This window comes from Pseudomonas sp. zbq_18 (assembly GCF_043102245.1).
Lineage (GTDB): Bacteria > Pseudomonadota > Gammaproteobacteria > Pseudomonadales > Pseudomonadaceae > Aquipseudomonas.
Genome location: NZ_JBICIT010000013.1, coordinates 1 through 111,192, shown reverse-complemented (window position 1 = coordinate 111,192; position 111,192 = coordinate 1). Strand labels below are relative to the sequence as shown.

Below are 111,192 nucleotides of genomic sequence, written 5' to 3'. Positions count from 1 at the left end.
GGTGCCACTGCCGGCGGCGGCAACGTTGGGGAACAGCTCGGCACGCTGGATGCGGTGCTGGGCGCGGAAGGCCTCGACGTTGAGCGCGGCGATGCGCAGGTCGCGGTTGTTGGCCAGGGCGGTCTCGACCAGGCGCTGCAGCGCCGGGTCGCGGAAGAACTCGCGCCAGCCCAGGGCATCGGCGGCGGTATGGGTTTCGCTGACACCGCTGGCGGTGTAGGCCTCGCCCGTCGGCCACAGGCCGTCTACCGGCGCCTGCGGGCGCTGGTAGTCGGGGATCAGGCTGCAGCCGCCGAGCAGGACGCTGGCGACGGCGAGGGACAACAGGGACTGCCTCACTGGACGGCCTCCTTCGACTCGGTGGCCTGGGCGCGCTTGTCCTTGAACAGCGCACTGACCAATACGTAGAACAGCGGCACCCAGAAGATCGCCAGTACCGCCGCGGTGAGCATGCCGCCGATCACCCCGGTACCGATGGCGTGCTTGCTGCCGGCACCGGCACCGCTGGAGATGGCCAGCGGCACGACGCCGAGGATGAACGCCAGCGAGGTCATGATGATCGGGCGCAGACGCATGCGGCAGGCCTCCACGGCCGCCTCGACGTAGCTCTTGCCCTGCTCGTGCAGCGCCTTGGCGAACTCGACGATGAGGATCGCGTTACGCGCCGACAGACCGATGGTGGTGATCAGGCCGACCTGGAAGAACACATCGTTGGACAGCCCGCGGGCCAGGGTGAACAGCAGCGCGCCGAACACGCCGAGCGGTACCACCAGCATCACCGAGAACGGAATCGACCAGCTCTCGTACAGCGCCGCCAGGCAGAGGAACACCACCAGCAGCGACAGGGCGTAGAGCGCCGGCGCCTGGGAGCCGGACAGGCGCTCCTCGTAGGACTGGCCGGTCCACGAATAGCCGACGCCGGCCGGCAGTTGCCGGGTGATCTCCTCGACTGCGGCCATGGCATCGCCCGAGCTGTAGCCCGGCGCCGGCTCGCCGAGGATCTCGATGGCGCTGACGCCGTTGTAGCGCGACAGCTTCGGTGCGCCATAGACCCACTTGCCGCTGGCGAAGGCGCTGAACGGCACCATCTGCCCGGCGTCGTTGCGCACGAACCACTTGTCCAGGTCTTCCGGGTTCATCCGCGCGCTGGACACGCCCTGCAGGTAGACCTTCTTCACCCGACCCTGGTCGATGAAGTCGTTGACGTAGCTGCCACCCCAGCCGATGGACAGGGTGGCGTTGACGTCGGCCAGCGACACGCCGAGGGCGCGCACCTTCTCGTCGTCGATCAGCAGCTGGTACTGCGGCTCGTCGCGCAGGCCGTTGGCGCGCACGCGGGTCAGCACCGGGTTCTGCCCGGCCAGTTCGAGGAACTTGTCGCGGGCCTGATTGAGCGTCTCGTGGCCGACACCGGCACGGTCCTGGAGGAACAGGTTGAAACCGGTGGCGTTACCCAACTCCATCACCGCCGGCGGGGCGAAGGCGAACACCATGGCGTCGCGGAAGCTGAAGAAATGCTGCTGGGCGCGCTGGGCCAGGTCGAACACGCTCTGCCCCGCCGCGCTACGCTCGTCCCACGGGCGCAGCATGATGAAGGCCATGCCCGAGCTCTGGCCGCGGCCGGCGAAGTTGAAGCCGGTGACGGTGAACACCGACTTGACCGTATCGCCCTCGTCTTCCAGCAGGTACTGGCGCATGTCGTCGACCACCGCCTGGGTGCGTTCGGCACTGGCGCCGGACGGTGTCTGCACCTGGGCGAACAGCACGCCCTGATCCTCGTCGGGGAGGAAGGCGGTGGGGATCTTGGTGAACATCCAGGCCATCACCGCGACCAGCACGGCGTACATCAGCAGGTACGGCGCCTTGCGCTTGAGCATGGCGCGCACGCCGCGCTCGTAGCCGTCGACGCTGCGCTCGAAGGTGCGATTGAACCAGCCGAAGAAGCCTCGCTTCTCGTGGTGCTCGCCCTTGGCGATCGGCTTGAGCAGGGTGGCGCACAGCGCCGGGGTGAAGATCAGGGCGAGGATCACCGAGATCACCATGGCCGAGACGATGGTGATGGAGAACTGCCGGTAGATCACGCCTACCGAGCCGCCGAAGAAGGCCATTGGCAGCAGCACCGCCGAGAGCACCACGCCGATACCGACCAGCGCGCCCTGGATCTGGCCCATGGACTTGCGCGTCGCCTCCAGCGGCGACAGGCCCTCCTCGCGCATCACCCGCTCGACGTTCTCCACCACCACGATGGCGTCGTCCACCAGCAGGCCGATGGCTAGGATCATGGCGAACATGGTCAGGGTATTGATGCTGTAGCCGAACACCGCCAGCACGCCGAAGGTGCCGAGCAGCACCACCGGCACCGCCAGGGTGGGGATGATGGTGGCGCGCAAGTTCTGCAGGAACAGGAACATCACCAGGAACACCAGGACGAAGGCCTCGACCAAGGTGTGTAGCACCCCTTCGATGGAGGCCGAGATCACCGGCGTGGTGTCGTAGGGATAGACCACCTTCATGCCCGGCGGGAAGAACGGCTCCAGCTCGCTCAGGGTCTGGCGGATGCCCTTGGCGGTGTCCAGGGCATTGGCGCCGGTGGCCAGCTTGACCGCCAGGCCGGAGGCCGGCAAGCCGTTGTACTGGGCGTTGATGCTGTAGTTCTCGCCGCCCAGCTCGACCTTGGCCACGTCGCCCAGGCGCACCTGGGAGCCGTCGCGGTTGACCTTGAGCAGGATGTTGCGGAACTCCTCGGGGGTCTGCAGGCGGGTCTTGCCGATGATGGTGGCATTGAGCTGCTGGCCCTCGCCGGCCGGCAGGCCGCCGAACTGACCGGAGGAAATCTGCACGTTCTGCGCCTGGATCGCGCTCTTCACGTCGACCGGGGTCAGCTGGAAGTTGTTCAGCTTGGCCGGATCGAGCCAGATACGCATGGCGTACTGCGCGCCGAACACCTGGAAGTCACCGACGCCCTTGGTCCGCGAGATCGGGTCCTGCATGTTGGACACGATGTAGTTGGCCAGGTCGTTGCGGTCCATCGAACCGTCTTCGGAGACCACGCCGATGACCATCAGGAAGTTCTTCACCGCCTTGGTCACGCGGATGCCCTGCTGCTGCACTTCCTGCGGCAGCAATGGCGTGGCCAGCTGCAGCTTGTTCTGCACCTGGACCTGGGCGATGTCGGGGTTGGTGCCCTGGTCGAAGGTCACGGTGATGCTCATGCTGCCGTCGGAGTTGCTCTCCGAGGACATGTAGCGCAGGCCGTCGATGCCGTTGAGCTGCTGCTCGATCACCTGCACCACGGTGTCCTGCACCGTCTGCGCCGAGGCACCCGGGTAGCTGACCTGGATGCCCACCGCGGGCGCGGCAATGCTCGGGTACTGGTTGATCGGCAGCTTGAGCACGGACAGGCCGCCGGCCAGCATGATCACCAGGGCGATCACCCAGGCGAAGATCGGCCGGTCGATAAAGAAGTTAACCATGGTCGTCGTTCCTTAGCGGCTGGCCTGATCCGGCTTGGCGGACGGCGCGTCGGCGACGTTCTGCGCCGGCCCGGCCTCGACCTCGTCACCGGGGCGGATGAACTGCAGGCCTTCGGTGATCAGCCGGTCGCCGGCCTTGAGGCCATCGGTCACCAGCCAGCGATTGCCGCTGGTGCGCTCGGCCGCCAGGGTGCGCAGCTCGACCTTGTTCTCGCCGTTGACCACCAGCGCAGTGGGCTGCCCCTGACCGTTACGGGTCACGCCCTGCTGCGGGGCGAGGATGGCCTGGTGGTCGACGCCGGCATTGAGCCGGGCGTGGACGAACATGCCCGGCAGCAGCAGCTGGTCCGGGTTGGGGAATACCGCGCGCAGGGTCACCGAGCCGGTGCCTTCGTCGACCGTCACCTCGGACACTTCCAGGGTGCCCTCGTGCTCGTACTCGCTGCCGTCTTCCAGCTTCAGAGTGACCCTGGCCGCGTTGTCGCCGGCCTTCTCCAGCTGCCCGCTGGCCAGCTCGCGGCGCAGGCGCAACAGCTCCTTGATCGGCTGGGTGACGTCGACGTAGATCGGATCGAGCTGCTGGATGGTCGCCAGGGCGGTGGCCTGCCCGTTGCTGACCAGCGCGCCCTCGGTCACCGCCGAGCGCCCCACGCGGCCGGAAATCGGCGCCAGCACCTTGGTGTAGCGCAGGTCGATGCGCGCCTTCTCCAGCGCCGCCTCGGCGGAAAGCCGGGCGGCCCGCGCCTCGTCATAGGCCTGCTTGCTCACGGCCTGGTCCGTGACCAGATCGGCATAACGCTCGGCCAGCGAGCCGGCCGACGCCAGGGTGGCCTGGGCACTCTTGTAGCTGGCCTGATAAACGGCGGCGTCGATCTGATACAGCTGCTGCCCGGCCTTCACTTCCGAGCCTTCCTTGAACAGACGTTTCTGCAGAATGCCATCGACCTGCGGACGTACCTCGGCGACGCGAAAGGCGGCGGTACGCCCCGGCAGCTCGGTGGTCAGGGTGAACGGCTGCGGCTGCAGCGTGAGGACGCCCACTCGGGGCTTGTGCTCGGCACTCGGTGCGGCACTCTCCTGGCACCCGGCGAGTAGCACCGACGTCACGGCGACAACGCCTACCATCGCAGCGAAGGCTGGCTTCTTCTGCATCTCAATCGACCTCATGTCAGAAATAACGGCCCGGTCAGAGCAGACCCGGCGCGGGGAAACGGCACATTGCTTAGCTGGCTAAGAAATATACTTACGTACTAGAATGTTTGTAAATGAGAAAAATTCACTCCCTGTGTAACTTTTCCCAACCTTTACAAATCGCTGTCCCGCCATGGTCCGACGCACCAAAGAAGAAGCCGAAGAGACTCGCCAGCGCATCCTCGATGCGGCCGAGCACCTGTTCCACGAAAGGGGCGTTTCGCGCACCTCGCTGGCGGACATCGCCAACGGCGCCGGGGTGACCCGCGGCGCCATCTACTGGCACTTCGAGAACAAGGTCGATCTGTTCCAGGCCATGCTCGAACGCCTGCACCTGCCACTGGAAGCGCTGGCCGAGGCCAGTGAGCGCGAAGACGAACCCAACCCGCTGGGGCATACCCGCGAGCTGCTGGTGCGCCTGTTGCGCAATGTGGAGCTGGACGAGCAGAGCCGGCGCATCCAGGAAATCCTGGCGCACAAATGCGAGTACACCGACGACCTCGGCGACCTACGGCAGAAGATGCAGGCGCTGCACGTGGAGTGCGACGAGCGCATCGAAAAATCCCTGGGCAACGCCGTCAGCAAGGGGCAGCTACCCGCCGACCTCGACTGCCGCCGCGCCACCCTGTGCCTGCACGGTTACATCCATGGCCTGCAGGCCAACTGGCTGCTGGCCCCGGGCGAAGACTCACTGGCGGCGCAGGCGGATCAACTGGTCGACGCCCTGCTCGACATGCTGCGCTGCAGCCACGCCCTACGCCGCCGTTGAACGGCGCAGCAACCAGAACGCCAGGCCGGCCGAAACGCCCTCGAACAGCATGGCGTAGAGGTTGAAGGTCTGCTGGGCGCCGCCGTCCAGCCACAGGCCGCCGAGACGGGCGAGCAGCAGCGCGCTGTAAAGCAGCACCAGCAGCATCAAGGCCGGGCGCAGCAGCTCGCCGCGCAGCAGCGCCAGGCCCAGCCACACCGCCAGCCCCAGCTGCAGACCGCCGTAGTAGGCCCGCACATCGGTGACCGCCGCCGGCGCCATCAGCAGCATGCCGCTGAGGTTGGCAGTCTCCTGCGGGTAGATGAAATAGGCCAGGCCGAAGCCGGCGAGCGACAGGATCTGAACAAGCAGGAACAGGCGAACGGGCAGCATCGGCAGTCTCCATGACAGGCGCCAGGCCAGCATAGGCCGAGCCGACGCAGACGGAAACAGTCGCAGCCTGGGACTGACGCCGCGCCGACGCTATCCTGCGCGATACGCCCCACCTCGAGGAAATCCCCATGCGCCTGCTTCCCCTAGCCGCCCTGCTCTTCGCCAGCGCCACCCAGGCTGCCGAGCCCGTCACCATGGACGTACACCGCGACGCCAACTGCGGCTGCTGCAAGGCCTGGATCAGCCACCTGGAAGAGAACGGCATCCAGGTCAACGACCACGTCGAAACCGACATGACGGCGGTCAAACAGCGCCTCGGCGTGCCGCCGCGCCTGGCCTCGTGCCACACCGGGGTGATCGACGGCAAGTTCGTCGAAGGCCATGTACCGGCCCGCGACGTGCTCGCCCTGCAAGGCCGACCCGACCTGCTCGGGGCCGCCGTACCGGGCATGCCCCATGGTTCGCCCGGCATGGAAACCGGCCGGATCGATGCCTACCAGGTCATCGGCCTGGGCAAGAACGGCCAGGAAAGCGTGCTGGCCGATTATCCGGCCAACTGATGACCGGACTGGCGCCCTTCGTTGTCGCGGACGACACTGTCAGCCTCGGACGAATGAAGGAGCCCAACCATGCGCTGGGAACGCGGCAGACGCAGCGACAATGTGGTGGATGCTCGCGGTAGCGGCAGAAGTGGCATGCGCCTGGGCGGCGGCAAGGGCCTGAGCCTGGGTGGCATTGCCGTGGTGGTGGTGATCGGCCTGCTGATGGGCCAGGACCCACTGACCATCCTCGGCAACGTGGTCAACCAGGGCATGCAGGGCGGCGTCACCAGCCAGGCGCCCGAACAGGGCCAGGCGCCGGCGGCCAACGACCCGCAGCGCGAATTCGTCCGCGCCATCCTCGGTGACACCGAAGACACCTGGCGCGCCATCTTCCAGGCCTCCGGCAAGCAGTACCAGGACCCCAAACTGGTGTTGTTCAGCGGCGGCGTACGCTCGGCCTGCGGCTTCGCCGATGCGGCGGTCGGGCCCTTCTACTGCCCCGGCGACCGCCAGGTGTACCTCGACCTGAGTTTCTTCCGCGAGATGGAAACCCGCTTCGCCGCCGCCGGCGACTTCGCCCAGGCCTACGTCATCGCCCACGAGGTCGGCCACCATGTGCAGACCCTGCTCGGCGTCTCGGCCAAGGTCAACGCAGCGCGCCAGAGCGGCCAGAAGCTGGAAGGCGACAACGGCCTGCTGGTGCGTCAGGAACTGCAGGCAGACTGCTTCGCCGGCGTCTGGGCCAACAACGCGCAGCAGCGCCTGAACTGGCTGGAGCCGGGCGACGTGGAAGAGGCCCTGAACGCCGCCAACGCCATCGGCGACGACCGCCTGCAGAAACAGAGCCGCGGCACCGTGATGCCGGACTCCTTCACCCACGGAACCTCGGCCCAGCGCGTACGCTGGTTCAAAGTCGGCTTCGAGAGCGGCCAGCCGGGGCGCTGCGATACCTTTGCCGCCGCCCGACTCTAGATGCGTCGTGGCATGCCTGAAGCTCCCTCGCCCCCGCCCCTCTCCCATGGGGAGAGGGGGTGAGCTACCGCGAAGCTACCTGCCCAACTTTCCCTCTCCCTCCGGGAGAGGGGCCAGGGGTGAGGGAGCTGTAACCTCCAGGTAAATCCGCGCCAGCACGGCGGGCAACTCCAGCAGCACTTCACGATTACTAAAGCGCAGCAGCCGGATACCACTGCCAAACAAGCAGTCGGCCCGGTATTGGTCGTGCTTTACGCCTTCCTCCGCAGAGTGCTGCCCGCCATCCTGTTCGATACCCGGATGCAGCTCCTCGCAATTGAAATCCAGAACATAAGGCGAGACCGGGTGCTGACGACGAAACTTTCGCCCGGCCAACTGCCGACCACGCAAATGGCGACAGAGCAGCGTCTCGGCATCGGTAGCTGCGCGCCTGAGCTGACGAGCAAAATCGAGCTGGCCGGGGTCGAGCGGTGATTTGTGCTGGGGCATGGCAGGCGTCCTTTCCTGATGGTCCGGCTAGCCTAGCAGTCCCTCACCCCGGCCCCTCTCCCAGAGGGAGAGGGGAAACCCCTCTAGGCCAGCAACTGCAGCAGCGCCGCACAGTCTGGCGCATGCACCTCGGTCAGCTCTGGCCAGGGATTGTCCGGCAGGTTGACCAGCACGCCGCGAGCGCCGGCGGCCTGGGCGCACTCCAGGTCGAAGCGGTAATCGCCGACCATCACCAACGCATCCGCCGTCACGCCCCAGCGCGCTGCCAGCTGCAGCAGGCCATCGGGGTGCGGCTTGGGGATCGCCTCGCCGCGACCGAGCACATCGTCCGTGGCGAAGCAGTCGCCCAGGCCGATGGCGGCCAGAGTCAGCAGCGCCAGTTCATGGGCGTTGCGGGTAAGGATGCCCAGGCGGCAACCACGCTGGTGCAGCGCCCGCACCAGCTCCACAGCACCGGGCGCCGCCACCGAGCCGATGGCCAGCTCGCGCTCGTGTTCCAGCAACCAGGCGTGCTTGGCCTGCGCCTCCGCCTCGGGCAAGGCGGCCAGGTGATGGAGGATGTCGTCGTCCTGAGGAATGCCCAAGGCACGCTTGATCGCCGGGAAGTCATGCACCGCCACGGTCAGGGTGCCGTCCATGTCGAACACCCAGTGGCGGCAGGCGGCCAGACTCACTTCCAGTCCTCGCGCTCGCGGATCAGCCCTTCCTGGGTCGCCGAGGCCACCAGCTGACCGGCACGGTTGAAGATGCTGGCGCGGGAGAAACCACGGGCGTTGCCGGCCCAGGGGCTGTCCATGGCGTACAGCAACCAGTCGTCCATGCGCAGGTCGGCGTGGAACCACAGGGCGTGGTCGAGGCTGGCGACCTGCATGAACTTCTGAAACACCGAGACACCGTGCGGCAGCATCGAGGTGGTCAGCAGGTTGAAGTCGCTGGCGTAGGCCAGCAGCAGCTTGTGCAGCTGCGGCTCGTCCGGCAGCGGGCCGGCGGCGCGGAACCAGATGTACTTGACCGGTTCGGCCGGCTCGGGGGCGAAGGGATTGATCATCGTCACCGGGCGAATCTCGATCGGTTTGGCGCTGAGCATGCGGTCGCGCATGCGCTCGGGGATCAGGTGCGCCACTTTGCTGGCGATATCGGTCTCGCTCGGCAGGCCTTCGGGGCCGGGCACATCCGGCATCGGCAACTGGTGATGGAAGCCTGCCTCGTCGGCCTGGAACGAGGCCGAGCAGAAGAAGATCGGCTTGCCCTTCTGCACCGCCGTGACCCGCCGCGTGCTGAAACTGCCACCGTCACGCACGCGGTCGACGTGATACACGATCGGCAGGGTGGCATCGCCCGGGCGCAGGAAATAGCCATGCAGCGAATGCACGTGGCGAGCCGGGTCGACCGTCTGGTTGGCCGCCGACACACACTGACCAAGCACCTGACCACCGAACAGCTGACGGAAACCGAGGTCTTGGCTGCGCCCGCGGAACAGGTTTTCCTCGATCTGCTCCATGCTCAGCAGGGACACCAGATCATCCAGCACTTGGCTCATATATCACTCCTCGGGCGGCACACGCAATTCGTTATAGGCCGGCGCGCTGGTGAGGCGTTCATCCCACACCGCGCGGCCGATGGTGAAATGGTAAAGGCTTTGCCAGCGACTGTCGGCCAGTTCCAGCAATTCATGCACCTGATCGTCGAAGAAGCAGCCAATGCCCGTGCCGGACAGCCCCGCAGCTTCGGCCTCTAGATACAACAGCTGGCCGATCTGCCCACATTCCCAGTACAGCCGCGGGTAGTGCCAGGCGCCAGCGGCCAGCGCCGCGTCGAAACGCGCCAGCATGGCCAGGGCCACACAGCCGTCACTGGCGATGTCCTGGCCGCAGGCGAGGAAACCGGCCAGGCCACGGGCATCGCCTTCCAGCAGGCGGTACAGCGGCAGCTCGTCATGCGCGCGCTGCCAGGTGAAGTCGCCGCGCAGCCCCTGCGGTCGGGGCTGACCATCGCAACGGGCCAGCCAGTACAGACCTGGCTCCAGCCCCTGGACGCGATGGACGAACAGCAGCAGGTCGACCCGGGGCTTCTCACCGGTGACAGCGAAAGGCACCGCCGAGTTGGCCGGCATCAGCCGCCGCAACCAGGCGAACAGCAAAGCGGCCTGGATGCCGCTGCGGCCATCGAAGGCCTGGGCGCTGCGCCGCCGATGCAGGATCGGCCGCAGCGGCAGGCCGGGATTGTCGCTGGTGCTGTGGCCACTCGGTGTCTGCCAGCTCAGGGTCGGCAAGGCCGGCGCCCGGCACAGCGCATGTACCCGCGCCAGCTCCGGCCACTCGCGGTACTGACGCGACAGGCGATTGGGCGCGCCACTCAGTTCCAGCGCCGCCAGGCTGCGCTGCAATGCCTCAGGCAAAGCGAACTCTTGCGTCTGAGCAGGCCCAACCCAGAGCAAACAGTCGCCATGCTCGGCCTCATGAAACCCATCACGGTCCAGCCCCAGCAGACCGTCCAGCCGCGTCTCGGCCACACCGCGCAGCAGGCGCACCTGCCAACCCTGGAGGGCGGCGGCGATGCTCAGGCAGGCCAGCGCGTGGCCGAGGTCGTGCTGGCAGTAGCGATAGGCACGCTCGCCGTACTTCCAGGCCTCGCGCCAGGGGATGCTGGCCAGACCGAGCAGAAAGCCGCCGGGCGGCAATGCCTGCGCCAGCTGATCAGCCAGCGGCGCCGGCAGCTCGGCGCGCACCTCCAGGCCATGGGCATCCGGCGCGTAATGCGCCAGCAGCCCCGACGCCTCGACGCTGCCCGGTGGCAACAGCAGGTAAGCCTCGGTCGGGTGCAGGTTGCCCGACGACGGATTGACCCGCAGCGCCCAGCGACTGCCACCGGCCCCCTTCCAGGCGGATAGCGCCAGGCTGTCGTACAGCAGTTGCGAGAGGCTGGCGCGGCTCAGCGGCGCCGGCGCGCCGATCGGCCCGGCGAAGGGTGCGTCGTAGCTCGGGGTCTCCTCCAGCGGCCTGTGCCAGAGTTCGATCAGACGGCATCCGGCGTAGCGGCGAAACGGCGCCGGCTGGGTCGCCCAGTCGAGCTGACCGGGCCCCGGCGCATAGCCGCTAGGCGCGTGCTTGCTCAGCGCATGGTAGGCACGCACCTGCTGCTCAGCGTCCATGCCAGGCCTCCCGGGCGATGCGGTAGAGCAGATGCGGACGCAGCGGATGGCCCTCGGGCAAACTCGGGTGTTCGAAGTCACCGGCCAGATCACGGCGCATGCCCAGGCGCTGCATCACACCCCAGGAACGGTGATTGGCCGGCACGGTGAAGGACACCACCTCAGCCAGCGCCAGCTCATCGAACGCAAAGCACAAGGCGCGCTGCGCCGCCTCCAACGCATAGCCCTGCCCCCAGAAGGGACGCGCCAGGCGCCAGCCAATTTCCACCGCCGGCACGAAGGGTGCGTCGAAACTCACCCGCGCCAGGCCGGTAAATCCGATTACCTGATCATCTAACTGACGCTGCAACGCCCAGAAGGTGAAACCATGCTCGGCCTGGTGCGCCTGCAGACGCGCCAACAGGTCGGCACTGCCGCTGCGATCCAGCACGCTGGGAAAATACGCCATCACCTCGGGATCGGCACACAGGGCTGCCAGGGCGTCAAGGTCATCGTCATGCCAGGGGCGCAGGATCAGGCGTTCGCTGCTCATGGTCACAGTCATATACTGGGCTCGAATTCGTGAGTCATTCATTATGCTGCCGCTGATCTACCACGACGACTACAGCCCGCCCTTCCCAACCAATCACCGCTTCCCCATGGCCAAGTTCCGCCTGTTGCGCGACCACCTGGTGGACAGCGGCCTGGTCCGTGACGAAGCGCTGCATCGCCCGCAGATCTGCCCAGCGGACATCCTCGCTCTGGCCCACTGCCCTGACTACATCGAACGCTTCGCCAGCGGCGAGCTGACCTATCACGAGCAACGTCGCCTTGGCCTGCCCTGGAGCGAAGCGCTGGCCCGGCGTACCGTGCGCGCGGTGGGCGGCTCGCTACTGACCGCCGAACTGGCCCTGCAGCACGGCATGGCCTGCCATCTGGCCGGCGGCACCCATCACGCCCACTACGACGAAGCCTCCGGCTTCTGCATCTTCAACGATCTGGCGGTGATCACCCGCTACCTGCTGGAGAGCGGCCGGGTCGGCCGCGTACTGATCTACGACTGCGACGTGCACCAGGGCGACGGCACCGCACGGCTGCTGGAGCAGGTGCCGGACGCCATCACCGTATCGCTGCACTGCGAGAAGAACTTCCCGGCGCGCAAGGCCAGGAGCGACTGGGACATCGGCCTGCCCATCGGCATGGGCGACGCCGACTACCTGAAGGTGGTGCACGACAGCCTGGGCTACCTGCTGGCCCTGTACCAGCCGGACATCGTGCTCTACGACGGCGGCGTCGATGTGCACAAGGACGACCGTCTCGGCTACCTGCAACTGACCGACGCCGGTATCGCCGCCCGCGACGAGGCGGTGTTCCGCCACTGCCTGGAACGCGATATCCCGGTGGCCGGGGTGATCGGCGGCGGTTACGACCAGGACCACGCCCTGCTCGCCCGCCGCCACGGCATCCTGCATCACAGCGCAGCGCGGGTATGGCAGGCGCATGGCCTGGGATAAAAACGTCGCGCAGACTGTCCCATCGGTCGACAGAAGAATCCCGGAAGATCCCCCCCTATGCGCACCAAGCTCTTTCTGCTGAGCACCCTGACGCTGGTCACGCCACCGAGCCTTGCCGCCATGCCTACGCAACAGGAGCTGCAACACCTGGTAGACGCCAACATCGCGCCATTGATGCAGGCATACGATATCGCTGGCATGGCCGTGGCGATCAGCCTCCACGGCCAGGCCCACTACTTCAACTATGGCCTGGCGCGCCTGGACGACCAGCAGCGCGTCAGCAGCGATACCCTGTTCGAGATTGGCTCGCTGAGCAAACCCCTGACAGCCACCCTCGCCGGCCTGGCCCAGGCCAGCGGCAACCTGAACCTTGCCGACAGCGCCGAGCAGCACTGGCCGGCCCTGCGTGGTAGCCCATTGGGACAGGCCAGCCTGCTGGACCTCGGAACCTACACGGCCGCCGGCCTGCCGCTGCAGTTTCCCGACCCGGTACGCGACCCGGCCAGCCTGCTGGCCTACTACCGTCAATGGCAGCCTGCTCATCGGCCCGGCAGCTACCGGCGCTACTCCAACCCCAGCATCGGCCTGCTGGGGTTGCTCACCGCCAGGAGCCTGGATCAGCCCTTCGCGAAGCTGATGGAACAACGGCTTTTCCCGGCCTTGGCCATGTCGAACAGCTACGTCCAGGTACCAGACGCCCGCATGGCCGACTATGCCTATGGCTATAACCAGTACAGTCATCCGCTGCGGGTCACTCCAGGCATGCTCGATGCCGAAGCCTACGGGGTGAAAACCAGCGCCAGGGATATGCTGCGTTTCGTTCAGGCCAACCTCGACCCGAGCCACCTGAGCCCGGTGCTGCAGCGCGCCATCGCTACCACGCAAACCGGCTACTACCGGGTCGGCGAAATGACCCAGGGGCTCGGTTGGGAACGCTATCCCTACCCGATCAGCCTGGAGCGCCTGCAAGCCGGCAACTCGCCAGCCATGGCCCTGGAGCCACAGCCAGCCAGCCGCCTGCTCCCCCCCGAGCAAGCGACCCGCGACAGCCTGTTCAACAAGACCGGCTCGACCGGCGGCTTTGGCGCCTATGCGGTATTTATCCCCAGCCAACAGCTGGGCCTGGTTCTGCTGGCCAACAAGAACTACCCAAACGCCGCCAGAATCCAGGCCGCCTACAGCTTGCTGAACGCGCTCACCGTGCCCCCGGGCACGAGGTGAGCTGAGCCGGCTAGTCCGCCAGAACCTTGTCCAGCGCCTGCTCCAGCGTGGCCACGGTGCGCTCGACATTGCCCAGCTTGTCCAGGCCGAACAGACCGACGCGGAAAGTCTGGAAATCGGCCGGCTCGTCGCACTGCAGCGGCACGCCAGCGGCGGTCTGCAGGCCCTGGGCGGTGAACTTGCTGCCGTTCTTGATCTGCGCGTCGTCGGTGTAGCAGACCACCACGCCCGGCGCCTCGAAGCCTTCGGCGGCGACGCTCTTGAAGCCCTTGGCCGCCAGCAGTGCGCGCACGCGGCGGCCCAGCTCGCGCTGCTGCTCGCAGACGGTGGCGAAGCCATTGGCCTCGGCCTCCTGCATCGCGTCGCGGAAACGCGCCAGCGCATCGCTGGGCATGGTCGCGTGGTAGGCGTGGCCGCCCTGTTCGTAGGCCTGCATGATCTGCAGCCACTTCTTCAGGTCGCAGGCGAAGCTGCTGCTCTGGGTCGCCTCGACGCGCGCCTGGGCGGCTTCGCTGAGCATCACCAGGGCGCAGCACGGCGAGGCGCTCCAGCCCTTCTGCGGCGCACTGATCAGCACGTCGACGCCGCACGCCTGCATGTCCACCCAGAGGGTGCCGGAGGCGATGCAGTCGAGCACGAACAGGCCACCCACCGCGTGCACGGCATCGGCCACGGCGCGCAGGTAATCGTCCGGCAGGAGCATGCCCGAGGCGGTTTCCACATGCGGGGCGAACACCACCTGCGGCTTCTCGGCGGCGATGGTCGCCAGCACCTCGTCCAGCGGCGCCGGAGCGAAGGCCGCTTGCGGCTCAACACTGACCGGGCGCGCCTTGAGCACGGTGGAGGCAGCGGGAATCTGGCCCATCTCGAAGATCTGCGTCCAGCGGTAGCTGAACCAGCCGTTACGGATCACCAGGGTCTTCTGCCCGGTCGCCAGCTGGCGCGCCACCGCTTCCATGCCGAAGGTGCCGCTGCCCGGCACCACGGCCACGGCGTGGGCGTTGTAGACCCGCTTCAGGGTTCTGGAAATGTCCCGCATCACGCCCTGGAAGGACTGCGACATATGGTTGAGGGAACGGTCGGTGTAGACCACCGAGTACTCGATCAGACCTTCGGGGTCGACGCTGGGATAGAGGCCGGACATAGCGCAATCTCGTCACTGGAGGAATGTGCGACGACCCTGCCCTAAGCCCGCGCAGATGACAAGGCTGGCGGGTAGAATGGCGCCTTCCGCCGCCCAGCCACACACGCCATGACCGACTCCAACGCCCGCCCCACTCCCCTCGTCGCCGTTATCGGCGGCGGCCCCGCCGGGCTGATGGCCGCCGAAGTGCTGGCGGCCGGCGGCGCGCGGGTCGAGCTGTTCGACGCCATGCCCTCGGTGGGACGCAAGTTTCTCCTGGCCGGGGTCGGCGGTATGAACATCACCCACTCCGAGGCCAAGGCGCCGTTTCTCGCCCGTTACCGCGAGCGCGAAGGCGAGATCGCCAAGCTCCTGCAGGACTTCGACGCCGAGGCCCTGCGCATATGGATTCACGGCCTGGGCATCGACACCTTTGTCGGCACCTCGGGACGGGTGTTCCCCACCGATATGAAGGCCGCGCCGCTGCTGCGCGCCTGGCTCAAACGCCTGCGCGAGGCGGGCGTAACGATCCACACGCGCAGCCGCTGGCTGGGCTGGCATGACTCCGGTGCGCTGCGTATTGCCACCTCCGATGGCGAGCGGTTGCTCAAGGCCGACGCCTGCGTGCTGGCCCTGGGCGGCGGCAGCTGGGCACGGCTCGGTTCGGATGGCGCCTGGGTGCCGTTGCTGGAGCAGCGCGGGGTCGAGGTATCCAAGCTGCGACCGGCCAACTGCGGCTTCGAAGTGGCCGGCTGGAGCGAGCACCTGCGCGGCAAGTTCGCCGGCGCGCCGCTGAAGAACGTCACCCTGGCGCTGGACGACAAGGCGCCACGGCGTGGCGAGTTCGTGCTGACCGAGCATGGCGTGGAGGGCAGCCTGGTCTATGCGCTGTCCGCCGCCATCCGCAAGCGCATCGAGCAGCACGGCCAGGCGCGGGTTTATCTGGATCTACAACCGGACAGGACGTTGGATAAAGTCGCGGCGCTGCTCAGCAAGCCGCGCGGCTCGGCGTCGATGGCCAAGCACCTGCACCGCCAACTCGGCCTCGACGGTGCCAAGGCCGCACTGCTGCGCGAGCTGACCCGTGCCGAGGACTTCGCCGACATGGCTCGCCTCGCCCACGCGATCAAGGCCCTGCCCATCGAACTGTTGCGCCCCCGTCCGCTGGACGAAGCCATCTCCAGCGCCGGCGGCGTGCCGTTCGAAGCGCTGGACAAGCAGCTGATGCTCCACGCCCTGCCCGGCACCTTCTGCGCCGGCGAAATGCTCGACTGGGAAGCCCCCACCGGCGGCTACCTGCTGACCGCCTGCTTCGCCAGCGGGCGCGCGGCCGGACTCGGCGCGCTGGCGTGGCTCAAAAGGTAGCCCGGATGCAATCCGGGAAGCAGGCGACTCCGGCCCCGGATTGCATCCGGGCTACGGGCTGACGTCCCCTCTCCCGCATGTGGGAGAGGAGTGCACTTCACCCCGCCGCCGGTAACGGCGCCTCCAACGGCATCACCGTCACCCGCACCTCCGGATCGTGTTCGCCGCCGCCGAGGATCACCCCGCGCAGGGGTGAAACGTCGGAGAAGTCGCGGCCCCAGCCGAGGGTGATGTGTTCCAGGTTCGGGCGCAGGTTGTTGGTCGGGTCGAAATCCACCCAGCCCTGTTGTGGGCAGTACAGCGAGATCCAGGCATGCGAGGCGTCGGCGCCGATCAGGCGGGGCTGGCCGGGCGGCGGCTGGGTCAGCAGATAGCCGCTGATATAGCGCGCCGACAGGCCCAGCGAGCGCAGGCAGGCGAGCATCAGGTGGGCGAAGTCCTGGCACACGCCGCGGCGCTCCTCCAGCACCTGGAGCAGCGGCGTCGCCACCTGGGTGGCGCTGGCATCGAAGGTGAACTCGCGAAAGATCTTCTGCATCAGCGCATCGGCCGCCTCCAGCAGCGGGCGGCCCGGGGTGAAGCAGTCGGCGGCGTAGGCGGCGAAGCGACTCTTCAGGTGCACGTAGGGCGACTGGTAGCGATAGCGCGCCGCCTCCAGCAGCTCGGCAGACAATGACTGGCCGGAATAACCAAGAGCGCTGACCACACGCTCCCAGGCCGGTGAATCGACCAGTTCGAAGTTGTCGCGGGCCAGCACCTCCACGCGCAGGCTGGCAATCACCCGCAGCTGCTGGTGCGGGCGCTCGAAGGCCAGTCGGGTCAGTGGATTGCCGAAGGCATCCTGGTCGTCATGGCGGTGGCAGGGCTGCGGTGTGACGGTGAGGTGACGGTCCAGACAGCGCTGCCAGGGACACTCGCGCGGCCACAGATGGGCCTGCTGCTGGGCCAGCGACACCGGCTCGGTGTAGCGGTAGTGGGTGTCGTGGAGCACCTGGTAGTGGGCGCTGCGGCTCATAGCGATTGGGTCCTGCGGCTGGCATCGACGTGGACGAAAAAGCGCAGGGCCAGGCGGTCGGAGACTTCGCCAGCAGCGGCGGAAATCTGTTCCAGCAGCTCGGCCAGCCCGCCCAGCACGGCGCGCACGCCAGCCGGGCCGAACAGGTTGCCTTCGAGGTTTTCCAGACGCAAGGCCACCAGTCGCTGCTCCAGCTCGCCCAGGCGATGGTCGGCCACCAGGTCATAGGCGTCGCCCAGGCGCGCCAGCGAGTGCTGCAGCTGGCGCAGCTGGAAGATCACCGCGTGCGGGTTCTGCGCATCGAGCAACAGCAGGTCGAGCACCGGGATCAGCTGGGCGCTGGCCAGGTAGCGGGTGCGGTAGGTGATGCTGCTGTTACCCAGCTCCAGCAGCCACTCCAGCGCCGACTGGTCCTGCACCGCGCGGCTGCGCAGGAAGCTGGCCAGGCTGTCGCAGAGAAACTGCAGGCGCTCGATGCAGCGACCGATCATGAGAAAGCGCCAGCCGTCGTCACGGGTCATGTCATCGAGGGCGAAACCGGACAGCGCCGCCATCGACATCTGCAGGCGGCTGAGATACTCCAGCAGCTCGCCCAGGTCGGCGTCCTGGCCGTCCAGCTCCTGCGCCTCGCGCTGCAGCTCCAGCAACTCCTGCCAGTTGGCCTGGGACAGCTTGCCGCGCACGCTGCCGGCGGCCCATTGCAGACTCTGCAGACAGCCGCGCAGGCTGGCCGGCCAGTTGGCGCCGAGGGTAGCGTCGAACAGGCGCTGCTCCAGGCTGCCGTGACCGGCGTCGGGCAGCAGGCCCAGGCCTTCGGCCAGGCTGAGGGCCGCCTGCAGCGCCTGCGGATCGTCATCGTCGTCGATATAGCGGCCCAGCATGATGCGCAGCAGGCGCGCACTGTCTTCGCAGCGCTCGGAATAACGGCCGAACCAGAACAGGTTTTCCACCACCCGCGACGGCAGGTAGGGGTCGCTACGTACCAGGTCGGCCACGCCGAGCGGACGCAGCCACTGCCAGGGCTCACCGCCGGGGTTGCGCTCGCCGAGCACCCAGGTGTCCTTGCTCGCCCCGCCGCGCTGCATCGACACCACCTCGGCGTCGGCATCGGCGGCCACCCGGGTCAGGCCGCCGGGCAGCACGCGGTAGCCGTCGGCACTGGCCACGGCGAACACGCGCATGCCGATGGCACGCGGCGCCAGGCCGGTCGTGGCGCCCTGCCACACCGGCGCCTGCGACAGCTGGGCACGGGCCTGGGCGACATAGGCATAAGGCCTTGCGCGGATGCGCTCGGCCAGCGCCGCTCGGCCGGCTGCATCGAGGTCGCGGCCAAACACCGGGACGAAGCTCTGCGACGGAAAAGCCGGGCGCACCAGCAGCTCGTCGAGCTTTTCCAGCGCCTCGTCGAGCACCGGCGGCTCGCCGCACCACCAGCTGGCGATGGACGGCAGCAGCAACTCTTCGCCCAGCAGCTTCTCGGCGATGCCGGGCAGGAAACCCGGCAACCCCGGGGACTCCAGCACGCCGCTGCCGAGGGCATTGGCGACCAGCACATTGCCCTGGCGCACCGCATCGAGCAGGCCGGGCACGCCGAGGGCCGAGTCGGTGCGCAGCTCCAGCGGATCACAGTAGTCATCGTCCAGGCGGCGCAGCACCGCGTGCACCCGGCGCAGGCCGGCCAGGGTCTTGAGGTAGAGCTTGGCGTCGCGCACGGTGAGGTCGCTGCCCTCGACCAGCGGATAGCCGAGCTGGCGCGCCAGGTACAGGTGCTCGAAGTAGCTTTCGTTGAAGCGCCCCGGGGTCAGCAACACCACCAGCGGCGTCTCGCCGTCTGCCGGTGCCTGGCGCGCCAGGGTGTCCTGCAGGGTGCGGAAGAAGCCGGCCAGGTACTGCACACGCAGGTCGCGGTACAGTTCGGGAAAGGCGCGCGAGAGGATCTGCCGGTTCTCCAGGGCGTAGCCGGCGCCGGAGGGCGCCTGGGTGCGGTCGGCAGTGACCCACCAGCGCCCGTCCGGCGCGCGGGCCAGGTCGACGGCGTACAGGTGCAGAAAGGTACCGCCCGGCGGCTGGATGCCCTGGCACGGCCAGAGGAAATTGTCGTGGCCGAACACCAGTTCGGCCGGCAGCAGGCCGTCGGCGAGCAGCTGCTGCGGGCCGTACAGGTCGGCGAGCACGGCATTCAGCAGGCCGGCACGCTGGGCCACGCCGGCGGCGATCTGCTGCCACTCCTCGGCGGGAATCAGGTTGGGCAACAGGTCCAGCTCCCAGGGGCGATCGGCGCCATCCGGGTCGGCATAGACGTTGTAGGTCACGCCGTTTTCCTGGATCTGCCGCTCCAGCAGAGCCTGACGCTGTTGCAGCAGCGCCGGGCTGCTGCGCTGCAGGTGTTCGAACAGGCGGCGCCAGTACGGACGGACCTGGCCCTGGGCATCGAGCAGTTCGTGGTAGGCCGCGCTTGGGCGCGGGTAGTCGGCAAGCAGGTTAGGCATGGCAGGCTCGATGGGGCGCAGCACTCCCCTCGCCCATTTATGGGAGAGGGGCCGAGGGAAAGGGCAGCAGTCCGCCCCTCTCCCCAACCCTCTCCCGCAAGCGGGAGAGGGAGCTAGACGCGGCGCAGGTCCAGGGTCATGGGCAGTTCATTATTGTGGATGGCTTCAGCCACTGTCAGTTCGCCCGGGCTATGCCCGTGACGGAAGAAGCGCGCAAGGCGCCGGCTCTCCGCAGCATAGGCATTGACCGGTAGCGCCTCAAAATTGCGCCCACCAGGATGGGCTACATGGTACTGGCAGCCGCCGAGGGAGCGTTGCATCCAGGTGTCGACCAGATCAAAAACCAGCGGTGCCTGCACGCCGATGGTCGGCTGCAGGCAACTGGCTGGCTGCCAGGCGCGGTAGCGCACGCCGCCGACGAACTCGCCCACGGTGCCGGTGGGCCGCAGCGGCACCGGCGCGCCGTTGCAGGTGAGCTGGTAGCGATCCGGCGCCAGGCCGCTGAGTTTGACCTGCACCCGTTCCAGCGACGAATCGACATAGCGCACCGTGCCGCCAATGGCGCCCTCCTCGCCCAGCACGTGCCAGGGCTCGAGAGCCTGGCGCAGCTCCAGGTCGATGCCACTGACCGCGTAATCGCCGATCTTGGGGAAGCGGAACTCCAGGTGCGGGGCGAACCATTCGGCGCGCAGCGGATAGCCGGCGCCGTTGAGTTCGAAGATCACGTCGGCGAAGTCCTGCTCGACGAAATGCGGCAGCAGGAAGCGGTCGTGCAGTTCGGTCCCCCAACGCGCTAGGCGCCGCGGGCGATACGGCTCGTTCCAGAAGCGCGCCACCAGCGCGCGCAGCAACAGCTGCTGGGCCAGGCTCATGCGCGCGTGCGGCGGCATCTCGAAGGCGCGCAGTTCGAGCAGGCCGAGGCGGCCGCTGGAAGAATCCGGCGAGTACAGCTTGTCGATGCAGAACTCGGCGCGGTGGGTATTGCCAGTCACATCCACCAGCAGGTGACGCAGCAGGCGGTCGACCAGCCAGGGCGGGCATTCGCGGCCCGGCTCGGGCATCTGCGCGAAGGCGATCTCCAGCTCGTAGAGGGCATCGTTGCGCGCCTCGTCCACGCGCGGGGCCTGCGAGGTCGGGCCGATAAACAGGCCGCTGAACAGGTAGGACAGCGACGGGTGGTTGTGCCAGTAGCTGATCAGGCTGCGCAGCAGATCGGGCCGACGCAGGAAGGGCGACTCGGCGGCGGTGGCGCCACCGAGGACGAAGTGATTGCCGCCGCCGGTGCCGGTGTGGCGGCCGTCGAGCATGAACTTCTCGCTGGACAGGCGGCACTGGCGTGCTGCTTCGTAGAGAAACTCGGTGCGCTCGACCAGCTCATCCCAGCTGCTGGCCGGGTGGATGTTCACCTCGATCACACCCGGGTCCGGGGTGACGCGGAAGTGGGTCAGGCGCGGGTCCTGCGGCGGCTCGTAGCCTTCCAGCAGCACCGGGCAGCGCAGTTCGCGGGCGGTGGCCTCGATGGCGGCGACCAGCTCCAGGTAGTCATCCAGCCGATTCAGGGGCGGCATGAACAGGTACAGGCGACCGTCACGCGGCTCGGCACACAGCGCGGTACGCACGATGCCGCTGGCCGACTCGAACAGCCCCGGCGCCTGCGGCCCCTCGCCCTCGGCCAGCGCCTTGCCGTGGCCATTGCCCGGGTGCAGCGGCGTGCGCAGCTGCTGCTGGATGCTCTGCCGGCTGGGCAGCGGCGGGAAGCTCTGGTGCGGGTCCTGCGGGGTGACGTAGGGGTAGTCCAGCTCGCCGACCCAGGGTTGCGAATCCAGCGGCAGACGATAGCCCAGCGGCGAGTCGCCGGGAATCAGCCGGCAGTGTTCGTCGCGCAGGAACCAGGGGCCGGTCAGCCAGCTGGAATCATCGGCGCTGCGCATCAGCGGCAGCACCTGCCCGACCACCTCGCCCAGGCCACGGCAGAACACCTTGCGCAGGCGCTCACGCTCCAGCGGGTCGGCCAGGCGCGGATCGCTCGGGCTGACGTTGGCCGGCAGGCGGCGCTCGCGCCACAGGTAGTAGAGCCAGTCCTCGTAGGCCGGAAACACGTGTTCGGCCTCCAGCCCCAGGCGTCCGGCCAGGTTGTGCAGAAAGCGGGCGGCGAGGCGAGCATCGGCGCCGTAGTAACGGGTTTCGTCGGCGTACAGGGCGGCGTCCTGCCAGATCGGCTCGCCATCCTTGCGCCAGAAGCAGTTCAGCGACCAGCGGGGCAGCTGCTCGCCCGGGTACCACTTGCCCTGGCCAAAGTGCACCAGCGCCTGCGGTGCGTAATGCTCGCGCAGGCGGTGGAACAGCTCGCTGGCCAGGCGCCGCTTGTTCGGCCCCATGGCATCGGTGTTCCACTCGGGGTCGTCCGGGTAGTCGAGGGCGACGAAGGTCGGTTCGCCACCCATGGTCAGGCGCACGTCGCCATAGGCCAGCTCGGCATCGACCTGGCGGCCGACGGCGAGGATGTCCTGCCACTGTTCGTCGCTGTAGGGCTTGGTGACCCGCGGTGCCTCCCAGATGCGCTCGACGCGCATCTCGTGCTCGAACTCGCATTCGCACTCGTCGAGCAGGCCGCTGATCGGCGCCGCCGAGGACGGCTCCGGGCTGCAGGCGAGAGGAATATGGCCTTCGCCGGCGAACAGACCACTGGTGGGATCGAGGCCGATCCAGCCGGCGCCGGGCAGGTAGACCTCGCACCAGGCATGCAGGTCGGTGAAATCCACGTCGGTGCCACTGGGGCCGTCCAGCGACTTCTGGTCGGCCGTGAGCTGGATCAGGTAGCCGGAAACGAACCGCGCCGCCAGCCCCAGGTGACGCAGCAGCTGCACCAGCAACCAGGCCGAGTCGCGGCAGGAGCCGGAGCCCAGTTCAAGGGTTTGCTCGGGGCTCTGCACGCCCGGTTCCAGGCGAATCAGGTAGCGCACGTCGCTGGCCACGCGCTGGTTGAGCGCCACCAGGAAGTCGACGCTGGGCGTCGGCGTACGCTCGACCTTGGCCAGGTAATCGGCGAACAGCGGGCCACCCTTCAGCGTCGCCAGGTAGGGCGCCAGCTCGCGCTGCTCATCCTGGCCATAGGCGAAGGGGATCTTCTCGGCATGCGGTTCGAGGAAGAAGTCGAAGGGGTTGAACACTGCCATCTCGGCAACCAGGTCGACGCAGACCTTGAGCTGCTCGGTCTTGTCCGGGAACACCAGGCGCGCCAGGTAGTTGCCCTGGGGGTCCTGCTGCCAGTTGACGAAGTGTTCGCCCGGCTCGACCTGCAGCGCATAGGAAAGGATGCGCGTGCGGCTGTGCGGCGCCGGGCGCAGGCGAACCACCTGCGGGCCGAGGTTGATCGGACGGTCGTAGCGATAGTGCGTGACGTGCTGCAGTGCGACATGAATCGACACGGCGTGCCTCCTGCGAGCCAGGGCGATACCTGGGCAGCGCAAGAGTTATGCCAGCGGCAATTTCACGATTTCACAGGCTGCGCGGGAAGGCTAAGCACCAAAATAAGGCAGCCGCACAGTGCGCCTGGAAACGGCGCACGGAAAAGGCGCCGGGCGTAGGTTGGGTTGAGCGTAGCGAAGCCCAACAAGCGAACGAGCTGGCGGAATAGTCGCCTTGGGGTTCGCTCGTTGGGCTTCGGCGCTTTGCGCCTCAACCCAACCTACGCCCTACGAACCATGAATCTGTTAACGCGGCGCCACCGGGCGCTTGCCGGGCTTCTTGCCGCCCTTGCCGGCACCGGCCTTTTCCGCCTTGCGCCGGGCCTCGGCGGCGGCCTTGGCCTGTTCGCGCTTGTCCCACGCCTTGCTGCCGTCGCTGCCGCGCGGTGGCAGGCCGGTGTGCTGGGTGAGGATCCTGCCCACCGTCTTGCCCTGGGCGCCGGCCTTCTTGCTGCCGGCCGGCGTCGAGTTCTTGCGCCGGGCGCTCTGGTACTCGTCGGTCTGCGGCTGGTAGGTCGGGATCAGGTGGTGCTTGCCGTTGCCGATCAGATCGCTGCGGCCCATGCGCTCCAGCGCCTCACGCAGCAGCGGCCAGCCCTTGGGGTCGTGGTAACGCAGGAAGGCCTTGTGCAGGCGGCGCTGCTGCTCGCTCTTGACGATGGTCACGCCGTCCGACTTGTAGGTGACCTTGCGCAGCGGGTTCTTGCCCGAGTGGTACATGGCGGTGGCGGTGGCCATCGGCGACGGGTAGAAGGCCTGCACCTGGTCGGCGCGGAAACCGTTGCGCTTGAGCCACAGGGCGAGGTTCATCATGTCCTCGTCGGTGGTGCCCGGATGCGCGGCGATGAAGTACGGAATCAGGTACTGCTCCTTGCCCGCTTCCTTCGAGAACTTCTCGAACATCTGCTTGAAGCGGTCGTAGCTGCCGATGCCCGGCTTCATCATCTTGTCCAGCGGGCCGCGCTCGGTGTGCTCCGGGGCGATCTTCAGGTAGCCGCCGACGTGGTGGGTGACCAGCTCCTTGACGTACTCCGGCGATTCCACGGCCAGGTCGTAGCGCAGGCCGGAGGCGATCAGAATCTTCTTCACACCCGGCAGCGCGCGGGCCTTGCGGTACAGCTCGATCAAGGACGAGTGGTCGGTATTGAGGTTCTCGCAGATGCCGGGGAACACGCAGGACGGCTTGCGGCAGTGCTTCTCGATTTCCGGGTCCTTGCAGGCGATGCGGTACATGTTGGCGGTCGGCCCGCCGAGGTCGGAGACCACGCCGGTGAAGCCCGGCACCTTGTCACGCATCTCCTCGATCTCGCGGATGATCGAGTCGTGGGAGCGGTTCTGGATGATCCGGCCCTCGTGCTCGGTGATCGAGCAGAAGGTGCAGCCGCCGAAGCAGCCGCGCATGATGTTCACCGAGAAACGGATCATCTCGTAGGCCGGGATCTTCTCCTTGCCATAGGCCGGGTGCGGCACCCGCGCGTAGGGCATGCCGAACACGTAGTCCATTTCCTCGGTGGTCATGGGAATCGGCGGCGGGGTGAACCAGACGTCGACATCGCCGTGCTTCTGCACCAGCGCGCGGGCGTTGCCCGGGTTGGTTTCCAAGTGCAGCACGCGGTTGGCGTGGGCATAGAGCACCGGGTCGTTGCGCACCTTCTCGAAGGACGGCAGGCGGATCACCGTCTTGTCACGGGTCATCTTCGGGCTGGGCAGCAACTCGATGACCTTGGCCTCGTTGGCATCCTCGACCGGCGCGCCCTTTTCCTGCTCGATGGCGCAGGCGGCGGTGTCCTGGGTGTTCACATAGGGGTTGATGATCTTGTCGACCCGGCCCGGACGGTCGATGCGGGTGGAGTCCACCTCGAACCAGCCTTCCGGCGTGTCGCGGCGTATAAAGGCCGTGCCGCGCACATCGGTGATGGCCTCGATCTTCTCGCCGAAGGCCAGGCGCTGGGCGATCTCGACCACCGCTCGCTCGGCATTGCCATATAGAAGGATGTCGGCGGTCGCGTCCATCAGGATCGAGCGGCGTACCTTGTCCTGCCAGTAGTCGTAGTGGGCGATGCGCCGCAGCGAGGCCTCGATGCCGCCGAGAATCACCGGCACATGGCTGTAGGCCTCCTTGCAGCGCTGGCTGTAGACCAGGCTGGCGCGGTCCGGGCGCTTGCCGGCGACGCCGCCGGGGGTATAAGCGTCGTCGCTGCGGATCTTCTTGTCCGCGGTGTAGCGGTTGATCATCGAGTCCATGTTGCCGGCGGCAACACCGAAGAACAGGTTCGGCTCGCCGAGCTTCATGAAGTCGTCTTTCGAGCGCCAGTCCGGCTGCGCGATGATGCCGACGCGAAAGCCCTGGGCCTCCAGCAGGCGACCGATGATGGCCATACCGAAGGACGGGTGATCCACATAAGCGTCACCGGTGACGATGATGATGTCGCAGGAATCCCAGCCAAGCTGATCCATCTCTTCCCGGCTCATCGGCAGGAAGGGTGCAGGCCCGAAACACTCGGCCCAATATTTGGGATAGTCGAACAGCGGCTTGGCGGCTTGCATATTTTTTGATCAACAGGGATTCACAGGGGGCGCGGAATATAGCACAAAAAACATACAGACCGCTGCGCCAGCCAGCGTCATGTGGCTGCCGCAGCGGTGATATCAGTTTGTGATCACAGGCCGAGTTATGCCTATACTCCAACCTGATTGCCAGTTCCCCGCCTATTGGCCATTAGGAGCCCGAATTTTGCGGTGCAATCTTCTGCAAGGACTGCTGTTGTTGCTCTGCCTGGCCCTCGCGAGCGGCCGGGCCATGGCCGCGCCTATAACGCTGCAAGGCGACAGCAGCGGCCTGGAACTGAACGGGCAGATCGAACTGCTCGAAGACGTTGGCGGCACACTCAGCATCACCGACATGGCCGATCCGGCCGTGCAGCAGCGCTTCGCACCAGCCAGCGGCCGCGCCAGCGTCGGGCAGAACCCCAACCCCTGGTGGATCAAACTGCAGTTGCAACGCAGCGCCGATGCGCCGGCGCAGTGGTGGCTGGAAAACGGTGCGGTAACCCAGCTCGACCTGCAGCTCTACAGCCCTGACGGCCAGGGGGGCTGGACGCTACGCCAGTCCGGCCAGCGCGTCAGCTTTGCCGACGGCCGCGACCATGAATACCGGCGCATCGTGCTGCAACTGCCGCCCCTAGGAGAAACGCCGCAGACCTTCTACCTGCGCAGCCATGACCCGGCCGGCAACTCTTTCCCGCTCAGGGCCTGGCAACTGGAAGACCTCGACCACCTGGCCATCCAGGAAAACCTCGGCCTGGGCCTGATCTACGGCATCATCGCCGCGCTGCTGCTGTACAACCTGTTTATCTTCTTCAGCCTGCGTGACAAGGCCTACTTCTGGTACGTGCTGACCACCGCCGGCGCCCTGCTGATGATCGTCAGCATGAGCGGCCACGGTTTCCAGTACCTGTGGCCCAATCACCCGGTGCCGTTCTGGCTGGACCGCATCACCCTCCCCTCGCTGTGGGGCTTCGGCGCCTGCCGCTTCACCCAGACCCTGCTGCAGACACGCCAGCATGTGCGCTGGGCCCACCATCTGCTGACCTTCGCCTGCGTCTGCTACGTGATCGCCATCACTCTGGAAGCCTTCGGGCAGCGTGGTCTGGCCGCCTGGCTGATCGCCCTGCTGTCGCTGACCAGCATTCCGGCAGCCCTCGGCTCGGCGCTGATTCGCTGGCGCCAGGGCTACTTCCCCGCCCTGCTCTACCTCTGCGGCTATGGCCTGATTCTCGGCAGCATCAGCCTGGCACTGATGCGCTCCACCGGCCTGGTGCAACCGGCCACCTGGAACGCCTATGTGTTCCCCCTGGCGGTGGCTGCGGAGTCGATTCTGTTCTCCTTCGCCCTGGCCTACCGCATCCAGATGCTCAAGCAGGAGAAAGCCACGGCCATCCTCCAGGCCGACCGCGAGAAGACCGCACGCATCGCGCAGATGCAGAGCAGTGCCGAAGAGCTGCAGGAAGCCGTACGCCTGCGCACCGCCGAACTGGCCGAGGCCAATCGGCAGTTGAGCGAACGCGAGCAACTGCTGCAGTTCGCCGCCTTCCATGATCCGCTCACTGAGCTGCCCAACCGCCGCTACCTGGTCGAGCGCGCCGAAACGGCCCTGGCCGACGCCCAGCGGCGCAACGAGTCGGTCGCCCTGATGCTGGTCGACCTCGACCACTTCAAACCCATCAACGACCGCTACGGCCACGATGCCGGCGACCTGTTGCTGCGCACCATCGGCCAGCGCCTGCGCGAGCACGTGCGGGTCAACGACATGGTGGCGCGCCTGGGCGGTGACGAGTTCGCCGTGCTGGTCTGCGGCGCGGAAGCCGAGCGCCACGCCCAGGAGATCGCCGAGCGCCTGCTCGCCGAATTGGCCAAGCCGGTGATGTATGGCGCCAACCGCCTGGCGGTGACCATTAGCATCGGCGGGGCGCTCTATCCGCAGCATGCGCAACAGTTCAGCGGCTTGTACAAGGCCGCCGACGAGGCCATGTACCGCGCCAAGCAGAAGGGTCGCTCGGGCTTCGTACTGCAGGGCTGCGATGGTGAGCTGAGCCCGCAAGCCAGCCTGATGCTCGACGTGCTCAAGGTGCCTAGCGGCTTGAGCTAGAGCGGCTAGCCTGAGAGGTAACGCCGCGGCACCCGCGCGGTGACCTTGGTCAGCAGCTCGTAGCCAATAGTGCCGGCAGCGCGCGCCACCTCGTCGACCGGTAGGTTGGCCCCCCACAGCTCTACCGCATCACCGACCACCGCCTCGGGCAGGTCACTGAGATCAACCGTGAGCATGTCCATCGACACCCGCCCGGCCAGCGGCATGCGCCGCCCGCCGATCCACAGCGGAGTGCCGTTTGGCGCATGGCGCGGATAGCCGTCGGCGTAGCCGCAGCTCACCGTGCCGATACGCGAGGGCCGCTCGGCGACCCAGCTGGCGCCATAGCCGACGCTCTCACCCGTGGCGACCTCGCGCACGGCAATAAGCTCAGCGGTCAGGCTCATCACCGGGCGCAGGCCCAGCTCGGCCGCGCTCAGATCGGCGAAAGGCGAAGCGCCGTAGAGCATGATGCCGGGACGCAGCCAGTCCATATGTGCCGCCGGAATCATCAGCAGCGCCGCCGAATTGGCCAGACTGCGCTGATCGAAGTCGAGATCGAGCAAGTCGAGGAAAGACTCCAGCTGCACCTCGGTCAGCGAGTGGCCGCGCTCGTCGGCGCAGGCGAAGTGGCTCAGCAGGTTCAGCTCGGCCACCCGGGCGCAGCCGCGCAGGCGCGGAAACAGCTGGCGCACAGCGTCTGCGGCAAGACCCAGGCGATGCATGCCGGAATCCAGCTTGAGCCAGACATTCAGCGCCCGCGGCAGCTCGGCGGCGAGCAGCGCCTCGGCCTGCTCGGCACCCTGGATGACCAGATCCAGGCCCAGATGCGCGGCCATCGGCAACTCGGCGGCGGCGAAGCAACCCTCCAGCAGCAGGATGCGCGCCTCGCCGTGCATCGCCCGCACTTCGGCGGCCTCTTCCAGGCTGGCGACAGCAAAGCCATCTGCCTCGTCATGCAGGGCGCTGACCACTTCGCGCACACCATGGCCGTAGGCATTGGCCTTGACCACCGCGAACGCCTGGCGCCCCGGCGCACAGCGCTTGGCCAGCCGGTAGTTGTGGACGATGGCGGCCAGATCGATGGTGGCGACGAGGGGGCGCATGGCAAGCTTCCGAAAACAGAACGGGCGCCCATCTTAACCGTTGGGCGCCCGTTTTCATTGAGCCTGATCAGCCTCGCGAGGCGTCAGTCCTCTTCGAAGTTGTACATACCCGGCGCCAGGTTGTCGAAGCGCGTGTACTTGCCGATGAAGGCCAAACGGCAGGTGCCGATGGGGCCGTTACGCTGCTTGCCGATGATGATCTCGGCCACACCCTTGTACTCGGTCTCCGGGTGATACACCTCGTCCCGGTAGACGAACATGATGATGTCGGCGTCCTGCTCGATCGCCCCGGATTCACGCAGGTCGGAGTTGACCGGGCGCTTGTTGGGGCGCTGTTCCAGCGAGCGGTTGAGCTGCGACAGGGCGATCACCGGGCAGTTGAACTCCTTGGCCAGTGCCTTGAGCGAGCGCGAGATTTCGGAAATCTCGTTGGTGCGGTTGTCGCCACTGGAGCCCGGGATGCGCATCAGCTGCAGGTAGTCGACCATGATCATGGCGATCTCGCCGTGCTCGCGGGCCAGGCGACGGGCGCGGGCACGCATCTCGGTCGGCGAGATACCGGCGGTATCGTCAATGAACAGCTTGCGCTCGTTGAGCAGGTTGACCGCCGAGGTCAGGCGCGGCCAGTCGTCGTCGTCCAGCTTGCCCGAACGCACCTTGGTCTGATCGATGCGGCCAAGGGACGACAGCATACGCATCACGATCGAGTCGCTGGGCATTTCCAGGGAGAACACCAGCACCACCTTCTCGGTGCGCAGCACGGCGTTTTCCACCAGGTTCATGGCGAAGGTGGTCTTACCCATCGACGGACGGCCGGCGACGATCACCAGGTCGGCCGGCTGCAGACCGCTGGTCATACCATCCAGGTCGGTGAAGCCGGTGGAAATACCGGTCAGGCCTTCGTTGGTGTTGAACAGCTCGTCGATGCGGTCGATGGTCTTGACCAGGATCTCGTTGATCCCCACCGGACCGCCGGCCTTGGGCCGCGCCTCGGCGATCTGGAAGATCTGCCGTTCGGCCTCGTCGAGTACTTCCACCGCGCTCTTGCCCTGCGGCGCGTAGGCCATGTCGGCGATGTCGTTGCTGATGCCGATCAGCTGACGCAGGGTGGCGCGCTCGCGGATGATCTGCGCGTAGGCCTTGATGTTGGCCACCGACGGGGTGTTCTTGGCCAGCTCGCCGAGGTAGCCGAGGCCGCCGACCTGGCTCAGATGGCCTTCCTTGTCCAGCTGCTCGGACAGGGTCACCACGTCGAACGGCGAGTTGCGCTCGGCCAGGGTGAAGATGGCGCGGAAGATCAGGCGGTGGTCATGGCGGTAGAAGTCGCCGTCGGACACTGCATCGGAGACGCGCTCCCAGGCGTTGTTGTCCAGCATCAGGCCGCCGAGCACGGCCTGTTCGGCCTCGATGGAATGCGGCGGCACCTTGAGGGCTGCGGTTTCCAGATCGTACTGCTGGGGGACACTGATATCGTTCATGGCACCTGTAATTCCGGAAAACACAGAGGCTTTGGCAAAGTGCATCTTTGCCAAAGGCTCTGAAAAAACAACGGGCACTCACCACTGACGCAGTGAGTGCCCGATTGTCAGCAGGCAGGCATTTTCATGCAAGCCCACGGGTAGCAGCCCAAATTAGGCAGCGACCACGATCACCTTAACGGTGGCTTCGACGTCGGTATGCAGGTGCAGTGCAACGTCGAACTCGCCTACCTGGCGAATGGTGCCGTTCGGCAGGCGCACTTCAGCCTTGGCCACTTCAACGCCGGAGGCGGTCAGGGCGTCAGCGATGTCGTGAGTACCGATGGAACCGAACAGCTTGCCTTCGTCACCAGCAACAGCAGTGATGGTGACTTCCAGCTCGGCCAGTTGAGCGGCACGGGCTTCGGCGGAAGCTTTCTTGGCGGCAGCAGCGGCTTCCAGCTCAGCGCGGCGAGCTTCGAACGCAGCAACGTTCTCGGCGGTAGCAGCGGTGGCCTTGCCCTGCGGCAGCAGGTAGTTACGGCCGTAGCCGGACTTGACGTTCACTTTGTCGCCCAGGTTGCCCAGGTTGGCGATTTTTTCCAGCAGGATGACTTCCATTTGGGTCTTACCTCTTAACTTTTAACCTTCACCGTTCGCAGGCCCGGCGCCGTTGTTGCGCGCACGGCGGCCGCGAAAATCAATCAGACTGTCGACGATGGCCAAGACCACCAGTAACGGATAAATCAGCTGCAAAAACAGCAGCAGCGACACGTACAACCCCACCAGCCAGAACCGGCCCAGTCGCCCGGAAGCGGCCAAGCCATGCAGCAGAGCAACCCCGGCAAACACCAGCGGCACACTGCACAGCGGCGTCAGCATGGCCAGCTCCAGCCCCAGATTGGGGCCCAGAACAATAACCGCCAACAGGCCGAAGGCCAGGGCCGGCGGCAGTCGCAAGGCTCGAAACTCAAGCCCGAAACCACCCGGGTTGTACAACGCCGCCTGCCAGTAACGCCCAAGCATCAGGCAAAGCAGGCTGACGATCTGCAGCAACGCAGCCATCAGTCCGGTGAGTACCGGGGCAACCAGCGCCTGCAGGCGGGTCTGCTCGTCTACCGACATCTTTTGGTAGACCCCATCGAACATCTGCGGCATCAGCTTGTGCAGCTCGGCCGCCAGTTCGTTGATGGGTTGGCTAAACACCGCGCCCAACGTCACGCCATACACCAGGCCTAGCGCGATACTGGCCAGCAGCACGCGAACCCAGGACCACCCGGCGCGCAACAACAGCGCCAGGCTCAGCGTACCGAGCATCACCAGAAGGACGCGCGGATCACCGAAGTGCCACCAGCCCAAAGCCGGTAACACCGCCCAAGCCAGAATGCCTACAGCATCTCTTGGCCCCCGCCGCAGCAGCACCAGGCTACTGGCGGCGGCACTCAACCAGAACAACAGCGGCAATGCCGCAGAACCGACCACCACCAGGGTGGCCTGCATGCGGCCGCGCATGATGAACTCAGCCAAGGCGCGCATGCGATCTATCCCTTACAACTAGTCGACACTCTGTTCTCAACGGCCGTGGCTGTCGGTGTAGGGCAGCAGGGCCAGGTAGCGGGCGCGCTTGATAGCGACAGCCAGCTGACGCTGGTACTTGGCCTTGGTACCGGTGATACGGCTAGGAACGATCTTGCCGGTTTCGGAAACGTAGGCTTTCAGGGTGTTGAGATCTTTGAAGTCGATCTCTTTCACGCCTTCAGCGGTGAAACGGCAGAATTTACGACGACGGAAGAAACGTGCCATGAATGTGGCTCCTCAATAGATCCGTGGATTACTCGTCAGCGTTGTTGTCGCTGTTGTCACCGTCTTCGCCTTCGGCGGATTCGGTTTCAACGCGCTCACGGCGCTCGCGGCGCTCGCTGCGGTTTTCTTCGGCCTTGAGCATCTCGGACTGACCGGTAACGGCTTCGTCGCGACGGATGATCAGGTTACGGATTACTGCGTCGTTGTAGCGGAAGTTGTCTTCCAGCTCGGCCAGGGCTTTGCCGCTGCACTCAACGTTCAGCATCACGTAGTGAGCCTTGTGAACGTTGTTGATGGCATAGGCCAGCTGACGACGGCCCCAGTCTTCCAGACGGTGGATTTTGCCGCCGTCTTCTTCGATCAGCTTGGTGTAACGCTCAACCATGCCGCCGACTTGCTCGCTCTGGTCCGGGTGAACCAGAAAGATGATTTCGTAATGACGCATGAATGCTCCTTACGGGTTGTAGCCTGCCAACAAAAGGTGGTCAGGCAAGGAGTGAATGACTCGTTCTGACTTGCCGAAGTGAAGGCGCAAAAGCGCCTGCCACGGCGGCAAGGGGCGACATTCTAGAGAAGCCCCCCGCCACACGCAAGGTGAACTGGTGATTATTTGAACAATCCGCGAGACCGCTCAACAAGCGCCAGGCGACGCCCATCAAGCCTACGCCTTGCGCGCGGCCTGGCGCTGGCGCACGGCCTCGAACAGGCACACGCCGGTGGCAACCGAGACATTGAGGCTGCTGACGCTGCCGCTCATGGGCAGCTTCACCAGATAATCGCAGTGCTCGCGCGTCAGGCGGCGCATGCCCTTGCCCTCGGCGCCCATGACCAGCACAGTAGGCCCGGTCATATCCAGCTGGTAGAGCTCCTGTTCGACCTCGCCAGCCGTGCCGACCACCCACAGCCCCTTTTTCTGCAGCTTCTCCAGGGTGCGCGCCAGGTTGGTTACCGCCACCAGCGGGATGACCTCGGCGGCACCGCAGGCCACCTTGCGCACGGTGGCATTGAGCGTCGCCGACTTGTCCTTGGGCACGATCACTGCCTGAGCACCGGCCGCGTCAGCCGTGCGCAGACAGGCGCCCAGATTGTGCGGATCGGTCACGCCGTCCAGCACCAGCAATAGCGCCGGGCCTTCGCCACGCTCGAGCAACTCGTCGAGCATGTTCTCACCCCAGACCTGGCTGGGACTGACTTCGGCAACCACGCCCTGGTGCACGCCCTCAGCCCACTCGTCCAGCTCCTGACGCTCCTTCTGCCCTACCGGCACCCGCTGCTGAGCAGCCAGCTCCAGCAGCGCCTGCACCCGCGGCGCGCTACGACTCTCGGCCAGCCACAACTGCTTGACCCGCTTGGGATGATGGCGCAGCAGCGCCTCGACGGCATGGACGCCGTAAACCTTTTCCAGCTGGCTCATCGCTTGGCCTTGCGCTTGCTCGGTTTGCCCGTGGCCGGCTTCTCGGTCTTGGGCGCCCCCTTGCGATGACTGGAGGCCTTGCCTGCAGCACCACTCTTGCCGCCGGCGGGTTTACCACCACCTTTTTTCGCACCGTCGAGCAGGGCTTTTTTCACATCGCGACTCTTCTGCACGTCGGTATTGCCCATGCCAGGCGCCTCAGCCCCAGACTTGCGCCCCGACGGCCCTGACTTCGCACGCGACTCGGCCTTACCCTCAGCCAGTTCGAAGTCGATCTTGCGCTCATCCAGGTCGACGCGCATGACCTTGACCGCCACGCTGTCGCCCAGACGGAAACTGCGCCCGCTGCGTTCGCCGGCCAAGCGATGGTGCACCGGATCAAAGTGGTAGTAGTCGGCGGGCAACGCGGTGACATGCACCAGGCCTTCGACATAGATATCCTTCAGCTCGACGAAGATACCGAAGCCGGTCGCTGCGGTGATGACGCCTTCGAAGATCTCGCCGACGCGATCCTGCATGAACTCGCACTTGAGCCAGTTGACCACGTCGCGGGTCGCCTCGTCGGCACGCCGCTCGGTCATCGAGCATTGCTCTCCCAGCTGCTCCAGCGCCGCCTCGTCGTACGGGTAGATGCGCGCCTTGGGCATGCTCGCCGCACCGGCGCGCTGCACATGCTTGGTCTCGCGCTTGGAGCGAATCACACTGCGAATGGCGCGATGCACCAGGAGATCCGGATAGCGGCGGATTGGCGAAGTAAAGTGGGTGTAGGCCTCGTAGTTGAGCCCGAAGTGGCCGTTGTTGTCGGCGCTGTACACCGCCTGACTCAAGGAGCGCAGCATTACGGTCTGGATCAGCTGGAAGTCCGGACGCTCCTGAATGCTGGCCAGCAGCTTCTGGTAGTCCTTCGGCTTCGGCCCTTCCTTGCCCTTGTGCAAAGCCAGCCCCAGCTCGCCGAGGAACGCCTTGAGCTTCTCCACCCGCTCGGCCGGCGGGCCGTCGTGCACCCGGTACAGCGAGGGAATGGAGTGATCCTGCATGAAGCGCGCAGTGGCCACGTTGGCCGCCAGCATGCACTCCTCGATCAGCTTGTGTGCGTCGTTGCGCTGGGTCGGGCGGATCTCGTCGATCTTGCGATCAGTGCCGAAGACAATGCGGGTCTCCTGGGTCTCGAAATCGATGGCGCCGCGCTCATGACGCGCCGCCAGCAGCACCTGGTACAGCGAATAGAGCTGCTTGAGGTGCGGCAGCACCTCTTTATATTCCTCGCGCAGCGACTTGCCTTCGCTACTCTTCGGCTGCTCCAGCATATAACTGACCTTGTTGTAGGTCAGACGCGCATGGGAGTGAATGACTGCCTCGTAGAACTGGTAGTCAACCAGCTCGCCAGACTTGGACATGCTCATTTCGCAAACCATGGCCAGGCGGTCGACATGCGGGTTCAGCGAGCACAGTCCATTGGACAGCTCTTCCGGCAGCATCGGCACAACGCGCTCGGGGAAATACACCGAGTTGCCACGCTTCTGCGCCTCTTCATCCAGCGCCGAGCCGACCTTGACGTAGTGCGACACGTCAGCAATGGCAACGTAGAGTTTCCAGCCGCCGGAGAACAGCTTCCAGCGGCTGCTGTTCTTCTCGCAATACACAGCATCGTCGAAGTCGCGGGCATCCTCGCCATCGATGGTGACGAACGGCAGGTGGCGCAGGTCGACGCGGTTTTCCTTGTCCTTCTCTTCCACCTGCGGCTTGAGCTTGCGCGCTTCTTTAATGACAGCCTCGGGCCAGACATGCGGGATGTCATAGCTGCGCAGGGCCACGTCGATTTCCATACCCGGGGCCATGTAGTTGCCGATCACTTCGACGATATCGCCCTGCGGCTGGAAGCGTGCAGTGGGCCAGTGCGTAATCCTGATCTCGACGAACTGACCGACCTTGGCGCCCGCGGTACGCCCGGGGGTGACCAGCACTTCCTGCTGGATCTTCGGGTTGTCCGCCTCGACGAAGCCGATACCGGCCTCCTCGAAATAGCGCCCAACGATGGTTTCGTGAGCCCGCTCGATCACCTCGACCAGGGCGCCTTCACGACGACCACGGCGATCCAGGCCGGAAACCCGTGCCAGGGCACGGTCGCCATCGAACACCAGACGCATCTGCGCAGGGCTGAGGAACAGGTCGTCGCTGCCGTCATCCGGAATCAGGAAGCCAAAACCATCGCGATGGCCGCTGATACGACCACGGATCAGGTCGAGCTTGTCCACCGGAGCATAGGTGCCGCGACGCGTATAGATAAGCTGGCCATCACGCTCCATGGCGCGCAGGCGACGACGCAGCGCTTCGAGCTGCTCGTCGGTGGTCAGCCCGAACTCTTCCACTAGCTCTTCACGAGCGGCAGGCGAACCGCGCTCGGACAGATGCTGGAGAATCAGCTCACGGCTGGGAATGGGGTTTTCGTACTTTTCCGCCTCGCGGGCGGCCTCGGGATCGAGGGATTGCCAATCGGCCATTAAATGAAAATACCTGTATGCATAAGTTTGCCTTCTGTCTATTGAAGCGCGAAACGGCACCGGGGGTCAGCTTTTCCCGCGACAATAATTTTTTCAGCGTCAGGGGTTTACAAGCAAAAACCGCGTCCGTATAGTTCGCGCCCACAACGTTGCTGAGACGTTGTAACACGGAAGCGACTGAGTAATCATAGTTTCCCGTGCCCAGGTGGCGGAATTGGTAGACGCACTAGGTTCAGGTCCTAGCGGTGGCAACACCGTGGAAGTTCGAGTCTTCTCCTGGGCACCACTCTTCAGAAGCCGAGCAGCTTGCTCGGCTTCGCTTTTAACGGAGCAGCTTCCGTACCGCCAAAAGCGATGAATGCTGCAAAAGTCGGCGAGCAATCGTCGCAATGTGCCCAGGTGGCGGAATTGGTAGACGCACTAGGTTCAGGTCCTAGCGGTGGCAACACCGTGGAAGTTCGAGTCTTCTCCTGGGCACCACTCTTCAAGAAAAAACCGAGCTTAGGCTCGGTTTTTTCGTTTCTGACCGACGAAAACCCTACGGCAGCGGAGCACTCCGCTGCCGTAGCGGCCTATCAGACCTTGAACTGGGCGAAACTGGCCTTGAGTTGGGCCACGAGAGCATCAACCACACGTCCGCTCGCCGCCGTCTCGCTCACCGCCTGAGCCGCCCGCTGCGCCTCGCTGTGGATCACTTCGACGCGGCCGCGCACCGCGCTGGCACCGTCGGCCTGATGCGCAGCGGAACGGGTCGCCGCATCGATGGCATCATGCACCTCGTCTACCGACGCCTGCACCGACTGCTGCAGGCGCGCACTGTCACGCAGGGCCTGCAGACCTTCCGCCGCTTGCCCGCCAGCCTGGCCAATCACGGCTACTGCTTCGCGCGCGCCCTGCTGCAAGGCCGTGATGTGCGCCTGGATATCGCCAGTGGATTGCTGGGTCTTGCTGGCCAGGGCGCGCACCTCGTCGGCCACCACCGCGAAGCCACGCCCACTCTCCCCTGCCCGCGCCGCTTCGATGGCCGCGTTGAGCGCCAGCAGATTGGTCTGCTCGGCAATGGACTGGATCACGGTGAGCACCACCTCGATCTGCTCGCTCTGCTGGGCCAGTTTCTCGATCACCGCCGAGCCGTTCTCTACCCGCGCCACCAGCGCCTCGATCAGACCGCCAACCTTGGCTGCAATGGCCGCATTCTCGTGAGCCGCCTGGCGAATCGCCGTGACGCGCTGCTGGGCATCGTGCATGGCCTGACTTTCGGTCTGCGCCGCCGCCGCCATCTCTTCCAGCGCCTGCAGGCTGCCAGCCACCTCGTCGCGCTGCCGCTCGGCCGCCGCTTCGGCCGCGGCGCTGCGTTGAGCCAGACTGCGAATCTCCTCGCCAGTGCGCTGCGCCACTTCACCCGCCTCACGCACGATCGGCTGCAGCTTGGCGATGAACTGATTGACCGCCGTGGCCATTTCGCCGACTTCGTCGCGACTGTCCAACTGCACGCGCCGCGTCAGGTCACCCTCGCCCGCCGCCAGATCCTTGAGCGCGGCAATCAGCAACTGCAGACGACTCAGCACCCGCCACCCCAGCACCAGCGCCACAGCAGCCAGCGTCAACAAGCCCACCACCAGCAAGCCACTGGCGATGCGCCAGCGCAGATCGCTAGCGGCCTGCTGCACGGTTTCGCTGCCGTTGCGCGCCATTTCCTCAGTGGCCTGTTCGGCTGCCTGCAGGCGCTGCTGCAGGGCCTGGGTACTTTCCTGAGCCGCCCCGGAAAGGCTCTGATCGACCAGCCGACCGGCATTGCCGACCAGGCCGGCGAAACGAGTGTCCAGCGCTGCCAGCTCCTGCTCGATGGCGTCCAGCGACATGCCCAACTGCACCTTGCCGATGGGCGACCCCATGGGATTGATCTCAACCTCGATCATATACACCTTGGGATCGCGCGAGGCGCCATCCACCAGCTTGTCCAGCCCGGTCTTGCCCTGGCCTGCCGCGATCAGCTCACGCACCCGCGGATTGCTGCGATCGAAATTGCGCGTCAGGCGCTTGCCCTCGGCGTCATAGAACACCGCGAACAGCACCGCCGGATCACGCTGAACGATACGGGTCAGCGCCGTTAGCGCGGGGGCGTCGTTATCCCAGATGGCCTTGGGCGCCACCCCGGCAAGCATCTGCGCGATGGAGCTGCCCGACTGCTTGAGGTTTTCCTCCAGCACTTTGCGCAGCTGCACCTGCTCGCTCTTCAGCTGACTGCTCAGGCCATCGCCGAGGCGCTCGCGGGTATTGCTGGAGAGCGCCGCCAGCCCCGTGCGCATTTCCTCTTCCGCACTGCCGAGCTCGTCGGCCAGGCGCTGACTTTCGCCACTCAGACGCCGAGTGAGATCGTTGACCAGTTCGTCGACCGTGGCACGGGTCAACCAGACGGCCACCCCTACCTGAGCCAGCATCGCCAGGCCCAGAGCAATGAATACCGGACGCAGCAGACGGCTGCGCAACAGCGAAAACAGAACGGACACTGCGGGAACTCCTTCCGGTCAGACGACCTTGATGCCAGTTGCATCGGCCGCCTCTTAAAAAGCTGTAATAAAGCAAGGTACAGGCCAGATGCCAGTATAAAAACAAAGCCCCGCTCGAAGGCGGGGCTGTGTCGAAGAACCGACGTGAATCAGTATTGCGGATTGCCGCGCAACTGCGCCTCGGCAGCCTTGGCCAGGTCCGGCGGCAGGAAGTCCTTGTCCGGGTCGTAGTCAGGCTTGAGGAAACCGGACAGCGCTTCCAGATCAGAGGGCGCCAGGGTGCCCGCCGCCTGCTTCAGACGCAGGTTGTTGAGGATGTAGTCGTAGCGGGCATCGTTGTAGTTGCGTACCGAGCTGTACAGCTGGCGCTGGGCATCGAGCACGTCGACGATGTTACGGGTACCGACCTGGTAGCCGATCTCGGTGGCTTCCAGGGCGCTCTGGTTGGAAATGATCGACTGCTTGCGCGCCTGCACGGTTTCCACGTCGGTATTCACCGCGCGGTGCAGGTTGCGGGTGTTTTCCACAACCTTGCGGCGCAGGCTCTCACGCTCCTGCTCGGTCTGGCTCAGGCGCTGGTAGGCTTCGCGCACCTGCGAGCTGGTCAGGCCGCCGCTGTAGATCGGAATGTTCAGTTGCAGGCCAATGGTGGTCTGTTCGGCATCGCCGTTGTAAGGCGAAGACAGGTCACTGTTGCTGAAGCCCAGCGCGTCGTTGTCGCCTTTCTGGTACTGGGCAACGGCATCCAGAGTGGGTGCATGGCCGGACTTGCGCTGACGCAGGGTTTCTTCGGCCGCATCCACTGCATAGTTGCTGGCCTGGAGATTGAGGTTCTGCTGGGCAGCGGTATCGACCCAGGCCTTGGCATCGTTGGGGGTCGGCACCAACACCGGCAGACTGTGCTTCACGCCTTCCAGCGAGCTGTACTCATGCGTCGTCAGAGTCACCAGTGCCTGGAAGGCGTCATCCACGGCACGCTGGGCGAGAATGCGGTTGGCGCGGGCAGTATCGAAGCCGGCCTGGGCCTCCAGCACGTCAGTCTTGTCCGACAGACCGACATCGAAGCGCTCATTGGCCTGGTCCAACTGGCGCTTGAACGCCGCTTCCTCGGCCTTGGTCGAGGCCAGGGTGTCCTGGGCGCGCAGAACGGCGAAGTAGGTTTCGGCACTCTGCAGAATCAGGTTCTGCTCGGTGGCGGAAAGCTGCAGGGCGGCCTGCTGATCAGTGGCCTTGGCCGCCTGGAACTGGAACCAGCGATCGGCGCGAAATAGCGGCTGGGCCAGGCTGGCACGGTAGGAAAGACCGCTACGGTCGGCATCCACATCATTGGCCAGACGGGTATCCACCTGGGTATTGGTATCGGTCAGATCGGCCCCGCCGGACAGGTTGGGCAGCAGACCGGCACGCGCCTGGGGCACCACCTCGCTGATGGCCTGGTAGTTGGCTCGGGCAGCAGCCAGGTCGGCGTTGTTCTTCACCGCTTCGTTATAGACAGTGACCAGGTCGGTCTTGGTCGCCAGGGAAGCGTCTTCGGCCCAGGCCATTGCGGAGGTGGCAGCAGCTACTGCGAGCGCCAGCGAGAGTCTGCGTAGCATGATCAGTCCTAGATGCAGGGAAGTCGGGCAAGGCTAAGGCTGCCGCTGGCGGTGGTCAAGGCGAGCGCAGCGCAACGGCAGGCCGGTTTACGGCAAGCTTTGTTGCCCAGCCGCAACAATACCAATGCTTTATATAGGCCAGCCCCCAGAAGCTGCCGACGAAAGGCACGCTAGAAACGAGCCCGCAATTGCTGTTGTGTACAATTTTTGATTAGACTGCCGCCAGTTCTTGTCGGGGTGCCCAGAATCGTGGGCTGAGATCGGAGAGTTCCGGATCCCGTTGAACCTGATCAGGTTAAGGCCTGCGTAGGGAACAAGATGTCCTCGCCCGCTTTCGGCGAGTCCTCTCGGCACCACCCGTGGTGCGCCTTCCGCCTTCAGGTTCGCTCCGACATCCCACCGAGGAGCCGAGCCGATGAGCGTCAAACAACAAGCGAAGAACCTTAGCGAGTCCGCCCAGGTCGACCAGCAGTCGATCCAGCCTTTCCCCCGTTCGCAGAAGGTTTATGTGCAGGGTTCGCGCCCGGACATCCGCGTACCGATGCGCGAGATCAGCCTGGACGTCACCCCGACCGCCTTCGGCGGCGAGATCAACGCCCCGGTCACCGTCTACGACACCTCCGGCCCCTACACCGACCCGAACGTCAACATCGACGTGCGCAAAGGCCTGGCCGACGTGCGCAGCGCCTGGATCGAAGACCGTGGCGACACCGAGAAGCTGCCCGGCCTGTCCTCCGAGTTCGGCCAGCGCCGCCTGAACGACGCCGAGCTGGCCGCCATGCGCTTCGCCCATGTGCGCAACCCGCGTAGGGCCCGCGCCGGCAAGAACGTCAGCCAGATGCATTACGCCAAGCAGGGCATCATCACCCCCGAGATGGAATATGTCGCCATCCGCGAAAACATGAAGCTGGCCGAGGCGCGCGAGGCTGGCCTGCTCAAGGAACAGCATGCCGGGCAGAGCTTCGGCGCCTCGATCCCGAAAGAGATCACCCCCGAGTTCGTGCGCAGCGAGATCGCCCGCGGTAGGGCAATAATTCCGGCGAACATCAACCACGTGGAGCTGGAGCCGATGATCATCGGCCGCAACTTCCTGGTGAAGATCAACGGCAACATCGGCAACTCGGCGCTGGGCTCTTCGATCGAGGAAGAAGTGGCCAAGCTGACCTGGGGCATCCGCTGGGGTTCGGACACGGTCATGGACCTGTCTACCGGCAAGCACATCCACGAGACCCGCGAGTGGATCATCCGCAACTCGCCGGTGCCGATCGGCACTGTTCCGGTCTACCAGGCACTGGAAAAGGTCGGCGGCATCGCCGAGGACCTGACCTGGGAGCTGTTCCGCGACACCCTGATCGAACAGGCCGAACAGGGCGTGGACTACTTCACCATCCACGCCGGCGTGCTGCTGCGCTATGTGCCGCTGACCGCCAAGCGCGTCACCGGCATCGTCAGCCGCGGCGGCTCGATCATGGCCAAGTGGTGCCTGGCGCATCACAAGGAGAATTTCCTCTATACGCACTTCGAGGAAATCTGCGAAATCATGAAGGCCTACGACGTCAGCTTCTCGCTAGGCGACGGCCTGCGTCCGGGCTCGATTGCCGACGCCAACGACGCCGCGCAGTTCGGCGAGCTGGAAACCCTCGGCGAGCTGACCAAGATCGCCTGGAAGCACGACGTACAGACCATGATCGAGGGCCCCGGCCATGTGCCGATGCAGCTAATCAAGGAGAACATGGACAAGCAGCTGGAATGCTGCGACGAGGCGCCCTTCTACACCCTCGGCCCGCTGACCACCGACATCGCCCCGGGCTACGACCACATCACCAGCGGTATCGGCGCCGCCATGATCGGCTGGTTCGGTTGCGCCATGCTCTGCTACGTGACGCCCAAGGAGCACCTGGGTCTGCCGAACAAGGATGACGTCAAGACCGGCATCATCACCTACAAGATCGCCGCGCACGCCGCCGACCTGGCCAAGGGCCACCCGGGCGCGCAGATCCGCGACAACGCCCTGAGCAAGGCGCGCTTCGAGTTCCGCTGGGAAGACCAGTTCAACCTCGGCCTCGACCCGGACACCGCGCGCAGCTTCCACGACGAGACCCTGCCCAAGGACTCGGCCAAGGTCGCCCACTTCTGCTCCATGTGCGGGCCGAAGTTCTGCTCGATGAAGATCACTCAGGAGGTGCGCGAATACGCCGCCGAGAACGGCCTGACCGACGAGCAGAAGGCCATCGAGGCAGGCTTTGCCGAGCAGGCCGAGCGCTTCAAGGACGAAGGTTCGGTGATCTACAAGCAGGTCTGACCGGCGCTGCTACTGGGGCCCCGCATTACTCGCGGGGCCTTTTTGTTTGCACCGAGAACGTCACTCAGCTGGCCTAGCGCCCGCCGGGAAAATAGGCGGGTTTGAAAACACCCTGGAGCTGGCCGTAGGGGATATACAGGGTCGGGTGACCGCTCTCGTAGGGGGCGATACGCTCGATCTCGTACTTGAGCATCACCGCGTTGCGCAGTGGCGCCACATTGGCGGTACGCACGAAGGGCCAGACCGCCTGAAATTCGGCGTTATCGGCCAGGCCATTCTGCTTCAGCCACTCCTGGTGGGCCTGGCGCACCTTCTCCCAAAAGGCCTCCTGCAACCCCGGCAGCAGCAGGTCGTCCAGGCCGACCACCCGGTCAAGCTCACGGTCGTAGGTCAGATAGGCACGCCCTGGCACACCACGCTTGCCACCATTGAAGCGATAACTGGACAGCTCGATCACCACCAGCCGGCCGTGCTGCTCCAGCACCTTGGCCTGCAGATAGCTCATCCAGCCGGGCTTGCCGCCAGCCAGAAACTCACGCTCATGGATGGCCAGCGACGGCGGCGGCGGGTCGCCCGGAAGCTCGATGGTCAGCTTGAGCAGCTCGCGCTCGATACGGGCATTGAGCGCCGGCATGCCGTCGAGCAGTTGCAGGTCGATATTGACCAGCGGGCAATCCTTTTCCAGGCACCCGGCGGGGCGATGCTCCCAGGCCTGGCGCGTGGTCGGCAAGGGCTGGCTGGCGCTGCCCGAAAGCAGCGACTGGCAGCCCGCAAGCAGGAAAGAAAGAGATAGCAGGCTGGCAACGGCGATGGAGCGCATGAACATTCCTTGAGCGGCGACGGGCGTTTCGACTGCAGGCGCCGGCATCTGTTCCGGGCGCGGGCGCCATTGTGGCTGGCGGCATGCTTCCATCCAAGCCCAGATCGGCGCCCGCAGAAAATCCACAGCGACTGAACGCCTCCATGTTCCTCTTGTCGCAATTGCCGGCGAAACTGTTTAGCCGGGGCCCACCGCGAGGCTACCATCGTGCCGCCAGACACTTGCCAAAGCCGCCGTGCGGCGCGCACATTCGTCATCAGCCAGCCGCACCATGCCGCACCAGAGGGGACATGCATGACCACACACGACGTCGAGGTGCTTCAGCGTGAGACCTGTTTCAAGGGTTTCTACCGCCTGGATCGTTTGCACCTGCGGCATCGCCAGTTCGCCGGCGGCATGGGCCCGCAGCTCAGCCGCGAACTGTTTGTACGCCACGACGCCGTCTGCGTGCTGCCCTATGACCCGCAACGCGACAACGTGGTGCTGATCGAGCAGTTCCGCGTCGGCGCCCTGGAGAAATCCGCCAACCCCTGGCTGATCGAGCTGGTTGCCGGCCTGATCGACAAGGATGAGGAACCAGAAGAGGTCGCCCGCCGTGAAGCCGTCGAAGAAGCCAATCTGACGCTCACCTCGCTATGGCCCATCACCACCTACTTTCCCTCGCCCGGAGGCTCGGACGAGCGCGTCTACCTCTACGCCGGCCGCTGCGACAGCGAAGGCGCCGGCGGCGTTCACGGCCTGGCCGAGGAAGGCGAAGACATCCGCGTGCACGTCTGGCCGCTGGAAGATGCCCTGCAGGCCGTGCGGGACGGGCGCATCAACAACGCCGCCAGCATCATCGCCCTGCAATGGCTGGCGCTGAACCGCGCCGAAGTGCGGGGGTTGTGGTCATGAACCTGTTGCGCGAGCGCTACCGGGTCGACCTGGTCGAACTGCAGGCCGCTTGCGAAGCCAACTATGCGCGCCTGTTGCGCCTGCTGCCGGACATGCGCGCCGCCGAGGGCGAACGTCGCGTGGCACTGAGCCAGGGCGACCAGTTGCTGGGCGTACTGGCGCTGCGCATCACCGAAAACTGCCCTTACACCACCACCCTGGAAGTACGCCAGGAGCACAGCCTGAGCTGGCTGCCGGTGCCCCGCCTGGAAGTGCGCGCCTACCATGACGCACGCATGGCCGAGGTGACGGGCGCGGAAAACGCCCGCCGCTTTCGCAGCATCTACCCCTACCCCAACGCCGCCATGCACCAGCCGGACGAGAAGAGCCAGCTCAATCTGTTTCTCGGCGAGTGGCTGAGTCACTGCATCGCCTGCGGTCACGAGCTGGAACCCGTCCTGTAATCGCAACCACACAAATGTGACCTGTTCGCGCTTGTCGGGTTTACCGAATCACGTTTCACCCACCATAATCCTGGGACATCGCTCAGGAGTAGGCCCTTGTCGCGCCCGTCATCCCTTGCCTCTGACCGCCCGATGCTGCTGGTGCAGCTGTCGGACAGCCACCTTTTTGCCGAGGACGATGGCAAGTTGCTGGGTATGAATACCCGCGACAGCCTGGAAAAGGTGATCGAAAAGGTTCAGGCCGAACAACCCGACATCGACCTGATTCTCGCCACTGGCGACCTGTCCCAGGATGGCAGCCTGGCCTCCTATCAGCGCTTCCATCACCTCACCACCGACCTCGGCAACGCGGCACGCTGGCTGCCCGGCAACCATGACGAAGTACCGATCATGCGCAGCGCCTGCGCCAACAGCGACCTGCTGCAGTCCGTGGTGGATCTGGGCCACTGGCGCATTATTCTGCTCGACTCCTCCATTCCCGGCGCCGTGCCCGGCTACCTGGCCGATGATCAGCTGGAGCTGCTGGAACAGGCCCTGAGCGAAGCGCCACAGCGCCATCACCTGATTTGCTTTCATCACCACCCGGTGTCCATCGGCTGTGCCTGGATGGAACCCATCGGCCTGCGCAATGCGGATGCCCTGTTCGCCGTGCTGGATCGCCATCCGCAGGTCAAGGCGCTGCTCTGGGGGCACATCCACCAGGAGTTCGACCAGCAGCGCAATGGCGTGCGCCTGCTCGCCTCGCCGTCCACCTGCGTACAGTTCGCCCCGGGCAGCGAGGAGTTCCAGGTCGACACTACGGCGCCCGGCTATCGCTGGCTGCGTCTGCACGCCGACGGGCAACTGGAGACCGGTGTGTCGCGGGTCACCGGCATCGACTTCGAGGTGGACTACAGCGTCAAGGGCTACTAAGCCCGCACGTCCGCGTGTCAATGCTTGCGGCTAGCGCCGCCTAGCTTGTAGCCTCCCGCTCCATGACTCCCAGCATCCTCTATATTCACGGCCTCAACAGCTCGCCGGCCTCGACCAAGGCCAGCCAGCTGCTGAAAGTCGCCGAACACTGCGGCATCGCCCAACAGGTGCGCGTGCCGGCCCTGCATCATCATCCGCGCCAGGCCCTGAGCCAGCTGCAGGCAGCCATCGGCGAACTGGGCCGCCCCCTGCTGGTCGGCAGCTCGCTGGGCGGCTACTACGCCACCGTGCTGGCCGAGCAGCATGGCCTGGATGCCGTCCTGATCAATCCGGCGGTACGCCCCCACCGGCTGTTCGGCGGCCAGGAACTGGAGCAGACCAACCACTACACCGGCGAATCCTGGCTGCTGACCCACGACCATGTGGCCGCCCTGCATGAGCAGGAAGTAGCCGAGCCGCGCGATGCCGTACGCTACCGCGTATGGCTGCAGACCGCCGACGAGACCCTCGACTATCGCCAGGCCGAAGCCTTCTACCAGGGCTGCCTGCTGGATATCCAGGCAGGTGGCGACCACAGCTACCAGGGTTTCGCCCAACGCATCCCGGAAATCCTCGAGCTGGCCGGCTTCGCCCCGACGCTCTGGGCCGATTTCGACTTTTCCACCCTTTGAAGAAGACCTGAACCGCTTATGGCCCAGCAGAACGCCTACAACGCCGATGCCATCGAAGTCCTCTCCGGTCTTGACCCGGTGCGCAAGCGCCCGGGCATGTACACCGACACCGCGCGGCCCAACCACCTGGCCCAGGAAGTCATCGACAACAGCGTCGACGAAGCCCTGGCCGGCCACGCCAAGGTCATCCAGGTCATCCTGCATGACGACAATTCGCTGGAAGTGATCGACGACGGCCGCGGCATGCCGGTCGACATCCACCCCGAAGAAGGCATCCCCGGCGTCGAGCTGATCCTCACCAAACTGCACGCCGGCGGCAAGTTCAGCAACAAGAACTACCAGTTCTCCGGCGGCCTGCACGGCGTGGGTATTTCGGTGGTCAACGCGCTGTCCAACCAGGTCGAGGTCAAGGTCAAGCGCGACGGCAGCGAATACCGCATGACCTTCGCCGACGGCTTCAAGGCCACCGACCTGGAAGTGGTCGGCACCGTCGGCAAACGCAACACCGGCACCAGCGTGCGCTTCTGGCCCGATGCGCAGTACTTCGACTCGCCGAAGTTCTCCATCAGCCGCCTCAAGCACGTGTTGAAGGCCAAGGCGGTGCTCTGCCCCGGCCTGGAAGTCACCTTCACCGACAAGAGCAACAACGAGACCACCCGCTGGTACTTCGAGGACGGCCTGCGCTCCTACCTCACCGACGCCGTGAGCGAATACGCACGCCTGCCCGATGAGCCGTTCTGCGGCTCGCTGGCCGGCAACAAGGAAGCCGTGGACTGGGCCCTGCTGTGGCTGCCGGAAGGCGGCGAGAGCCTGCAGGAAAGCTACGTCAACCTGATTCCCACCGCCCAGGGCGGCACCCACGTCAACGGCCTGCGCCAGGGCCTGCTGGACGCCATGCGCGAGTTCTGCGAATTCCGCAACCTGCTGCCGCGCGGCGTGAAGCTCGCCCCGGAAGACGTCTGGGAACGCATCGCCTTCGTCCTGTCGATGAAGATGCAGGAGGCGCAGTTCTCCGGCCAGACCAAGGAACGCCTGTCGTCCCGCGAGGCTTCGGCCTTCGTCTCCGGCGTGGTGAAAGACGCCTTCAGCCTGTGGCTCAACGCCCATCCGGAGCTGGGCCAGCAGCTCGCCGAACAGGCCATCAGCAACGCCGGCCGCCGCCTCAAGGCCGGCAAGAAGGTCGAGCGCAAGAAGATCACCCAGGGCCCGGCACTGCCGGGCAAGCTGGCCGACTGCGCCGGCCAGGAGCCGATGCGCGCCGAGCTGTTCCTGGTCGAGGGTGACTCCGCTGGCGGCTCCGCCAAGCAGGCCCGCGACAAGGAATTCCAGGCCATCATGCCGCTGCGCGGCAAGATCCTGAACACCTGGGAAGTGGACGGCGGCGAAGTGCTGGCCAGTCAGGAAGTGCACGACATCGCCGTGGCCATCGGCCTCGATCCCGGCTCCAGCGACCTCTCCCAGCTGCGCTACGGCAAGATCTGCATCCTCGCCGACGCCGACTCCGACGGCCTGCATATCGCCACCTTGCTCTGTGCATTGTTCGTGCGCCACTTCCGCCCGCTGGTGGACGCCGGCCACGTCTACGTGGCCATGCCGCCGCTGTACCGCATCGACCTGGGCAAGGAGATCTACTACGCCCTCGACGAGGCCGAGCGCGACGGCATCCTCGACCGCCTGGTGGCCGAGAAAAAACGCGGCAAGCCGCAGGTCACCCGCTTCAAGGGCCTGGGCGAGATGAACCCGCCGCAACTGCGCGAAACCACCATGGACCCCAACACCCGCCGTCTGGTGCAGCTGACCCTGGAAGACTTCGAGGGCACCCGCGAGGTGATGGACATGCTGCTGGCCAAGAAACGCGCCGGCGATCGCAAGAGCTGGCTGGAAACCAAGGGCAACCTGGCCGAGGTGCTGGCGTGAGGCTGAGCCTCGCCCTGGCCGGCCTGCTGCTCGCTGGTACGACTGTCGCGGCCGAAAAACCCGTCGAACTCGCACAGCTGGAGCTGCTGGCCGAGCACCCGGTGGACGGCATGCGCGGCGGCAATCTGTCCGGTCTGACTCGCTGCGGCGAGCAATGGCTGGCCGTGTCCGACCGCGAGGACGACCGTCTGTATGTCCTGCAGCCCGGCGATACGGCCTGGCAGGCCGAGCCGGAAACCTTTGTCGCCCCGCCGGTGCCACCCAGCGCGCTGCCCTGGGGCCTGCGCATGCGCACCTGGGTCGCCAACCAGGTGCGTGGCGGCGAGCTGGATTTCGAGAGCGTCAGCTGCGACGACAAGGGCAATCGCTACCTGCTCAGCGAGGCGCATACCGCGCTGCTGCAGATCGGCCCCAGTGGCCTGGCCGAGTGGCTGAAACTGCCGGACAGCCTGATCCGCCAGGCCCGTGCCAGTGGCATGCTGCTGCACCACAACGCCCTGCTCGAAGGCCTGGTCATCGAGCCGAACGGCGCTCGCCTGTGGCTGGCTGCCGAACGTGAGCGCCGCGGCCTGCTGGTCATGCACTGGGAAAAAGGACGCTGGCGCTGCACCGGGGGCTGCGTGCTGATGTCCGAGGCCGGCCTACGCCGCTCGCCGCTGACACCTGACAGCGACAAGCGCTACCCGCGCAGCTTCGGTGACCTGGCGCTGCACGGCGGCAAGCTGTTCAGCCTGGAGCGCCTGGAGCACCGCATCTGCCGGCGTCATCCAAACACTGGCGCGGAGGAAAAATGCTGGTCGTTCAGCACCATTGCCCAGGATGAGAGTCGCGTTCATCCTGAACCCTACGGCACCGCCGAAGCGCTGTGGCTGGACAAGAACAGCGCCTGGGTGGGCCTGGACAACAACGACCTGGCCCGCGCCGATGGCGAACAGCGCCCACTGATCTGGCAACTCAAGGCACCGCAGGGCGGCTGGAGCGCGAAATGAGCGAACCGGTCGCCGGCCAGCGCGCCGCCCGCATCATGCTGATCCTGGCCTGGGTCGCTGCCCTGGCCCTGGCCACCCACTGGTTCGGCGACTGGGAAGACGAACGCGCCAACCCCAACCGCAATCCCCAGTCGGTGCACGGCACGGATTTCATCGAAGTGCGTCTGGCCGCCGGCCCTGGCGGTCACTACCTGCTGGACGGGCAGATCGACGGCACCACCCTGACCTTCCTCCTCGACACCGGCGCCACCGCCGTCGCCGTGCCGCTGAAAGTCGCCGAGCGCCTCAGCCTTGAGCGCGGCGCGCCGGTGCAGATTCGCACCGCCAACGGCACCGTCACCGGCTGGCGCACGCGCCTGGGTCTGCTGCAGCTGGGCGATATCCGGCTGCACAATGTCGCCGCGCTGATCACCCCCGGCATGGACGGCGAACAGGTGCTGCTCGGCATGAGCGCCCTCAAACAACTCGAATTCACCCAGAAGGGCGGCACCCTGGTGCTGCGCCAATCAACCCGCTAATGAGGCACGCATGAGCGACACCCTCGACCTGAGCCTGGAAGGCGTCGAACGCCGGTCCCTGGCCGACTTTACCGAGCAGGCGTACCTGAACTACTCCATGTACGTGATCATGGACCGCGCCCTGCCGCATATCGGCGACGGCCTCAAGCCGGTACAGCGCCGCATCGTCTACGCCATGAGCGAACTGGGTCTGGACGCCGACGCCAAGCACAAGAAGTCGGCACGTACCGTCGGTGACGTGCTCGGCAAGTACCATCCGCACGGCGACAGCGCCTGCTACGAGGCCATGGTGCTGATGGCCCAGCCGTTCAGCTACCGCTACACCCTGGTCGACGGCCAGGGCAACTGGGGTGCGCCGGACGATCCCAAGTCCTTCGCCGCCATGCGTTACACCGAGGCACGCCTGTCGCGCTACTCCGAGGTGCTGCTGGCCGAACTGGGCCAGGGCACCGTGGACTGGGTGCCGAACTTCGACGGCACCATGGACGAGCCGGCGACCCTGCCGGCACGGCTGCCCAACCTCTTGTTGAATGGCACCACCGGCATCGCCGTGGGCATGGCCACCGACGTGCCGCCGCACAACCTGCGCGAAGTGGCGACCGCCTGCGTGCGCCTGCTCGACGAGCCGAGCGCCAGCGTCGAGCAACTGATGGAACACGTGCAGGGCCCGGACTTCCCCACCGAGGCGGAAATCATCACCCCGCGCGCCGACCTGCTGAAGATCTACCAGAGCGGCCGCGGCTCGGTGCGCATGCGCGCCGTGTATCGCGTCGAGGACGGCGACATCGTGGTCACCGCCCTGCCGCACCAGGTCTCCGGCTCCAAGGTGCTGGAACAGATCGCCGCGCAGATGCAGGCCAAGAAGCTGCCGATGGTCGCCGACCTGCGCGACGAGTCGGACCACGAGAACCCCTGCCGCATCGTCATCATCCCGCGCTCCAACCGCGTTGACGCCGACGAGCTGATGACCCACCTGTTCGCCACCACCGATCTGGAGTCGAGCTACCGGGTCAACACCAACGTCATCGGCCTCGACGGCAAGCCGGCGGTCAAGGACCTGCGCACCCTGCTCAGCGAGTGGCTGCAGTACCGCGTCGGTACCGTGCGCCGCCGCCTGCAGTTCCGCCTGGACAAGGTGGAGAAGCGCCTGCACCTGTTGGAAGGTTTGCTCATCGCCTTCCTCAATATCGACGAAGTGATCCGCATCATCCGCACCGAGGATCAGCCCAAGCCGGTGCTGATGGCCACCTTCGGCCTCACCGAGATCCAGGCCGACTACATCCTCGACACCCGCCTGCGTCAGCTGGCGCGCCTGGAGGAGATGAAGATCCGTGGCGAGCAGGACGAGCTGGCCAAGGAACGCGACAAGCTGCTGGCCCTGCTCGGCAGCGACACCAAGCTGAAGAAACTGGTGCGCAGCGAAATTCTCGCCGACGCCGAGAAATACGGCGACGACCGTCGCTCGCCGATCATCGAGCGCGCCGAAGCCCGCGCCCTGTCGGAAACCGAGCTGATGCCGACCGAACCGGTCACCGTGGTGCTCTCGGAGAAAGGCTGGGTGCGCTGCGCCAAGGGCCACGATATCGACGCGACGGGGCTTTCCTATAAAGCCGGCGACGGCTTCAAGGCCGCTGCGCCCGGCCGCTCCAACCAGTACGCGGTGTTTATCGACTCCACCGGGCGCAGTTACTCGCTGGCCGCCCACTCTCTGCCTTCGGCGCGAGGCCAGGGCGAGCCGCTGACCGGCCGCCTGACCCCGCCGCCGGGCGTGACCTTCGACTGCGTGCTGCTGCCGGACGACAGCGCCCTGTACGTGATCGCCTCGGATGCCGGCTACGGCTTCGTGGTCAAGGGCGAGGACCTGCAGGCCAAGAACAAGGCCGGCAAGGCCCTGCTGACCCTGCCCAACGGCTCGCTGGTGGTGCCGCCCAAACCGGTGTCCAGTCTGGACGACAACTGGCTGGCGGCAGTGACCACCGAAGGCCGCCTGCTGCTGTTTCCGGTGCGCGACCTGCCGCAGCTGGGCAAAGGCAAGGGCAACAAGATCATCGGCATCCCCGGCGAGCGCGTGGCCAGCCGCGAGGAATACCTCACCGACCTGGCCGTACTGCCATCAGGCGCCGCCCTGGTGCTGCAGGCCGGCAAACGCACGCTCACGCTCAAGGCCGACGACCTGGAGCACTACAAGGGTGAGCGCGGGCGGCGTGGCAACAAGCTGCCGCGCGGCTTCCAACGGGTCGACGCGCTGCTGGTCGAGCCAGCCGCAAGCTGACGGCAAGCGGAAACCCAAAAGAGGCGCAGATTGCGCCTCTTTTGTTTTGATCAATGCAGGCAAGCGCATCGCCCGTAGGTTGGGTTGAGGCGCAACGCGCCGAAGCCCAACAGCGGAGTTGACTGGGCGCTAGTCTGTCGGGATTCGCTGCGCTCAACCTGCGCGGCCCGAGCAATCCTACGCGCTTTGGTTTGGGGCATACCCACAACACCTGCATGCACAAACAATCATCGTGGGAGCGACTTCAGTCGCGATGCTTTGCCGTTGCCCAATCGCGGCTGAAGCCGCTCCCACACGTGCAGCCCAGAGCTCCCAAAGCGCTACAGCGAGCGCTTCGGGCTGGAGTCTCGACGCGGTTTGGCGGATGATACGCGGCCGCCCCGCACTCGTTCTTCGGCCGCTCACTTCGGCCCAGGGTAAACAGATGAAACCTCTGCGCCTCGCTTTCGTACTGCTGCTGACCGGCATGATCGGCCTGGTCGGCTGTACGGCGCACCAGCCTGTACCGCTCTATCAGCTGGATAACGCCAACGTCGGCGTGCCCACCCAGGAACAGGGCCTGGCCGTCCTGCTCGGCCCGGTCTCCATCGCCGACTACCTGCAACGCGAAGCCCTCCTGCAGCGCCAGCTCGACGGCAGCCTGCTGGCCGCCGAAAACGCCCGCTGGGCCGGCAGCCTGGCCGCCGACATCGACCAGCTGCTGCTGCGCCAGCTGGCCTGGCGCCTGGACAGCCAGCGTACCGTCCTGGCCCCCGCCACGGGCGAGTTCAAGCCCGAAGTTCAGGTACTGCTGAGCATCATCCGCCTGGATTCCGGCCCGGCCCAACCGGCCATTCTGGAAGCCCAGTGGCGCCTGCTGGACAAAGCCGGCAACCTGCGCGACAGCCGCCTGCTGCGCCTGGAAGAAAGCCACAGCGGCACCCCGGCCGATCAGGTGCAGGCGCAGAGCCGCCTGCTGCGTCAGCTGGTGGCCGACCTGGCCAAGGCCATCGAGCCACTGCGCAACCAGCCGGCGGCCGAAGCGAGCAAGCCTGCCCCCGCACCACAGCGCCCGGCCAAGCCGCAAACGCCGCAGCCGCAATTCCCGATCATCGGGCCGACCCGCAGCAACGGCGACGTACTGCGTTTCTGACCCAGACCTTGGTCGTCTGGTCAGCTTCCGCGCAGACGACTAAGCTGCCGCCCCCATGACCCTGATCGATATTCTCCTACTGGCCCTGGCCGGCTGCGCGGCGGGCGGTATGAATGCCCTGGCCGGCGGCGGCACCTTCTTCTCCTTCCCGGCGCTGCTGGCCACCGGCCTGCCGCCAGTCACCGCCAACGCCACCAATGCCGTGGCCCTGTGGCCGGCCAGCGTCGCCGCGGCCTGGGCTGCGCGCGGCTCACTGCGCCCACTCGGGCGCTACCTGTTGCCACTGCTGCTGGCGGGGCTGCTTGGTGGCCTGGGCGGTGGTCTGCTGTTGCTGATCGGCGGCGACACGGTGTTCCGCGTGCTGATTCCCTGGCTGCTGCTGGCCGCTACCGCGCTATTCGCCGCCAGCCCCTGGCTCGCCCGCGCCCTGGCCGCCCGTCGCCACGAGGCCGCGCAACCGCCGCACACGCCGCTGTCGCTGGCGGCGCATGCCGGCGTATCCATCTACGGCGGCTATTTCGGCGCCGGCATGGGCATCCTGCAACTGGCCGCCTTCTCCATCGAGGGCCATCCACTGGCTCGCGCCAATGCCCTGAAAAACCTGATTTCCGCAGTGATCTACAGCGTCGCCAGCCTGACCTTCATCCTCGCCGGACGCGTCAGCTGGGCCGAGTTGCTGGTGCTACTGGCCGGCGCCACCGCGGGCGGCTATGCCGGCGGCGCCCTTGGCGAGCACTTGCCACCGCGCCTACTGCGCGCCCTGGTACTGCTGGTCGGCAGCGGCATGACGCTGTACTACTTCCACGCCACCTACTTCGCCGCCTGATTTGCCCCACCGGGCGTGGCCTGCTAGTGTCGCGCCCGTTCCGAACCTGCTACCGAGACCCACGCCATGGCACGCAAGAAAGCCGCCGACTTCGAAACCTCCCTCGCCGAGCTGCAAACGCTGGTCGAGCGCCTGGAAAGCGGCGAGCTGTCCCTGGAAGACTCCCTCGGCGCCTTCGAGCAGGGCATTCGCCTGACCCGCGACTGCCAGGCTGCCCTGGCCCAGGCCGAGCAGAAGGTACAGATCCTCCTTGAGCGCGACGGCGAGCTGGAAGAGGCACCCTTCGACGCGGACCAGCAGGCATGATCGGCGACTACCAGCAGCGCTGCGCCGCCCGTGTCGACGCCGCACTGGCCGAGCTGTTCGAACCGACCCGCCCCGAGCTGGCCCGCCTGTACCAGGCCATGCGCTACAGCGTGGTGAATGGCGGCAAGCGGGTGCGCCCATTGCTGGTCTACGCCGCCTGCGAGGCGCTGGAAGGTGATCTGGCTCAGGCTGACGGTGCCGCCTGCGCGGTCGAGCTGATCCATGCCTATTCCCTGGTGCACGACGACCTGCCGGCCATGGACGACGATGACCTGCGCCGCGGCCAGCCGACCACCCACAAGGCCTTTGACGAAGCCTGCGCGATACTCGCCGGCGACGCCCTGCAGGCGCTGGCCTTCGAAGCCCTGGCCGATGCCCGACGCAACCCCCGCGATGCCGACCTGCGCCTGTCCATGGTGCTCGGCCTGGCCCGTGCCGCTGGCGCGGCGGGCATGGTCGGCGGCCAGGCCATCGACCTCGAATCGGTGGGCAAGCAGATCGACCAGCAGGCCCTGAAAACCATGCACCGGCACAAGACCGGCGCCCTGATCGAAGCCAGCGTGCACCTGGGCGCCCTGGCCAGCGGCAACGCCGACGACACCGCGCTGCGCTCGCTGCGGCATTATGCCCAGGCCATTGGCCTGGCCTTCCAGGTGCAGGACGACATCCTCGACGTGGAAAGCGACACCGCCACCCTGGGCAAGACCCAGGGCAAGGACGAGGCCAACCACAAGCCCACCTACCCCGCCCTGCTCGGCCTCGACGCGGCCAAGGCCTACGCCCTGGAGTTGCGCGACCAGGCCCTGCACGCCCTGCGCCTGTTCGGCGACAGCGCCGAGCCGCTGCGCGAGCTGGCCCGTTACATCGTTGAACGGCGCCACTGAGCGCCGTCACCATCACTCGCATCAATACCTTGCCTTTCGCCTGATCAGGCTTGCTTTACCCTCGCCGCCCGGCGCCTAAGATGGCTCGATTACAAGAACCAGACGGGAGCCGGCCGGCCATGCCTTTCACCTCATTGCTGATCGCCAATCGCGGCGAGATCGCCATCCGCATTGCCCAGGCCTGTGCCGACCTCGGCATCCGCTCGATCGCCGTGTTCGCCGAAGACGACGGCGCCAGCCTGCACACACGCAAGGCCGACCTGGCCGTAGCGCTCAAGGGCCGCGGCGTGCCGGCCTACCTGGACATGGATCAGCTGATCGCCATCGCCCGCGAGCAGGGCTGCACGGCAATTCACCCCGGCTACGGCTTTCTCGCCGAGAACGCCGAATTCGCCCGCCGCTGCCAGGCCGCCGGGCTGACCTTCGTCGGCCCCGCGCCCGAGGTGCTGGAACTGTTCGGTGACAAGGCCGCCGCCCGCGCCCTGGCCGAACGCTGCGGCGCGCCGCTGGTGGCAGGCATCAACCACGCCGTCAGCCTGGAACAGGCCCAGACATTCTTCACCACGCACGGCGCGCTGATGCTCAAGGCCCTGGCCGGCGGCGGCGGGCGCGGCATGCGCGCGGTCAGCGACGCCGGCGACCTGGCCGAGGCCTATGCGCGCTGCCAGTCGGAGGCGCAAACAGCCTTCGGCAATGGCGCGCTGTATGTTGAACAGCTGGTGCAGGAGGCCCGGCACATCGAAGTACAGGTGCTCGGCGACGGTAGCGGCGCCGTCAGCCACCTGTGGGAGCGCGACTGTAGCCTGCAGCGGCGCAATCAAAAGCTGATCGAAATCGCCCCCAGCCCCGACCTCGACGCCGGTATTCGCGAGGCGATCATCACCTGCGCATTGAACCTGGCCGGCGAGGTGAAGTACCGCGGCATCGGCACCTTCGAGTTCCTTCTGGCCGGCGAACGCTTCTACTTCATGGAAGCCAACCCACGGGTGCAGGTGGAACACACGGTGACCGAGCAGATCACCGGCGTCGACCTGCTGCACACCCAGCTGCGCCTGGCCGCCGGCAAAAGCCTGGCCGAACTGGGCCTGCTGCAGCCGCCACGGCCGCAGGGCTGCGCCGTGCAGCTGCGCATCAACCTGGAAAGCCAGCACGCCGATGGCAGCACGCGTCCGGCCGCCGGCGTGCTCAACGCCTATCAGCCACCGTCCGGCCCCGGTCTGCGCGTGGATGGCTATGGCTACGCCGGCTACCCGGTCAGCCCGGCCTACGACTCGCTGCTGGCCAAGCTGATCGCCAGCGCCAGCGACTACCCGGCCGCCCTGCGCCGCGCCTATCGCGCGCTGTGCGAATTCCGCCTCGAGGGCGTGGCCAGCAACGTCCATCTGTTACAGAACCTGCTGCAGCACGAGGCCGTGCAGGGCAATCAGGTCGACACCCGCTTCGTCGAACGCGAAATGGAGAGCCTGCTGGCGCCGCGCCGCGAGGCCCATGCCCATCGCTACTTCAGCACAACCGGCCACGACGCCAGCGCCCGCCAGCAGCAGGTCGAGGCGCCGACCGGCAGCCTGGCGCTGAACACACCGAGCACCGGCGTACTGGTCAGTCTGGAGGTCGCTGAAGGCGACAGCGTCGCTGTCGGCCAGCAGATCGCCGTGCTGGAGGCGATGAAGATGGAGTTCGTGGTGCGCGCCGAGTGCAGCGGCATCGTCCGTGCCCTGGCCGCCCAGCCGGGCGATGCCCTGGGCGAAGGCCAGGCGCTGCTGTTTATCGAGCCGAGCGAGGTCAGTGGCAACGGCCAGCAGGACGAGCAGACTCTCGACCTCGAGCATATCCGCGCCGACCTGGCCGAGGTGCTGGAGCGCCACGCCCTGCTCACCGACGCGCGGCGCCCGGCCGCCGTGGCCAAGCGGCGCAAGACCGGCCAGCGCACTGTTCGTGAAAATCTGGCAGACCTGCTGGATGCCGACAGTTTCATCGAATACGGCGCCATGGCCCTGGCCGCCCAGCGCCGCCGGCGCTCGGCCGAGGAGCTGCTGGAACTGAGCCCGGCCGATGGCCTGGTGGCCGGTATCGGCACGGTCAATGCCGCGCAGTTCGGCAGCCAGCCGGCGCGCTGCATGGCCATCGCCTACGACTACACGGTGTTCGCCGGTACCCAGGGCGTGATGAACCACAAGAAGACAGATCGTATGCTCGGCCTTGCCGAACAGTGGCGCCTGCCGCTGGTGCTGTTCGCCGAGGGCGGCGGCGGCCGGCCGGGCGACACCGACTTCGTCGGCGTGGCCGGGCTGGACTGCCACACCTTTATCGGCATGGCCAAGCTATCCGGCCTGGTGCCGACCGTGGGCGTGGTGTCCGGCCGCTGCTTCGCCGGCAACGCCGCGCTGCTCGGTTGCTGCGACGTGATCATCGCCGCCAGGGACGCGACCATCGGCATGGCCGGGCCGGCGATGATCGAAGGCGGTGGCCTGGGCAGCTACAAGCCGGAAGAGGTCGGCCCCAGCGCCGTGCAGGGCCCCAACGGGGTGATCGACATCCTGGTGGAGAACGAGGCCGAGGCCGTCGCTGCCGCCAAGCAGTACCTGAGCTACTTCCAGGGCCCGCTGGCCGACTGGCAGTGCAGCGACCAGCGCGAGCTGCGCCACCTGATCCCGGAAAACCGCCTGCGCGTCTATGACATCCGTCAGGTCATCACCACCCTGGCCGACGCAGGCAGCGTGCTGGAGCTGCGTCGCCAGTTCGCCCCGGGACTGGTCACCGCTTTCATCCGCATCGAAGGCAAGCCCTTCGGCCTGATCGCCAACAACCCCGCGCACCTGGGCGGTGCCATCGACGCGCTGGCGGGCGACAAGGCCGCGCGCTTCATGCAGCTGTGCGACGCCTTCGACATCCCCATGGTTTCACTGTGCGACACCCCCGGCTTTATGGTCGGCCCCGAGGCGGAGAAGCAGGGCACGGTGCGCCATGTGTCGCGCATGTTCGTCGCCGCCGCCAGCCTGTCGGTGCCCTTCTTCACCCTGGTGCTGCGCAAGGGCTACGGCCTCGGCGCCCAGGCCATGGCCGCCGGCAGCTTCCACTCGCCGCTGTTCACCGCCGCCTGGCCCAGTGGCGAGTTCGGCGCCATGGGCCTGGAAGGCGCGGTGCGCCTGGGCTTCTCCAAGGAACTGGCGGCCCAGGAGACCGAAGAAGCTCGCCAGGCGCTGTTCGACAAGCTGGTGAGCAAGGCCTACCAGCGCGGCAAGGGCCTGAACATGGCCAGCTACCTGGAGATCGATGCGGTGATCGACCCGGCCGAGAGCCGCGCCTGGCTGCTGCGCGGCCTCAACGCCACGCCGCTGCCGCCGGTGCGCAGCGGCAAGAAACGCCCCTTCGTCGATACCTGGTAAGGACACGTCCATGCACGCCATCGAACAGCAAACCCTGCAGGTCAACGGCATCCAGCTCAGCGTCCATGTCTGCGGCCCGCGCGACGGCCACCCGGTGTGGCTGCTGCACGGCTTCCCCGAGTGCTGGCATTCCTGGGCGCCGCAACTGCAGGCCCTGGCCGAGGCCGGCTATCGCGCCTTCGCCCCGGAGATGCGCGGCTACGGCGCCAGCAGCGCACCGGCCGAGCCCGAGGCCTATTCGCTGCTGACCCTGTGCGCCGATATCCAGGCCGCCATGGATCACTTCGGCCACCCGCGCGTGTGCATGGTCGGTCACGACTGGGGCGCGCCGGTGGCCTGGCACCTGGCCCTGCTGGAGCCCGCGCGGGTGCAGGCGCTGGTAGCCATGTCGGTGCCCTTCGGCGGACGCCCCAAGCGCCCGGCCATCGAGATCATGCGCGAGGCCTATGCCGGGCGTTTCAACTACATCCTCTACTTCCAGCAGCCGGGCGTCGCCGAGGCCGAACTGGACGCCGATATCGAGCGCAGCCTGCGCCTGCTGCTGGCCGACCTGGGCGACGCCCTGCTGCAGGACAAACCGGCCGGTGCACGCCTGTTCGACGGCCTCGACGAACATCCCGCCCTGCCGACCTGGTGCAGCGAAGCGCAGTTCGCCCACTACCGCCAGGCCCTGGCCCGCGGCTTTCGCGGCCCGCTGAACTGGTACCGCAACTTCGAGCGCAGCTGGCAGGAAACCGAACCACTGGCCGGGTGCCAGGTCGAGCAACCGACCCTGTTCCTGGTCGGCGAACAGGACCCGGTCGCCCGCCTGGAGGCCCATACCCTCAAGCGCATGGCCGAACGCGTGCCACGCCTGGAGCAACACCTGCTGAGCGAGTGTGGACACTGGCTGCAGGGCCAGCAGCCAGGGCAGGTCAACGCCCTGCTGCTGGACTTCCTCGGCCGCCATTACCGCGACCAATAGCCGCGTCATCGGCGCGAATTGGGCGAGGCACGACGCATCAGGTAAACTGCTGCATCTTTTGCATACCTATAACGATTCGCCTGATGCCGACCACCTTCCACGAGATCCCTCGCGAGCGTCCCGTCACGCCGCTGCTCGACCGCGCCGACACCCCGGATGGCTTGCGCCGCCTGGCCGAGAGCGAGCTGGAAAGCCTCGCCGACGAGCTGCGCCAGTACCTGCTGTACAGCGTCGGCCAGACCGGCGGGCACTTTGGCGCCGGCCTCGGCGTGGTCGAGCTGACCATCGCCCTGCACTACATCTTCGACACCCCGGATGACCGCCTGGTGTGGGACGTCGGCCACCAGGCCTACCCGCACAAGATCCTCACCGGGCGCCGCGAGCGCATGGGCAGCCTGCGCCAGAAGGACGGCCTAGCCGCCTTCCCGCGCCGCAGCGAGAGCGAGTACGACACCTTCGGCGTCGGCCACTCCAGCACCAGCATCAGCGCCGCACTGGGCATGGCCATCGCCGCCAAGCTGCAGGGCAGCAAGCGCAAGTCGGTCGCCGTGATCGGTGACGGCGCGCTGACCGCCGGCATGGCCTTCGAGGCGCTCAACCATGCTTCGGACGTCAAGGCCGACATGCTGGTGGTGCTCAACGACAACGACATGTCGATCTCCAAGAACGTCGGCGGCCTGTCCAACTACCTGGCCAAAATCATCTCCAGCCGCACCTATTCAAGCATGCGCGAGGGCAGCAAGAAGATCCTCTCGCGCCTGCCCGGCGCCTGGGAAATCGCGCGTAAGGTCGAGGAACACGCCAAGGGCATGCTGGTCCCCGGCACCCTGTTCGAGGAGCTGGGCTGGAACTATGTCGGCCCCATCGACGGCCACGACCTGCCGACCCTGCTCGCCACCCTGCGCAACATGCGCGACCTCGAAGGCCCGCAGTTCCTCCATGTGGTGACCAAGAAGGGCAAGGGCTTCGCCCCCGCCGAGGCCGACCCGATCGGCTACCACGCGATCACCAAGCTCGACCCGATCAACAAGCCGCAGGGCGAGCCGAAGAAAGCCGCCGGGCCGAAGTACTCCGCAGTGTTCGGCCAGTGGCTGTGCGACATGGCCGCCGCCGACCCACGCCTGCTCGGCATCACCCCGGCGATGAAGGAAGGCTCCGACCTGGTGGCCTTCAGCGAACGCTTCCCGGAGCGCTATTTCGACGTCGCCATCGCCGAGCAACATGCGGTGACCCTGGCCGCCGGCATGGCCTGCGAGGGCGCCAAGCCGGTGGTGGCGATCTACTCGACCTTTCTGCAGCGCGCCTACGACCAGCTGATCCACGACGTGGCGGTGCAGAACCTCGACGTACTGTTCGCCATCGACCGCGCCGGCCTGGTCGGCGAAGACGGACCGACCCACGCCGGCAGCTTCGACCTGTCCTACCTGCGCTGCATCCCCGGCATGCTGGTGATGACCCCCAGCGACGAGAACGAGCTGCGCCTGCTGCTCACCACCGGCCACCAGTTCAACGGCCCGGCGGCGGTGCGCTATCCGCGCGGCAGCGGCCCGAATGCCGCCATCGACCCGGCCCTCAACGCCGTGGAGATCGGCAAGGCCGTGGTGCGCCGCCAGGGCCGCGGCACCGCGCTGCTGGTCTTCGGCGTGCAACTGGCCGAAGCCCTGCGCGTGGGCGAAACCCTGGATGCCAGCGTGGTCGACATGCGTTTCGTCAAACCCCTGGACGAAGCCCTGTTGCGCGAACTGGCCGCCAGCCACGATCTGCTGGTGACCCTTGAGGAAAACAGCGTGATGGGCGGCGCCGGCAGCGCGGTGAGCGAATTCCTCGCCGCCGAGAATATCGTCATGCCACTGCTGCACCTGGGCCTGCCCGACTACTACGTCGAGCACGCCAAGCCGGCGCAGATGCTGGCTGAATGCGGCCTGGACGAAGCCGGCATCGAGGCGGCCGTCCGTCGCCGATTGCAGCAGCTTGAACAGAGTTCATGTTGAACCGCCGTAAAGTTGCTTGAGCTTGACCACGCCGTGCACTAAGGTGCGCGGCGTTTTTTCTTTCTGACAGGTGCGCTGGCCAAGGCCAGCGATAATCGGGAAGCCGGTGCGCCAACAGGCAATCCCGGCACTGCCCCCGCAACGGTAATCGACCGCGAGCCCAGGCTCGCAGGCCTGCTCAACAGCCACTGGAGTCATCCGGGAAGGCGAGCCGGCCGGCGTCGAGAGTCCGGAGACCGGCCTGACGGATTTCGACTGGTGTTGCGGAGGGCCGCACCGTCAGGCGCCCGCGCGCGCCTGTCTCCCGCCCTCCTCGAAGTGTGCATTCTTTGAGGAAACTTACATGAAGCTGTCCCGTCTAGCCCTCGCCGTGGCGCTGGCCCCCGGCCTGACCGTCGCCGATGACCTGTCCCGTGATCAGGCGCTGAAACTCTCCGATACCGTCATCACCGCCAACCGCGACGTGCAGCAACGCGGCGAGAGCAGCGCGGCGATCAGCGTGTTCACCCGCCAGGATATCGAGCGCCTCAACCCGAGCAGCGTCGGCGAGCTGCTCAGCCGCGTACCCGGTGTACAGGTCATCCGCAACGGCGGCCGTGGCGCCAACACCAGCCTGTTCATCCGCGGCACCAGCAATGCCCAGAGCCTGGTGCTGATCGACGGCGTGCGCATCGGCTCGGCCTCCTCCGGCGGCGCGGCGCTGCAGTTTCTCAGCGTCGAGCAGATCGAGCGCGTCGAAGTGCTGCGCGGCTCGCGCTCGGCCATGTACGGCGCCGACGCGCTGGGCGGTGTCGTACAGATATTCACCCGCCGCGGCGAGGGCGAAGGTCTGCATCCCTACCTGCGCCTGGCCGGCGGCAGCGAAGGCACCTGGGAGCGCAGCCTGGGTCTGTCCGGTGGCGACGGTCGCACCCGCTACAACCTGACCGGCAGCCTGGAAGAAACCGACGGTATCGACCGCAGCGATGTGTCCTACGCCTCCGACGCCGACCACGATGCCTTCCGCAATCGCAGCTTCAGCCTCAACCTGGCCCACAGCCTGAGCGATGACCTGGAAATCGGCCTGAGCGCCGTCGACCAGCGCGGCAAGAGCGAATACGACAACCCCTACGGCCGCTTCGACAACAGCACCTACCTCAGCTACCCGGCCGAGAACTGGAGCGAATTCAGCCAGAGCAGCGTCTCCGCCTACGTCGACGCCAACCTCGCGGACAGCTGGAGCAGCCGCCTGGAGCTGGGTCACAGCGAAGACAAGCAGGAAGACTTCGACAAGCTCTACCCGGGCAGCGACGTATTCAACACCTACCGCGACTCGGCCGCCTGGCTGAACACCCTGCAGCTCGGCAACGGCCAGCAACTGCGCGTCGGCCTGGACTACCAGGAAGACAATCTGCACAGCAGCACCGCCTACAGCGAAGAGAGCCGCTGGAACCAGGCCGCCTTCATCCAGCACAGCTACCAGGGTGAGCACTTCTCCACCGAACTGGGCCTGCGCCACGACAAGAACGAGCAGTACGGCAGCGAGAACACCTGGAACGCCGCGCTGACCCTGCCGATCAACCCGACCAACGAGCTGGTGCTGTCCTACGCCGAAGGCTTCCGCGTGCCGACCTTCAACGACCTCTACGGCCCGGATGACTGGGGCAGCAACCCCAACCTCGACCCCGAGCGTTCGAAGAGCTACGAGCTGCAGTGGCGCAGTCAGCTGGCCGAAAGCACGCGCCTGGAGGCCTCGCTGTACCGCACCGACGTCGAGGATCTGATCACCTATGTGTGGGACAGCTCGACCTTCATCGGTCGCAACTACAACGTCGACCAGGCGCGTATCAACGGCTTCGAGGCCAGCCTGCAGCAGCAACTCGGTGCCTGGAGCGGCAACCTGTCGCTGAGCATTATCGACCCGCGCGACCGCGACAGCGGCCACACCCTGGCCCGCCGCGCCAAGCGCCACCTGAGCCTGGATCTCGATCGCCGCCTCGGCGACTTCAATGTCGGCGCCACCTGGCAGGCCTACAGCCAGCGCTACGACGACGTCGCCAACAGCCGCGAGATCGCCGGCTACGGCGTACTCGACCTGCGCGGCAGCTGGCAGGCCAGCACCGAGCTGGCCTTCGACCTCAAGCTGGCCAACCTGCTGGACAAGGACTACGGCACCGCGCTGTACCAGTACGCCGGCGACTACCGCTACTACGGCTATCAGGAAACCCCGCGCAGCCTGCTGCTCGGCCTGACCTGGACCCCCGCGCTGTAAAACGACAAAGGCCCCTTCCGGGGCCTTTTTTCAACCTGATGCGGAGCAAACCGTGCACATCGCGCCCGGCTAGCGCGCCTGGGCCAACTGCTCGCACAAGCGGGCAGTCGCCGCCAACATCTGAAAACTGGGTCGCTCCAGGCCCTTGTCCGGCACCGTCCAGACTTGCCTTAGCCGCACCGCCGGCAGTTGCGGCCAGGCCTGCCAGTGCTGCAGCTCGGCACCGCTGCCGCCGAGGATCACCTCGGGTGCTCGCGCCAGTACGGCCTCGACACTGACCTGAGGTGCCGGCAGCGTGAGGTCGGCGAAGACATTGCGCGCGCCGCAGACCTGCAGCGCCTCACCGATCAGCTGACGGTCACCGATGGTGTACAGCGGCTGATGCCAGATCTGGTAGAACACCGGCACCGCCGGCGAGCGGCGATAGCGCTGGCGCAGCGCCTGCATGCCATCGCGGAACTGTGCACGCAGGTCTGCGCCCCGCTCGGGCTGGCCGACCCGCGCGCCGATCTCGGCGAACGCCTCGGCCAGCTGGTCGAAGTCGCGCGCCTCGTTCAGGTAGACGGCCAGCCCCAGGTCGGCCAGTTGCTGGCGCTGGGCATCGGGCAGGCTGCCGGGGGTGAGCAGGATCAGGTCGGGCTTGAGACTGAGCAGGCTTTCAACATCCAGACTGCCGAAGCGGCCAACCGTCGGTATGCCCGCCAGGCCTGCCGGCCGCTCGCCGCCATCCAGCATGCCGACCAGACGCGACTCGGCGCCCAGCTCCAACATGATTTCCGACATCGAGGGGGCCAGGCTGACCACCCGCTCGGCCGCCTGCGCCGCGGCACAGATCAGCAGCAGGCCGGCGGCCAGCAGTGCGCGCATCACCCGAGCTGGCGAGGGATACGGTACAGACAGAGCAGCACCACGCTGCTCATGGCCAGCAGGAACAGAGCCACCGCATGCAGCCCGGTGAACAGGGCGATGGCGCCGATCCAGGCCGGCAGCGAGGCGCCGAGAAAGGCCTTGCGCCGCTGCCGCGCCAGCTCCAGCCAGGCGTCACGCTCGGCTTCGCTGTCCAGCGCCTGCTCGGTGGCGATCAGCGCGCGCTTGTAGGCGGAAAACAGCGGCAGGCTGACGAACATCGAGGCTACGCCGGCGATGAACAGGGGCATCTCCAGCACGCTGCCGAGGGCCTGACTGTCACCGAACAGCAGATTGAGGAAGAACAGCGGCGCCAGGGCGAAGCCGAGCCAGCGCCACCATTCCAGGGCCAGTCGACGACGCACTTCGGCGCGGGTCATTCGGTTTCTTCCTGGTGCTGCAGGCCCAGCATGTGGCCGAGCTTGCCGGCCTTGGTCGCCAGGTACTTGCGGTTGTAGGGGTTGAGGGCGATTTCCAGCGGGCGGCGTTCGGCCACGCGTACGCCGAAACCTTCCAGCGCCTTGACCTTGCGCGGGTTGTTGGTCATCAGATTGATGCTGCGAATGCCCAGATGATCGAGCATCGGCTGGCAGATCGAGTAGTCGCGCTGGTCAGCGGCGAAGCCCAGGCGCTCGTTGGCCTCGACCGTGTCGGCGCCGGCGTCCTGCAGCTCGTAGGCGCGGATCTTGTTCAGCAGGCCAATGCCACGGCCCTCCTGGCGCAAGTACAGCAGTACGCCGCGGCCCTCGGCGGCGATGGCGCGCAGGGCAGCTTCGAGCTGGTCGCCGCAATCGCAGCGCTGACTGAACAAGGCATCGCCGGTCAGGCATTCGGAATGCAGACGGCCCAGCACCGGCTGACCATCGGCGACGTCGCCCAGGGTCAGGGCCACGTGCTCCTTGCCGCTCTCCTCATCGAGGAAACCGTGCATGGTGAACACCGCGAAGGGCGTGGGCAGTTGGGAGGCGGCGACGAAGACGACAGACACCGGTAGCTCCTGATGAGGTTCGGCAGAAAAGGCCGGCATTGTACCAGTCGCAGCGCCGCCCGGCGCAGCCTGAATTATCGAGGATAAGGATCGAAGAAACCGAAGGGTTGCGCCTTACAGCTTGGATTCCAGCAGCAGTACGCCATTGTCTTCGCGCCAGCGCACCCGGCTGAGGAAGCTCATGCCCAACAGCACCTCGGTGGGGGCGTCGCCTTGCAGCACCGCCGCCTCCACGCCTAGCACTTCCAGGCCGCCGACCTTGACGCTGTCGAGCTTGATGCTCCAGGCGCGGATATTGCCACCGGCGGTGCTGGCCACCATTGGCCGGCCTTTGACTCGGTAATCGATGCCCAGGCGCCGTGCCTGGCCTTCGTTCATCGCCACCGAGGTGGCACCGGTATCCACCAGAAACTGCACCGGATGGCCCTCGATGGAGCCAGCAACCCAGTAGTGGTTACCGGCGCCGCGACTGATGCTCAGCTGGGAGCGCTGTGGCTCGCTGCTGCCCGCCTGGTTGTACTCGCGTGACAGCGAATAGTTGCGTTGGACGCCGCCGATCTCCAGCACCGCGCCCTTGCTGTTGGCACTGACCACCTTGACCCCGCCGGGCCCTGTCTGTCCGGAACGCACCAGTTTGCGCTGGCCATCCACCAGCAGCACGGCGGCATCGGGGAACAGACCAACCACCTGCACCTGCGGCTCGGCATGCGATACGGGGCTCAGGATCAGCAACAGGCCGGCGGCGAACAGCTCAAGGCGACGCATTAGGGTTCTCCATGTCCTTGTCGAATGGATACGGTTGCTGCCAGCGGCGGAAAATCGGCCGCAGACTGCCCGCACGTATCAGCTCGGCCATGCGCCGGTCATATATCTCGGCCAGGGCGCGACCGCGGGCAGTATCGGCAAAGCCCGGGTAGAGCGGCAAGCGGGTCAGGTCATAGGTGCGGAACCGTTCCGCTTCCCGGCTGGCAGCCAGTACGTCAGCCACCTCGGTGCTGGCATCGATGTAGAAGTCGGCACGATTGCGCACCAGCATGTCGAGGATACCGTTGCGCCGCTCGACTTCCTGAAAACGCAGCGGCCCCGGCAGGTACTCGTTGTAGCCGTAGCCACGAATCCAGATCAGGTGAAAACGAGTGAGCGTGTCCAGCGTGGGTTGCGGTTGCGTGACCAGGCCGAGCGCCTGAATACGGTCAGCGTCATAGGCGTGATGCGGGTAGATGACCCGCTCGCTGATTTCGTTGGCGTAGGAGCCCAGCCAGGCATCGGCCTCACCCCGCTGCACCAGGCCGATGGAGCGCATATAGGGCTCGTTACGCGCCGCAACAGCCACGCCAGCGGGCTCGAACACTTCACGCATGATCTCCCAGGCCACACCACTGCCATCAGGATTGGTATGCCTGGGCCAGTATTCGCTGACCAGCTGGATATCCGTCGGCAGCGCCTGCTCGGCCCAGGCACTCGGCCAGGCCAGGCACATCAGCAGCGCCCACCAGCAAACACGCATGCTTACCTCCGCCTCAGGTCAGTCCCCAGACCAACACCTGCATGGCCAGCCAGGCGAATACCCCAGCCAGCACATCGTCCAACATGATGCCGACGCCACCGTGCACATGTCGATCGATCCAGCGGATCGGCCAGGGCTTGAGGATGTCGAACACCCGGAATACCAGGAAGCCTAGCAGCAGCCAGTACCAACCCTCCGGCACCAGCCAGAGGGTGATCCACATGCCGACCATTTCATCCCAGACGATACCCTCGTGGTCATGCACGCCCATGTCTTCAGCCACCCGTCCGCACAGCCAGAAGCCGAACAGCATGGTGATGCCGAGCATCAGCCAGTAGCCCCAGTCCGGCAGCATCTGCCACAACGGGATGAAAGGAATGGCCACCAGCGACCCCCAGGTGCCGGGCGCTTTGGGCAGCAGCCCGGAGCCGAAGCCGAAGGCCAGGAAGTGCCAGGGGTTGCGCCACACCTGCGGCGCGACTTTCACGACTTCAGTCACCTTGCATCCCTAAGCTTTGTCCGAAATGTTGATAGCCAGCCCGTGGCAGCTCGACACTGCGCCCCTGGCCGTCGAGCAGGTGCACACCCTGCCCGGCCACGGCCCGGCCGATCACCACCGTCTCGGGCCATTGAGCCTGCAGGCTCGGCAGCAGTTCAGCCGGCAGAGTAAAGGCCAGCCGGTAGTCATCGCCACCGGCCAGCGCACAGGCCAGCGCCTGATCGCCGGCCACGCGGCGCAGCGCCGGGCTCAGCGGCAGGTGGGCAAGCTCGATCTGCAGCGCCACGCCGGAGGCGGCGGCGATATGCCCGCAGTCGGCCTGCAAACCGTCGGAAATATCCAGCGCCGCCGTGGCCCGACCCCGTAGCCACTGACCCAGGGCCAGCTGCGGCTGCGGCGCCCAATAGCGTTGCTGCAGATAGTCGCCATCCTCGTTCGTTACCTCGCGCTCACCCAGCACCAGCGGCAAGGCGCCGGCAGCATCGCCGAGGCTGCCACCGACGCAGAGCAAGTCGCCTGCGCGCACCCCGGAACGGGTCAGCGCCTGCCCGGCCGGCACCTGGCCGAGCACGCTCAGCGTCAGGCTCAGCGGCCCGCGGGTGGTGTCACCACCGACCAGCGTGATGCTGCACGCCTGAGCCATCTGCGCCAGGCCGCAACTGAACCCGTCCAGCCAGGCCGGATCGGCCTCGGGCAGGGTCAGCGCCAGGGTGAAGCCGAGCGGCTCGGCGCCCATGGCCGCCAGGTCGCTGACACTGACCGCCAGCGCGCGCTGCCCCAGCAGGAAGGGATCGCAGGAAACGGGGAAATGAACGCCGCAGACCAGGGTGTCGGTGGAAATGGCCAATTGCTGGCCTGGTCCCGGTTGCAGCAGGGCGCAGTCGTCGCCGATACCCAGTGCCACGCCAGAGGCCGCCTGCGCACAAGGCGAGGCGGCAAAGTAGCGGCGGATCAGCTCGAACTCGCCCAATGTCTCAGCGCTTGTTGGCCTTGACTTCGGCCGCGCGCAGCACCGGCGCCAGCTTGTCCAGCACACCGTTGACGAACTTGTGCCCGTCGGTCGCGCCAAACACCTTGGCCAGCTCGATGCCTTCGTTGATCACCACCTTGTAGGGCACGTCAACGCGATCCTTCAGCTCCCAGGCCGACAGGCGCAGGATGGCCAGCTCGACCGGGTCCAGCTCGTCCAGCGGGATGCTCAGGAACGGCGTGAACGCCTCGTCCAGTTCCGGCTTCTGCCGGGCCACGCCGGTGAGGATCTCGTGGAAGTAGGCGCCGTCGACGCCGCTGAAGTCGTTATCGACGCGGAACTGCGCTTCGATCTCGTTCAGCGACTGACCCGCCATCTGCCACTGGTACAACGCCTGCATGGCCAGGCTGCGGGCCACGCGGCGCTGGGCGATCTTGCCCTTGGCCTTGGGCTGCGGTGCGTCCTGGCTGTCGTCGTGATTCAGGCTCACTTGGCCTCCAAGGCCGCCAGCAGGCTGACCATTTCCAGGGCGGACAGAGCGGCTTCGGCACCTTTGTTGCCGGCCTTGGTGCCGGAACGTTCGATGGCCTGCTCGATGGAGTCGACGGTCAGCACGCCGAAGGCGACCGGCACGCCGTATTCCATGGAGACCTGGGCCAGGCCCTTGGTGCATTCACCGGCGACGTATTCGAAGTGCGGGGTACCGCCACGGATCACCGCGCCAAGGGCGATGATGGCGGCGAACTCGCCACGCTGAGCGACTTTCTGGGTGACCAGCGGAATCTCGAAAGCACCCGGCGCGCGGATGACGGTGATGTCGTCTTCCTTCACACCGTGGCGGACCAGGGCGTCGACGGCGCCGCTGACCAGGCTCTCGACGACGAAGCTGTTGAAGCGGCCAACCACCAGGGCGAATTTGCCTTGCGGGGCGATGAAGGTACCTTCGATGGTCTTCAGGGTCATGGGCGAGTCTCAGTCTGTATAAAGAGCCGGAATGCCGTTCGCATTCCGTAATGAAAAGTTAGCCTACGGGCTTGTGGTCCTGCTCAAAGGCTGCGAGCTAGAGCCAGACTAGGCGGAAATGGCCGAGGGAGCGGAGTTTACGTACGGTAAATGAGCATCCCGAGGCCATTTCCAACGACGTATGGCCGACGCGCAGCAGTCTTTGGGCAGGGCCCTACTCTGCGGGCAAGTATTCTACTACTTCGAGGTCAAAGCCGGATATGGCGTTGAACTTCATCGGCGAGCTCATCAGGCGCATCTTGCGCACACCGAGGTCGCGCAGGATCTGCGAACCGGCACCGACAGTGCTGTAGGTCGCCGGGGTCGGCGCCGGTTGCTTGCCACCCAGGTGGGCCAGCAGCTCGGGGCCGGTCAGCGGGTTACCGAGCAGCAGCACCACACCGCTGCCGGCCTGGGCCACCTCGGCCATGGCCGCGCGCAGGCTCCAGCGCCCCGGCTGCTTGACCAGGAACAGGTCGCGCAGCGGCTCCATGTTGTGCACGCGCACCAGGGTCGGTTCTTCGGCACACACCTTGCCCAGGGTCAGGGCCATGTGCGCGGTGTTCTCCACGCCGTCACGGTAGGTGACCAGGGTGAACTGGCCCAGCTCGGTGTCCAGCGGCTGCTCGCTGACGCGCTCGACGGTGCGCTCGTGGATCAGCCGGTAGTGGATCAGGTCGGCGATGGTGCCGATCTTCAGGCCGTGCTCCTCGGCGAACACTTCCAGCTCCGGGCGGCGGGCCATGGTGCCATCGTCGTTCATGATCTCGCAGATCACGCCGCTCGGCTCGAAGCCGCCCATACGGGCCAGGTCGCAGGCCGCCTCGGTGTGGCCGGCACGGGCCAACACGCCGCCAGGCTGAGCCATCAGCGGAAAGATGTGACCGGGGCTGACGATATCGTCGGCTACCGCGTTGCGCGCCACGGCGGCCTGCACGGTGCGCGCGCGGTCGGCGGCGGAAATGCCGGTGGTCACGCCTTCGGCCGCCTCGATGGAGACGGTGAACTTGGTGCCGAAGCCGGAGCCATTGCGCGGCGCCATCAGCGGCAGCTTGAGCAGCTCGCAGCGCTCGCGGGTCATCGGCATGCAGATCAGGCCACGGGCGAAACGGGCCATGAAGTTGATGTGCTCAGCGGTGACGCATTCGGAGGCGATGATGATGTCGCCTTCGTTCTCGCGGTCCTCGTCATCCATGAGAATGACCATCTTGCCGGCGCGGATGTCTTCGATCAGTTCTTCTGCGGTATTCAGGGCCATGCTGGCACTCTCACTTGTTCAGGTAGCCGTGTTCGGCCAGAAAGCTTTCGCTGATGCCGGTCGAGCTGGGCTCAGCCGCCTTGTCGCCGAGCAGCAGGCGCTCCAGGTAGCGTGCCAGCAGGTCCACCTCCAGGTTGACCTTACGCCCCGGCCGGTAGTCGGCCATGATGGTCTCGACCAGGGTGTGCGGCACGATGGTCAGCTCGAACTCGGCGCCGTTGACCGCATTGACCGTCAGGCTGGTGCCGTCGACGGTGATCGAGCCCTTCAGCGCGATGTACTTGGCCAGCTCGCGCGGCGCGCGCACGGTGAACTGGATGGCGCGGGCGTTTTCCTCGCGCTTGACGATTTCACCCACGCCATCGACATGGCCGCTGACCAGATGCCCGCCGAGGCGGCTGGTCGGGGTCAGGGCTTTTTCCAGGTTGACCCGGCTGCCGGTCTTCAGGTCGACGAAGGCGGTACGCGCCAGGGTCTCGCGGCTGACGTCGGCCCAGAAGCCGTCACCGGGCAGCTCGACCGCTGTCAGGCAAACGCCGTTGACTGCGATGCTGTCGCCCAGCTTGACGTCGCCCAGATCCAGCTTGCCGGTCTCGACGTACACGCGCACGTCGCCGCCCTTGGGCGTCATGGCGCGGATGCTGCCGATGGATTCGATTATGCCGGTGAACATGCGTCCTCCCGGTAGATGGTGCAATGCAGCATGGATGATCTCCTGTTTTGGTCAAAAACAGGGCAATGCCGATCGATAGGGATTTTCGCGGACGCAGACGGACGGCGCCCTGGGAGGGAATCCCGCTCTCTCTTTATCCGGACTATACCGTCGGCCCCGGAATCACACCGGGTCTGCTGACCCTCTCGCAGGAGAGGCGCTCGCGGGCTAGACCTCGAAGAGGCCATTACCGCCGGTGGGGAATTTCGCCCCGCCCTGAGAACGTGCGACGAGAAGTCGCGGCGGACTTTTTACCACAAGTGCAGGCCGCCCGGCCACGTTTGGCGCTGAACTGCAGCTTGGCGGACAGCTGGAGCGGGTCGTGTCGGTTGCGGCGGGCGAGATAGGTTGGGTTGAGGTGCTACGCGCCGAAGCCCAACAAGCGAACCCCTGGGCGACTATTCCGCCAACTTGCTCACCTGTTGGGCTTCGCTGCGCTCAACCTACGCGGCCCGACCCAACCTACGCGACCTAAGACGCCTTACGCGGCACGGCGGTGATGCGCCAGTCGGCGCCGACTGCGCGGATATCGCGAATCTCCAGTTCCTGCGCTTCGACCATGCGCGCCAGCGGCCAGTCCAGCAGCGGACGAGCGCTGGAACCGAGAAACTTGGGCGCGACGAACAACTGGAACTCGTCGACCAGATGCGCGCGAGCAAAGGCGCCGGCGAGCTTGGGCCCCGCCTCGACCAGCACCTCGTTGGCACCCCGCGCGGCCAGCTCCATGAGCAGCTTGCGCAGGTCGACATGGCCATTGCTGCCCGGCACCGCCAGCAACTCATGGCCCTCCTGGAGAAAGCGATCACGAGCCGCGGCTGCGGCACAGGTGGCGACCAGCGCCGGGCCAGCCTGGAAGAACGGCACAGACAGCGGCACGCGCAGCCGTCCGTCGATCAGCACGCGCAGCGGCGGACGATCGATGGCCAGTGATGTCAGCTCGGCATTCAGCCCCAGCTCCTCGGCACGCACGGTCAGCCGCGCCTGATCGGCCAGCACGGTGTCGGCCCCGGAGATCACCACGCTGGAGCGCGCACGCAGGCGCTGAACGGCCGCGCGCGCTTCGGGACCGGTAATCCACTGGCTCTCGCCGCTGGCCATGGCCGTACGGCCATCCAGGCTCATGGCCAGCTTGACCCGCACGAACGGCAGGCCCTGTTCCATGCGCTTGATGAAGCCGGCATTGAGCTCGCGCGCCTCGGCCTCCAATACACCACTGTGCACGGCAATGCCGGCCTCCATCAGGCGTAGCAGCCCTTTGCCGGCGACCTGCGGATTGGGGTCCTGCATGGCCGCCACCACCCTTGCGACACCCGCGTTAACCAGCGCCTCGGCACAAGGCGGCGTGCGCCCATGATGGCTACAGGGCTCCAGGGTGACGTAAGCGGTAGCGCCACGGGCCAGCTCGCCGGCCTGGCGCAGCGCATGCACTTCGGCATGTGGCTCGCCGGCCTTGGCGTGCCAACCTTCGCCGACGATCTTGCCGTCGCGAACGATGACGCAGCCCACACGCGGATTGGGATGAGTGGAATACAAGCCCTTGCTCGCCAGCTCCAGCGCGCGGGCCATGAACTGCTGATCGGACTGGCTCATGCCTTGGACGGCTCACGGGCCAGGCGCTCGATCTCCTCGCGGAACTCGTTGAGGTCCTGGAAGCGGCGGTACACCGAGGCGAAGCGGATGTAGGCCACTTCGTCGAGCTTCTGCAACTCGGTCATCACCAGTTCGCCCAGCACCAGCGACTTGATCTCGCGCTCGCCGGTGGCGCGCAGCTTCTGCTTGATATGGGCGATGGCCTCTTCCAGGCGCTCGACGCTGACCGGGCGCTTTTCCAGCGCACGCTGCATGCCGGCACGCAGCTTTTCCTCGTCGAACGGCTGGCGGCTGCCGTCCTGCTTGATCAGACGCGGCATCACCAGTTCGGCGGTCTCGAAGGTGGTGAAACGCTCGCCACAGGCCACGCACTCGCGGCGCCGGCGTACCTGTTCGCCCTCGGCGACCAGGCGGGAATCGATGACCTTGGTGTCGTGGGTGGCGCAGAACGGACAATGCATGAAGAAAAAGCCCCGGCAAAAAGGTGCCTCATGGTAGCGCAAGGGTGCGCCAGAAAGACAAGCCAGAGGCTTTCCGGTATACAGGCGCGCGTTTTTTGCGCTATTTCACATAGCACCGCCGCATCGGATGCCGCCATGACTATTCGCCACCTCCTGATCTGCCTGAGCCTGCTCCTGAGTGCCTGTGCCAGCGAGCCACCCCAGCCCGAAGCTCCCGCTACCCCTGCGCCGGCCAAGACGCCAGCCGCCCCCGTCGAACAGCCGCTGCCGGCGCATCTGCGCGAGCTGCGTGGCAGCCTGCTGACGCCACCGCCTGGCAGCGAGGTGGAAATTGCCCTGCTGGTGGTGGACGAGCGCGACCGGCCACAGCAGCTGCTGGGCAGTCTCAAGCTGACGGGCGATGGCCAGGCACTGCCGTTTCGCCTGCCGTTCAACCCAGCGTCTTTCCCCAGCGGGGCACGGGTCGAACTGCGCGCCCGCATCAGCCAATCCGGGCGTCTGATCCTGCGCCTGCCGCCGCGCCCGGTGACCCAGGCTGGCAGTCACGACGTCGGCACCCTGTCACTGGTGAAAGCCCCATGACGCCTCCCGTAACGCTGCAGAACGCCCTGCAACAACTGCTCGGCGATGCCCGCCTGAGTGCCGAAACCCTGCCCGGCACCGATATCCGCCTGTGGCTGGTCGACCCCAGCAACATGGACCGTTGCTTCAGCCCCGAAGAAACCCGACGCATCCTCGAAGAGCCGCCCTACTGGAGCTTCTGCTGGGCCAGCGGCCTGGCCCTGGCCCGCTGGCTGGCGGACAAGCCCGAATGGGTGCGCGGCAAACGCGTGCTGGATTTCGGCGCCGGCTCCGGGGTGGCGGCCATCGCCGCCGCCAAGGCTGGTGCGGCGCAAGTGGTGGCCTGCGACCTCGACCCGCTGGCCATCGAGTCCTGCCGCGCCAACGCCGAACTGAATGGCGTCGATCTGAGCTACTCGCTGGATTTCTTCGCCGAGCAGGATCGCTTCGATTTGATCATCGTCGCCGACGTACTCTACGACCGCGCCAACCTGCCACTGCTCGACGCGTTTCTGAGCCGTGGCAAGGAGGCGCTGGTGGCCGACTCACGGGTCAAGGACTTTCAGCACCCGCTGTATACGCGCCTGGGCCTGCTCGACGCCTGCACTTGGCCGGACCTGGCCGAGCCGGCGGAGTTTCGCAATGTCAGCCTGTACCACGCCAAGCGCGACTGAGACGCCCCTCTCTCTAACCCTCTCCCGTAAACGGGAGAGGGAACTACACGTAGCCCGGATGCAATCCGGGGAAGCAGGCAGCTCCGCCCCCGGATTGCATCCGGGCTACTTGTATCCACCGGGCGGCGCCCGCATTTATAGTCACAGCCTTGTTCCAGGCCTCGCCCTGCGAGCCACCAATCGAGAATCCCCATGAGCGATACCCCCTACATCTTCGACGTTTCCGGCGCCGCCAGCTTCGAGCAGCTGGTGATCGAGAACTCCTTCCACAAGCCGGTGCTGGTGGACTTCTGGGCCGAGTGGTGCGCGCCGTGCAAGGCGCTGATGCCGATGCTGGCGAAGATCGCCGAGGAATACCGCGGCGAGCTGCTGCTGGCCAAGGTCGACTGCGACGTGGAGCAGGACATCGTCATGCGCTTCGGCATCCGCAGCCTGCCCACCGTGGTGCTGTTCAAGGACGGTCAGCCGGTCGACGGCTTCGCCGGCGCGCAGCCGGAGTCGGCCATTCGCGAGATGCTCAAGCCACACGTGGCCGAACCGGCACCGCTGGCGGCCAACCCCATGGAAACCGCCCAGGCGCTCTTCGCCGAGGAGCGTTTCGCTGACGCCGAAAATCTGCTCAAGCAGATACTCACCGAGGACAACGAGAACGGCGCGGCGCTGATCCTTTACGCCCGCTGCCTGGCCGAACGCGGCGAACTGGGCGAAGCCGAGGCCGTACTCAACGCGGTGAAGGGCGACGAACACAAGCAGGCTCTGGCCGGCGCCAAGGCGCAGCTCACCTTCCTGCGTCAGGCCGCCAGCCTGCCGGACAGCGCCGAGCTGAAAAGCCGCCTGGCGCAGAACCCCGAGGATGATGAGGCGACCTACCAGCTGGCCATCCAGCAACTGGCACGCCAGCAGTACGAAGCCGCGCTGGACGGTCTGCTCAAGCTGTTCGTGCGTAACCGCAGCTTCCAGGAAGGCGCTGCGCACAAGGCCCTGCTGCAGGTGTTCGACCTGCTCGGCAACGACCATCCGCTGGTCACCCAGTACCGTCGCAAGCTGTACCAAGCGATCTACTGAGAAACGACCTCCTGACTGTCGGCCATACTGCGTTGAAAACGGCCCGGGACACGGCGTCTCGGGCTGCTCATTTACAGCCCGTAAACTCCGCGCCCTCGGCCGTTTTCGCCTTGTCTGGCTCTAATTCAGAAGATCGCAAAGGCCTTGATATGACCCAACCGTTCCGTCTGCTGCTACGGGTACGCTACGGCGAGTGCGACGCCCAGCAGGTGGTGTTCAACGCCCGCTATGGCGACTACGTCGACGTGGCGGCCACCGAGTTCTACCGCGCCGTGTTCGGCAGCTACCAGGCGCTGCTGGAACAGGGCCTGGACAGCCAGGTGGTGCGCATGGCGACCGACTGGCAGGCGCCGGCACGCTTCGACGACGTGCTGCAGCTGGACGTCAACACCCTGCACCTGGGCAACAGCTCGTTCAGCCTGCAAGTCGATATCCGCCGCCACGCCGACCAGGCGGCCATTGCCCGCAGCGAAGTCACCTACGTCATGGTGGATGCCCGGCACTACCGCAAGACCGCCATTCCCGACACCATCCGCACACGGTTGCAGCACGGCGCACCGGGCGTGACGGTCAACCAGGCAGGCCAGGCCTGAGGCCAGCGGCCTTTAGCCGATCCAGCGGTACAGCGGCGCATCGGCGCCGCTTTCCACCCGCACCTGGGCGCTATGGCGCAAGCGCACCAACAACCGCTTGCCCGCCGCATCGCTGCCTGCCAATGCCGCCAACTCGCCAAGCAGCTGCGGGCCTTCCAGGCTACCGGCACGTTGCAACAATTGCAGCGCCAGTGGCCACAGAGCGTCCGCCGAACTGCCGACCGGCGCCGGGCTGGCAACCGCTGGCGGCGCCTCCAGCGGCAGGTGAGCCGCCAGCTGAGCCCAGTCCTCGGCATCCATCTCCACCGTCAGGTCCACCGGCCATTCGCCCACCCGGCCCTTGATTCGCAGCATCGTTTCCCGCTCCCGTAGATCCAGCGGCCATGCTGCCACGCCAAGTGAGACTGGCCAATCACACCGCCCAGGTGTTACAAAATAACCTAACAAAACGACCGCCGGAGTTTGCCCATGCGCCGCACCCTGCTCGCCCTCCCCCTCGCCCTGCTCCCCCTGGCACTCGCCCAGGCTTCAAGCCATGAGCATGATCACGATCATGACCATGAAGCACACGGCAGCCTCGGCAAACACGAACATGGCGTGGCCAGCCTCAACGTGGCGCTGGACGGTCAAACCCTGGAGATCCAGCTGGAAAGCCCGGCCATGAACCTGGTCGGCTTCGAGCATGCCGCCAACAGTGACGCCGACAAGGCCAAGGTGACGGCCGCCCGCAAGCAGTTGGAGCAGCCTCAGGCACTGTTCGCCCTGCCGGCCGAAGCCAAGTGCAGCCTCAAGGAAACCGAACTGGAAAGCCCGCTGTTCGCTGACGCCAAACATGCCGAGCACGAGCACGAGCACGAGCACGAGCACGACGATCATGACCATGAAGGCGAGGCTGCACACAGCGATATCGAGGCCAGCTACCACTTCACCTGCGCCAATGCCGAGGCATTGAAGACCCTGGAGCTGGGCAGCTTCTTCAGCACCTTCCCGAACACCGAGAAGCTGGAAGTACAGCTGATTGGCCCGAGCGGCCAGCAGGGCGCCGAACTCACGCCAAACCATTCGCGCCTGAGCTTCTGACCTTTAGCGGCGCACTTGCGGGTGCGCCGCTGCTTGCTTGCCTTTAAGCTGTCGACCACCTCCGACACGCGAATCGCCCATGCCCGACGCACTGATCGAACTCTCCGACGTAGGCTTCGCCTGGCCCGGCCAGGCCGAGCTGCTGGACATCCCCGCCTTCACCCTACAGCGCGGTGAAAGCCTGTTCCTCAAGGGCCCCAGCGGCAGCGGCAAAACCACCCTGCTGGGCCTGCTGGGCGGCGTGCAAAAGCCCGGTCGTGGCAGCTTGCGGCTGCTCGGCCAGGAACTGGCACAGATGTCGTCCGGCGCCCGTGATCGCTTCCGCGTCGACCACACCGGCTACATCTTTCAGCAATTCAATCTGCTGCCCTTTCTCTCGGTGCGGGAAAACGTCGAACTGCCCTGCCGTTTCTCGAAAACCCGCGCCGACCGGGCCGTCGATCGCTTTGGCAGCGTCGCCGAGGCCGCCGCGCAATTGCTCGCCCACCTTGGGCTCAGGGCGGAACTGCTGGAGCGCCGCGCCGACACGCTGTCCATCGGTCAGCAACAGCGGGTGGCCGCCGCCCGCGCGTTGATTGGGCAGCCGGAGCTGGTGATCGCCGACGAACCGACTTCGGCACTGGATCACGACGCCCGCGAGGCCTTCCTCCGACTGCTGTTCGCCGAGTGCCGCGAAGCCGGCGCCAGCCTGCTGTTCGTCAGTCACGACCAGAGCCTGGCGCCGCTATTCGACCGCGACGTCTCGCTGGCCGAACTGAATCGCGCCACTCGACCGGCGGAGATCTGACATGCACTTGTTGCGCATCGCCCTGGCCAGCCTGGCCAATCGCCGTTTCACCGCGCTGCTCACGGTATTCGCCATCGCACTCTCGGTATGCCTGCTGCTCGCCGTCGAGCGGGTGCGCACCGAGGCGCGGGCCAGCTTCGCCAGCACCATCAGCGGCACCGACCTGATCGTCGGCGCCCGCTCCGGCTCGGTCAACCTGCTGCTGTATTCGGTGTTCCGTATCGGCAACGCCACCAACAATATCCGCTGGGACAGCTACGAGACCCTGGCCAAACACCCTCAGGTGAAGTGGGCGATACCCTTGTCACTGGGTGACTCGCATCGCGGTTACCGGGTGCTGGGCACCAATGTCGGCTATTTCGAGCATTACCACTATGGCCGCGGCCAGAGCCTGCAGCTGGCGCAGGGCAAAGCCTTCGCCGATCTGTTTGACGTGGTGCTGGGCGCCGAAGTGGCCGAGGCACTGAAGTACCGGCTGGGCGACCGCATCGTCCTGGCCCATGGCGTTGCCGCGGTCAGCCTGACCCAGCACGACGACAAGCCGTTCCGCGTGGTCGGCATTCTCGCGCGCACCGGTACGCCGGTGGATCGCACCCTGCACATCTCCCTGGAAGGCATGGAAGCGCTGCATGTCGACTGGCAGAACGGCATGCCGGCGCGTGGCGCGGCCAAGGTCTCGGCCGAGCAGGCGCGCGAACTGCACCTGCAGCCCAAAGCCATTACCGCCATGTTGCTCGGCCTGAAGAGCAAGATCGCTACCTTCACTCTGCAGCGCCAGGTCAACGAATACCGCGGTGAACCGCTGTTGGCGATTCTCCCCGGCGTAGCCCTGCAGGAGCTGTGGAGCCTGATGGGCACCGCGGAAAAGGCACTGTTCGTGGTCTCGCTGTTCGTCGTGCTGACCGGCCTGATCGGCATGCTGACGGCGATTCTCACCAGCCTCAACGAGCGTCGCCGCGAAATGGCCATCCTGCGCTCGGTGGGGGCAAGGCCCTGGCACATCGCCGGTCTGCTGGTATTGGAAGCGCTGGTGCTGGCCGTGGCGGGCGCGGTACTGGGCCTGGCGCTGCTGTACGGCGGCATTGCCGTCAGTCAGGGATGGGTGCAGGCACAGTACGGTCTGTATCTGCCACTCGCCCTGCCCAGCCACTATGAGTGGCGCCTGCTCGCAGGTATTCTGGGGGCCGCCCTGCTGATGGGCGCCGTGCCTGCCTGGCGCGCCTATCGGCAATCGCTGGCCGACGGCCTGTCCATTCGTCTGTGAGGTTGCCCATGCGTCATCTGTTGCTCGCCCTGCTGCTGGCCATCGCCATCCCAACAGGGTCAGCCCCCGCGCTGGCAGACAATATCCGCGAGCTGACCTGGAGCGAGCTGATTCCTGCAGATGCGCCGCCGCTGCCGCCGCAGCAGCAGATGCCAATACACGACCTCACCCAGCTGGCCGACGCCCTGGCTGCCGAGAGTGGCCCGGCGGCCCAGCAGTCGATGCCGGACGCGCCGGTGGTTGAGGAACTGGACGGCCAGCAGATCAAGCTGCCCGGCTACATCGTGCCGCTGGACGTGACCGAGGAAGGCCGGGTGACCGAGTTCCTCTTCGTGCCCTACTTCGGCGCCTGCATCCACGTACCGCCACCGCCATCCAACCAGATCGTCCACGTCACCGCCGAGCTGGGCGTGCTGCTGGATGCGCTGTACCAGCCGTTCTGGATCGAAGGGCCGCTCAAGGTCGGCTCGCGCAGCAGCGAAATGGGCACGGCCGGTTATCAAGTCGCCGCTGACAAGATTTACCCCTACGAAATGTAGTGCGACAGGCCGCCGCACCCACGGCACGCGCGGCCATTGAGCCAGGTCAAGAGATCGCCGGCAGGTGCTCCGTAGGATGACAGTCAGCCAACACACATTGCTGACTCCCCGGAGCCCAAAATGAAGAAGACCCTGCTCGCCACCACCCTGATCGCCCTTGCTCTGGGCGCGCCGCTGGCGCAGGCCCACAAGGCCGGCGACATCATCGTCCGTGCCGGTGCAATCACCGTCGACCCGCATGAAAGCAGCAGCGATATCTGGGTCGGGGCCCTCGACACCGACGTGGCCGGCACCAAGGCCACGCTGGACAGCGACACCCAGCTGGGCCTGAACTTCGCCTACATGGTCACCGATCACGTTGGTGTCGAGCTGCTGGCCGCCACCCCGTTCAGCCATGACGTCGGCGTCAAGGGTATGCCCGGCGCCTTTGCCGGCCTCAACGGCAAGCTCGGTGAACTCAAGCACCTGCCGCCGACCCTGAGCGTGCTGTACTACCCGCTGGACGCCGCCTCCGCCTTCCAGCCCTATGTCGGCGCGGGCATCAACTACACCTGGTTCTTCGATACCGAGCTCTCCAGTGAGGCGGAAGACAAGGGCTTCAGCGGCCTCGACCTGGACGACTCCTGGGGCCTGTCCGCGCAAATCGGCATGGACTACATGCTGACCGACAATGTGATGCTCAACGCCCAGGTGCGCTACATCGACATCGACACCACCGGCAGCACCAGCTACGGTGGCCGCGAGGTCGAGGTGGACGTGGATGTCGACCCGTTCGTTTACATGGTTGGCCTGGGCTACAAGTTCTAAGCCCTGCCCCACACACAAAAGCCCCGCATCCGCGGGGCTTTTTCGTCCTGTCGAGATCAGCGCCCCAGCAGACGCGCCAACCCCTCGGCCAGTGGCGTCGCGGATGCCAGCTGATAGCGCTGGCAGAGCAGGCTGTTATCGGCGCGGGAGTGGCGGATATCCCCCGGACGGGCTTCGCCGTAGCTGACTTCGGGCAACTCGCCGAGCACCTGACGAATGGCCACCAGCAGCTGATTGAGGCTGACCGACTGGTTGTGCCCCACATTCACCGCCTCGGGCGCCACCTCGGCAGCGGTCAGCCCCTGCACCAGCAGCGGCACCAGATCCGCCACATAGAAGAAGTCGCGGGTCTGCTCGCCGTCGCCGAACACCGTAATCGGCTGTCCGGCCAGGGCGCGCTCGGTGAAGATGCTGATCACCCCGGAATAGGGCGATGACGGGTCCTGACGCGGCCCGTAGATATTGAAGAAGCGGAAAATCGCCGGGGTGAATCCATGCTGGCGACGATAGAAGTCCAGGTAGTGTTCGCTGGCCAGCTTATCGGCCGCATAGGGCGTCAGCGGGGCCTTGGCGGTGTCCTCGGTCACCGCCACGCCTTCGCCATTGTTGCCGTAGATAGCGGCGCTGGAGGCGAACAGCACACGTTTCACACCGGCCTCGCGCATGGCCTCGCAGAGGTTGAGCGTACCGATGAAATTGCTCTGGTGCGTGCTCACCGGGTCATCCACCGAGGCCTGTACCGAGGCCACTGCGGCCAGGTGAGCGACCGCCTGGCATCCGGCTACGGCGCGGCGCATCAGCGCCGCGTCGGCCACATCGCCCTCGATCAGCTCCAGCCGCGGATTGCTCAGCGCCAGGTTGTCGCGCCGGCCGGTAGACAGGTTGTCCAGCACCCGCACCCGGTAACCGGCCGCAAGCAGGGCATCGCACAGGTGCGAGCCGATAAAGCCGGCGCCGCCGGTGAGCAGAATCGGAGAGTCGTTCATGGGGTTCTCAGGCATGCCGGTAGTAACGGTTCAGCAACGCCGGCAGAGCAGCTCGCCAGGCGCGTGGTTTGATGCCGAAGGTGTGCATGATCTTCTTGCAGGCCAGCACCGCGTGCTGCGGCTCTTCCGCGGCGTCGGCCCGCGCGGCATGCGCCTGGGCACCGATCTCCTGCACCTTGAGCGGATGCAAGGCGCGAGCCTCACCGAGAATGGCCTGACCCAGCGCCAACGGCGTGGTCGCCTCGTGACTGCCGTAATGGTAGATGCCCCACAGCGGGCTCTGGCAGTCCAGCTGCTTAAGCACGGCGAGGATCACGCGCGCAGCATCGTCCACCGGGGTCGGATTACCGCGACGGTCATCCGCCATCAGCAACTCCTGCTCGCGCTCGGCACGCTGCAGAAAGCGCCCCAGCAACCCATCGGCGCTGTCATCCAGCAGCCAGCCGAAACGCAACAGCACATGCCGCGGGCAGGTGGCCCGCACGCACTGCTCGATGCGCAGCAGGGCCTGGCCACGCAGACCGAGCGGCACCGGCTCGTCCTTTTCGCTGTAGGCCGTGGCCCGCGAGCCATCGAATACCCGATAGCTGGAAGGCTGCAGCAGCAGAATCTCATGATGCTGGCACAGCTCGGCCAGGCGTTCGACGGCGCGCTCCTGCTGAGCGAAACGCGGCTCGTCGAAGTGCTCGGCCTGGAACCAGTCCTGATAGTAGGCAAGGTTGATCAGCGCATCGGGGCGCGTTTCGTCGAGCAACTGGGTGAGGCTTGCCGCATCCCAGCCGCCTTCCGGCGGACGCGGCGCCAGGAAGCCAATGTCCTCCTCAGCCCCCTGACGCACCAGCGCCTGCCCCAGGGAGTTACCCCCGCCCAGTAACAACAACCGCATTCGCATGATTCAGCACAAGACCCGACAGACCGAAAGAAAACCCCACCTGGCGACGGAGCAAAAACGGCATTCTGCGGGTTTCGCGCAGGCACGTCACTAGCGCGGGCCGATCAGCCGCCCGCCATGTCCGGTAGATGATCGCCTGGCCACGCAACTGAACAGCCAGTACTGCAGGTTCACGACTGGCCGCCGCCACCTGCTCCTACCCCACCACTGCGGGCCATGTAGCCGGATGATCAGCGCTTGATCTGGGTGCCGGCCAGCCGCTCCAGGGGTATAGACCAGCAAAGCGCCGGAAACAGCCAGCCCCGACCGTCATTCACCCACATGGGCAGCCGGTATCGACCATTAGCGAAGGGTTTCCACGGACAGCAAGAGCCCGCCAATGGGCGGGCTCCGGGATGGCTTAGAAGTCGAAATCGACCTTGGCCCACAGGGTACGCCCCGGCTCGTCGATGGCCACCGGATCGGCCGGGTAGCCGAAACCGGAGTCGCCGGCCAGGTTGAGGTGTTCGGCGTAGTCCTTGTCGAGCAGGTTGTCGACACCGGCACTGAGCTTGACGTGCTCACTGACGCGATAAGCGCCGTTGAGCGAGAACACAGCGAAACCGGCGGTTTCGCCGAAGTCCTGCCCCACCACGTTGCCCTTGCCCTCGGCCACGCGCGACTGCTTGTCGACCACCCGCCACAGGGCACCGACGCTCCAATCCTCACGCTCGTAGGTCAGGCCCAGACGCGCCTCCAGTGGTGGCGTCTGCGGCAGCGCCTCGTCGTCCGAGCTGTTTTTGGCCCAGGCGTAGGCCAGGGTGGCGTCGGTCTTCCAGTGCTGGCTCAGGCGGTAGCTGGCGCCCAGCTCACCGCCCATGATGCGCGCATCGACATTCTCCGCGCTGGAGGTGCTCATGCCCATCATGCCGCTCTGGTAGCTGAACAGGATGTAATCACGCACCTGGCCGACATAGCCGGAAGCCCAGGCCTGCAAGTCGCCGCCGTTGTGCTGCACGCCGAAGTCGAGCTGGGTGGTCTTCTCCGGCTGGATGCCGGCGAATGCGTTGTCGCTGCCACTCGGGCCGGAGTTGGGCGAGAACAACTCCCAGTAATCGGGGAAGCGCTGCACGTGGCCGAGGCCGGCGTACAGAGTGGTCGGCGAGTTGGCCAGATCATGCTCGTAGCGCAGGAAACCGCTGGGCAGGGTGTCCTCGCGGCTATCGCCGGCGGTGGGGTTGGGCATGCTCATCATCATGCCGCTGATGCTCTGCCGGTAGTCCTTGGCCGAGGCGCGATCCAGACGCGCGCCGGCGATCAGGCGGTTGCGCTCGGCGACGTACCAGGTGGCCTCGCCGAACAAACCGTAGTTGTGGCTGACCGCATCCTTGCTCCAGGGGTAGGCATCAGCGTCGACGTAGCCGCCCATCATGCTGTAGGTCGAGCTGCGTTCGCGGTGCTCGCTGCGCAGCGCATCGACCCCGGCGACTAGCTCCACATCGGCCCACTTGAAGGTGGCCGCGAGGCGCCCGCCAATGGTGCGCCGGTCCACCTGCGCGGCCATGGGCATGGCCATCATGCTGCTGGGGTCGGGCTGGCGCAGGCTGAAGTTGTCCATGATGTGGTCGGCATAGTTGTAGTAAACCTGCGCCTCGATCTTATCCAGCACCCCACCCAGATTGCCCCTCTCGAAACGCAGACCGAGGCTTTCGCGCACGAACTGCGCGCCGTCCATACCCCGCCCGGCATAACGCGCCTCGCCATCACCCTTGCCGGCGGTCAGCTCCAGCAGGGTGTCGGCGTCCGGGGTCCAGCCGATGGCCAAGTCGCCGTTCCACTTCTTCCAGCGCGAGGGCACGGTATCGCCGTCGCCATCCTGGTAGTCATCGGACTGCGCCTGGTTGCCGGTGAAGCGCAGGTAGCCCTGCTCGCCACCGACGGCGCCATCCAGCACCTTGTCGAAACGACCGTTGGAGCCGGCCAGCACGCTGGCATGCAAGCGCGAGCCCAGCTCGCCGAAGCGCTCCGGCTCACGCTCGAACAGCACCGTACCGGCCGAGGCGCCCGGCCCCCAGAGCACGGTCTGCGGGCCCTTGATCACGGTCAGCTGGTCGTAGGTTTCCGGCGAGATGTAGGCGCTCGGCGCATCCATGCGACCGGGGCAGGCCCCCAGCATCAGGCCGCCATCGGTGCGCAGGTTGATGCGCGAACCGAACAGGCCGCGCAGCACCGTGTCGCCGTTGGTGCCGCCGCTGCGGATGGCGGAGAAACCGGGAATGGTCTTCAGGTAGTCGCTGGCGTCGCTGGCCGGCACCGGCTGGCGGGCATTCTTGGGGTCGGGCTCGATGGTCAGTGGCGAACTCTGCTGCACGGCGGTGATCACCGTGGGAGCCAGTTCGGTGTCGGCGATTTCTTCGGCGAACGCAGGCGCGCTGATCGCCAGGCCAAGGGCAGAGAAAATGAAGGGCAGACGGCCGGCACGCGCCGGCATGAAAACGGATGCAGTCATGGTGTTTCCTGAAATATGAGACAACGCAATGCCCTCGCGACGAGGGCGAGTGACGCGGATTCAGGAAAGCTGCGGCGGGGCCCTGCCGGGCGGAGCTACCAGAAACGGTGGCTGAAGGCTCAGTACCTCGGCGAAACGCGGACGCTCGACCGGCACAACCAGAGGCGGTGGTGGGCTGAAGGGAAAGCTCTGCACGCTGGCCGCATGCGCACTGCACTGGGCGCAGGGCAACTGCTGCGAGCTGGCCTTGCTGTCCTCGCCGAGCTGCCAGTGCAGCCCTTGCGAGCCGCACATCAGCAGGAAGCCGCCTTCACTCATCTGCGGCAGTGCCCACAGCGGCATGCTCACGCGCAGGAGCATGCCCACCAGGGCAAAGGCGTAGAGCCAATCGCGAAAATTGCGGCTGAGTGGGTTCAAGGGGCGTCCTTGTATGGCTGCCGGCATTCTAGCGACAAGCCCACAGGAACCACATGGACATGGCGTCGCACCCGACGCCCATTAATTTGATCGCCAGAGCACATTGCGCACTGTTAGTCTGGGCAGCTGTTTCTATCAGCAACGGACGCGGAGGTTAAATGCTCGACTACGTCGCCCTGGCCATCCTGGTCATCGTGGCACTGGTGCTGTTCTACGGCATCATCGCGATTCACGACATTCCCTATGAAATCGCCAAACACCGCAATCACCCGCAGCAGGACGCCATTCACGTGGCCGGCTGGGTCAGCCTGTTCACCCTGCATGTGCTGTGGCCCTTCCTGTGGATCTGGGCAACCCTGTATCGCGAGGATCGCGGCTGGGGCTTTTCAACCCAGCTCAAGGCTGACGAACAGCGGCTGGCAGCGCTGGAGCAACAAGTCGCCGAGCTCAAAGCCGCACTGGCCAAGGTCACAGACGGCAACCCCGACGCGCCAACCGCCGCCACTCAGCCTGTAGGGGAGCAATGATATGGATCTCTTGCTGCTGCTGACCTATGCCGCGATCTGCGTGGTGATTTTCAAGGTATTCAAGATTCCGCTGAATAAGTGGACAGTACCCACCGCCGCCCTTGGCGGCGTGGTGATCGTCGGGGCGCTGGTGTTCCTGATGAACTACAACCACCCCTATTCGGAAGTGACCCGCAACTACTTCATTAGCGTGCCCATCGTGCCCTCGGTCAGCGGTCAAGTGATCGAAGTCCCGATCCGCGCCAACCAGAAGGTCAAACAGGGCGACGTACTGTTCCGCATTGACCCCACACCGTTCGAAAGCAAGGTCAAATCACTCAAAGCGCAACTGGTCTCGGCCAAGGCCGACCAGTACCGCGCCGCCACCCTGGCCCAGCGTAACCTGGGCAACCGCCGCGACCTGGATCAGGCCAACGCCAGGGTCGATGACCTGCAGGCGCAACTGATCGGCGCCCAGTTCGACCTCGACAACGCGGTGGTCAAGGCGCCGTCCGATGGCATGGTGCTGCAGGTATTTCTGCGCCCCGGTGTACGTGCCGTAAAGTTACCCCTGCGCCCGGCCATGGTCTTCGTGCCCAATGAGAACAGCTACACCGTGGCCTGGATGCGCCAGAACAGTCAGCTGCGCCTGCTGGTCGGCGATGACGCCGAAGTGGCCTTCGACAGCCTGCCCGGCCAGGTCTTCTCCGCCAAGGTACGCCAGGTACTGCCGTTGATAGGCGAAGGCGAGTTGCAGGCCACTGGCAGCCTGGTGTCCTTCACCGGCTCGCCGCCTCCCGGACGTGTGCCGGTGGTGCTGGAGATCACCGACGAAAGGTACGAGGCCTATCGCGAGCAGATCCCCGGCGGCGCCTTCGGCCAGGCGGCGATCTATACCGAGCACCTGCACCACGTCGCCGTCATGCGCAAGATCCTGCTGCGCATGGCCTCGTGGATGAACTACTTCTTCCCCTTCCACTGATGCCTCCGGCAGCGCGCGGCCTTCCGCGTGCTGCCGCCTGCCTCGCGAGCAGGCGACAGCGGTATCTCTCCCGCCACCATCAGCCAGGCTGTGCCGAATCATTCACGGCAGACCAGTCGGTCACATGCAATTGACTGCACCCTCCCCGTTCGGAATATTGCCACGCACTCGAACAATGAAATCTCGCCATAACCCGTTACAGAGGTTGAGCGGACATGCACAACAAGAACGCGGTGATCACCGGTGCAGGGAGCGGCATTGGCCGTGAGCTGGCCCTGCAACTAGCCTCGCGCGGTCACGGCCTGGCCTTGGCCGACATTGACCGCCAGAGCCTCAACGAAACCCTGATCCAGGCGCGCCTGGCCGGTGCCGGCCCTTTGCAGGGCTACACCCTGGATGTCAGCGATGCGGCACAGGTAGACGACTTTGCCGAGCAGGTCCTGGCGACCTTCACCACGGTCGACGTGCTCATCAACAACGCCGGCATCACCCGCTTCGGCGACTTCGCCTCGACCTCGGCAGAGGCCTTCCGCACGGTGCTCGACGTCAACTTCTGGGGCGTGGTGCATGGCAGCCGCGCCTTCCTCCCCGCGCTGCGGGCCAGCCGTGGCAGCCTGGTCAACCTCTCCAGTTTGTTTGGCCTGATCGGCGTGGCGGGCCAGGCCCACTACTGCGCCAGCAAGTTTGCCGTGCGCGGCTTCACCGAAGCGTTGCGCCAGGAACTCAAGGCCGACGGTGTGCATGTGGCCTGCGTACACCCCGGCGGGGTACGCACACGCATCGCCCGCAGCGCCTGTTTCGATCAGGCCGTCGACGACCCGCAGGCCCTGGTCGAGCGCCTGGAGAAAAACACCCTGAAACTGTCGCCCGCCGAAGCAGCACGGGTCATCATCGAAGGCATCCAGCAGCGTCGTGAGCGCATCCTCGTAGGCCATGACGCCAAGTTCATCGACCTGCTGCAACGCCTACTGCCCAGCGCGCATACCGGGCTGATAAACCGCCTGCTGAACCGGGCATCCGGACAGAAGAGGAATGCCGCATGATCGACCAGCGCCTGGTCAATAAACGCTCGATCCGTTCGCGCCTGCTCAGCACGCTGCTGCGCTGGCGCCTGAAACCCAAGCTGACCAGCGCGGATTTCGACCCACAGCGCTTTCGCCGCTGGCTGGAGCGCAGCAGCGCCAAGCGCAAGCCCTGCCCCGACGTCAGCATACGGGCTGTCGAAGAGGGGTCGGTTCGTGGCGAGTGGCATCTACCCAGCGCGGCACCGGCTGGCCAGTGCCTGCTCTACCTGCACGGCGGTGGCTATGTGTTCGGCTCGCCGCGCACCTACCGCAGCTTTACCACCCACCTGGCCAAAGTCAGCAACTGCGGGCTGTTTTCCCTCGACTACCGCCTGGCACCCGAAGCGCCCTTCCCTGCTGCCGTGGAAGATGCCCTGGCGGCCTATGCCTGGTTGCTCCAGCGCTTCCCGGCAAGACGCATCATGCTGGCTGGTGATTCTGCCGGCGGCGGCCTGGCACTGGCCCTGATCCATGCGCTCAAGGCCGCCGACCAGCCCCTGCCGGGCGGCGCCATGCTGCTCTCGCCCTACACCGACCTGCTCGCCACGGGCGAGTCGCTGCACAGCAACGGCAAAAGCTGTGCGATGTTCGATGCCAACAGCATCCGCCGCGCCGCCGAGACGTATCTGGCCGGCCAGGACGGCGCCTCACCGCTGGCCTCCCCCCTCTATGGCGACTTCACTGGCTTCCCGCCGGTGCTGATTCAGGTCAGCGACAACGAGGTGCTGCGCGACGACTCACTCCGCCTGGCCGAACGCATGGATCAGGCCGGCGTTGCCGTACGCCTGGATATCTGGCGGGGCCAGGCCCACGTCTGGCCGACCTTCCACCCGCTGCTACCTGAAGCTGCGGCCAGCCTGCGTGACCTGGCCGCTTTCGCCAACGCCTGCTGGCAAGGCGAGCAGCTGAAGCGCGGGGAACAGCCCTCGCCGCGCGCCTGAAGATCACCCGGCAGCGGCATTACAGACGCTGGGCAGACTCACCGCGCATCTTGCCCCGGTACACAAGAGTGCGGACCGCCGGCACGTGCAGTGGTTCGCCGGAAAAGGTTGGCAACTCACGGGGGCACCAGCCTGCGCAGTCATCGGCCAGCAGCGCCTGGCCATTGGCGCGGCGCAGGCCCAGGGTAAGGTCGTGGATCAACTCTCGCACACTCGTCGACTCAAGCAGTCTCGCCCTGTCGATGGCCTGGCTCAGCGGCACCTGGCCGGGCTGGCGCAGGGTTAGCAGCAATGTGCCGTCCGGGCGGGGCTTGAAGTCAATCTCGTGGGCGGGGAAGGCGTCGCAGAATTCCTTGATGGCAGCGTGCATTGCTCGGCTCTCGATCATGGTTGGAAATACCTGATCGATTGCAGCAGCCATGCCACCTGACAAGAAAATAAATATTCTTATAAATCAATCACTTAACCAATATAAAAAACAAGGTGACATTGCAGAGTGCACGATGGGCCTCGACAGCCGTGCAATTTGCATGGTCCGACCGCCAGCCGCACCACCGCCGGCATAAATGCAAAAGCCCGCCAATAGGCGGGCTTCTGGTCACGGCGCAAACCGTCAGAACGGAATGTCGTCGTCGAAACTGTCGTAGTCCGCGGCTGGTTGCTGGGCGGCCGGTTGCGGCGCCGGACGTTGCGCAGCCTGCTGCGGCGCTGGGCGCGACTGCTGGCGCGGGGCGTAGTCGCCACCGCCTTCGTTATTACCACCGCGGCTGCCGAGCAGCTGCAGGGTACCGTTCATGTCGACCACGATCTCGGTGGTGTAGCGCTTGACGCCGTCCTTCTCCCACTCGCGGGTCTGCAGACGGCCTTCGACGTAGCACTGGCTGCCCTTGCGCAGGTATTCGCCGGCGATCTCGGCGAGTTTGCCGAAGAACACCACGCGGTGCCATTCGGTGCGATCCTGCTGCTGGCCGGTCTGCTTGTCCTTCCAGCTGTCGGTAGTGGCGAGGGTGATGTTGGTCACCGCATTGCCGTTGGGCAGGTAACGGGTTTCCGGGTCGCCGCCGACGTTGCCAATCAGAATGACTTTGTTAACCCCACGGGCCATTTCGTTCTCCTAAGCGTTCTGCGTCTCCGCGGCCTCTTCGAGCACCTGCTCGAGCAACGCGCGGTCCAATTGTTGGGTATCCACTTTGATGTACAACGCGGCCTCCTCGGCCACCACGATGGCGTCGCTGACGCCGGGTATCGCGAGGAGTCGCCCCACCAGTGCGCTATCGGCCACGGCATGGGCCGTGAGCGGCCGGCGCAGGCTGGTCACATAAGGCGGCTCGCGCATAGTAGCAGCTGCCGCCAGCCAGAGAAGCCCCAGTAGCGCACAGCCGACGAACACGTAGGCCAAGCCACCATGCTGGTACAACCAGCCCCCGAGAATGCCACCCATGGCCGCCCCAAGGAACTGACTGGTGGAGTACACGCCCATGGCCGTGCCCTTGCCGCCGGCCGGTGCCACCTTGCTGACCAGCGAGGGCAACGAGGCCTCCAGCAGGTTGAAGGCCGTGAAGAACAGGATGAAGCCGATCACCAGCGCCGCCAGACTGTAGCCGAACGCCCAGAAGTACAGCTCGCAGAGCACCAGTGCCAGCACCGCGCCGCTGAGCACACGCTTCATCTGCCGCTTCTTCTCGGCGTAGATGATGAACGGCACCATGCCGAAGAAACCCACCAGCAGCGCACTGAGGTAGACCCACCAGTGCTGCTCCTTGGGCAGGCCGCCCTGGTCGACCAGCGCCAGCGGCAACACCACGAAACTGGCCATGAGAATGGCATGCAGGGTGCCGATACCCAGGTTCAGGCGCAGCAGCTCGGTGTTGTGCAGCGTAGGCAGCAGGGCCTGGCGCGCCACGCCCGACTCACGGTGCTGCAAGGTGCTGGAAGCCCGCGGCACGAACAGGGCAATGATCAGCATGCCGACCAACGCCATGCCGGCGGTGACCCAGAAAAGCCCGGCCAGACCAAAGGCGCTGGTCAGCAGCGGACCGACCACCATGGCTACGGCGAACGACAGGCCGATGCTCATGCCGATCATGGCCATGGCCTTGGTGCGGTGTTGCTCGCGGGTCAGGTCCGAGAGCAGCGCCATCACCGCTGCCGAGATGGCCCCGGCCCCCTGCAGCACACGGCCGGCGATCACGCCCCATATAGTGTCGGCATTAGCCGCCAGGGCGGCGCCGGCGGCGAAGATCAGCAAACCGCCGTAAATGACCGGCAGACGGCCGATGCGGTCGGAGAGGATACCGAAGGGAATCTGCAGCACTGCCTGGGTCAGGCCGTAGGCGCCGATGGCCAGGCCGATCAGTGCCGGCGTGGCGCCGGCATAGTCCATTCCATAGGTGGCCAGCACCGGCAGGACCATGAACATGCCAAGCATGCGAAACGCAAAGACCATGGCCAGGCCGCCTGCCGCGCGCGTCTCACGGGCGCTCATGCGCTCGCTGTGCAAATCCTGCATCGAATAACCCTGTACAAATGAGCCGGCGATTCTAGCAGCAGCGGCCTCGCCATCACAGGCGCGGCGCTTTGCCGCGTGGCAGCCCACGGCCGTATACTTCGCCGTTTCCGCCCGCCACCTGCGAGGCCGTTCGTGGACAAGATTCTGATCCGGGGTGCGCGCACCCATAACCTGAAAAACGTTGACCTGACCCTGCCGCGCGACAAGCTGATCGTGATCACCGGCCTGTCCGGTTCCGGCAAATCATCGCTGGCCTTCGACACCCTCTACGCCGAGGGCCAACGCCGCTACGTCGAGTCCCTGTCGGCCTACGCCCGGCAGTTCCTGTCGATGATGGAGAAGCCCGACGTCGACACCATCGAGGGCCTCTCCCCGGCCATCTCCATCGAGCAGAAGTCCACCTCGCACAACCCGCGCTCGACCGTGGGCACCATCACCGAGATCTACGACTACCTGCGCCTGCTCTACGCCCGCGTCGGCATCCCGCGCTGCCCGGACCACGACGTGCCGCTGGAAGCACAGACCGTCAGCCAGATGGTCGACCAGGTGCTGGCCCTGCCCGAAGGCCGCAAGCTGATGCTGCTGGCCCCGGTGATCCGCGAGCGCAAGGGCGAGCACCTGGCGGTGTTCGACGAGCTGCGCGCCCAAGGCTTCGTGCGGGCGCGGGTCAACGGTCGCATCTACGAGATGGACGAGCTACCCAAGCTGGACAAGCAAAAGAAGCACAGCATCGACGTGGTGGTGGACCGTTTCAAGGTGCGCGAGGACCTGCAGCAGCGCCTGGCCGAGTCCTTCGAGACCGCCATCAACCTGGCCGACGGCATCGCCCTGGTCGCCCCCATGGACGACGAAGAGGGTGACGAGATCATCTTCTCCGCCCGCTTCGCCTGTCCGCACTGCGGCCACTCGATCAGCGAGCTGGAGCCCAAGCTGTTCTCCTTCAACAACCCGGCCGGCGCCTGCCCGACCTGCGACGGCCTGGGCGTGAAGCAGTTCTTCGACGCCAAGCGCCTGGTCAACGGCGAGCTGACCCTGGCCGAAGGCGCGATCCGCGGCTGGGACCGACGCAACGTCTACTACTTCCAGATGCTCGGCTCGCTGGCCGCGCACTACGGCTTCAGCCTGGAAGAGCCATTCGACGATCTGGCCGCCGAGCACCAGAAGGTCATCCTGTTCGGCAGCGGCACGCAGAACGTCGACTTCAAGTACCTCAACGACCGCGGCGATATCGTCAAGCGCTCGCACCCCTTCGAGGGCATCATCCCCAACCTGGAACGACGCTACCGCGAGACCGAGTCGGCCACCGTGCGCGAGGAGCTGGCCAAGTTCCTCAGCACCCAGCCCTGCCCGGACTGCCGCGGCACCCGCCTGCGCCGCGAGGCGCGCCACGTGTGGGTGGGCGAGCGCACTCTGCCGGCGGTCACCGGCCTGCCGGTCGGCGAGGCCTGCGACTACTTCGGCGGCATGCAACTCACCGGCCGCCGTGGCGAGATCGCCGAGAAGATCCTCAAGGAAATCCGCGAGCGCCTGCAGTTTCTGGTCAACGTCGGCCTCGACTACCTGACCCTGGACCGCAGCGCCGACACCCTGTCCGGCGGCGAGGCACAGCGCATCCGTCTGGCCAGCCAGATTGGTGCCGGCCTGGTCGGCGTGATGTACATCCTCGACGAGCCCAGCATCGGCCTGCACCAGCGCGACAACGAGCGCCTGCTCGGCACCCTTACCCACCTGCGCAACCTGGGCAACACGGTGATCGTGGTCGAGCACGACGAGGACGCCATCCGCCTCGCCGACTACGTGGTCGACATCGGCCCCGGCGCCGGCGTGCATGGCGGCCGCGTAGTCGCCGAGGGCACCCCGGACGAGGTGATGAACCACCCCGACTCGCTGACCGGCAAGTACCTCTCCGGCCGCGAGAAGATCCGCTACCCGGCGACTCGCACCCCGCGCGACAAGAAGAAGCTGCTCAAGCTCAAAGGCGCCCGTGGCAACAATCTGCGCAATGTCGACCTGGAGATACCGGTCGGCCTGCTCACCTGCGTCACCGGCGTGTCCGGCTCGGGCAAGTCGACGCTGATCAACAACACCCTGTTCCCGCTCACCGCCACCGCGCTGAACGGTGCCACCACCCTGGAAGCGGCGCCGCATGATTCGTTCGACGGCCTGCAGCACCTGGACAAGGTGGTCGACATCGACCAAAGCCCAATCGGCCGTACGCCACGCTCCAATCCGGCGACCTACACCGGCCTGTTCACCCCGATCCGCGAACTGTTCGCCGGCGTGCCGGAGTCACGTTCGCGCGGCTACGGCCCGGGCCGTTTCAGCTTCAACGTCAAGGGCGGCCGCTGCGAGGCCTGTCAGGGCGACGGCGTGATCAAGGTGGAGATGCACTTCCTGCCGGACATCTACGTGCCGTGCGACGTGTGCAAAGGCAAGCGCTACAACCGCGAAACGCTGGAAGTGAAGTACAAGGGCAAGAGCATCACCGAGGTGCTCGACATGACCATCGAGGAAGCCCGCGAGTTCTTCGATGCCGTGCCGGCCCTGGCGCGCAAGCTGCAGACCCTGGTTGACGTGGGCCTGTCCTACATCAAGCTGGGGCAGAGCGCGACCACCCTGTCCGGCGGCGAAGCCCAGCGGGTCAAGCTGAGCCGCGAACTGTCCAAGCGTGATACCGGCAAGACCCTATACATCCTCGACGAGCCGACCACCGGCCTGCACTTCGCCGATATCCAACAACTGCTCGACGTGCTGCACCGCCTGCGCGACCACGGCAACACCGTCGTGGTGATCGAGCACAACCTGGACGTGATCAAGACCGCGGACTGGCTGGTCGATCTCGGCCCCGAAGGCGGCTCCAAGGGCGGCATGATCATCGCCACCGGCACCCCGGAAGACGTCGCCGCCAACCCGGCCTCACACACCGGGCACTTCCTCAAACCGCTACTGGAGCGCGATCGCACCTGACAAGAAAAAGCCCCGCATTGGCGGGGCTTTTTCCTATTGCAGGTGAATCAGGCCAGATCGAAGCGATCCAGGTTCATCACCTTGGTCCAGGCGGCGACGAAGTCCGTGATCAACTTTGCCTGGCCGTCAGCACTGGCATACACCTCGGCATAGGCGCGCAGCACCGAGTTGGAGCCAAAGACCAGGTCGCTACGAGTGCCGGTGTATTTCACCTGCCCCGTCTTGCGGCACTTACCCTCGAACACCTCTGCCTCTGCATCCTTCGCCTTCCACTCAACCCCCATGTCCAGCAGGTTGACGAAGAAGTCGTTGCTCAGCACGCCCACCTTGTCGGTAAACACGCCGTGGGCACCGCCATCATAGTTGGCCCCCAGCACGCGAAGGCCGCCGACCAGCGCAGTGAGTTCCGGCGCAGTCAGGGTCAGCAGCTGCGCCTTGTCGATCAGCATGGCCTCGCTCGGCACACCCAGATTGCCTTTGCTGTAGTTGCGGAAGCCATCTGCCGCCGGCTCGAGCACCTCGAACATCTCGATGTCGGTCTGATCCTGACGGGCATCGACCCGCCCCGCGGCAAAAGGCACATCCACACTCACGCCAGCAGCCTTGGCAGCCTGCTCAACCCCGACATTACCGGCCAACACGATGACATCGGCCAGCGACGCCTTGCCGGACGCTTTCTGGATGTCGACCAGTTTGGGCAGCGCCTTGATTGCACGCTGGTTGACTGCCCAATCCTTCTGCGGCGCCAGCGCCAGGCGTGCGCCGTTAGCGCCGCCACGCTTATCGCCGCCACGGAAGGTGGAGGCAGACGCCCAGGCGACCGAGACCAGATCACCCACCGACAGACCGGACGCGGCAATCTTAGCCTTCAGGTCGGCGATGTCCTGCGCGCTGGGATTGTGCGTGGCCGCCGGCAGCGGATCCTGCCAGATCAGATCCTCTTTCGGCACTTCCGGGCCCAGGTAGCGGGCCTTCGGCCCCATGTCGCGGTGGGTCAGCTTGAACCAGGCGCGGGCGAATGCATCCGCGAAGGCCTGCGGGTCATCGAGGAAGCTCTTGGAGATCTTGCCGAACTCCGGATCGAAGCGCAGGGTCAGGTCGGTGGTGAGCATGGTCGGCTTGTGGAATTTGCCCGGGATGTGCGCATCCGGAATGATTTCCGGGGCATCCTTGGCGACCCACTGCTTGGCGCCGGCTGGCGACTTGGTCAGCTCCCACTCGTACTTGAACAGGTTCTCGAAGAAGTTGTTGCTCCACAGCGCCGGGGTCTTGGTCCAGGTCACTTCCAGGCCACTGGAAACGGTGTCCTTGCCATGTCCGCTGCCGAAGTTGCTCATCCAGCCAAGGCCTTGGGCCTCGATGCCTGCAGCTTCCGGCTCCGGCCCCTTGTGCGACTCAGGCGCAGCACCGTGTGCCTTGCCGAAGGTGTGACCACCGGCGATCAGGGCAACGATCTCTTCGTCGTTCATCGCCATGCGGTAGAAGGTAGCGCGGATGTCCTTGGCAGCTTCCAGGTAGTCGCCGCTGGCATTGGGACCTTCCGGATTCACATAGATCAGGCCCATGTGAGTCGCACCAAAGGGCGCGCTCAGCTCGCGGTCACCCTTGACCCGCTCGGGATCGACGCCCAGCCACTGCAGCTCGGCGCCCCAGTTGACGTCCATATCCGGTTCCCATACGTCCTCCCGGCCACCGGCGAAACCGAAGGTACGGAAGCCCATGGACTCCAGCGCCACGTTGCCGGCCAGAATCAGCAGGTCAGCCCAGGAAATCTGCTGGCCATACTTCTGCTTGATCGGCCACAGCAAGCGGCGGGTCTTGTCGATGTTGACGTTGTCTGGCCAGGAATTGAGCGGAGCAAAGCGCTGCTGCCCACGACCACCACCACCGCGGCCATCGGTAGTGCGGTAGGTACCGGCAGCGTGCCAGGCCATACGAATCATTTGCGGACCGTAATGGCCGAAATCGGCGGGCCACCAGTCCTGGGAGTCGGTCATCAATTTGACCAGATCAGCCTTGAGCGCCTTGTAGTCGAGCTTCTTGAATGCTTCGGCGTAATTGAACTTCTCGCCGAGCGGATTGGATTTTTCGGAGTGTTGGTTGAGCAGGTCTACACGCAGCTGATTAGGCCACCAGTCCCTGTTAGTGGTACCACCGCCCGCCACATGGTTGAACGGGCATTTACCTGGGTTCGACATGGTTCTCTCCTCTTCCTCATCGGGTCGGCTCATGTGCGTTGCAACCGACGGTGAAAGAAGACTAGACCTGCTTTAAAAGAAGAACCAATTTATGAAAGATAAGCGCCTGATAGTTTTTATCTTTTTTAAACTTGCGCCCGACCAGCCAGCAATTCGACCTAAACAAAAAGCCCTGCCAGTGTTCGCCGGACAATAAAAAACCGGGCCTAGGCCCGGTCTTTTAATGCGCAACAGAAGTGCTTATTCAGCAGCTTCTACAGCCTCGCCAGCGACCTTGCGGTCAACCAGCTCAACATACGCCATAGGGGCGTTGTCGCCAGCGCGGAAACCGCACTTGAGGATACGCAGGTAGCCGCCCTGACGGGTGGCGTAGCGCTTGCCCAGATCGTTGAACAGCTTGCCGACGATGGCTTTCGAACGGGTACGGTCGAAGGCCAGACGACGGTTGGCAACGCTGTCTACCTTGGCCAGAGTGATCAGCGGCTCGGCAACGCGGCGCAGTTCCTTGGCTTTCGGCAGGGTGGTTTTGATCAGTTCGTGTTCGAACAGCGACACCGCCATGTTCTGGAACATAGCCTTGCGGTGTGCGCTGGTGCGGCTCAGGTGACGGCCACTTTTACGATGACGCATGATTGAAATTCCTTACCAAACTTTCGGTTCGGTGATTACGGACGATCAGGCAGTAGCCTTATCGTCCTTCTTCAGACTTGCCGGCGGCCAGTTGTCGAGGCGCATGCCGAGGGACAGACCACGGGAGGCCAGAACGTCCTTGATCTCGGTCAGGGACTTCTTGCCCAGGTTCGGAGTCTTGAGCAGCTCTACTTCGGTGCGCTGAATCAGATCGCCGATGTAGTAGATGTTCTCCGCCTTCAGGCAGTTGGCCGAACGCACGGTCAGTTCAAGGTCGTCTACCGGACGCAGCAGGATCGGATCGATCTCGTCTTCCTGCTCGACCACTACCGGCTCACTGTCGCCCTTCAGATCAACGAAGGCCGCCAGTTGGTGCTGGAGGATGGTCGCGGCACGACGGATAGCCTCTTCAGGATCCAGGGTGCCGTTGGTTTCCAGGTCGATGACCAGCTTGTCCAGGTTGGTACGCTGCTCAACGCGAGCGTTCTCGACCACGTAAGCCACGCGGCGAACCGGGCTGAACGAGGAGTCCAGCTGCAGACGGCCGATGCTACGGCTTTCGTCCTCATCGCTCTGACGGGCATCAGCCGGTTCGTAGCCACGGCCACGACGCACGGTGAGTTTCATGTTCAGAGCGCCGTTGTCCGCCAGATTGGCGATTACGTGATCGCCATTGACGATCTCGACATCGTGATCCAGCTGAATATCGGCAGCGGTGACCACACCCGAGCCTTTCTTGGCCAGAGTCAGGGTGACTTCGTCACGACCGTGCAGCTTGATGGCCAGGCCTTTCAGGTTCAGCAGGATCTCGATGACATCTTCCTGCACACCTTCGATGGCGGAGTACTCATGGAGCACACCGTCAATCTCGGCCTCGACTACTGCACAGCCAGGCATGGAGGACAACAGGATGCGGCGCAGCGCGTTGCCCAGGGTATGACCAAAACCACGCTCGAGGGGCTCGAGGGTGATCTTGGCGCGGGTCGGACTGACCGCCTGCACATCAATGTGGCGGGGGGTCAGGAACTCATTTACCGAAATCTGCATGGATGCACCTATTTTCTAGCCCTTACTTGGAGTAGAGCTCGACAATCAGGCTTTCGTTGATGTCGGAAGACAGATCGCCACGAACCGGGACGCTTTTGAACACGCCGGACTTCTTCTCGGAATCTACTTCGACCCACTCAACGCGACCACGCTGGGCGCACAGCTCGAGAGCCTGGGCAACGCGCAGCTGGTTCTTGGCCTTTTCGCGAACAGCCACGACGTCACCAGCTTTGACCTGGTAAGACGGGACGTTCACGGTCGAACCGTTCACGGTGATGGCTTTGTGCGATACCAGCTGACGAGATTCAGCGCGGGTAGCACCGAAGCCCATGCGGTAAACCACGTTGTCCAGACGGCACTCCAGCAGCTGCAGCAGGTTCTCACCGGTAGCACCCTTACGGCGGGCAGCTTCCTTGTAGTAACCGCTGAACTGACGCTCCAGCACGCCGTAGATACGACGGACTTTCTGCTTCTCACGCAGCTGGGTACCGTAGTCGGACTGACGACCACGGCGAGCGCCGTGCTGGCCAGGAGCCGATTCGATGTTGCACTTGGATTCGAGCGCGCGCGCACCACTCTTCAGGAAGAGATCGGTGCCTTCACGGCGAGACAGTTTGCACTTGGGACCAATGTAACGAGCCATTCTTCACTGTCTCCTATTACACGCGACGCTTCTTCGGCGGACGGCACCCGTTGTGCGGGATCGGCGTCACGTCGGTGATGCTGGCGATTTTGTAGCCGCAGGCGTTCAGAGCACGCACGGCAGATTCGCGACCTGGGCCCGGACCCTTGACGTTGACGTCGAGGTTCTTCAGACCGTATTCCAGAGCAGCCTGACCGGCACGCTCGGCAGCTACCTGGGCAGCAAACGGAGTGCTCTTACGGGAGCCGCGGAAACCGGAACCACCGGAAGTCGCCCAGGACAGAGCATTGCCCTGACGATCAGTGATGGTCACGATGGTGTTATTGAAAGAAGCGTGGATATGGGCGATCCCATCCACCACTGTCTTTTTGACTTTCTTACGAGTACGAGCAGCAGGCTTAGCCATGACTTAATTCCTGTCGATTCGCGGGCGCAATTACTTGCGGATCGGCTTACGCGGGCCCTTACGGGTGCGCGCGTTGGTCTTGGTGCGCTGACCGCGGACCGGCAGGCCACGGCGGTGACGCAGACCGCGGTAGCAGCCCAGGTCCATCAGACGCTTGATTTTCATGTTGATTTCGCGGCGCAGGTCACCTTCAGTGGTGAACTTGGCGACTTCGCCACGCAGCTGCTCGATCTGCTCGTCAGAGAGATCCTTGATCTTTACCGCCGGATTGACACCGGTGGCTGCACAGATTTTCTGCGCAGTGGTGCGACCAACACCGTAGATGTAGGTCAGCGAGATAACAGTGTGCTTGTTATCCGGAATGTTGACGCCTGCAATACGGGCCATTCAGTGGAACTCCAATTGACAGCTACCCACGCCCTGGAAGCCAAGAAATAGGGCGCGCGATATTAGCGCTGTAATAACAAAGAATCAACCCGACAGCGCACTAGCTGCCGGGCTCATTACGCGTGACTCACACTCAGCCTTGGCGCTGTTTGTGACGCGGCTCCGCGCTGCAGATCACACGAACGACACCGTCGCGACGAATGACTTTGCAGTTGCGGCACAGCTTCTTGACCGATGCACGAACTTTCATCAGTAACTCCTAGAACCTTACGGATTCCATGTCAGCGGAGCATGCCGCTGCCATAGCCCTTCAGGTTGGCTTTCTTCATCAGGGATTCGTACTGGTGCGAAACGAGGTGCGATTGTACTTGCGACATAAAGTCCATCACAACCACGACCACGATCAGCAACGAGGTCCCGCCAAGGTAGAACGGAACGTTGGCAGCCACCTGCAGAAACTGCGGGAGCAAGCAAACGGCCGTCATGTACAGAGCACCGAACATGGTCAAGCGAGTCAGCACGCCATCGATATAGCGCGCGGATTGCTCACCCGGACGGATGCCCGGAATAAAGGCACCAGACTTCTTCAGGTTTTCCGCTACGTCCTTCGGATTGAACATCAGAGCCGTGTAGAAGAAGCAGAAGAAGATGATCCCTGCACTAAACAGCAGAATGTTCAACGGCTGGCCCGGAGCGATGGCCTGCGAGATGTCCTGCAGCCAGCCAAGCCCTTCGGACTGACCGAACCAGGTCCCCAGCGAAGCAGGGAACAGCAGGAGACTACTGGCGAAGATGGCCGGAATCACACCCGCCATGTTCACTTTCAACGGCAAGTGGCTGGTCTGCGCAGCAAAAACCTTGCGGCCCTGCTGACGCTTGGCGTAGTGCACCGCAATGCGACGCTGACCACGCTCGATGAAGACCACGAAACCGATGATGGCAATCGCCAGAAGCGCAATAGCAATCAGGGCAAAGATATTGATATCGCCCTGACGTGCCGACTCGAAGGACTGACCAATGGCGCTCGGCAGACCAGCAACGATGCCTGCAAAAATCAGCATCGAAATACCGTTACCCACCCCGCGCTCAGTGATCTGCTCGCCCAGCCACATCATGAACATGGCGCCCGCCACGAAAGTCGTCACCGCCACGAAGTGGAAGCTGAAATCAGTCGTGAACGAAACGCCCTGCCCAGCCAGACCGACGGACATGCCGACGGCCTGAACAATGGCGAGCACCAGCGTGCCGTAGCGGGTGTACTGGCTGATCTTGCGACGGCCAGCTTCCCCTTCCTTCTTCAACTGCTCCAGCTGCGGACTGACAGCGGTCAAGAGCTGCATGATGATCGATGCCGAGATGTACGGCATGATCCCCAATGCAAAAATGCTCATACGCTCCAGCGCGCCGCCGGAAAACATGTTGAACAGGCTAAGAATGGTTCCCTCGTTCTGCCGAAACAGATCCGCCAGACGGTCAGGATTGATTCCGGGCACCGGAATATGTGCACCTATCCGATAGACGATGATCGCCAGGAATAGGAAGCGCAGCCGAGCCCAGAGCTCGGACAACCCGCCACCTGCCAGCGCAGAGAGAGCACCTTGCTTAGCCATTTAGTCCTCGAACTTACCGCCAGCTGCTTCGATAGCCGCACGCGCACCCTTGGTGGCGGCGATACCTTTCAGGGTGACCGCACGACCAACCGCGCCGGACAGCATGACTTTTACGCGCTGTACGTTCTGGTTGATGATGTTGGCATCCTTCAGCGACTGCAGAGAAACGACATCGCCGTCCACCTTAGCCAGCTCGGAAGTGCGCACTTCAGCGCGATCCATGGCTTTCAGGGACACGAAGCCGAACTTCGGCAGACGACGGTGCAGCGGCTGCTGACCACCCTCGAAACCGGGAGCAATCTTGCCGCCGGTACGAGAGGTCTGGCCTTTGTGACCACGGCCAGCAGTCTTACCCAGACCGCTACCGATGCCACGGCCTACGCGAAGCTTCTCGCGACGGGCACCCGGCGCGGAACGCAGATCGTTCAGTTGCATGATTAACCCTCCACCTTCAGCAGGTAGTAAGCCTTGTTGATCATGCCGCGATTTTCAGGAGTGTCCTGAACTTCGACGGTGTGACCGATGCGGCGCAGGCCCAGGCCTTTAACGCAGGCTTTGTGGTTGGCCAGACGGCCGTTGGTGCTTTTCACCAGAGTGACTTTTACGGTTGCCATGATCAGAGAATCTCCTCGACGCTCTTACCACGCTTGGCAGCAACGGAATCCGGCGACTGCATGGCTTTCAGACCCTTGAAGGTGGCGTAAACAACGTTCACCGGGTTGGTAGAGCCGTAGCACTTGGCCAGAACGTTCTGCACACCAGCCACTTCCAGGACAGCACGCATGGCGCCGCCGGCGATGATGCCGGTACCTTCGGAGGCCGGCTGCATGAAGACGCGGGAAGCGCCATGCACGGACTTCATCGGGTACTGCAGAGTGGTGCCGTTCAGGTCAACCTGAATCATGTTGCGACGCGCAGCTTCCATAGCCTTCTGGATAGCAGCAGGTACTTCGCGGGACTTGCCGCGACCGAAACCTACGCGACCCTTACCATCACCAACCACGGTCAGCGCGGTGAAGGTGAAGATACGGCCACCCTTAACGGTTTTGGCAACGCGGTTAACCTGGACCAGCTTCTCGATGTAGCCTTCGCCCTGGGCATCGTCGCCGCGATTATCGCGATCGCGCTTTTGCTCGTGATTTGCCATAACTTAGAACTCCAGCCCGCCTTCACGAGCAGCATCAGCCAGCGCTTTCACACGGCCGTGGTACTTGAAGCCAGAACGGTCGAACGCTACCTGGGTAACGCCAGCGGCTTTCGCACGCTCAGCGACCAGCAGGCCGACTTTCTTGGCCGCGTCGACGTTGCCAGTGGCGCCGTCACGCAGTTCTTTGTCCAGGGTCGAGGCGCTGGCCAGAACCTTGGCGCCGTCGGCCGAAATGACCTGGGCGTAAATGTGCTGGGAAGAGCGGTACACGCTGAGGCGTACGGTTTCCAGCTCGCGCATTTTCAGGCGTGCCTTGCGAGCGCGACGCAGACGAGTTTCTTTCTTTTCGCTCATTTGCTATGCCCTACTTCTTCTTAGCTTCTTTGCGACGTACGACTTCGTCGGAATAACGCACGCCTTTGCCTTTGTACGGCTCAGGACGACGGAAGTCGCGGATCTCCGCAGCCACCTGACCAACCAGTTGCTTGTCGATACCCTTGATCAGGATATCGGTCTGGCTCGGGGTCTCGGCGGTAACGCCCTGCGGCAGTTCGTAGTCGATCGGATGGGAGAAGCCCAGCGCGAGGTTCAGCACCTGGCCTTTAGCCTGGGCCTTGTAGCCCACACCAACCAGCTGCAGCTTGCGCTCGAAGCCCTGGCTCACGCCAATGACCATGTTGTTGACCAGTGCACGGGTAGTACCGGCCATGGCGCGATTCTGCTGATCGCCATTGCGAGCAGCGAAACGCAGTTCACCAGCTTCCTGGGTCACTTCCACGGACGAGTGCACGTTCAGTTCCAGAGTACCCTTGGCACCCTTCACCGAAAGCTGCTGACCAGCGAGTTTGACCTCGACACCTGCCGGCAGCTTGACGGGGTTCTTAGCAACGCGAGACATGCTTATCCCCCCTTAGAACACGGTGCAGAGCACTTCACCGCCGACACCGGCAGCACGTGCAGCACGATCAGTCATCACACCTTTGTTGGTGGAGACGATGGAAACGCCCAGACCGCCGCGAACTTTCGGCAGCTGCTCGACAGACTTGTACTGGCGCAGGCCAGGACGGCTGACGCGCTTCACTTCCTCGATGACCGGACGGCCCTCGAAGTACTTCAGCTCGATGGACAGCTGCGGCTTGACGTCGCTGCTGACCTGGTATCCCGCGATGTAGCCTTCGCTCTTGAGAACGTCAGCTACTGCCACCTTCAGCTTGGAAGACGGCATGCTTACTACCGACTTTTCAGCCATCTGGGCATTACGGATACGAGTTAGCATGTCCGCTAACGGGTCCTGCATACTCATGGGCTAGATGCTCCTAAACAAAAAGAACAGCCTTGCGGCTGGAACCATTCTGAAACGACACGCAAATGCCAGGCTCAGAAGAGCCGGACATTCTAGAGATCGATCAAAAATGAATCAAGCCCCAAATGGGGCTTGAACGATAAAACAAAGCCGGCACTTGGCCGGCTTCGCTTTTGTTACCAGCTGGCTTTCACCAGACCTGGCACATCACCACGCATCGCCGCTTCACGCAGCTTGTTACGGCCGAGGCCGAACTTGCGGTACACGCCGTGCGGACGGCCGGTGATGCGGCAACGGTTACGCAGGCGGCTGGCGCTGGCGTCACGTGGTTGCTTTTGCAGGGCTACCTGGGCTTCCCAACGCTGCTCCGGAGTGGAGTTCGGGTTGGCAATCACAGCTTTCAGCTCGGCACGCTTTTTGGCGTACTTGGCTACCGTTTGCTGACGCTTCAGCTCACGGTTTTTCATGCTCATTTTGGCCATGTTCCAAACTCCAATCAGTTGCGGAACGGGAAGTTGAAGGCGCGCAGCAGAGCACGACCTTCATCATCCGTACGAGCGGTTGTGGTCAAAGTGATATCCAGACCACGCAGAGCATCGATCTTGTCGTAATCGATTTCCGGGAAGATGATCTGCTCTTTGACGCCCATGCTGTAGTTGCCACGACCATCGAAGGACTTGGCATTCAGGCCGCGGAAGTCACGCACGCGCGGCAGGGAGATCGCGAGCAGGCGATCCAGGAATTCGTACATACGATCGCGACGCAGGGTCACCTTGACTCCGATCGGCCAGCCTTCACGAACCTTGAAGCCAGCAACGGACTTGCGAGCGTAGGTCACGATCGGCTTTTGACCGGTGATCTTTTCCAGGTCGGCAACGGCGTTTTCGATGATCTTCTTGTCACCGATCGCTTCGCCAAGACCCATGTTCAGGGTGATTTTGGTAACGCGCGGAACTTCCATCACGTTGGCCAGCTGCAGTTCTTCCTTCAGCTTGGGCGCGATTTCCTTCCGGTAAATCTCTTTCAGTCGTGCCATGGTGTTTTACCTATGCTTCTCAAGCGCCAACCGGCTTTTGGGTGGACTTGAAGACACGAATTTTCTTGCCGTCTTCGACTTTGAAACCAACGCGGTCAGCCTTGTTGGTTTCGCTGTTGAAAATAGCAACGTTAGAGACGTGCAGAGGCGCCTCTTTCTCGACGATACCGCCTTGAGCACCCAGCATCGGGTTCGGCTTGGTGTGGCGCTTCACCAGGTTGATCCCACCAACGACCAGACGGTCGTCAGCGAGAACCTTGAGCACCTTGCCACGCTTACCTTTGTCTTTGCCGGCGATCACGATGATCTCGTCGTCACGACGAATCTTTTGCATGACGGCTTCTCCTTACAGCACTTCGGGGGCGAGCGAGACGATCTTCATGAACTTCTCGGAACGAAGTTCACGAGTCACCGGCCCGAAGATACGGGTGCCGATCGGCTCTTGCTTGTTGTTCAGCAGAACAGCAGCGTTGCCATCGAAGCGGATGATCGAGCCATCAGCGCGACGTACGCCGTGCTTGGTACGAACCACAACAGCGGTCATTACCTGGCCTTTCTTCACCTTGCCGCGCGGAATCGCTTCCTTCACGGTGACCTTGATGATATCGCCAATACCGGCATAACGACGGTGCGAACCACCCAGGACCTTGATGCACATAACGCGACGAGCACCGCTGTTGTCAGCGACGTCGAGCATGGATTGAGTCTGAATCATATCTTTCTCCGACCCTTAGTCCTTAGACTTCCACGGCACGTTCGACGACTTCCACCAGGGACCAGTTCTTGGTCTTGGCCAGCGGACGGGTCTCACGAATAGTGACCTTGTCGCCGATCTTGCACTGGTTGGTCTCGTCATGAGCGTGCAGCTTGGTCGAGCGCTTAACGTACTTACCGTAGATCGGGTGCTTGACGCGACGCTCGATCAGAACGGTGATGGTCTTGTCCATTTTGTCGCTGACGACACGGCCAGTCAGCGTGCGGACGGTTTTCTCAGCTTCAGCCATGATCACTTACCTGCCTGCTGGTTGAGCACAGTTTTCACGCGAGCGATATCGCGCTTCACTTGCGAGAGCAGGTGAGACTGCCCCAACTGACCAGTGGCTTTCTGCATACGCAGATTGAACTGGTCACGCAGCAGACCGAGCAGTTGCTCGTTCAGCTGCTGAACCGATTTTTCACGGAGTTCATTCGCTTTCATCACATCACCGTCCGCTTAACAAAAGAGGTGGCGAGCGGCAGCTTTGCAGCAGCCAGGGCGAAAGCCTCACGCGCCAGCGCTTCCGGAACACCTTCGATCTCGTAGAGCACTTTGCCCGGCTGGATCTGGGCTACCCAGTACTCCACGCCGCCCTTACCTTTACCCATACGAACTTCGAGGGGCTTTTTGGTAACCGGCTTGTCCGGGAACACACGGATCCAGATTTTACCGCCACGCTTTACGTGACGAGTCAGGGCACGACGGGCTGCTTCGATCTGGCGAGCAGTCAGACGACCACGAGAAACAGCTTTCAGCGCGAACTCGCCGAAGCTGACCTTGCTACCGCGATGAGCCAGACCACGGTTGTGGCCAGTCATCTGCTTGCGGAATTTTGTACGCTTGGGTTGCAGCATGTTGCGTACTCCTTACTTAGCAGCTTTCTTGCGCGGCGCCGGAGCGGCAGGCTTGGACTCTTCCAGCTGGCCACCGATGACCTCGCCTTTGAAGATCCACACCTTCACACCGATCACACCGTAAGTGGTGTGCGCCTCGTAGGTGGCGTAGTCGATATCGGCACGCAGGGTGTGCAGAGGCACACGACCTTCGCGATACCACTCGGTACGTGCGATTTCCGCACCACCGAGACGACCACTCACCTGGATCTTGATGCCCTTGGCACCAATACGCATGGCGTTCTGTACAGCGCGCTTCATGGCGCGACGGAACATAACGCGACGCTCCAGCTGCTGAGCAACGCTCTGCGCTACCAGCATACCGTCGAGCTCCGGCTTGCGGATCTCTTCGATGTTGATGTGCACCGGCACACCCATTTGCTTGGTCAGGTCCTGACGCAGCTTCTCAACATCTTCACCTTTCTTGCCGATCACGATGCCGGGACGAGCGGTGTGGATGGTGATGCGTGCGGTTTGAGCCGGACGAGCGATGTCGATACGGCTAACGGACGCGCTTTTTAGTTTGTCCTGGAGATACTCACGAACCTGCAGGTCGGCCAGCAGATAATCAGCGTATTGACGCTTATCTGCGTACCAGACGGAGGTGTGCTCCTTGACGATTCCCAGGCGGATGCCAACGGGATGTACTTTCTGACCCATCTGATCGACTCCGTTACTTGTCCGCAACCTTGACAGTGATATGGCAAGACCGCTTGACGATGCGATCAGCGCGGCCTTTGGCACGCGGCATGATGCGCTTAAGCGAACGCCCCTCGTTGACGAAAACGGTGCTGACCTTCAGGTCATCAACGTCTGCGCCTTCGTTGTGCTCGGCGTTGGCAACGGCCGACTCCAGCACTTTCTTCATGATCTCGGCGGCTTTCTTCGAGCTGAAAGCCAGCAGGTTGAGCGCTTCGCCCACCTTCTTCCCGCGGATCTGGTCGGCGACCAAGCGGGCTTTCTGGGCGGAGATGCGAGCGCCCGACAACTTAGCGGCTACTTCCATCGTTCCTTACCCCTTAACGCTTGGCTTTCTTGTCCGCCACGTGCCCACGATAAGTGCGGGTACCAGCGAACTCGCCGAGTTTGTGGCCGACCATGTCTTCGTTCACGAGGACCGGAACATGTTGACGACCGTTATGCACAGCGATGGTCAGACCGACCATCTGCGGCAGAATGATGGAGCGACGCGACCAGGTTTTAACCGGCTTGCGATCGTTCTTTTCCACCGCCACTTCGACCTTCTTCAGTAGGTGAAGATCGATAAAAGGACCTTTTTTCAGAGAACGCGGCACTGTCGTATCCCTCTAATTACTTGCGGCGACGAACGATCATGTTGTCGGTGCGCTTGTTGGAGCGAGTCTTCGCACCCTTGGTCGGGAAGCCCCACGGCGAAACCGGGTGACGACCACCAGAAGTACGACCCTCACCACCACCATGCGGGTGATCAACCGGGTTCATGGCAACACCACGAACGGTCGGACGAACACCACGCCAGCGCTTGGCACCGGCCTTGCCCAGAGAACGCAGGCTATGCTCGGAGTTGGAAACCTCACCCAGAGTCGCACGGCACTCGGCCAGGACCTTGCGCATCTCGCCGGAGCGCAGACGCAGAGTGACGTAGGCACCTTCACGAGCGACCAGCTGAGCAGAAGCACCAGCGGAGCGAACCAGCTGAGCACCTTTACCCGGCTTCAGCTCGACACCATGAATGGTCGAACCGACGGGGATGTTGCGCAGCGGCAGGCTGTTGCCGACCTTGATCGGAGCAGCGGAACCGGATACCAGCTGATCGCCAGCGCTCACACCTTTCGGCGCGATGATGTAGCGACGCTCACCGTCGGCATATTTCAGCAGAGCGATGTGAGCGGTACGGTTCGGATCGTATTCCACGCGCTCAACGATGGCAGGGATGCCATCCTTGTTGCGACGGAAGTCGACCAGACGGTAATGCTGCTTGTGGCCACCGCCGATGTGGCGAGTGGTGATACGACCGTTGTTGTTACGGCCGCCAGACTTCGACTTCTTCTCGAGCAGCGGAGCATGAGGAGCGCCTTTATGCAGCTCCTGATTGACCACTTTGACCACGAAACGACGGCCAGCGGAAGTCGGTTTGCATTTAACGATTGCCATGATGCGCCCCTACCTTACTCAGCACTGCTGGTGAAATCGAGATCCTGGCCCGGCTGGAGGGAGACATACGCCTTCTTCCAGTCGTTACGCTTGCCCAGGCCACGAGCGGTACGCTTGGTCTTGCCCTGTACATTGACAGTGCGAACCTCGTCCACTTTGACACTGAACAGGCTTTCTACGGCCTTCTTGATTTCCAGCTTGGTTGCATCAACAGCAACCTTGAAAACGAATTGGCTCTTACCATCTGCCAGCACGGAGGCTTTCTCGGAGATGTGCGGGCCAACCAGCACTTTGAATACGCGTTCCTGGTTCATGCCAGCAGCTCCTCGAATTTCTTCACGGCCGACACGGTAACCAGCACTTTGTCGAAGGCGATCAGGCTGACCGGATCGGAGCCTTGGACGTCGCGAACGTCGACATGCGGCAGGTTGCGCGCAGCCAGGTACAGGTTCTGATCAACGGCCTCGGTAACGATCAGCACGTCGCTCAGACCCATGCCGTCCAGCTTGCCCAGCAGAGCCTTGGTCTTCGGAGCTTCGACAGCGAAGTCTTCAACCACGACCAGACGATCCTGACGAACCAGCTCGGAGAGGATGGAGCGCAGAGCAGCGCGGTACATCTTCTTGTTCAGCTTCTGGCTGTGATCCTGGGTCTTGGCAGCGAAAGTTACGCCACCACCCCGCCAGATCGGGCCAACACTGGAACCGGAACGAGCACGACCAGTGCCCTTCTGACGCCACGGCTTCTTGCCACCACCGGTGACTTCGGCGCGAGTCTTCTGACCACGGGTACCCTGACGACCGCCAGCCATGTAGGCGACGACAGCCTGGTGCACCAGAGTCTCATTGAACTCACCACCGAAAGTGCGCTCGCTGACTTCGATAGCCTGAGCGCCATTTACATTCAGTTGCATCTCAGCTTCCCCTATTAACCGCGAGCTTTGACAGCCGGACGCACCAGCACGTCGCCACCGGTAGCACCAGGAACGGCACCTTTTACCAGCAGCAGATTACGCTCGGCGTCGACACGGACCACTTCGAGGGACTGCACGGTCACGCGCTCAGCGCCAAGATGACCGGACATTTTCTTGCCCTTGAATACACGACCAGGAGTCTGGCACTGGCCGATGGAGCCCGGAGCACGGTGGGAAACGGAGTTACCGTGGGTGTTATCCTGACCACGGAAGTTCCAGCGCTTGATGGTACCGGCGTAGCCTTTACCCTTGGATTCACCGGTGACATCCACCAGCTGACCCGCCTGGAACAGCTCGGCAGTCACTTGATCGCCAGCCTGGTACTCGCCCTCTTCCAGGCGGAATTCCCAGACGCCACGACCAGCAGCGACATTAGCCTTGGCGAAGTGACCCGCCTGAGCCTTGGTCACGCGGGAAGCGCGACGCTCACCCACAGTAACCTGCACAGCGCGGTAACCGTCGCTTTCTTCAGTTTTGAACTGGGTCACGCGATTCGGCTCGATCTCAATGACCGTGACCGGAATGGAGACACCTTCTTCGGTGAAAATGCGGGTCATGCCGCACTTACGACCGACTACACCAATAGTCATGTTGTAAACCTCATGAGTGTACGGGGCTTTCACCCGCTATGGCCGCCCATTTCAGAGCGTTACACGACTAAAACCGCCAGGTTTTAGCCGAGGCTGATCTGCACTTCCACGCCTGCAGCAAGGTCGAGCTTCATCAGCGCGTCGACGGTTTTATCCGTCGGCTGGACGATGTCCAGAACACGCTTATGAGTGCGAATCTCGTACTGGTCACGCGCGTCCTTGTTGACGTGCGGAGAAACCAGAACGGTGAAACGCTCCTTGCGAGTAGGCAGAGGAATAGGACCACGCACCTGAGCACCAGTACGTTTCGCGGTTTCCACGATTTCCTGGGTGGATTGATCGATCAGGCGATGGTCAAAAGCCTTCAACCGAATACGGATTTGTTGGTTTTGCATTTTGACCTCAGACTCTATCTCTGCTATCCCCAACGGACGGACTACGCCCGTTAAAAGGAGGCGTGATTGTACGGATGCCCCCCGGGGGTGTCAACTTTTGATCAATAAAACAGAAAAGGCCCCGAAGGGCCTTTTCCTTTACCGCGAAAGTCGATTACTCGACGATCTTGGCAACCACGCCAGCACCAACGGTACGGCCGCCTTCGCGGATCGCGAAGCGCAGACCATCTTCCATGGCGATCGGCTTGATCAGAGTGACAACCATTTTGATGTTGTCGCCCGGCATTACCATCTCAACGCCTTCCGGCAGTTCGCACGAACCGGTTACGTCAGTGGTACGGAAGTAGAACTGCGGACGGTAGCCTTTGAAGAACGGGGTGTGACGACCACCTTCTTCCTTGGACAG

Annotated in this window: 112 protein-coding genes, 2 tRNA genes, 3 pseudogenes and 3 riboswitches (1 of these 120 only partly in view); of the genes and pseudogenes, 40 read left to right on the top strand and 77 right to left on the bottom strand. The window is 64.9% G+C overall.

Translation table 11 applies throughout. The annotated features are described in order from the left end of the window. The 3 genes in view from adeC to ACF8C6_RS10070 are tightly spaced (at most 12 nt apart) and all read right to left on the bottom strand, a layout consistent with a single transcriptional unit that may run on beyond the window. On the bottom strand, positions 1-339 hold the start of the coding sequence (gene adeC, locus ACF8C6_RS10080; protein WP_392499145.1) for an AdeC/AdeK/OprM family multidrug efflux complex outer membrane factor. 1,104 nt of this gene lie to the left of the window's left edge; only the first 339 of its 1,443 coding nucleotides appear in the window; it begins with the start codon at positions 337-339; its stop codon lies off the left edge, out of view. Beyond that, positions 336-3,473 carry an efflux RND transporter permease subunit gene (locus tag ACF8C6_RS10075; RefSeq protein WP_392499144.1) on the bottom strand — a complete coding sequence of 1,046 codons (3,138 nt, stop codon included), beginning with the start codon at positions 3,471-3,473 and terminating at the stop codon, positions 336-338. The genes adeC and ACF8C6_RS10075 overlap by 4 nt, the downstream gene beginning before the upstream one ends. 12 nt (positions 3,474-3,485) lie before the next feature. Then, the gene (locus ACF8C6_RS10070; protein WP_392499143.1) at positions 3,486-4,625 is read right to left on the bottom strand and encodes an efflux RND transporter periplasmic adaptor subunit; all 1,140 of its coding nucleotides are present in this window, start codon (positions 4,623-4,625) and stop codon (positions 3,486-3,488) included. A 172-nt stretch (positions 4,626-4,797) separates the two neighbouring features. Here ACF8C6_RS10070 and ACF8C6_RS10065 point away from each other — a divergent pair, with 172 nt between their 5' ends. Beyond that, on the top strand, positions 4,798-5,433 hold the full coding sequence (locus tag ACF8C6_RS10065; RefSeq protein ID WP_392499142.1) for a TetR family transcriptional regulator: 636 nt from the start codon (positions 4,798-4,800) through the stop codon (positions 5,431-5,433). Here the strand turns inward: ACF8C6_RS10065 and ACF8C6_RS10060 are convergent. Beyond that, positions 5,419-5,805 carry a DUF4345 family protein gene (locus ACF8C6_RS10060; protein WP_392499141.1) on the bottom strand — a complete coding sequence of 129 codons (387 nt, stop codon included), beginning with the start codon at positions 5,803-5,805 and terminating at the stop codon, positions 5,419-5,421. The genes ACF8C6_RS10065 and ACF8C6_RS10060 overlap by 15 nt on opposite strands. 128 nt (positions 5,806-5,933) lie before the next feature. Here ACF8C6_RS10060 and ACF8C6_RS10055 point away from each other — a divergent pair, with 128 nt between their 5' ends. Then, positions 5,934-6,365 carry a DUF411 domain-containing protein gene (locus ACF8C6_RS10055; protein WP_392499140.1) on the top strand — a complete coding sequence of 144 codons (432 nt, stop codon included), beginning with the start codon at positions 5,934-5,936 and terminating at the stop codon, positions 6,363-6,365. 69 nt (positions 6,366-6,434) lie between these two features. After that, on the top strand, positions 6,435-7,319 hold the full coding sequence (locus ACF8C6_RS10050) for a neutral zinc metallopeptidase (RefSeq protein WP_392499139.1): 885 nt from the start codon (positions 6,435-6,437) through the stop codon (positions 7,317-7,319). A gap of 75 nt (positions 7,320-7,394) precedes the next feature. Here the strand turns inward: ACF8C6_RS10050 and ACF8C6_RS10045 are convergent, their stop codons facing one another. The 5 genes from ACF8C6_RS10045 to ACF8C6_RS10025 all read right to left on the bottom strand — a co-directional run bounded on the left by ACF8C6_RS10045 (position 7,395) and on the right by ACF8C6_RS10025 (position 11,491). Beyond that, the gene (locus ACF8C6_RS10045; protein ID WP_392499138.1) at positions 7,395-7,808 is read right to left on the bottom strand and encodes an endonuclease domain-containing protein; all 414 of its coding nucleotides are present in this window, start codon (positions 7,806-7,808) and stop codon (positions 7,395-7,397) included. A gap of 83 nt (positions 7,809-7,891) precedes the next feature. Next, positions 7,892-8,482 (bottom strand): HAD family hydrolase, encoded by a 591-nt coding sequence (locus ACF8C6_RS10040; protein WP_392499137.1) that lies wholly within the window; start codon positions 8,480-8,482, stop codon positions 7,892-7,894. After that, entirely contained in the window at positions 8,479-9,348 is an 870-nt protein-coding gene (gene tesB, locus ACF8C6_RS10035) for an acyl-CoA thioesterase II (RefSeq protein ID WP_277690580.1), read from the bottom strand. Before tesB ends, ACF8C6_RS10040 begins: the two co-directional genes overlap by 4 nt. 3 nt (positions 9,349-9,351) lie before the next feature. Next, positions 9,352-10,959 (bottom strand): SagB/ThcOx family dehydrogenase, encoded by a 1,608-nt coding sequence (locus ACF8C6_RS10030; RefSeq protein ID WP_392499136.1) that lies wholly within the window; start codon positions 10,957-10,959, stop codon positions 9,352-9,354. Further along, a complete protein-coding gene (locus ACF8C6_RS10025) occupies positions 10,949-11,491 on the bottom strand; it encodes a GNAT family N-acetyltransferase (protein WP_392499135.1) in 543 nt (180 codons plus the stop codon). The genes ACF8C6_RS10030 and ACF8C6_RS10025 overlap by 11 nt, the downstream gene beginning before the upstream one ends. A 40-nt stretch (positions 11,492-11,531) precedes the next feature. On the opposite strand from ACF8C6_RS10025, the gene ACF8C6_RS10020 reads away from it, so the two are divergent. Beyond that, on the top strand, positions 11,532-12,452 hold the full coding sequence (locus ACF8C6_RS10020) for a histone deacetylase (protein ID WP_392499412.1): 921 nt from the start codon (positions 11,532-11,534) through the stop codon (positions 12,450-12,452). Between the two features lie 57 nt (positions 12,453-12,509). Further along, positions 12,510-13,673 (top strand): class C beta-lactamase, encoded by a 1,164-nt coding sequence (ampC, locus tag ACF8C6_RS10015; RefSeq protein WP_392499134.1) that lies wholly within the window; start codon positions 12,510-12,512, stop codon positions 13,671-13,673. A gap of 10 nt (positions 13,674-13,683) precedes the next feature. On the opposite strand, the gene ACF8C6_RS10010 is transcribed toward ampC, so the two are convergent. Then, positions 13,684-14,817, bottom strand: a complete 1,134-nt coding sequence (locus ACF8C6_RS10010; RefSeq protein WP_392499133.1) for an aminotransferase class V-fold PLP-dependent enzyme — start codon at positions 14,815-14,817, stop codon at positions 13,684-13,686. Positions 14,818-14,925: 108 nt separating this feature from the next. Here ACF8C6_RS10010 and ACF8C6_RS10005 point away from each other — a divergent pair, with 108 nt between their 5' ends. Continuing rightward, the gene (locus ACF8C6_RS10005; protein ID WP_392499132.1) at positions 14,926-16,161 is read left to right on the top strand and encodes an NAD(P)/FAD-dependent oxidoreductase; all 1,236 of its coding nucleotides are present in this window, start codon (positions 14,926-14,928) and stop codon (positions 16,159-16,161) included. Positions 16,162-16,258: 97 nt separating this feature from the next. Here ACF8C6_RS10005 and ACF8C6_RS10000 read toward each other — a convergent pair whose 3' ends face one another. From ACF8C6_RS10000 to ACF8C6_RS09985, 4 genes are all read right to left on the bottom strand, one after another. After that, on the bottom strand, positions 16,259-17,176 hold the full coding sequence (locus ACF8C6_RS10000; protein ID WP_392499131.1) for a transglutaminase N-terminal domain-containing protein: 918 nt from the start codon (positions 17,174-17,176) through the stop codon (positions 16,259-16,261). Then, a complete protein-coding gene (locus tag ACF8C6_RS09995; RefSeq protein WP_392499130.1) occupies positions 17,173-19,665 on the bottom strand; it encodes a circularly permuted type 2 ATP-grasp protein in 2,493 nt (830 codons plus the stop codon). Before ACF8C6_RS09995 ends, ACF8C6_RS10000 begins: the two co-directional genes overlap by 4 nt. A gap of 113 nt (positions 19,666-19,778) precedes the next feature. Then, a complete protein-coding gene (locus tag ACF8C6_RS09990) occupies positions 19,779-23,093 on the bottom strand; it encodes a DUF2126 domain-containing protein (protein WP_392499129.1) in 3,315 nt (1,104 codons plus the stop codon). 285 nt (positions 23,094-23,378) lie between these two features. Continuing rightward, positions 23,379-25,679: a YgiQ family radical SAM protein gene (locus ACF8C6_RS09985; protein WP_392499127.1), complete on the bottom strand. Its 2,301-nt coding sequence runs from the start codon at positions 25,677-25,679 to the stop codon at positions 23,379-23,381. A gap of 253 nt (positions 25,680-25,932) precedes the next feature. On the opposite strand from ACF8C6_RS09985, the gene ACF8C6_RS09980 reads away from it, so the two are divergent. Continuing rightward, positions 25,933-27,780: a diguanylate cyclase domain-containing protein gene (locus ACF8C6_RS09980; RefSeq protein WP_392499126.1), complete on the top strand. Its 1,848-nt coding sequence runs from the start codon at positions 25,933-25,935 to the stop codon at positions 27,778-27,780. 5 nt (positions 27,781-27,785) lie between these two features. Here ACF8C6_RS09980 and alr read toward each other — a convergent pair whose 3' ends face one another. The 8 genes from alr to rnr all read right to left on the bottom strand — a co-directional run bounded on the left by alr (position 27,786) and on the right by rnr (position 36,040). Continuing rightward, positions 27,786-28,865 (bottom strand): alanine racemase, encoded by a 1,080-nt coding sequence (gene alr, locus ACF8C6_RS09975; RefSeq protein ID WP_392499125.1) that lies wholly within the window; start codon positions 28,863-28,865, stop codon positions 27,786-27,788. Between the two features lie 83 nt (positions 28,866-28,948). Further along, complete coding sequence (gene dnaB, locus ACF8C6_RS09970) at positions 28,949-30,343, bottom strand: replicative DNA helicase (protein WP_277690592.1); 1,395 nt, start codon at positions 30,341-30,343, stop codon at positions 28,949-28,951. Between the two features lie 153 nt (positions 30,344-30,496). Further along, positions 30,497-30,943 (bottom strand): 50S ribosomal protein L9, encoded by a 447-nt coding sequence (gene rplI / locus ACF8C6_RS09965; protein WP_277690593.1) that lies wholly within the window; start codon positions 30,941-30,943, stop codon positions 30,497-30,499. 21 nt (positions 30,944-30,964) lie between these two features. Beyond that, positions 30,965-31,858, bottom strand: coding sequence for a hypothetical protein (locus ACF8C6_RS09960; RefSeq protein ID WP_392499124.1), 894 nt, complete (start codon positions 31,856-31,858; stop codon positions 30,965-30,967). Positions 31,859-31,894: 36 nt separating this feature from the next. Next, positions 31,895-32,125: a 30S ribosomal protein S18 gene (gene rpsR, locus ACF8C6_RS09955; RefSeq protein ID WP_043310391.1), complete on the bottom strand. Its 231-nt coding sequence runs from the start codon at positions 32,123-32,125 to the stop codon at positions 31,895-31,897. 28 nt (positions 32,126-32,153) lie between these two features. After that, positions 32,154-32,570, bottom strand: coding sequence for a 30S ribosomal protein S6 (gene rpsF, locus ACF8C6_RS09950; RefSeq protein ID WP_277690595.1), 417 nt, complete (start codon positions 32,568-32,570; stop codon positions 32,154-32,156). A gap of 216 nt (positions 32,571-32,786) precedes the next feature. Continuing rightward, positions 32,787-33,539 (bottom strand): 23S rRNA (guanosine(2251)-2'-O)-methyltransferase RlmB, encoded by a 753-nt coding sequence (rlmB, locus tag ACF8C6_RS09945; protein WP_392499123.1) that lies wholly within the window; start codon positions 33,537-33,539, stop codon positions 32,787-32,789. Further along, complete coding sequence (rnr, locus tag ACF8C6_RS09940) at positions 33,536-36,040, bottom strand: ribonuclease R (protein ID WP_392499122.1); 2,505 nt, start codon at positions 36,038-36,040, stop codon at positions 33,536-33,538. The genes rlmB and rnr overlap by 4 nt, the downstream gene beginning before the upstream one ends. 199 nt (positions 36,041-36,239) lie before the next feature. Between rnr and ACF8C6_RS09935 the strand changes: the two genes are divergently transcribed. Together ACF8C6_RS09935 and ACF8C6_RS09930 are read left to right on the top strand one after the other, a co-directional pair. Next, a tRNA-Leu gene (locus tag ACF8C6_RS09935) sits at positions 36,240-36,326 on the top strand. 107 nt (positions 36,327-36,433) lie between these two features. Further along, positions 36,434-36,520: transfer RNA gene (locus tag ACF8C6_RS09930), tRNA-Leu, on the top strand. A 95-nt stretch (positions 36,521-36,615) separates the two neighbouring features. On the opposite strand, the pseudogene ACF8C6_RS09925 reads toward ACF8C6_RS09930, so the two are convergent. The 3 genes and pseudogenes from ACF8C6_RS09925 to ACF8C6_RS09915 form a co-directional block, all read right to left on the bottom strand. Then, positions 36,616-37,125, bottom strand: a pseudogene (locus ACF8C6_RS09925) (methyl-accepting chemotaxis protein); the annotation flags it as partial. Positions 37,126-37,473: 348 nt separating this feature from the next. Beyond that, positions 37,474-37,734, bottom strand: a pseudogene (locus ACF8C6_RS09920) (HAMP domain-containing protein); the annotation flags it as partial. A 965-nt stretch (positions 37,735-38,699) separates the two neighbouring features. Next, on the bottom strand, positions 38,700-40,145 hold the full coding sequence (locus tag ACF8C6_RS09915; RefSeq protein ID WP_392499121.1) for a TolC family outer membrane protein: 1,446 nt from the start codon (positions 40,143-40,145) through the stop codon (positions 38,700-38,702). A 223-nt stretch (positions 40,146-40,368) separates the two neighbouring features. Further along, a riboswitch (TPP riboswitch) is annotated at positions 40,369-40,475 on the top strand. Positions 40,476-40,560: 85 nt separating this feature from the next. On the opposite strand from ACF8C6_RS09915, the gene thiC reads away from it, so the two are divergent. Next, a complete protein-coding gene (gene thiC, locus ACF8C6_RS09910) occupies positions 40,561-42,447 on the top strand; it encodes a phosphomethylpyrimidine synthase ThiC (protein WP_392499120.1) in 1,887 nt (628 codons plus the stop codon). Positions 42,448-42,520: 73 nt separating this feature from the next. Here thiC and ACF8C6_RS09905 read toward each other — a convergent pair whose 3' ends face one another. Continuing rightward, on the bottom strand, positions 42,521-43,267 hold the full coding sequence (locus ACF8C6_RS09905; protein WP_392499119.1) for a DUF3298 domain-containing protein: 747 nt from the start codon (positions 43,265-43,267) through the stop codon (positions 42,521-42,523). 294 nt (positions 43,268-43,561) lie between these two features. Between ACF8C6_RS09905 and ACF8C6_RS09900 the strand changes: the two genes are divergently transcribed. From ACF8C6_RS09900 to ACF8C6_RS09825, 16 genes are all read left to right on the top strand, one after another. Then, positions 43,562-44,161, top strand: a complete 600-nt coding sequence (locus ACF8C6_RS09900; protein WP_392499117.1) for an NUDIX domain-containing protein — start codon at positions 43,562-43,564, stop codon at positions 44,159-44,161. Beyond that, positions 44,152-44,604 (top strand): DUF1249 domain-containing protein, encoded by a 453-nt coding sequence (locus ACF8C6_RS09895; protein ID WP_392499116.1) that lies wholly within the window; start codon positions 44,152-44,154, stop codon positions 44,602-44,604. Before ACF8C6_RS09900 ends, ACF8C6_RS09895 begins: the two co-directional genes overlap by 10 nt. 96 nt (positions 44,605-44,700) lie before the next feature. After that, entirely contained in the window at positions 44,701-45,516 is an 816-nt protein-coding gene (gene cpdA, locus ACF8C6_RS09890; RefSeq protein ID WP_392499115.1) for a 3',5'-cyclic-AMP phosphodiesterase, read from the top strand. Between the two features lie 62 nt (positions 45,517-45,578). Then, positions 45,579-46,187, top strand: a complete 609-nt coding sequence (locus ACF8C6_RS09885; protein ID WP_392499114.1) for a YqiA/YcfP family alpha/beta fold hydrolase — start codon at positions 45,579-45,581, stop codon at positions 46,185-46,187. Between the two features lie 18 nt (positions 46,188-46,205). Next, positions 46,206-48,104, top strand: a complete 1,899-nt coding sequence (gene parE, locus ACF8C6_RS09880; RefSeq protein WP_392499113.1) for a DNA topoisomerase IV subunit B — start codon at positions 46,206-46,208, stop codon at positions 48,102-48,104. Continuing rightward, positions 48,101-49,093, top strand: a complete 993-nt coding sequence (locus ACF8C6_RS09875) for an esterase-like activity of phytase family protein (RefSeq protein WP_392499112.1) — start codon at positions 48,101-48,103, stop codon at positions 49,091-49,093. Before parE ends, ACF8C6_RS09875 begins: the two co-directional genes overlap by 4 nt. After that, complete coding sequence (locus tag ACF8C6_RS09870; protein WP_392499111.1) at positions 49,090-49,611, top strand: TIGR02281 family clan AA aspartic protease; 522 nt, start codon at positions 49,090-49,092, stop codon at positions 49,609-49,611. Before ACF8C6_RS09875 ends, ACF8C6_RS09870 begins: the two co-directional genes overlap by 4 nt. Positions 49,612-49,621: 10 nt before the next feature. Then, the gene (gene parC, locus ACF8C6_RS09865; protein WP_392499109.1) at positions 49,622-51,883 is read left to right on the top strand and encodes a DNA topoisomerase IV subunit A; all 2,262 of its coding nucleotides are present in this window, start codon (positions 49,622-49,624) and stop codon (positions 51,881-51,883) included. 424 nt (positions 51,884-52,307) lie between these two features. Next, complete coding sequence (locus ACF8C6_RS09860) at positions 52,308-53,015, top strand: membrane integrity-associated transporter subunit PqiC (protein ID WP_392499107.1); 708 nt, start codon at positions 52,308-52,310, stop codon at positions 53,013-53,015. A gap of 55 nt (positions 53,016-53,070) precedes the next feature. Continuing rightward, entirely contained in the window at positions 53,071-53,841 is a 771-nt protein-coding gene (locus ACF8C6_RS09855) for a sulfite exporter TauE/SafE family protein (RefSeq protein ID WP_392499106.1), read from the top strand. Between the two features lie 66 nt (positions 53,842-53,907). Next, complete coding sequence (locus tag ACF8C6_RS09850; protein WP_277690612.1) at positions 53,908-54,147, top strand: exodeoxyribonuclease VII small subunit; 240 nt, start codon at positions 53,908-53,910, stop codon at positions 54,145-54,147. Further along, positions 54,144-55,031 carry a (2E,6E)-farnesyl diphosphate synthase gene (ispA, locus tag ACF8C6_RS09845; RefSeq protein WP_392499105.1) on the top strand — a complete coding sequence of 296 codons (888 nt, stop codon included), beginning with the start codon at positions 54,144-54,146 and terminating at the stop codon, positions 55,029-55,031. Before ACF8C6_RS09850 ends, ispA begins: the two co-directional genes overlap by 4 nt. A 119-nt stretch (positions 55,032-55,150) precedes the next feature. Beyond that, the gene (locus ACF8C6_RS09840; RefSeq protein ID WP_392499104.1) at positions 55,151-58,417 is read left to right on the top strand and encodes a carboxyl transferase domain-containing protein; all 3,267 of its coding nucleotides are present in this window, start codon (positions 55,151-55,153) and stop codon (positions 58,415-58,417) included. A gap of 10 nt (positions 58,418-58,427) precedes the next feature. Continuing rightward, complete coding sequence (locus ACF8C6_RS09835) at positions 58,428-59,381, top strand: alpha/beta fold hydrolase (protein ID WP_392499103.1); 954 nt, start codon at positions 58,428-58,430, stop codon at positions 59,379-59,381. 83 nt (positions 59,382-59,464) lie between these two features. Beyond that, positions 59,465-61,372 carry a 1-deoxy-D-xylulose-5-phosphate synthase gene (gene dxs / locus ACF8C6_RS09830; protein WP_392499101.1) on the top strand — a complete coding sequence of 636 codons (1,908 nt, stop codon included), beginning with the start codon at positions 59,465-59,467 and terminating at the stop codon, positions 61,370-61,372. A gap of 51 nt (positions 61,373-61,423) precedes the next feature. Further along, positions 61,424-61,632, top strand: a riboswitch (cobalamin riboswitch). 83 nt (positions 61,633-61,715) lie between these two features. Further along, a complete protein-coding gene (locus ACF8C6_RS09825) occupies positions 61,716-63,623 on the top strand; it encodes a TonB-dependent receptor domain-containing protein (RefSeq protein ID WP_392499100.1) in 1,908 nt (635 codons plus the stop codon). A gap of 69 nt (positions 63,624-63,692) precedes the next feature. Here the strand turns inward: ACF8C6_RS09825 and ACF8C6_RS09820 are convergent, their stop codons facing one another. The 13 genes from ACF8C6_RS09820 to nrdR form a co-directional block, all read right to left on the bottom strand. Next, on the bottom strand, positions 63,693-64,490 hold the full coding sequence (locus tag ACF8C6_RS09820) for a cobalamin-binding protein (protein ID WP_392499099.1): 798 nt from the start codon (positions 64,488-64,490) through the stop codon (positions 63,693-63,695). Further along, positions 64,490-64,909, bottom strand: coding sequence for an MFS transporter (locus ACF8C6_RS09815; protein WP_392499098.1), 420 nt, complete (start codon positions 64,907-64,909; stop codon positions 64,490-64,492). Before ACF8C6_RS09815 ends, ACF8C6_RS09820 begins: the two co-directional genes overlap by 1 nt. Then, positions 64,906-65,517 carry a GTP cyclohydrolase II gene (gene ribA, locus ACF8C6_RS09810; RefSeq protein WP_392499097.1) on the bottom strand — a complete coding sequence of 204 codons (612 nt, stop codon included), beginning with the start codon at positions 65,515-65,517 and terminating at the stop codon, positions 64,906-64,908. Before ribA ends, ACF8C6_RS09815 begins: the two co-directional genes overlap by 4 nt. Before the next feature lie 114 nt (positions 65,518-65,631). After that, the gene (locus ACF8C6_RS09805; protein ID WP_392499096.1) at positions 65,632-66,282 is read right to left on the bottom strand and encodes a TIGR02281 family clan AA aspartic protease; all 651 of its coding nucleotides are present in this window, start codon (positions 66,280-66,282) and stop codon (positions 65,632-65,634) included. Next, entirely contained in the window at positions 66,269-67,024 is a 756-nt protein-coding gene (locus ACF8C6_RS09800) for an ABC transporter substrate-binding protein (RefSeq protein ID WP_392499095.1), read from the bottom strand. Before ACF8C6_RS09800 ends, ACF8C6_RS09805 begins: the two co-directional genes overlap by 14 nt. 13 nt (positions 67,025-67,037) lie before the next feature. Continuing rightward, positions 67,038-67,523: a phosphatidylglycerophosphatase A gene (locus tag ACF8C6_RS09795; protein WP_392499094.1), complete on the bottom strand. Its 486-nt coding sequence runs from the start codon at positions 67,521-67,523 to the stop codon at positions 67,038-67,040. After that, positions 67,516-68,493, bottom strand: coding sequence for a thiamine-phosphate kinase (thiL, locus tag ACF8C6_RS09790; protein WP_392499093.1), 978 nt, complete (start codon positions 68,491-68,493; stop codon positions 67,516-67,518). The genes ACF8C6_RS09795 and thiL overlap by 8 nt, the downstream gene beginning before the upstream one ends. Before the next feature lie 4 nt (positions 68,494-68,497). Continuing rightward, positions 68,498-68,977, bottom strand: coding sequence for a transcription antitermination factor NusB (gene nusB / locus ACF8C6_RS09785; protein ID WP_277690669.1), 480 nt, complete (start codon positions 68,975-68,977; stop codon positions 68,498-68,500). A 2-nt stretch (positions 68,978-68,979) separates the two neighbouring features. Next, positions 68,980-69,456: a 6,7-dimethyl-8-ribityllumazine synthase gene (ribE, locus tag ACF8C6_RS09780; RefSeq protein WP_392499091.1), complete on the bottom strand. Its 477-nt coding sequence runs from the start codon at positions 69,454-69,456 to the stop codon at positions 68,980-68,982. Positions 69,457-69,670: 214 nt separating this feature from the next. Further along, a complete protein-coding gene (gene ribBA, locus ACF8C6_RS09775; RefSeq protein WP_392499090.1) occupies positions 69,671-70,753 on the bottom strand; it encodes a bifunctional 3,4-dihydroxy-2-butanone-4-phosphate synthase/GTP cyclohydrolase II in 1,083 nt (360 codons plus the stop codon). Between the two features lie 10 nt (positions 70,754-70,763). After that, positions 70,764-71,426, bottom strand: a complete 663-nt coding sequence (locus ACF8C6_RS09770; protein WP_392499089.1) for a riboflavin synthase — start codon at positions 71,424-71,426, stop codon at positions 70,764-70,766. A gap of 120 nt (positions 71,427-71,546) precedes the next feature. After that, positions 71,547-71,693: riboswitch (FMN riboswitch) on the bottom strand. A gap of 243 nt (positions 71,694-71,936) precedes the next feature. Next, positions 71,937-73,055 (bottom strand): bifunctional diaminohydroxyphosphoribosylaminopyrimidine deaminase/5-amino-6-(5-phosphoribosylamino)uracil reductase RibD, encoded by a 1,119-nt coding sequence (gene ribD, locus ACF8C6_RS09765; protein WP_392499088.1) that lies wholly within the window; start codon positions 73,053-73,055, stop codon positions 71,937-71,939. Continuing rightward, complete coding sequence (gene nrdR / locus ACF8C6_RS09760; RefSeq protein WP_277690628.1) at positions 73,052-73,516, bottom strand: transcriptional regulator NrdR; 465 nt, start codon at positions 73,514-73,516, stop codon at positions 73,052-73,054. The genes ribD and nrdR overlap by 4 nt, the downstream gene beginning before the upstream one ends. Positions 73,517-73,651: 135 nt before the next feature. Between nrdR and ACF8C6_RS09755 the strand changes: the two genes are divergently transcribed. The 4 genes from ACF8C6_RS09755 (at position 73,652) to ACF8C6_RS09740 (ending at position 76,409) form a co-directional block, all read left to right on the top strand. After that, complete coding sequence (locus ACF8C6_RS09755) at positions 73,652-74,098, top strand: YbaY family lipoprotein (RefSeq protein ID WP_392499086.1); 447 nt, start codon at positions 73,652-73,654, stop codon at positions 74,096-74,098. Then, positions 74,095-74,751, top strand: a complete 657-nt coding sequence (locus tag ACF8C6_RS09750; protein WP_392499085.1) for a class I SAM-dependent methyltransferase — start codon at positions 74,095-74,097, stop codon at positions 74,749-74,751. The genes ACF8C6_RS09755 and ACF8C6_RS09750 overlap by 4 nt, the downstream gene beginning before the upstream one ends. Positions 74,752-74,943: 192 nt before the next feature. Then, on the top strand, positions 74,944-75,816 hold the full coding sequence (trxA, locus tag ACF8C6_RS09745; RefSeq protein WP_392499084.1) for a thioredoxin: 873 nt from the start codon (positions 74,944-74,946) through the stop codon (positions 75,814-75,816). Between the two features lie 149 nt (positions 75,817-75,965). After that, positions 75,966-76,409 carry an acyl-CoA thioesterase gene (locus tag ACF8C6_RS09740; RefSeq protein WP_392499083.1) on the top strand — a complete coding sequence of 148 codons (444 nt, stop codon included), beginning with the start codon at positions 75,966-75,968 and terminating at the stop codon, positions 76,407-76,409. Positions 76,410-76,421: 12 nt separating this feature from the next. Here ACF8C6_RS09740 and ACF8C6_RS09735 read toward each other — a convergent pair whose 3' ends face one another. Then, positions 76,422-76,763 carry a hypothetical protein gene (locus ACF8C6_RS09735; RefSeq protein WP_392499082.1) on the bottom strand — a complete coding sequence of 114 codons (342 nt, stop codon included), beginning with the start codon at positions 76,761-76,763 and terminating at the stop codon, positions 76,422-76,424. Positions 76,764-76,877: 114 nt separating this feature from the next. Between ACF8C6_RS09735 and ACF8C6_RS09730 the strand changes: the two genes are divergently transcribed. The 5 genes from ACF8C6_RS09730 to ACF8C6_RS09710 all read left to right on the top strand — a co-directional run bounded on the left by ACF8C6_RS09730 (position 76,878) and on the right by ACF8C6_RS09710 (position 80,886). Then, positions 76,878-77,489 carry a DUF2796 domain-containing protein gene (locus ACF8C6_RS09730; RefSeq protein WP_392499081.1) on the top strand — a complete coding sequence of 204 codons (612 nt, stop codon included), beginning with the start codon at positions 76,878-76,880 and terminating at the stop codon, positions 77,487-77,489. 79 nt (positions 77,490-77,568) lie between these two features. Beyond that, positions 77,569-78,276, top strand: coding sequence for an ABC transporter ATP-binding protein (locus ACF8C6_RS09725; protein ID WP_392499080.1), 708 nt, complete (start codon positions 77,569-77,571; stop codon positions 78,274-78,276). Between the two features lies 1 nt (position 78,277). Further along, positions 78,278-79,540: an ABC transporter permease gene (locus tag ACF8C6_RS09720; RefSeq protein ID WP_392499079.1), complete on the top strand. Its 1,263-nt coding sequence runs from the start codon at positions 78,278-78,280 to the stop codon at positions 79,538-79,540. 8 nt (positions 79,541-79,548) lie between these two features. Beyond that, complete coding sequence (locus tag ACF8C6_RS09715; RefSeq protein WP_392499078.1) at positions 79,549-80,079, top strand: DUF3299 domain-containing protein; 531 nt, start codon at positions 79,549-79,551, stop codon at positions 80,077-80,079. A gap of 120 nt (positions 80,080-80,199) precedes the next feature. Beyond that, a complete protein-coding gene (locus ACF8C6_RS09710; RefSeq protein ID WP_392499077.1) occupies positions 80,200-80,886 on the top strand; it encodes an OmpW family protein in 687 nt (228 codons plus the stop codon). A 56-nt stretch (positions 80,887-80,942) separates the two neighbouring features. Here the strand turns inward: ACF8C6_RS09710 and ACF8C6_RS09705 are convergent, their stop codons facing one another. The 4 genes from ACF8C6_RS09705 to ACF8C6_RS09690 all read right to left on the bottom strand — a co-directional run bounded on the left by ACF8C6_RS09705 (position 80,943) and on the right by ACF8C6_RS09690 (position 85,669). After that, a complete protein-coding gene (locus ACF8C6_RS09705) occupies positions 80,943-81,872 on the bottom strand; it encodes an NAD-dependent epimerase/dehydratase family protein (RefSeq protein WP_392499076.1) in 930 nt (309 codons plus the stop codon). A 7-nt stretch (positions 81,873-81,879) separates the two neighbouring features. Continuing rightward, entirely contained in the window at positions 81,880-82,764 is an 885-nt protein-coding gene (locus tag ACF8C6_RS09700) for a sugar nucleotide-binding protein (protein WP_392499075.1), read from the bottom strand. A gap of 400 nt (positions 82,765-83,164) precedes the next feature. Then, a complete protein-coding gene (locus ACF8C6_RS09695) occupies positions 83,165-85,252 on the bottom strand; it encodes a TonB-dependent copper receptor (protein WP_392499074.1) in 2,088 nt (695 codons plus the stop codon). A 60-nt stretch (positions 85,253-85,312) separates the two neighbouring features. Beyond that, a complete protein-coding gene (locus ACF8C6_RS09690; protein WP_392499073.1) occupies positions 85,313-85,669 on the bottom strand; it encodes a hypothetical protein in 357 nt (118 codons plus the stop codon). Positions 85,670-85,827: 158 nt separating this feature from the next. Between ACF8C6_RS09690 and ACF8C6_RS09685 the strand changes: the two genes are divergently transcribed. The 4 genes from ACF8C6_RS09685 to ACF8C6_RS09670 all read left to right on the top strand — a co-directional run bounded on the left by ACF8C6_RS09685 (position 85,828) and on the right by ACF8C6_RS09670 (position 89,162). Then, complete coding sequence (locus ACF8C6_RS09685; protein WP_392499072.1) at positions 85,828-86,196, top strand: DUF3302 domain-containing protein; 369 nt, start codon at positions 85,828-85,830, stop codon at positions 86,194-86,196. A 1-nt stretch (position 86,197) separates the two neighbouring features. Next, entirely contained in the window at positions 86,198-87,157 is a 960-nt protein-coding gene (locus ACF8C6_RS09680; protein ID WP_392499071.1) for an HlyD family secretion protein, read from the top strand. A gap of 215 nt (positions 87,158-87,372) precedes the next feature. Next, positions 87,373-88,200, top strand: coding sequence for an SDR family NAD(P)-dependent oxidoreductase (locus ACF8C6_RS09675; protein WP_392499070.1), 828 nt, complete (start codon positions 87,373-87,375; stop codon positions 88,198-88,200). Continuing rightward, on the top strand, positions 88,197-89,162 hold the full coding sequence (locus tag ACF8C6_RS09670; RefSeq protein ID WP_392499069.1) for an alpha/beta hydrolase: 966 nt from the start codon (positions 88,197-88,199) through the stop codon (positions 89,160-89,162). Before ACF8C6_RS09675 ends, ACF8C6_RS09670 begins: the two co-directional genes overlap by 4 nt. Positions 89,163-89,181: 19 nt before the next feature. Here ACF8C6_RS09670 and ACF8C6_RS09665 read toward each other — a convergent pair whose 3' ends face one another. From ACF8C6_RS09665 to ACF8C6_RS09655, 3 genes are all read right to left on the bottom strand, one after another. After that, the gene (locus ACF8C6_RS09665) at positions 89,182-89,532 is read right to left on the bottom strand and encodes a hypothetical protein (protein ID WP_392499068.1); all 351 of its coding nucleotides are present in this window, start codon (positions 89,530-89,532) and stop codon (positions 89,182-89,184) included. Positions 89,533-89,775: 243 nt separating this feature from the next. After that, the gene (locus ACF8C6_RS09660; RefSeq protein ID WP_277690647.1) at positions 89,776-90,267 is read right to left on the bottom strand and encodes a single-stranded DNA-binding protein; all 492 of its coding nucleotides are present in this window, start codon (positions 90,265-90,267) and stop codon (positions 89,776-89,778) included. 9 nt (positions 90,268-90,276) lie between these two features. Then, positions 90,277-91,671: an MFS transporter gene (locus ACF8C6_RS09655; RefSeq protein WP_392499067.1), complete on the bottom strand. Its 1,395-nt coding sequence runs from the start codon at positions 91,669-91,671 to the stop codon at positions 90,277-90,279. 132 nt (positions 91,672-91,803) lie between these two features. Here ACF8C6_RS09655 and uvrA point away from each other — a divergent pair, with 132 nt between their 5' ends. Continuing rightward, on the top strand, positions 91,804-94,638 hold the full coding sequence (gene uvrA / locus ACF8C6_RS09650; protein ID WP_392499066.1) for an excinuclease ABC subunit UvrA: 2,835 nt from the start codon (positions 91,804-91,806) through the stop codon (positions 94,636-94,638). A 47-nt stretch (positions 94,639-94,685) separates the two neighbouring features. On the opposite strand, the gene katG is transcribed toward uvrA, so the two are convergent. From katG to tuf, 30 genes and pseudogenes are all read right to left on the bottom strand, one after another. Then, positions 94,686-96,836 carry a catalase/peroxidase HPI gene (gene katG, locus ACF8C6_RS09645; RefSeq protein ID WP_392499065.1) on the bottom strand — a complete coding sequence of 717 codons (2,151 nt, stop codon included), beginning with the start codon at positions 96,834-96,836 and terminating at the stop codon, positions 94,686-94,688. Positions 96,837-97,076: 240 nt separating this feature from the next. Next, on the bottom strand, positions 97,077-97,466 hold the full coding sequence (rplQ, locus tag ACF8C6_RS09640) for a 50S ribosomal protein L17 (protein WP_110683351.1): 390 nt from the start codon (positions 97,464-97,466) through the stop codon (positions 97,077-97,079). Positions 97,467-97,511: 45 nt separating this feature from the next. Next, entirely contained in the window at positions 97,512-98,513 is a 1,002-nt protein-coding gene (locus ACF8C6_RS09635; protein ID WP_277690651.1) for a DNA-directed RNA polymerase subunit alpha, read from the bottom strand. A 22-nt stretch (positions 98,514-98,535) separates the two neighbouring features. Beyond that, positions 98,536-99,156 carry a 30S ribosomal protein S4 gene (gene rpsD, locus ACF8C6_RS09630; protein ID WP_277690652.1) on the bottom strand — a complete coding sequence of 207 codons (621 nt, stop codon included), beginning with the start codon at positions 99,154-99,156 and terminating at the stop codon, positions 98,536-98,538. Between the two features lie 16 nt (positions 99,157-99,172). After that, positions 99,173-99,562: a 30S ribosomal protein S11 gene (gene rpsK, locus ACF8C6_RS09625; protein ID WP_021702690.1), complete on the bottom strand. Its 390-nt coding sequence runs from the start codon at positions 99,560-99,562 to the stop codon at positions 99,173-99,175. A gap of 30 nt (positions 99,563-99,592) precedes the next feature. Beyond that, positions 99,593-99,949 (bottom strand): 30S ribosomal protein S13, encoded by a 357-nt coding sequence (gene rpsM / locus ACF8C6_RS09620; RefSeq protein ID WP_277690653.1) that lies wholly within the window; start codon positions 99,947-99,949, stop codon positions 99,593-99,595. A gap of 133 nt (positions 99,950-100,082) precedes the next feature. Beyond that, entirely contained in the window at positions 100,083-100,199 is a 117-nt protein-coding gene (gene rpmJ, locus ACF8C6_RS09615; protein WP_043217073.1) for a 50S ribosomal protein L36, read from the bottom strand. Between the two features lie 31 nt (positions 100,200-100,230). Next, entirely contained in the window at positions 100,231-101,559 is a 1,329-nt protein-coding gene (gene secY, locus ACF8C6_RS09610; protein WP_392499064.1) for a preprotein translocase subunit SecY, read from the bottom strand. Further along, on the bottom strand, positions 101,560-101,994 hold the full coding sequence (rplO, locus tag ACF8C6_RS09605; protein ID WP_341687310.1) for a 50S ribosomal protein L15: 435 nt from the start codon (positions 101,992-101,994) through the stop codon (positions 101,560-101,562). Between the two features lie 2 nt (positions 101,995-101,996). Further along, positions 101,997-102,173 (bottom strand): 50S ribosomal protein L30, encoded by a 177-nt coding sequence (gene rpmD, locus ACF8C6_RS09600; protein WP_110683346.1) that lies wholly within the window; start codon positions 102,171-102,173, stop codon positions 101,997-101,999. Positions 102,174-102,175: 2 nt separating this feature from the next. Continuing rightward, positions 102,176-102,706 (bottom strand): 30S ribosomal protein S5, encoded by a 531-nt coding sequence (gene rpsE / locus ACF8C6_RS09595; protein ID WP_341687309.1) that lies wholly within the window; start codon positions 102,704-102,706, stop codon positions 102,176-102,178. A gap of 3 nt (positions 102,707-102,709) precedes the next feature. Beyond that, entirely contained in the window at positions 102,710-103,060 is a 351-nt protein-coding gene (gene rplR / locus ACF8C6_RS09590) for a 50S ribosomal protein L18 (protein ID WP_068829024.1), read from the bottom strand. 10 nt (positions 103,061-103,070) lie between these two features. Beyond that, positions 103,071-103,604 carry a 50S ribosomal protein L6 gene (rplF, locus tag ACF8C6_RS09585; protein WP_277690657.1) on the bottom strand — a complete coding sequence of 178 codons (534 nt, stop codon included), beginning with the start codon at positions 103,602-103,604 and terminating at the stop codon, positions 103,071-103,073. 12 nt (positions 103,605-103,616) lie between these two features. After that, a complete protein-coding gene (gene rpsH, locus ACF8C6_RS09580; RefSeq protein WP_392499063.1) occupies positions 103,617-104,009 on the bottom strand; it encodes a 30S ribosomal protein S8 in 393 nt (130 codons plus the stop codon). A 176-nt stretch (positions 104,010-104,185) separates the two neighbouring features. Continuing rightward, a complete protein-coding gene (rpsN, locus tag ACF8C6_RS09575) occupies positions 104,186-104,491 on the bottom strand; it encodes a 30S ribosomal protein S14 (protein ID WP_160082924.1) in 306 nt (101 codons plus the stop codon). Between the two features lie 14 nt (positions 104,492-104,505). Next, positions 104,506-105,045, bottom strand: coding sequence for a 50S ribosomal protein L5 (rplE, locus tag ACF8C6_RS09570; protein ID WP_341687306.1), 540 nt, complete (start codon positions 105,043-105,045; stop codon positions 104,506-104,508). A gap of 19 nt (positions 105,046-105,064) precedes the next feature. Further along, the gene (gene rplX / locus ACF8C6_RS09565) at positions 105,065-105,379 is read right to left on the bottom strand and encodes a 50S ribosomal protein L24 (protein ID WP_068829019.1); all 315 of its coding nucleotides are present in this window, start codon (positions 105,377-105,379) and stop codon (positions 105,065-105,067) included. A gap of 12 nt (positions 105,380-105,391) precedes the next feature. Continuing rightward, positions 105,392-105,760, bottom strand: a complete 369-nt coding sequence (gene rplN, locus ACF8C6_RS09560) for a 50S ribosomal protein L14 (protein ID WP_225788815.1) — start codon at positions 105,758-105,760, stop codon at positions 105,392-105,394. A 22-nt stretch (positions 105,761-105,782) separates the two neighbouring features. Further along, a complete protein-coding gene (gene rpsQ, locus ACF8C6_RS09555) occupies positions 105,783-106,049 on the bottom strand; it encodes a 30S ribosomal protein S17 (protein ID WP_068829018.1) in 267 nt (88 codons plus the stop codon). Between the two features lie 2 nt (positions 106,050-106,051). Next, entirely contained in the window at positions 106,052-106,243 is a 192-nt protein-coding gene (gene rpmC / locus ACF8C6_RS09550; RefSeq protein ID WP_016490538.1) for a 50S ribosomal protein L29, read from the bottom strand. Next, on the bottom strand, positions 106,243-106,656 hold the full coding sequence (gene rplP, locus ACF8C6_RS09545; protein ID WP_068829017.1) for a 50S ribosomal protein L16: 414 nt from the start codon (positions 106,654-106,656) through the stop codon (positions 106,243-106,245). Before rplP ends, rpmC begins: the two co-directional genes overlap by 1 nt. Before the next feature lie 12 nt (positions 106,657-106,668). After that, a complete protein-coding gene (rpsC, locus tag ACF8C6_RS09540) occupies positions 106,669-107,355 on the bottom strand; it encodes a 30S ribosomal protein S3 (protein ID WP_277690660.1) in 687 nt (228 codons plus the stop codon). A gap of 13 nt (positions 107,356-107,368) precedes the next feature. Beyond that, positions 107,369-107,701, bottom strand: a complete 333-nt coding sequence (rplV, locus tag ACF8C6_RS09535; protein WP_003103908.1) for a 50S ribosomal protein L22 — start codon at positions 107,699-107,701, stop codon at positions 107,369-107,371. A gap of 13 nt (positions 107,702-107,714) precedes the next feature. Next, positions 107,715-107,990, bottom strand: a complete 276-nt coding sequence (rpsS, locus tag ACF8C6_RS09530; protein WP_277690661.1) for a 30S ribosomal protein S19 — start codon at positions 107,988-107,990, stop codon at positions 107,715-107,717. Positions 107,991-108,006: 16 nt separating this feature from the next. Then, positions 108,007-108,828 carry a 50S ribosomal protein L2 gene (rplB, locus tag ACF8C6_RS09525; protein WP_277690662.1) on the bottom strand — a complete coding sequence of 274 codons (822 nt, stop codon included), beginning with the start codon at positions 108,826-108,828 and terminating at the stop codon, positions 108,007-108,009. A gap of 14 nt (positions 108,829-108,842) precedes the next feature. After that, the gene (rplW, locus tag ACF8C6_RS09520) at positions 108,843-109,142 is read right to left on the bottom strand and encodes a 50S ribosomal protein L23 (protein WP_277690663.1); all 300 of its coding nucleotides are present in this window, start codon (positions 109,140-109,142) and stop codon (positions 108,843-108,845) included. Beyond that, entirely contained in the window at positions 109,139-109,741 is a 603-nt protein-coding gene (rplD, locus tag ACF8C6_RS09515) for a 50S ribosomal protein L4 (RefSeq protein WP_277690664.1), read from the bottom strand. Before rplD ends, rplW begins: the two co-directional genes overlap by 4 nt. 14 nt (positions 109,742-109,755) lie before the next feature. Beyond that, positions 109,756-110,391: a 50S ribosomal protein L3 gene (rplC, locus tag ACF8C6_RS09510; protein ID WP_392499062.1), complete on the bottom strand. Its 636-nt coding sequence runs from the start codon at positions 110,389-110,391 to the stop codon at positions 109,756-109,758. Positions 110,392-110,474: 83 nt separating this feature from the next. After that, positions 110,475-110,786, bottom strand: a complete 312-nt coding sequence (rpsJ, locus tag ACF8C6_RS09505; protein WP_003186070.1) for a 30S ribosomal protein S10 — start codon at positions 110,784-110,786, stop codon at positions 110,475-110,477. 154 nt (positions 110,787-110,940) lie between these two features. Beyond that, positions 110,941-111,192 (bottom strand): annotated as a pseudogene (gene tuf, locus ACF8C6_RS09500) (elongation factor Tu); the annotation flags it as partial.

What these genes read in the sequence shown, in the direction of transcription:
- ACF8C6_RS10075 (WP_392499144.1), bottom strand. Translation starts at nt 3,473, where the DNA reads ATGGTTAACTTCTTTATCGACCGGCCGATCTTCGCCTGGGTGATCGCC.
- ACF8C6_RS10070 (WP_392499143.1), bottom strand. Translation starts at nt 4,625, where the DNA reads ATGCAGAAGAAGCCAGCCTTCGCTGCGATGGTAGGCGTTGTCGCCGTG.
- ACF8C6_RS10065 (WP_392499142.1), top strand. Translation starts at nt 4,798, where the DNA reads ATGGTCCGACGCACCAAAGAAGAAGCCGAAGAGACTCGCCAGCGCATC.
- ACF8C6_RS10060 (WP_392499141.1), bottom strand. Translation starts at nt 5,805, where the DNA reads ATGCTGCCCGTTCGCCTGTTCCTGCTTGTTCAGATCCTGTCGCTCGCC.
- ACF8C6_RS10055 (WP_392499140.1), top strand. Translation starts at nt 5,934, where the DNA reads ATGCGCCTGCTTCCCCTAGCCGCCCTGCTCTTCGCCAGCGCCACCCAG.
- ACF8C6_RS10050 (WP_392499139.1), top strand. Translation starts at nt 6,435, where the DNA reads ATGCGCTGGGAACGCGGCAGACGCAGCGACAATGTGGTGGATGCTCGC.
- ACF8C6_RS10045 (WP_392499138.1), bottom strand. Translation starts at nt 7,808, where the DNA reads ATGCCCCAGCACAAATCACCGCTCGACCCCGGCCAGCTCGATTTTGCT.
- tesB (WP_277690580.1), bottom strand. Translation starts at nt 9,348, where the DNA reads ATGAGCCAAGTGCTGGATGATCTGGTGTCCCTGCTGAGCATGGAGCAG.
- ACF8C6_RS10030 (WP_392499136.1), bottom strand. Translation starts at nt 10,959, where the DNA reads ATGGACGCTGAGCAGCAGGTGCGTGCCTACCATGCGCTGAGCAAGCAC.
- ACF8C6_RS10025 (WP_392499135.1), bottom strand. Translation starts at nt 11,491, where the DNA reads ATGAGCAGCGAACGCCTGATCCTGCGCCCCTGGCATGACGATGACCTT.
- ampC (WP_392499134.1), top strand. Translation starts at nt 12,510, where the DNA reads ATGCGCACCAAGCTCTTTCTGCTGAGCACCCTGACGCTGGTCACGCCA.
- ACF8C6_RS10010 (WP_392499133.1), bottom strand. Translation starts at nt 14,817, where the DNA reads ATGTCCGGCCTCTATCCCAGCGTCGACCCCGAAGGTCTGATCGAGTAC.
- ACF8C6_RS10005 (WP_392499132.1), top strand. Translation starts at nt 14,926, where the DNA reads ATGACCGACTCCAACGCCCGCCCCACTCCCCTCGTCGCCGTTATCGGC.
- ACF8C6_RS10000 (WP_392499131.1), bottom strand. Translation starts at nt 17,176, where the DNA reads ATGAGCCGCAGCGCCCACTACCAGGTGCTCCACGACACCCACTACCGC.
- ACF8C6_RS09995 (WP_392499130.1), bottom strand. Translation starts at nt 19,665, where the DNA reads ATGCCTAACCTGCTTGCCGACTACCCGCGCCCAAGCGCGGCCTACCAC.
- ACF8C6_RS09985 (WP_392499127.1), bottom strand. Translation starts at nt 25,679, where the DNA reads ATGCAAGCCGCCAAGCCGCTGTTCGACTATCCCAAATATTGGGCCGAG.
- ACF8C6_RS09980 (WP_392499126.1), top strand. Translation starts at nt 25,933, where the DNA reads ATGGCCGCGCCTATAACGCTGCAAGGCGACAGCAGCGGCCTGGAACTG.
- alr (WP_392499125.1), bottom strand. Translation starts at nt 28,865, where the DNA reads ATGCGCCCCCTCGTCGCCACCATCGATCTGGCCGCCATCGTCCACAAC.
- dnaB (WP_277690592.1), bottom strand. Translation starts at nt 30,343, where the DNA reads ATGAACGATATCAGTGTCCCCCAGCAGTACGATCTGGAAACCGCAGCC.
- rplI (WP_277690593.1), bottom strand. Translation starts at nt 30,943, where the DNA reads ATGGAAGTCATCCTGCTGGAAAAAATCGCCAACCTGGGCAACCTGGGC.
- ACF8C6_RS09960 (WP_392499124.1), bottom strand. Translation starts at nt 31,858, where the DNA reads ATGCGCGCCTTGGCTGAGTTCATCATGCGCGGCCGCATGCAGGCCACC.
- rpsR (WP_043310391.1), bottom strand. Translation starts at nt 32,125, where the DNA reads ATGGCACGTTTCTTCCGTCGTCGTAAATTCTGCCGTTTCACCGCTGAA.
- rpsF (WP_277690595.1), bottom strand. Translation starts at nt 32,570, where the DNA reads ATGCGTCATTACGAAATCATCTTTCTGGTTCACCCGGACCAGAGCGAG.
- rlmB (WP_392499123.1), bottom strand. Translation starts at nt 33,539, where the DNA reads ATGAGCCAGCTGGAAAAGGTTTACGGCGTCCATGCCGTCGAGGCGCTG.
- rnr (WP_392499122.1), bottom strand. Translation starts at nt 36,040, where the DNA reads ATGGCCGATTGGCAATCCCTCGATCCCGAGGCCGCCCGCGAGGCGGAA.
- ACF8C6_RS09915 (WP_392499121.1), bottom strand. Translation starts at nt 40,145, where the DNA reads ATGCTACGCAGACTCTCGCTGGCGCTCGCAGTAGCTGCTGCCACCTCC.
- thiC (WP_392499120.1), top strand. Translation starts at nt 40,561, where the DNA reads ATGAGCGTCAAACAACAAGCGAAGAACCTTAGCGAGTCCGCCCAGGTC.
- ACF8C6_RS09905 (WP_392499119.1), bottom strand. Translation starts at nt 43,267, where the DNA reads ATGCGCTCCATCGCCGTTGCCAGCCTGCTATCTCTTTCTTTCCTGCTT.
- ACF8C6_RS09900 (WP_392499117.1), top strand. Translation starts at nt 43,562, where the DNA reads ATGACCACACACGACGTCGAGGTGCTTCAGCGTGAGACCTGTTTCAAG.
- ACF8C6_RS09885 (WP_392499114.1), top strand. Translation starts at nt 45,579, where the DNA reads ATGACTCCCAGCATCCTCTATATTCACGGCCTCAACAGCTCGCCGGCC.
- parE (WP_392499113.1), top strand. Translation starts at nt 46,206, where the DNA reads ATGGCCCAGCAGAACGCCTACAACGCCGATGCCATCGAAGTCCTCTCC.
- ACF8C6_RS09870 (WP_392499111.1), top strand. Translation starts at nt 49,090, where the DNA reads ATGAGCGAACCGGTCGCCGGCCAGCGCGCCGCCCGCATCATGCTGATC.
- parC (WP_392499109.1), top strand. Translation starts at nt 49,622, where the DNA reads ATGAGCGACACCCTCGACCTGAGCCTGGAAGGCGTCGAACGCCGGTCC.
- ACF8C6_RS09860 (WP_392499107.1), top strand. Translation starts at nt 52,308, where the DNA reads ATGAAACCTCTGCGCCTCGCTTTCGTACTGCTGCTGACCGGCATGATC.
- ACF8C6_RS09855 (WP_392499106.1), top strand. Translation starts at nt 53,071, where the DNA reads ATGACCCTGATCGATATTCTCCTACTGGCCCTGGCCGGCTGCGCGGCG.
- ACF8C6_RS09850 (WP_277690612.1), top strand. Translation starts at nt 53,908, where the DNA reads ATGGCACGCAAGAAAGCCGCCGACTTCGAAACCTCCCTCGCCGAGCTG.
- ispA (WP_392499105.1), top strand. Translation starts at nt 54,144, where the DNA reads ATGATCGGCGACTACCAGCAGCGCTGCGCCGCCCGTGTCGACGCCGCA.
- ACF8C6_RS09840 (WP_392499104.1), top strand. Translation starts at nt 55,151, where the DNA reads ATGCCTTTCACCTCATTGCTGATCGCCAATCGCGGCGAGATCGCCATC.
- ACF8C6_RS09835 (WP_392499103.1), top strand. Translation starts at nt 58,428, where the DNA reads ATGCACGCCATCGAACAGCAAACCCTGCAGGTCAACGGCATCCAGCTC.
- dxs (WP_392499101.1), top strand. Translation starts at nt 59,465, where the DNA reads ATGCCGACCACCTTCCACGAGATCCCTCGCGAGCGTCCCGTCACGCCG.
- ACF8C6_RS09825 (WP_392499100.1), top strand. Translation starts at nt 61,716, where the DNA reads ATGAAGCTGTCCCGTCTAGCCCTCGCCGTGGCGCTGGCCCCCGGCCTG.
- ACF8C6_RS09820 (WP_392499099.1), bottom strand. Translation starts at nt 64,490, where the DNA reads ATGCGCGCACTGCTGGCCGCCGGCCTGCTGCTGATCTGTGCCGCGGCG.
- ACF8C6_RS09815 (WP_392499098.1), bottom strand. Translation starts at nt 64,909, where the DNA reads ATGACCCGCGCCGAAGTGCGTCGTCGACTGGCCCTGGAATGGTGGCGC.
- ACF8C6_RS09805 (WP_392499096.1), bottom strand. Translation starts at nt 66,282, where the DNA reads ATGCGTCGCCTTGAGCTGTTCGCCGCCGGCCTGTTGCTGATCCTGAGC.
- ACF8C6_RS09800 (WP_392499095.1), bottom strand. Translation starts at nt 67,024, where the DNA reads ATGCGTGTTTGCTGGTGGGCGCTGCTGATGTGCCTGGCCTGGCCGAGT.
- ribE (WP_392499091.1), bottom strand. Translation starts at nt 69,456, where the DNA reads ATGACCCTGAAGACCATCGAAGGTACCTTCATCGCCCCGCAAGGCAAA.
- ribBA (WP_392499090.1), bottom strand. Translation starts at nt 70,753, where the DNA reads ATGGCCCTGAATACCGCAGAAGAACTGATCGAAGACATCCGCGCCGGC.
- ACF8C6_RS09770 (WP_392499089.1), bottom strand. Translation starts at nt 71,426, where the DNA reads ATGTTCACCGGCATAATCGAATCCATCGGCAGCATCCGCGCCATGACG.
- ribD (WP_392499088.1), bottom strand. Translation starts at nt 73,055, where the DNA reads ATGAGCCAGTCCGATCAGCAGTTCATGGCCCGCGCGCTGGAGCTGGCG.
- nrdR (WP_277690628.1), bottom strand. Translation starts at nt 73,516, where the DNA reads ATGCATTGTCCGTTCTGCGCCACCCACGACACCAAGGTCATCGATTCC.
- ACF8C6_RS09755 (WP_392499086.1), top strand. Translation starts at nt 73,652, where the DNA reads ATGACTATTCGCCACCTCCTGATCTGCCTGAGCCTGCTCCTGAGTGCC.
- ACF8C6_RS09750 (WP_392499085.1), top strand. Translation starts at nt 74,095, where the DNA reads ATGACGCCTCCCGTAACGCTGCAGAACGCCCTGCAACAACTGCTCGGC.
- trxA (WP_392499084.1), top strand. Translation starts at nt 74,944, where the DNA reads ATGAGCGATACCCCCTACATCTTCGACGTTTCCGGCGCCGCCAGCTTC.
- ACF8C6_RS09740 (WP_392499083.1), top strand. Translation starts at nt 75,966, where the DNA reads ATGACCCAACCGTTCCGTCTGCTGCTACGGGTACGCTACGGCGAGTGC.
- ACF8C6_RS09735 (WP_392499082.1), bottom strand. Translation starts at nt 76,763, where the DNA reads ATGCTGCGAATCAAGGGCCGGGTGGGCGAATGGCCGGTGGACCTGACG.
- ACF8C6_RS09730 (WP_392499081.1), top strand. Translation starts at nt 76,878, where the DNA reads ATGCGCCGCACCCTGCTCGCCCTCCCCCTCGCCCTGCTCCCCCTGGCA.
- ACF8C6_RS09725 (WP_392499080.1), top strand. Translation starts at nt 77,569, where the DNA reads ATGCCCGACGCACTGATCGAACTCTCCGACGTAGGCTTCGCCTGGCCC.
- ACF8C6_RS09720 (WP_392499079.1), top strand. Translation starts at nt 78,278, where the DNA reads ATGCACTTGTTGCGCATCGCCCTGGCCAGCCTGGCCAATCGCCGTTTC.
- ACF8C6_RS09715 (WP_392499078.1), top strand. Translation starts at nt 79,549, where the DNA reads ATGCGTCATCTGTTGCTCGCCCTGCTGCTGGCCATCGCCATCCCAACA.
- ACF8C6_RS09710 (WP_392499077.1), top strand. Translation starts at nt 80,200, where the DNA reads ATGAAGAAGACCCTGCTCGCCACCACCCTGATCGCCCTTGCTCTGGGC.
- ACF8C6_RS09705 (WP_392499076.1), bottom strand. Translation starts at nt 81,872, where the DNA reads ATGAACGACTCTCCGATTCTGCTCACCGGCGGCGCCGGCTTTATCGGC.
- ACF8C6_RS09700 (WP_392499075.1), bottom strand. Translation starts at nt 82,764, where the DNA reads ATGCGAATGCGGTTGTTGTTACTGGGCGGGGGTAACTCCCTGGGGCAG.
- ACF8C6_RS09695 (WP_392499074.1), bottom strand. Translation starts at nt 85,252, where the DNA reads ATGACTGCATCCGTTTTCATGCCGGCGCGTGCCGGCCGTCTGCCCTTC.
- ACF8C6_RS09685 (WP_392499072.1), top strand. Translation starts at nt 85,828, where the DNA reads ATGCTCGACTACGTCGCCCTGGCCATCCTGGTCATCGTGGCACTGGTG.
- ACF8C6_RS09680 (WP_392499071.1), top strand. Translation starts at nt 86,198, where the DNA reads ATGGATCTCTTGCTGCTGCTGACCTATGCCGCGATCTGCGTGGTGATT.
- ACF8C6_RS09675 (WP_392499070.1), top strand. Translation starts at nt 87,373, where the DNA reads ATGCACAACAAGAACGCGGTGATCACCGGTGCAGGGAGCGGCATTGGC.
- ACF8C6_RS09670 (WP_392499069.1), top strand. Translation starts at nt 88,197, where the DNA reads ATGATCGACCAGCGCCTGGTCAATAAACGCTCGATCCGTTCGCGCCTG.
- ACF8C6_RS09665 (WP_392499068.1), bottom strand. Translation starts at nt 89,532, where the DNA reads ATGCACGCTGCCATCAAGGAATTCTGCGACGCCTTCCCCGCCCACGAG.
- ACF8C6_RS09660 (WP_277690647.1), bottom strand. Translation starts at nt 90,267, where the DNA reads ATGGCCCGTGGGGTTAACAAAGTCATTCTGATTGGCAACGTCGGCGGC.
- ACF8C6_RS09655 (WP_392499067.1), bottom strand. Translation starts at nt 91,671, where the DNA reads ATGCAGGATTTGCACAGCGAGCGCATGAGCGCCCGTGAGACGCGCGCG.
- katG (WP_392499065.1), bottom strand. Translation starts at nt 96,836, where the DNA reads ATGTCGAACCCAGGTAAATGCCCGTTCAACCATGTGGCGGGCGGTGGT.
- rplQ (WP_110683351.1), bottom strand. Translation starts at nt 97,466, where the DNA reads ATGCGTCATCGTAAAAGTGGCCGTCACCTGAGCCGCACCAGCGCACAC.
- ACF8C6_RS09635 (WP_277690651.1), bottom strand. Translation starts at nt 98,513, where the DNA reads ATGCAGATTTCGGTAAATGAGTTCCTGACCCCCCGCCACATTGATGTG.
- rpsD (WP_277690652.1), bottom strand. Translation starts at nt 99,156, where the DNA reads ATGGCTCGTTACATTGGTCCCAAGTGCAAACTGTCTCGCCGTGAAGGC.
- rpsK (WP_021702690.1), bottom strand. Translation starts at nt 99,562, where the DNA reads ATGGCTAAGCCTGCTGCTCGTACTCGTAAGAAAGTCAAAAAGACAGTG.
- rpsM (WP_277690653.1), bottom strand. Translation starts at nt 99,949, where the DNA reads ATGGCCCGTATTGCAGGCGTCAACATTCCGGATAACAAGCACACTGTT.
- rpmJ (WP_043217073.1), bottom strand. Translation starts at nt 100,199, where the DNA reads ATGAAAGTTCGTGCATCGGTCAAGAAGCTGTGCCGCAACTGCAAAGTC.
- secY (WP_392499064.1), bottom strand. Translation starts at nt 101,559, where the DNA reads ATGGCTAAGCAAGGTGCTCTCTCTGCGCTGGCAGGTGGCGGGTTGTCC.
- rplO (WP_341687310.1), bottom strand. Translation starts at nt 101,994, where the DNA reads ATGCAACTGAACGATCTGCGTTCCGCGCCGGGTGCCCGTCGCGAGAAG.
- rpmD (WP_110683346.1), bottom strand. Translation starts at nt 102,173, where the DNA reads ATGGCAACCGTAAAAGTCACTCTGGTGAAAAGCACCAACGGCCGTCTG.
- rpsE (WP_341687309.1), bottom strand. Translation starts at nt 102,706, where the DNA reads ATGGCAAATCACGAGCAAAAGCGCGATCGCGATAATCGCGGCGACGAT.
- rplR (WP_068829024.1), bottom strand. Translation starts at nt 103,060, where the DNA reads ATGAGCGAAAAGAAAGAAACTCGTCTGCGTCGCGCTCGCAAGGCACGC.
- rplF (WP_277690657.1), bottom strand. Translation starts at nt 103,604, where the DNA reads ATGTCTCGCGTTGCTAAGAACCCCGTCAAGCTGCCGGCAGGTGTCGAG.
- rpsH (WP_392499063.1), bottom strand. Translation starts at nt 104,009, where the DNA reads ATGAGTATGCAGGACCCGTTAGCGGACATGCTAACTCGTATCCGTAAT.
- rpsN (WP_160082924.1), bottom strand. Translation starts at nt 104,491, where the DNA reads ATGGCCAAAATGAGCATGAAAAACCGTGAGCTGAAGCGTCAGCAAACG.
- rplE (WP_341687306.1), bottom strand. Translation starts at nt 105,045, where the DNA reads ATGGCACGACTGAAAGAGATTTACCGGAAGGAAATCGCGCCCAAGCTG.
- rplX (WP_068829019.1), bottom strand. Translation starts at nt 105,379, where the DNA reads ATGCAAAAGATTCGTCGTGACGACGAGATCATCGTGATCGCCGGCAAA.
- rplN (WP_225788815.1), bottom strand. Translation starts at nt 105,760, where the DNA reads ATGATTCAGACTCAATCCATGCTCGACGTCGCTGACAACAGCGGTGCT.
- rpsQ (WP_068829018.1), bottom strand. Translation starts at nt 106,049, where the DNA reads ATGGCTGAAGCTGAGAAAACCGTCCGCACGCTGACTGGCCGTGTCGTC.
- rpmC (WP_016490538.1), bottom strand. Translation starts at nt 106,243, where the DNA reads ATGAAAGCGAATGAACTCCGTGAAAAATCGGTTCAGCAGCTGAACGAG.
- rplP (WP_068829017.1), bottom strand. Translation starts at nt 106,656, where the DNA reads ATGCTGCAACCCAAGCGTACAAAATTCCGCAAGCAGATGACTGGCCAC.
- rpsC (WP_277690660.1), bottom strand. Translation starts at nt 107,355, where the DNA reads ATGGGTCAGAAAGTACATCCCGTTGGCATCCGCCTGGGAATCGTCAAG.
- rplV (WP_003103908.1), bottom strand. Translation starts at nt 107,701, where the DNA reads ATGGAAGTAGCCGCTAAGTTGTCGGGCGCTCGCATCTCCGCCCAGAAA.
- rplB (WP_277690662.1), bottom strand. Translation starts at nt 108,828, where the DNA reads ATGGCAATCGTTAAATGCAAACCGACTTCCGCTGGCCGTCGTTTCGTG.
- rplW (WP_277690663.1), bottom strand. Translation starts at nt 109,142, where the DNA reads ATGAACCAGGAACGCGTATTCAAAGTGCTGGTTGGCCCGCACATCTCC.
- rplD (WP_277690664.1), bottom strand. Translation starts at nt 109,741, where the DNA reads ATGCAACTGAATGTAAATGGCGCTCAGGCTATCGAAGTCAGCGAGCGC.
- rplC (WP_392499062.1), bottom strand. Translation starts at nt 110,391, where the DNA reads ATGACTATTGGTGTAGTCGGTCGTAAGTGCGGCATGACCCGCATTTTC.
- rpsJ (WP_003186070.1), bottom strand. Translation starts at nt 110,786, where the DNA reads ATGCAAAACCAACAAATCCGTATTCGGTTGAAGGCTTTTGACCATCGC.